Origin of the sequence: Stenotrophomonas maltophilia, assembly GCF_002799155.1 — a bacterium.
GTDB classification, from domain to species: domain Bacteria; phylum Pseudomonadota; class Gammaproteobacteria; order Xanthomonadales; family Xanthomonadaceae; genus Stenotrophomonas; species Stenotrophomonas maltophilia_R.
This window is the reverse complement of sequence record NZ_NERD01000002.1, coordinates 1,467,311-1,582,653: the sequence shown is the minus strand read 5'-3', so window position 1 is coordinate 1,582,653 and position 115,343 is coordinate 1,467,311. Positions and strand designations below refer to the sequence as shown.

Here is a 115,343-nt window from a genome sequence, read left to right as displayed (position 1 = left end):
GCCTTCCGCGCCACCGTGGAAGTCCGCAACCGTCTCGTCCAGGCTTACCAGGACGTGATGAACATGCCGCTGTAAGGAACGTTGACGCATGGCACTGACGCTCTCCAAGGACAGCCTGAACGCCGAGAAGGCCGGGCAATGGTTCGACCGCCTGCAGAGTCTGCAGATCACCCGTCGGCTGGGCCTGATGGCGATGATCGCAGTGGCGGTGGCGGCAGGCCTGTCCGTGTTCTTCTGGTCGCAGAAGCCGGGCATGGTCCCGCTGTACACCGGCCTGGACCAGAAGGCGACCGCTGAAGCGACCGACCTGCTGCGCGCCGCGCAGATTCCGTTCGCGCTCGACCCGGCCACCGGTGGCATCACCGTGCCGGAAAAGAACCTGCACGACGCCCGCCTGAAGCTGGCTGGCTCGGGCCTGACCGACAGCGGCAAGCTCGGCTTCGAGCTGATGGAACGCGACCCGGGCTTCGGCGTCAGCCAGTTCGTGGAAAGCGCGCGCTACCAGCATGCGCTGGAAACCGAGCTGTCGCGCACCATCAACACGCTGCGCCCGGTGCGTGATTCGCGCGTGCACCTGGCCATTCCCAAGCCCAGCGCCTTCACCCGCCAGCGTGACGTGGCCAGCGCCTCGGTCACCCTGGAACTGCGTGGCGGCCAGCAGCTGGAACGCAGCCAGGTGGACGCCATCGTGCACATGGTCGCGGCCAGCATTCCGGACCTTGCCCCGGAACGGGTGACCGTGGTCGACCAGAGCGGGCGCATGCTCAGCATCACCGATCCGAACAGCGAGGCGGCGGTCAACGCCGCCCAGTTCGAGCAGGTGCGACGCCAGGAAACCTCGTTCAACCAGCGCATCCGCGAACTGCTGGAACCGATGACAGGCCCGGGCCGCGTCAATCCGGAAGTCAGTGTGGACATGGATTTCTCGGTGACCGAGGAAGCCCGCGAACTCTACAACGGTGAGCCGCAGAAGCTGCGCAGCGAGCAGATGAGCGAGAACACCACCAGCACGCCGGGTCCGCAGGGTGTGCCGGGCGCGACCAGCAACAGCCCGCCGGGCCAGCAGGCCGCGCCGGCCACCGCGCAGGCCCCGACCGAAAGCAGCAAGAACGCGACCCGCAACTACGAGCTGGACCGCACCCTGCAGCACACCCGCCAGCCGGCCGGCCGCATCAAGCGCGTCTCGGTGGCGGTGCTGGTGGACAACGTGCCGCGCGCCGGTGCCAACGGCAAGGTCAGCCCGCAGCCGCTGTCGGCTGCCGAACTGACCCGCGTCGAAGCGCTGGTCAAGCAGGCCGTCGGATTCAACGCCGAGCGTGGCGACACCGTGTCGGTGATGAATGCCCCGTTCGTGCGTGACACCACGCCGGTCGAAGGGCCGGCCTGGTGGGAACTGCCGTGGGTGCACGATGCCGGCCGCATGCTGCTGGGCGCGGTGGTGGTGCTGGCGCTGCTGTTCGGCGTGCTGCGCCCGGCGCTGCGCGCGATCACCGGCCAGGGGAAGAAGAACGACGAACAGGCACTGGAACCGCACACCGCGGACGTGCAGCTGGTCGATGACGATGGCATCCCGCTGCCGGCGCTGGGCGCCGACCGGGCCAGCCTGGGCGGGCCGGATACGCTGGCCCTGCCGGTGGATTCATATGAGGAACGACTGCGGATGGCGCGTGAAGCCGTGAAGACCGACTCCAAGCGCGTGGCCCAGGTGGTCAAGGGTTGGGTGGCCAATGACTGAGGCCGCATTGACTGGCGTGCAGCGCGCCGCCGTACTGCTGCTTTCGCTGGGTGAGCTGGACGCGGCCGAAGTGCTGCGCCACATGGAACCCAAGGAGGTGCAGAAGATCGGCATCGCCATGGCCACCATGACCGACATCACCCGCGAGCAGGTGGAACGGGTGATGGACCAGTTCGGCCAGGAGCTGGGCTCGAAGACCTCGCTGGGCGTGGGCTCGGACGACTACATCCGCAACATGCTGGTGCAGGCGCTGGGCAGCGAGAAGGCCGGCAACCTGATCGACCGCATCCTGCTCGGCCGCAACACCACCGGCCTGGACGCACTGAAGTGGATGGACCCGCGTGCGGTGGCCGACCTGGTGCGCAACGAGCACCCGCAGATCATCGCCATCGTGATGGCGCATCTGGAAACCGACCAGGCCGCCGACGCGCTGAAGCTGCTGCCCGACCGTACCCGCGTGGACGTGCTGCTGCGCATCGCCACCCTCGACGGCATTCCGCCGAACGCGCTCAATGAACTCAACGAGATCATGGAGCGCCAGTTCGCCGGCAACCAGAACCTGAAGTCGTCCAACATCGGCGGCGTGCAGTGCGCGGCCAATATCCTGAACTTCATGGACAGCGGCCAGGACCAGGCGATCCTGGGCGAGATCGCCCGTATCGACGCGCCGTTGAGCAACCGCATCCAGGACCTGATGTTCGTGTTCGACGATCTGGTCGACCTGGACGACCGCGAGATGCAGCTGGTGCTGCGCGAGGTGAGCGGCGAACGCCTGGGCCTGGCCCTGCGCGGTGCCGACATCAAGGTGCGCGACAAGATCACCCGCAACATGTCGCAGCGCGCGGCCGAAATCCTGCTGGAAGACATGGAAGCCCGCGGCCCTGTGCGCCTGTCCGACGTGGAAGGCGCGCAGCGCGAGATCCTGGCCATCGTCAAGCGCATGGCCGATGAAGGCACCGTCACCATCGGTGGCAGCGCGGAGGCCATGCTGTGAGCAACGTCGTGCGCTGGCTTGCCCCGGACCTGCTGGCCCAGCCCGAACCGGCGCTGGATCAGGAGGATGCGTTCGAACTCACCGAGCCGGACCCGGAACACGAACCGGAGCCGCCGCTGCAGCTGCCCACCCTGGAAGAAATCCAGGCCATCCAGGACAGCGCCGAGAAGGAAGGGTTCGACCAGGGCCATGCCGACGGCTACGGCCAGGGCCAGGCCGAGGTGCGTCGCCTCGCCGCGCAGATCGAAGGCATCCTGGACAACTTCAGCCGGCCGCTGGTGCGGCTGGAGAACGAAGTGGTCGGCGCACTCGGCGAACTGGCCGTGCGCATCGCCGGCGCGCTGGTCGGCCGCGCCTACGAAGCCGAGCCGGCACTGCTGGCACAGCTGGTCGGTGAAGCGATCGACGCGGTCGGCGGCAGCACCCGCGAGGTGGAAGTGCGGCTGCACCCGGATGACATCGCCGCCCTCGCCCCGCTGCTGAACCTGTCGCCGGCGCAGCGTCTGGTACCCGATACCAGCCTCAGCCGTGGCGACCTGCGCGTGCACGCTGAAGCGGTGCGCATCGACGGCACCCTGGAAGCCCGCCTGCGCGGCGCGCTGGACGCGGTGATCCGCCAGACCGGAGCAGGCGCATGAGCCCGGAATCGCAAGCCGCGCCGCAACCGGCGCCAGCGGCCGACTGGGCCGTGGCCCGCAACCTGCGCCTGGCCAGCCGCCTGGATGGCCTGCGCGTGGATACCGCGCATGGTCGCGGCCTGATCCGCGAGGGCGTACTGCGCCGCGCGGTCGGCCTCACCCTGGAAGCGGTCGGCTGCGAAGCGCCGCTGGGCGCCAGCTGCAAGGTGGAAGTGGTCGATGGTGGCTGGGTCGATGCCGAAGTGGTCGGTTTCGCCGGCGAGCGCACCTATCTGATGCCCAGCGCCGAGCTGCACGGGCTGCTGCCCAACGCGCGGGTGGTACCGTCGGCGCGGCGTGGTGGCGTGGAAGTCGGCGAAGGCCTGCTCGGCCGCGTCATCGACAGCGACGGCGTGCCGCTGGATGGCAAGGGCCCGATCCGCGCCGAAGGGCATGTCGGCATGGCCGGCGTCTCGATCAACCCGCTGGCGCGTGAACCGATCACCCAGCCGCTGGACGTGGGCGTGCGCGCGATCAACGCGCTGCTGCCGATCGGACGCGGCCAGCGCGTCGGCCTGTTCGCCGGCTCCGGCGTCGGCAAGTCGACGCTGCTGGGCATGATGACCCGCTACACCGCCGCCGACGTGATCGTGGTCGGCCTGATCGGTGAACGCGGCCGCGAAGTCCGCGATTTCGTCGAGACCACGCTGGGCGAGGAAGGCCTGCGCCGCGCCGTGGTGGTCGCCAGCCCCGCCGACCGGCCGCCGCTGGCGCGCCTGCACGGCGCCTATCGTGCCACCGCCATCGCCGAGTGGTTCCGCGACCAGGGCCTGAACGTACTGCTGCTGATGGACTCGCTGACCCGCTTCGCCCAGGCGCAGCGCGAGATCGGCCTGTCGGTGGGCGAACCGCCGACCACCCGCGGCTACCCGCCGTCGGTGTTCGCCAAGCTGCCGGCGCTGGTCGAGCGTGCCGGCAACGGCGCCAAGGGCCGTGGCTCGATCACCGCCTTCTATACGGTGCTGACCGAAGGCGATGATCCGCAGGATCCGATCGCCGACGCCGCGCGCGCGATCCTCGATGGCCACATCCTGCTCTCGCGCCGGGTGGCCGACAGCGGCCTGTACCCGGCCATCGACGTCGAATCCTCGGTCAGCCGCGTGGTCACGGAAATCGCCGACGAACCGTGGCGCCTGCGCATCCGCAAGTTGAAGCGGCTGGTCTCGGCCTACTCGGCCAACCGCGACCTGATCGCGATCGGTGCCTACCAGCGCGGCAACGACGCGGCCACCGACGAAGCCCTGGAACGCTGGCCGGAAATCATGGAGTTCCTCGGCCAGGACGTTGCCAAGGCCGCAGATCTCCCGCACAGCCAGGCGGCGCTGCAGCGCCTGGTGGAACAAGAGAGTTAAGCCATGAACCAGTCCAAGCGCATCGATCCCCTGCTCAAGCGGGCCCAGGAACACGAGGACGCGGTTGCCCGCGACCTGGCCGAACGCCAGCGCGTGCTCGACACCCATCTATCGCGACTGGACGAACTGCGCCGCTATGCCGAGGAGTACGCGAACGCGCAGATGGCCGCGACCAGCCCGGCGCAGCTGCTGAACCGTCGCGCCTTCCTCGACCGCCTGGACAGTGCGGTCGAGCAGCAGCAGGCCACGGTCGACGGCAACCGCGAAAAAGTAGAGGCCGAGCGCGCCCGCCTGATCCTGGCCAGCCGTGACAAGGCGGTGCTGGAGCAGCTGGCCGCCAGCTACCGCGCGCAGGAAAAGGTGGTGACCGACCGCCGCGACCAGCGCGAGATGGACGACATTGGTGCGCGGCGTGCACGCCTGGTGCAGGCCGAAGACCAGGACGGCGCCGAGCAGGGAGGCCGCTCGTGATGCCCGCTCCGCTCGCCAGCAGTGCCAACCCGGCCACGCCCACCACCAGCAACAGTGCCGCGCGCGCCTCGCGCAGCGAAGGCGGAAAGGACTTCAGCCAGCTGCTGCAGAGCGGCGCCGCGTCGGCACCCGCCCCTGCCGGCAGCGCCACCACGCCGGCGACGACGCCATCCACGCCGGGCCAGCCGTCGACCGCCGACAGCAAGGGCCAGGCACCGGGTGAACGCAACGCGGACGCCGAAGCGACAACCGTAGAAACGCCGCCGCAACCGCCCGCTGCCGCAGCCCCCGCGGGTCCCGGTACCGACAAGGACAAGCCCGCCGCGACCGACGACGCGCCGTGGCCACCGCTCGGCCTGGCCGGCCTGGTGCTGGCGATGCCGGCGCCTGCCGATCCGGCCGCCGCGCTGCCCAGCGCAGCTGCGCCCCTGCCTGCCAGCAACGGCCCGGCGTTGCCCGCTACCCCGGCCGCGAACCCGGCACTGCCTGCAGCCAACCCGGCAGCGGCGGCGGCGGCCGCAGCGCCAGCGGCGACCGACAACAGGCCGGCGGCGAGCAACGCTGACGACGCCACCGCGCTGCCACTGCCGGAGATCATCCTGCCCGGCAAGCGCAGCGAGCGTGGCGAAAGCAGCGACGTGGCGCCCCTTGGCGACCGCGCCAGCGCACCGCTGCTGCATGGACCGGCCACCGCCGCCGTGCAGGACCTGAAGGCCGCGCTCGCCACCGGCAATGCGATCTTCGATGGCGAACCCACGCCGAAGCCCGTGCTGGGTGATGACGGCTTCGATCAGGCCATCGGCGCGCGCCTGGGCTGGCTGGCCGACCAGAAGATCGGCCACGCCCACATCCGTCTGAGCCCCGACGACATGGGACCGGTCGATGTGCGCCTGCAGTTGAACGGCGACAAGGTGCATGCCAGCTTCAGCAGCCCGCACGTGGACGTGCGCCAGGCACTGGAGAGCAGCCTGCCGCGCCTGCGCGAGCTGCTGGGCGAACAGGGCTTCCAGCTGGCCCACGCCGATGTCGGCCACCAGGCGCCCGGTGGTGGCGGCACTGCATCGGGTCAGCCCGGTGGCGGCGGCATGGCCGGCGACGGAGAACCGACGCCGGGCGACGCCAGCGTGTCGTCCGCACAGTTGATCCGCCAGCGCGGGTTGCTGGACGCCTACGCCTGACAGGCGTGCCAACCAAGGTTGGCACCCGCCAGAGCGGGGCGGTTGGCACCCACCAGGGAACCGGGGCAGTAGAGTCGCACCTGCCAGTATCGCGCTGGTGGGTGCGGAGCCTGCTCCGCACGGCCCCACCGGCACCCCGACGGAATTCCGTCGCACCCCACTGCCCCGCCTTCGGCACACCCCTTGCATATCCCGGTGAAGCAACCCTCAGGAGCTTCACCCCGTGGCCGCAGCCGCTGACAAAACCAAGAAGACCGCCGAGAAGGACAAGGCCGCCAAGCCGCGTAGTCCGATCCTGATCACCGCACTGGTGGCCGTACTGGCCGCCGCTGCCGCCGGTGGCGGCGTGTGGTTCTTCACCCAGTCCAAGCACGAAGAGAAGACCGCGCAGGCGCCAAAGAAGAGCGCCACCCCGGCCCCGGCACAGTACTTCGCGCTCGACCCGGCGTTCGTGGTCAACCTCAACGGCCCGGTCGACGGCCCGCGCTACCTGCAGCTGGAAGTGCAGCTGATGACCCGCGACCCGGCCGCGCTGGAGGCGATCAAGACCCATGCCCCGGCCATCCGTGCGCGCCTGCTGATGCTGTTCTCGCAGGTCAGCCCGGACCAGATCGCCGATGTCGCCGGCAAGCAGAAGCTGCAGGCGGCCTCACTGGCCGAGGTGCAGAAGGTGCTCAAGGCCGAGACCGGCAGCAACGGCGCCGACGATCTGCTGTTCACCAGCTTCGTGACCCAGTAAGGGCCCACCGATGAATGATCTGCTGTCCCAGGACGAGATCGATGCCCTGCTCCACGGCGTGGACAGTGGCGCGGTCGAGACCGATGCGGAACCCCCGTCAGGCGAAGCGCGTTCGTACGACTTCGCCAGCCAGGACCGCATCATCCGTGGTCGCATGCCGACCCTGGAAATGGTCCACGAGCGCTTCGCACGCCTGTGGCGGATCGGCCTGTTCAATCTGATCCGCCGCTCGGCCGAGCTGTCGGTGCGCGGCATCGAACTGATCAAGTTCAACGACTACATGCACTCGCTGTATGTACCGACCAACCTGAACCTGATCCGCTTCAAGCCACTGCGCGGCACCGGCCTGATCGTGTTCGAGCCGACCCTGGTGTTCGCCATCGTCGACAACTTCTTCGGCGGCGACGGGCGCTACCCCACCCGCATCGAAGGCCGCGAGTTCACGGCCACCGAAATGCGGGTGATCCACCTGCTGCTGAAGCAGACCTTCGCCGACCTGCGCGAAGCGTGGGCACCGGTGATGGACGTCGACTTCGAGTACATCAATTCGGAGATCAACCCGCATTTCGCCAACATCGTGACGCCGCGCGAGTACGTGGTGGTGTGCCGCCTGCACGTCGAGCTCGACGGCGGTGGCGGCGACATCCACGTCACCCTGCCGTACTCGATGCTGGAACCGATCCGCGAACTGCTCGACGCCGGCATCCAGAGCGACCGCAACGACCGCGACGAGAGCTGGGGCAAGACCCTGCGTGAACAGCTCAACATCGCCGAAGTCACCCTGTCCAGCGTACTGGCCAGCAAGCGCATGACCCTGCGCGACCTGACCCAGCTGAAGGTCGGCGACATCCTGCCGATCGACCTGAGCCCGCAGGTGCCGCTGTGCGTGGAGAACATCCCGGTATTCACCGGCGAGTTCGGCATCGCCAACGGCATGAACGCCGTGAAGATCACCGCTACCCATCCGCCGGGCACCCGCCCGCGCGTACCCGTCATCCAGGAAGACCCGCAATGAACGATATCGACGCCCTCGAACCGACCCCGGCCCAGTTCAGCAGCCTGCAGGCCGATGAGGCGAACGGCCCGGACCTGAACCTGGACGTGATCCTCGACGTGCCGGTGACCCTGTCGCTGGAAGTCGGTCGTGCCCGGCTGCCGATCCGCAACCTGCTGCAGCTCAACCAGGGTTCGGTGGTGGAACTGGAGCGCGGAGCCGGCGAATCGCTGGACGTGTTCGTCAACGGCACCCTGATCGCCCACGGCGAAGTGGTGGTGATCAATGACCGTTTCGGCGTGCGCCTGACCGACGTGGTCAGCCCGAGCGAGCGGATCCGGAGACTGCGTTGAACCTGCTGGCCTCCACCCTGCTGGCGGTCGGCAAGGCCGCCGCGCCGATCGGCCCCCAGGTCGGCCAGCACGCGGCCGCTGCACCCAGCCTGTTCGGTGCGGTGCTGGCGTTGTTGGCGGTGCTGGCGCTGGTGATCGGCCTGGGCTGGTTGCTCAAGCGCATGCCCGGCAGCGGCTTCCGCCCGGCCGAAGGCATGAAGCTGGTGGCCAGCCTCAGCGTCGGCGCCAAGGAGCGCGTGGTGGTGGTGGAGGTCAACGGCCAGCAACTGCTGCTGGGCGTCACCGCTGGTGGCATCAACACTCTGCATACCCTGCCCGAACCGCTGCCGCCGCCGGCACCGGTGCGCGTGCCGGACTTCAAGAACCTGCCGAATTTCGCCCAGCTGCTGCAGCAGCGGCTGCGCAAGGATCCCTGACATGCGTGTCACCCGTACCCGTCTTGCCACCCTGATGCCGTGGCTGCTGATGCTCGCCCTGTGCCTGTTGCCGGCACTGGCGTTCGCCGCGCCCGGCGCACCGACCACCCCGCTGCCGGACATCAACGTCGGCAAGATCGGGGGTGCGCCGGTCAGCCTGCCGCTGCAGACCCTGCTGCTGATGACCGCGATCACCCTGATCCCGTCGATGCTGCTGGTGCTGACCTCGTTCACCCGCATCATCATCGTGCTGGGCCTGCTGCGCCAGGCGCTGGGTACCGGGCAGACGCCGTCCAACCAGGTACTGCTGGGCCTGGCCCTGTTCCTCACCGCGATGGTGATGATGCCGACCTGGGACAAGGCGTGGAGCGCGGGCATGGCGCCCTATCTCAACGGTGACATCGACTTCCAGACCGCCTGGACATTGACCACGCAGCCGCTGCGCGGATTCATGCTGGCGCAGATCCGCGAAACCGACCTGATGACCTTCGCCGGCATCGCCGGGCACGGCACCTACGCCAGCCCCGATGCGATCCCGTTCCCGGTGCTGGTCGCCTCGTTCGTCACCAGCGAACTGAAGACCGCTTTCGAGATCGGCTTTCTGATCTTCATCCCGTTCGTGATCATCGACCTGGTGGTGGCCAGCGTGCTGATGTCGATGGGCATGATGATGCTGTCGCCGATGCTGGTGTCGGCACCGTTCAAGATCCTGCTGTTCGTGCTGGTGGATGGCTGGGTGCTGACTGTCGGCACGTTGGCAGCGAGCTTCAATCCGGCGTGACCGGGAGGCAGCCGGGCATGGCTCGGCTCTACAAAAGCATCGCCGGGCATGGCCTGGCGCTATCGATGGAAAAACGATGTCTCCCGAACTTGCCTTGACCGAACTGCGTGGCGGCCTGATCGCCGTGTTGTGGGTGGCCGGCCCGTTGCTGCTCACCGTACTGGTGGTGGGCGTGGTGGTCGGTGTCGTGCAGGCCGCCACCCAGCTCAATGAACCAACCATCGCCTTCGTCGCCAAGGCGGCGGCGCTGACCGCAGTGCTGTTCGCGCTGGGCAGCCTGCTGATCGGCCACCTGGTTGAATTCACCACGCTGCTGTTCCAGCGCATTCCGCACCTGATCGGCTAGGGATACGCGCCTCGATGGACGCCGCCACCCAGATGGCTGCCGACGGCCTGCAGGCCTTCGGCATGATCGGTACCGTGCTGTGGACCATGCTGCGCATCGGCGCGGTGGCCATGGCCATGCCCATGGTCGGTACCCGCGCGGTACCCTCGCGGGTCCGCGTGGTACTGGCCGGCACGCTGGCCATCGCGCTGGCGCCGCTGCTGCCACCGGTACCGGACTGGACCGGCTTCGATGCCGCCACCGTGCTGACCATCGCCCGCGAACTGGCCATCGGCGTTTCCATCGGCTTTCTGCTGCGGCTGGTGTTCGAAGCCGGTGCGATGGCCGGCGAACTGATCGCCCAGGGCACCGGCCTGGCCTTCGCGCAGATGAGCGATCCGCTGCGCGGTGGCACTTCGGGCGTGATCGGCCAGTGGTTCTATCTGCTGTTCGGCCTGCTGTTCTTCACCGCCAACGGCCACCTCGCGTTGATCTCGCTGCTGGTGGACAGCTACCGCGCGCTGCCCATCGGTGCGCCACTGCCCGACCCGCATGCCTTCTCCAGCATCGCCCCGACCTTCCTGCTGACCGTGCTGCGCGGTGCACTGACACTGGCCATTCCGCTGACTGTGGCGATGCTGGCCGTGAACCTGGCCTTCGGCGTGCTGGCGCGCGCCGCGCCTGCGCTGAATCCGATCCAGCTGGGCCTGCCGGTCTCGCTGCTGCTGGGCCTGTTCCTGCTGGCCCTGCTGGCCGGGGAAATGGGGCCGCCGGTACAGCGCCTGTTCGACGCCGCCTTCCAGGCTGCGGACGCGGTCACACACTGAGCCGATCATCACGAATTGCCGCTTGAAGTCCCCCCCGGTCAGCGCGTTAGAGTGAATGCGCGGCAACCGGGGGGATGCCGCACGTGGCCGGCGCCCTGCGTCGGCCTGCCTCATGCATGCCCCACCGTGGTTTCCGTCGACAGGCAGGTCCGGGAGACTGACGAATGCTGGTAGGCACGTACAACCCATGGCTGGTGGCGATCTCGCTGCTGGTCGCCGTGATGGCTTCGTACACCGCGCTGGCGATGGCCGGGCGCACGGTGACCGCCCCGGGCAGGGGCGCGGCCTGGTGGTGGCGCCTGGGGGGCGGATTCGCCATGGGCCTGGGCATCTGGTCGATGCACTTCATCGGCATGCTGGCCTTCGACCTGCCCATTCCGTTGGGCTACGACCTCCCCATCACCCTGCTCTCGCTTGCCCTTGCCATCGCCTCGTCGGTGTTCGCACTGTGGCTGGTCTCGCTGCGCACCCTGCCCCATTCGCGGCTGGCCGGCGGCGCGCTCCTGATGGGCACCGGCATCGCTGGCATGCACTACGTCGGCATGGCCGCCATGCGCATGCAGCCGGGCATCGACTATGACCCGGGCTGGCTGCTGTTCTCGCTGATGGTTGCCGTGGCCGCCTCGTGGACCGCGCTGTACGTGGCCTTCCGCCTGCGCGCCCAGCGCACCCGCATCGGTGATCGCCTGGCAGCGGCGGGCCTGCTCGGACTGGCCATCGTCGGCATGCACTACACCGGCATGGCCGCCGCGCGCTTCCCGGAGGGCAGCATCTGCGGGGCGGCGGTCGGCGATGGCCTGCAGAACGAGTGGCTGGCCATGCTGGTGGTGGTGCTGACCGTGGCGATCCTGGCCGTGGTGCTGGTGGTCTCGTGGCTGGACCAGCGGGTCGAGGCGCAGCTGCTGCGGCTGCGCAACTCGATGCTGAGCACCTCGTTGACCGATGCCCAGCAGGAACTGACCCAGGCCGCGCTGCACGATCCGCTCACGCGCCTGCCCAACCGCCTGCTGCTGCAGCGGCGCATCGTGCAGGCCCTGGCCGAGGCCGAACAGGGCGGCAACCGCTTCGCGGTGATGTTCATGGACCTGGACGGCTTCAAGCAGGTCAACGATGCCTATGGCCACCAGGCCGGTGACGCCCTGCTGGTGGCGGTGGCCGAGCGCACCCGCCAGCTGCTGCGCCCGCACGACCTGCTGGCCCGGCTGGGCGGTGACGAGTTCGTACTGGTGGTGCGCATCGAGCACGACGAGGACCTGCCGACCCTGGCCCGGCGCATCCTGCAGGCTGTGGGCAGCGGCCCGCTGCTGCCGGACAACGAGCTGCAGGTGACCGCCAGCATCGGCGTGGCGATCTGCCCGGACCACGCCGCCAGCGAACGCCAGCTGATGGCCTTCGCCGACGCGGCGATGTACCAGGCCAAGGAATCCGGACGCAACGCCTTCGTGCTGTTCGCCGACTGGATGAACGACAGCGCCGAGCAGCAGTTCCGGCTGCTGGCCGACCTGCGCCGCGCCATCGGCAGCGACCAGCTGTTCCTGCACTATCAGCCGAAGATCCGCGTGGCCACGCAGAAAGTGGCCGGCGCCGAGGCGTTGATCCGCTGGCGCCATCCGGAACACGGCTTGATCCCGCCCGACCGCTTCATCCGCTTGGCCGAGCGCAGCGGCGCAATCAACGACATCGGCCGCTGGGCGCTGGACCAGGCCTGCCAGCAGCTGCGGCGCTGGCACGATGCCGGCCACGAAGGCTGGTCGATGTCGGTGAACCTCTCGCCGGTGCAGTTCAGTTCGCCACACCTGCTGCAGGACGTGCGCGCGGTGATCGAACGCCATGGCATCGCACCCCGGCAGCTGGTACTGGAGATCACCGAAAGCACGGTGATGCGCGACACCGACACCAGCCTTCGCCTGCTGCAGGCACTGTCGGCGCTGGGCGTGGGCATCTCCATCGATGATTTCGGAACCGGCTATTCCAGCCTGCTCTACCTGAAACGGCTGCCGTCCACCGAAATCAAGATCGACCACGCGTTCGTGCGCGACCTGGAACACAGCGCCGAGGACGTGGTGATCGTCTCGGCGATCGTGGCACTGGGCCATGCGCTGGACATGGACATCGTGGCCGAGGGCGTGGAAACCGCCGCCCAGCGGGCCTACCTGGAGCGCCTGGGCTGCGACTACCTGCAGGGCTACCTGCTCGGCCGCCCGGTCGACGCCGCCCGCTTCATGCAGCTCCACGACCTGCCGCGGCCGCGGGTGGAGCTGGCGCAGAGTCCGCCGCCCAGCGATAGCGCCCCCCGGTAGCTCCCCGCCATGCGGATGGGCCGGACCATCCCGCTACGGAACACTTCTTGCACGCACCCCGGCATCCCCTGCCGCAGTGCCCGTGATGTCCGAGAACGAATCCGCCGGCGAAAAGACCGAACAACCAACCGAAAAACGCCTGCGCGACGCCCGTGAACAGGGCAACCTGCCGCGCTCGCGCGAACTCGGCACCGCCGCCGTGTTCGGCGCCGGCGTGCTGGCGGTGATGGCCATGAGCGGCTCGATCGGCCGTGGCGCCACGGCCTGGATGAAGCACGCGCTCAGCCCGGAACAGAGCCTGCGGCAGAACCCGAAGGCACTGTTCGGCCACTTCGGCGACCTGCTGCTGCAGTTCATGCTGGTGATCGCGCCGCTGGTGCTGGTCTGCCTGCTGGCCAGCTTCGTCGCCCCGCTGGTGATGGGCGGCCTGCGCTGGTCGCAGAAGGCATTGCTGCCCGACATCAACCGTCTGAACCCGATGAGCGGGCTCAAGCGCCTGTATGGCCCCGAAGCCATTGCCGAGTTCACCAAATCGCTGCTGCGCGTGGCCTTCGTTGGCGTCGCCGCCGGGCTGGTGGTGTGGAGCGGCTTCGACACCCTGCGCGGGCTGATCCACCACCCGCTGGAGACCGCCATCACCGATGGCCTGGGCTTCACCCTGCGCCTGCTGCTGGCCACCGCCGGCGCGATGCTGGTGCTGGCCGCCATCGATGCGCCCTACCAGCGCTGGAACTGGATGCGCAAGCTGAAGATGACCCGTGAAGAGCTGCGCCGGGAAATGAAGGAAAGCGAGGGCAGCCCCGAGGTAAAGGGCCGCATCCGCCAGCTGCAGCAGCAGATGGCCAACCGCCGGATGATGGAGGCGGTGCCCACCGCCGACGTGGTGGTGGTCAACCCCACCCACTACGCGGTGGCCCTGAAGTACGAGGGCGGCGCCATGAACGCCCCCACCGTAGTCGCCCTGGGCGTGGATGAGACCGCCCTGCGCATCCGTGAAGTGGCCGACGGCAACAAGGTGGCGATCGTCTCCGCGCCGCCTTTGGCACGCGCCTTGTATCGGGAAGGCCAACTCGGAAAGGAAATCCCCGTGAGACTGTATTCGGCCGTCGCCCAGGTCCTGTCCTACGTCTACCAGCTGCGCGCCTGGCGCACTGGCCCGATGCCGGACGCCCCGCACATCCAGGTGGATGAATTCGGCAAGGGAGGCCGCCCGTGAGCGCCCAGCCCGCCACCGGTTTCAACACCCGCCGCGCCCTGGAAATGATCCGCCAGGGCCTTGGCGCGCCGCTGATCGTGCTGGCCCTGCTGGCCATGGTCGTGGTGCCGCTGGCCGCGCCGGTGCTCGATGCGCTGTTCACCTTCAACATCGCCATCTCGCTGATGGTGCTACTGGCGGTGGTCTACGTGAAGCGCCCGCTGGACTTCACGATCTTCCCGATCGTGCTGCTGATCACCACCATGCTGCGGCTGGCCCTGAACGTGGCCTCCACCCGCGTGATCCTGCTCAACGGCCAGAACGGCCACGACGCCGCAGGCAAGGTCATCGCCGCGTTCGGCGAATTCGTGATCGGCGGCAACTACGCGGTCGGCATCGTGGTCTTCGCGATCCTCACCATCATCAACTTCGTGGTGATCACCAAGGGCGCCGGCCGCGTCTCGGAGGTGACCGCGCGCTTCATCCTGGACGCGATGCCCGGCAAGCAGATGGCGATCGACGCCGACCTCAACGCCGGTTTGCTGACGCGCGAAGAAGCCAAGCTGCGCCGCGAGGAGGTCCGCGAGGAAGCCGACTTCTACGGCGCAATGGACGGTGCCAGCAAATTCATCCGCGGCGACGCCATCGCCGGCATCCTGATCCTGTTCATCAACATGCTCGGCGGCCTGGCCGTGGGCGTGCTGCAGCATGGCATGCCGTTCGGCGACGCCGCTGCCACCTACACCCTGCTGTCGATCGGTGACGGACTGGTGGCGCAGCTGCCGGCCCTGCTGGTCTCCAGCGCCGTGGCGATGCTGGTGACCCGCGCATCGCGCTCGCAGGACATGGCCCAGGCCATGACCGGCCAGGTGTTCGGCCAGTACCGCGCGCTGGCGATCACCGCCGGCATCATCGGCGTGGTCGGCCTGGTGCCGGGCATGCCCAATGTCGCTTTCCTGACGCTGGCGGCGATCCTCGGCTTCATCGCCTGGAAGGTGTACCGCAAGGGCAAGGCCCCGGCTGCGGACGCGGCAGGCGGTGGCACCGATGCTGCCGCACTCAACGCACTCGGCCGCCCGGCGGCACCGGCACCGACCGCCGAACTGAGCTGGGACGAACTGCGCCCGGTCGATCCGCTGGGCCTGGAGGTCGGCTACCGGCTGATTCCGCTGGTGGACAGCAACCAGGGCGGCGAACTGATGGCACGCATCAAGGGCGTGCGCCGCAAGCTGACCCAGGATGTCGGTTTCCTGATCCCGTCGGTGCACATCCGCGACAACCTGGAACTGCCGGCCAACGGTTACCGCGTGCTGGTGCACGGCGTACCGGTGGCCACCGCCGAGATCCACCCCGACCGCGAGCTGGCCCTGGACCCAGGCAGCGCCCTCGGCACACTGGAAGGCATCGCCGGCAAGGACCCCGCGTTCGGCCTGGATGCCACCTGGATCCAGCCGCACCAGCGCGCCCAGGCCGAAACGCTGGGCTACACCGTGGTCGACCCGGCCACCGTGGTCGCCACCCACCTCTCGCACCTGATCCGCGAACACGCGCCGGAACTGCTCGGCCACGAGGAAGTGCAGCACCTGCTGGCCAACCTGGCCAAGAGCGCGCCCAAGCTCGTCGAAGATCTGACGCCAAAGGCGCTGCCGCTGTCGGCGGTGGTGCGCGTGCTGCAGAACCTGCTGGTCGAGCGCATTCCGATCCGCCAGCTGCGCAAGATCGCCGAAGCGTTGGTCGAACATGCGCCCAGCAGCCAGGACCCGGCCGTGCTGACCGCCGCCGTGCGCACCGCGCTGGGCCGCTTCATCGTGCAGGAGATCGCCGGAATGTCGGCGGAGCTGCCGGTGTTCACCCTCAACCCGCAATTGGAACGTGTCTTGCAGGAGTCCACGCAGGGCAACGGCGCCGCGCTGGAACCCGGACTCGCTGAGCGACTGCACCAGAGCCTGGCCGAATGTGTCAGCAAGCAGGAAGCCCGCAACGAGCCCGCGGTCGTGCTGGTACCTGGCCCGGTGCGCGCCGCGCTGGCCCGCCTGGTCCGCCACAGCGTTCCGTCGCTGTCGGTCCTGGCCTACAGCGAGGTGCCGGAGGACAAGCGCCTGAAGCTGGTCGGAACGATCAGCTGACGCCGCCCTCCGATGCGCCAGAAAACAGACACCACTTTCGAACCCACGCACCAGACAGATACCAAGGGGAACCCGCACCGTGCAGACCACCGACCACCCGAGTTCCCCGACCGCCACCCCGCCGTCTTCGTCCCGTGACCACAGCATGAAAATCAAACGATTCGTCGCCGCCGACATGCGCTCGGCCATGAACCTGGTGCGCAAGGAACATGGTCCTGACGCCGTGATCCTGTCCAACCGCCGGATCGAGGAAGGCATCGAGATCGTCGCCGCCGCCAACTACGACGAGAGCGCCGTGCAGCGTGCACTGGAAGCCTCGCGCCGCGACGTGGCGCCGCCGCCGGCACCCAGGCCGCGCACCGCCGCCGACGCGGTGATCGCCGCGGTCACCCGCCGCCGCAGCAGCACCCCGGCGCCGGAACCGGTCGCCGCCACCACCTCGGCCGTCGCCGCCCTTGCCCGTGCCGCCGTCGGTGCCACCGGCCGCACCCTGGACAGCGCCGACGAAATCGTGCCGACCCGCGGCAGCACCGGCTTCGCCGCCACCCTGGCGCGCGCCGCCGTCAACGAACCGGCACTGCCGGAACAGAGTTACGCCCCGTTTGCCGAAGCCATCGTCGCACCGGCGGCCACCAGCGCCACGCCGGCCAACCGCGCCCGCTTCCAGATCGACCCGCCGCACGAGGCGCATCACGAAAGCGCCGCACCGGCCGTTCAGCCACCGCCGCTGCCGACCGCTGCCGTGACCGATGCGCAGCCCGAGATCGCCCGCAGCGAACCGGCAGCGGCCGAAGCCGCCGTCGACGCCAGCCCGGCGCCCATGCTGGCCCCGGCACCGACGCTGACCGTGGTCGCCCAGGACGACGCCGAGATCCGCCAGCTGCGCCAGGAAGTGGCCGGCATGCGCCAGGTGATCGAGCGCGAGATGAACCGTTTCACCGACGAGCGCCTGCGTGGCTGCCCGGTGCGCGCCACCGCGCTGGACCTGATGGACGAATACGGCTTCGATGCCGGCCTGGCCCGCGACGTGGCCATGCAGATCCCGCTGGAGACCGAGGCCCACCGCGGCCGCGGCCTGATGCTGGGGCTGATCTCGCGCAAGCTGCCGATCGCCCCGGTCGACCCGCTGGAAGAAGGCGGTGTGATCGCCCTGGTCGGCCCCACCGGCGCCGGCAAGACCACCACCATCGCCAAGCTGGCCTCGCGCTTCGCCGAGAAGCACGCGCCGCGTGACGTCGCCCTGGTCACCACCGACACCACCCGCATCGGCGCCCGCGAACAGTTGTATGGCTACGGCCGCCAGCTCGGCATCGCCGTGCACGAAGCCAACAGCGGCACCGACCTGGACCAGCTGCTGGAACGCCTGAAGGACTACAAGCTGGTGCTGATCGACACCGCCGGCCTGGGCCCGCGCGACCGCGCCCTGGCTGCCCAGCTGCAGTGGCTGCGCGCCGCCCGCCAGGTGCGCACGCTGCTGGTGCTGCCGGCCAACACCAGCTTCGGGGACATGGACGAGGTGGTCCGCCGCTTCGGTGCGGCCAACCTGCAGGGCCTGGTGCTGAGCAAGCTGGACGAGACCGGCCGCTTCGGCAACGCCCTGTCGGTGGCCGTGGACCACGCCCTGCCGATCACCTGGGTGACCGATGGCCAGGACGTCCCGGAGGACCTGCACCGGGCCAGTGCAGCCAATCTTGTACTTCGCCTTGAAGATTTGCGCCGAGCGGCCGATATGCCCTGCAACCCGGAGTTGAACCATGCCGTCGCGTGAGTACGCCAAGCTGACCAAGACCTTCCCGCTGTCGGCCACCCGCAGCGAGCCGCTGGGCCCTGTGCGCACCATTGCCGTGACCGGCGGCAAGGGCGGCGTGGGCAAGACCAACGTGTCGGCCAACCTGGCCGTGGCGCTGGCCGGCATGGGCAAGCGCACGCTGCTGCTGGACGCCGACCTCGGCCTGGCCAACATCGACGTGATCCTGGGGCTGAACCCCACCTTTACGCTGGCCGACCTGGTTGCCGGCCGCTGCTCGCTGGACGACGTCATCGTCGAAGGCCCGAACGGCGTGCTGGTGGTCCCGGCCGCCTCCGGCCGCCGGCACATGGCCGAACTGGCCCCGGCCGAGCATGTCGGCCTGGTCAACGTGTTCTCCGAGCTGGAACGCGAGCTGGACATCATGGTGGTCGATACCGCCGCCGGCATCACCGATGGCGTACTGACCTTCTGCCAGGCCGCGCAGGACACCGTGGTGGTGGTCTGCGATGAGCCGGCCTCGATCACCGACGCCTACGCACTGATCAAGGTGCTGTCGCGCGAGCGCGGCGTGGACCGTATCCAGGTGGTGGCCAACATGGTGCGCGACCCGAACGAGGGCCGCGTGCTGTACGAAAAGTTGACCCGCGTCTGCGAGAAGTTCCTCGCCGATGTCTCGCTGAACTACCTGGGTTGCGTGCCGCAGGATGATTGGCTGCGCCTGTCGGTGCAGCGCCAGCAGCCGGTGGTGAAGGCCTACCCGTCCAGCCCATCGGCGCTGGCCATCACCGAGATCGCACGCCGCACCGCGCGCTGGCAGGCACCGACCGAACCGCGTGGCGGTGTCGAGTTCTTCCTCGAGCGCATTCTCAAACAGCGCGGGGTGGCCGCATGAAAGGCGCAGCCCAGTACAGGGAAGTCCAGCGCTCGGCGGCCAACGAGGTCATCGCCCAGCACTCGGACCTGGTGAGGCGCATCGCCCACCACCTGGCCGCACGCCTGCCGGCCAGCGTCGAAGTCGACGATCTGATCCAGGCCGGCATGATGGGCCTGATCGAAGCCTCGCGCAGCTACGACGCCGACCAGGGCGCCTCGTTCGAAACCTATGCCTCGATCCGCATCCGCGGCTCGATGATCGACGAGATCCGCCGTGGCGACTGGGTGCCGCGCTCGGTACACCGTCGTGCCCGCGACGCCGCCGCCACCATCCGCCGCCTGGAACAGAGCACGGGCCGTGCTGCCAGCGCCACCGAAGTCGCCGCCGCGATGGAGATGCCGCTGCCCGAGTACCTGCGGCTGATGGAAGACGCCGCCCGTGGCCAGGTGCTGAGCCTGGAATCGCGCATCGAAGACCAGGGCGAACTGGACACCGTCGCCCAGGGCGGCCCGACCCCGCAGCAGGTCCTGGAGCGCGGCGAATTCGGCCGCGAGCTGGGCAAGGCGATCGGCCACCTGCCCGAGCGCGAACAGCTGGTGCTTTCGCTCTACTACGAGCAGGAGCTGAACCTGAAGGAGATCGGCGCCGTGCTCGGCGTGAGCGAGTCGCGGGTCTGCCAGATCCACGGCCAGGCCGTGCTGCGCCTGCGCGGCCGGCTGAAGATATTCGAGGCCGCCGATGCCGGCCTCGAAGAATGAACATCCCCGAGGCGTCTGCCCCCGGCCGCCCGGAATGAACAACAAAGGAACTCTGCTTTGAACAAGAACATGCGCATCCTGATCGTCGACGATTTCTCGACCATGCGTCGAATCGTCAAGAACCTGCTGGGCGATCTGGGCTTCACCAACACCGCCGAAGCCGAGGACGGGCATGCCGCGCTGTCGCTGCTGCAGAGCCAGTCGTTCGATTTCGTGGTCACCGACTGGAACATGCCGGTGATGACCGGTATCGAGCTGCTCAAGGCGATCCGTGCCGACGCCAAGCTGAAGACCCTGCCGGTGCTGATGGTCACCGCTGAAGCCAAGCGCGAGCAGATCATCGAAGCGGCCCAGAACGGCGTGAACGGTTACATCATCAAGCCGTTCACCGCGCAGACGCTGGAAGAGAAGCTCGGCAAGATCTTCGAACGCCTGGCAGCCAGCGCCTGATGGATACCACGGTCGACAAGAACGCCCTCGCCCTGCGCCTGCAGGAAGCCCTGGACGCACTGGAGTCCGGTGACGAAGCCGCGTGGCGGCAGCGCATCGATGGGCTGGTCGCGCTGCGCACGCAGCCGATGATGAGTGGCCTGTCGCGGCTGGCCCGCGAGCTGGGACAGGCACTGGGTGAACTGCCGACCGTGCCCAGCGAAGCCGGGGAACTGGACGATGCCTGCGCACGCCTGGACCACGTGGTGGCGATGACCGAACAGGCCACCCACCGTACCCTGGACCTGGCCGAGGAATGCCGCAGCCTGACCGAACAGCTGCGCGCCGAAGGGCTGCAGCCGGGCCAGGACGCGCAGCTCGAGCGCATCCGCCACAACCTCACCGAGATCGCCCTGACCCAGAGCTACCAGGACCTGACCGGGCAGATCATCCGTCGCGTGGTCGGCATCGTCCGCCGCGTGCACGAAGGCTTCGGCGCGCTCGGCCTGCCGCCGGAACAGCATCGCACCGACCCGGAACTGGCCGGGCCGGCACTGAAGGGACTGGACCGCCACGCGGTCTCGCAGAACGACGCCGACGACCTGTTGTCGGATCTGGGGCTGTAAGCATGAGCGCTGTATCCGACGACATCACTGCCGATTTCATCATCGAGGCACAGGAGATCCTGGATCGCCTCGGCGAACAGCTGGTGTCGCTGGAGCAGGCACCGCAGGACGCCGAACAGCTCAATGCGGTGTTCCGGGGCTACCACACGCTGAAGGGCGGCGCCGGCTTCCTGGGTGTCACCGCCATGGTCGAGCTGTGCCATGCCGCTGAGGAAGCGCTGGGCGCCGCGCGTGCCGGCCAGGCCGTGCTGCAGGCCCATCACTTCGACGCCGCCCAGCAATCGCTGGATTACCTGCAGTCGATGCTGGATGCGGTGTCTTCCGGCACCGAGCCGGGCTATGCGCCGCCGGACCTGATCGCTCAGTTCGACGTGCATGGCAGTGCTGTGGCCGCACCCGCCGCCGCCGCAGCACCCGCTGCGGGTGGCAGCGACCTGATTACCGACGACGAATTCGAAGCGCTGCTCGACCAGCTGCACGGCGGAAACGCACCGACCGCAGTGGCGCCGGCAAAGAAGGCCGACGACGGGCTGATCAGCGAAGACGAGTTCGAAGCCCTGCTCGACCAGCTGCATGGTGGCGCCGCACCCGGCGCCAAGCCCGTGGCTGCGGTGGCGCCGGCACCGATCGCCGCCCCGCGCCCGGTGGCCGCACCGGCACCGGCACCGGCGGCCAAGCCGGCCGCCAAGCCGCTGGCCGAAGCCGAACACACCGTGCGCGTGGACACCAAGCGCCTGGATGCGATCGTCAACCTGATCGGCGAACTGGTGCTGTCGCGCAACCGGCTCAAGACCCTGCGTGCACGCCTGCGCGACGAGGAGCTGGACCGTGCGGTGTCCACCCTCGACATCGCCACCGCGCGCCTGCAGTCGGCGGTGATGCGCACCCGCATGCAGCCGGTGGGCAAGGTGTTCTCGCGCTTCCCCAAGGTCGCCCGCGACGTCGCCCGCTCGCTGAAGAAGGAAGTGGACCTGGAGCTGATCGGCGCCGAGACCGAGCTCGACCGCAACCTGGTCGAAGCGCTGGCCGACCCGCTGGTGCACCTGGTCCGCAACGCCATCGACCATGGCGTGGAAATGCCCGACCTGCGCGAAGCACAAGGCAAGCCGCGGATGGGCCATGTGCGGCTGTCGGCACAGCAGGAAGGTGACTACGTCAGCATCGAGGTGCAGGACGATGGTGCCGGCATCGATCCGGAAAAGCTGCGCGCGAAGGCACGCGAGAAGGGCCTGATCGATCCGGAAGCGGCTGCCCGCCTGAGCAGCGAGGAGTGCCTGCACCTGGTGTTCCTGCCCGGCTTCTCGACCAAGCAGCAGGTCACGGATATTTCCGGCCGCGGCGTTGGCATGGACGTGGTGCAGTCGCGCATCCGCGAACTCAGCGGCCAGATCCAGATCCAGTCGGAGCTGGGCCGCGGCAGCCGCTTCCTGATCCGCGTGCCGCTCACTCTGGCGATCCTGCCGACCCTGCTGGTGCAGGCCGGCGAGGACGTCTACGCGCTGCCGCTGGCGCGCGTGATGGAAGTGCTGCACGCACCGCGCACCTCGCTGGGCTGGTTCGATGGCCGCGCCGTGCTGGACCGCCGCTCGCACACGCTGCCGCTGGTCGATCTGCGCCAGTGGCTGGATGTGACGCCCGCTGCGTCGACCCTGCTGACGATCGTGGTGCTGCAGGCCGGCGAAGCGCGCTTCGGTCTGGTGGTGGACCAGGTGCGTGGGCGCGAGGAAGTGGTCATCAAGCCACTGCCGAAAGCGCTGCGCGGCCTGCGCGGTTATGCCGGTGCAACCTTGATCGGCGATGGTCGCATGGCCCTGATCCTGGATGTCGACGGCCTGCGCAGCCCGCACGATTGACCCGTTTGCTGAACCCGAAAAACTGTGAAGTCGCACCAGTAGCCCGTACCGGTGTCTCAAGTCCCATTCATACAAGCCGATACCGGATCCATGGATAGACTCAGCCTCATTGGACTCTTTCTCGCCCTGGCCTCGCTGGTCGGCGGCAGCATCCTCAAGGGCGCCGGCCTGGCGTCGTTGTGGTCGCCTGCGGCGTTCGTGATCGTCATCGTCGGCACCGTGGCCGCGATCCTGTTGCACACCTCGCCCGCAGTATTCAAGCATGCCTTCAGGATCGTGCGCTGGGTCGTGCGCCCGCCCCACAGTGATCGCCGCGAGCTGATCCAGCAGATCGTCGAGTGGAGCAACATCGCCCGCCGCCAGGGCCTGCTGGGCCTGGAATCGCAGGTGGAAGCACAGCAGGACCCGTTCCTGCGCAAGGGCCTGCAGCTGCTGGTGGACGGCGTCGAACCCGAATCGATGCGGCACATGCTGGAAATCGAACTGGGCAGCCAGGAACACCAGGACCAGGCCGGCGCCAAGGTGTTCGAGGCGATGGGCATCTATGCACCGACGCTGGGCATCATCGGCGCCGTGCTGGGCCTGATCGCGGTGATGAAGAACCTGGCCGACCCGAGCAAGCTCGGCCACGGCATCGCCGCCGCGTTCACCGCAACGATCTATGGCATCGCCTCGGCCAACCTGCTGTTCCTGCCGATCGCCGCCAAGCTCAAGAGTGTGATCTCGCACAACACGCGCGACCGCGAAATGGTCATCGAAGGCCTGATCTCGATCGCCCAGGGCGAAAACCCGCGCAACATCGAAACCAACCTTTCCGGCTTCCTGCACTGACATGGCCCGCCGCAAGCACCACGAAGAGCATGCCAACCACGAAGCATGGGCGATCCCCTATGCCGACCTGATGACGCTGCTGCTCGCCTTCTTCGTGGTCATGTACGCAATTTCCTCGGTCAACGAGGGCAAGTACCGGATCATGGCCGACGCACTCACCGATGCCTTTGGTGGCGCGCCGCGCACGATCAATCCGGTGCAGGTCGGCAACAAGCAGGTGCAGGGCGGCGGCTGGGACAGCCCCTCGGTGATCAAGTCCGGCACCAAGATCGGTCCGTCCGCACCGGCACCCTCGCACGACCCCACCCTGCTGCCGTCGATGGCCTCGCAGATGCGCATGCCGGTTTCGGTGCACAACCAGGAACAGATCGCGCGCGCCGAGCGCCAGCTCAACAGCATCGCCGACCGCCTTACCGCCGCGCTGGCGCCGCTGATCGACCGCGGCATGATCAGCGTGCGCCGCACCGAGCTGTGGATCGAAGTCGAGATCAACAGCGACATCCTGTTCCCCACCGGCTCGGCCGCGCTGGACGTGCACGCGCGGCGAACCCTGGCCAGCCTGGCTGAGGTACTGCGCGACGTACCCAACAGCGTGCGCGTGGAAGGCCACACCGACAACGTGCCGATCGCCACTGCCACCTTCCCGTCCAACTGGGAGCTGTCGGCCGGACGCGCCGCCAGCGTGGTGCACCTGTTCGCCGACCAGGGCGTGCAGCCATCGCGCCTGGCGATGGTCGGCTATGGCCAGTTCCGCCCGCGCGAAGAAAACGACAGCGCGCAGGGCCGCAACCGCAACCGCCGGGTGATGGTCATCATCCTGGCCGACACCTCGCACTCGGTGGATCCGCTTGGGCAACGCCTGAACGCGGCCTCCGGCGCCACTGACAGCACCGCCACCGAACAGGCCGCCGCAACGCCGGCCCGCGCTCCCACCTCCCCCATCGCACCGGTGACGTTGCCGCCGGTGCCGGCTGGCAGCCGCGTCGGCGCCGCCGTTCCCCCGGCAATGAAGGAGTAACCCGATGCGCATCTGGGCAGTCGCCAACCAGAAGGGCGGAGTCGGCAAGACCACCACCACCCTCGCCCTCGGCCGCGGGCTGGCCACGCTCGGCCATCGCGTGCTGCTGATCGACCTCGATCCGCATGCCTCGCTCAGCCGCGCCTTCGGCGTGCCGGTGGATCCGCCGCCGGCCGGCGTGCTGGAACTGTTCGGCGCCCCGCCGGCCGACCTTGCCAGCCTGTGCCATGCCAGCAACATCCATGGCCTGGACTACGTCTGCGCACAGTCCGCGCTGGCCACGCTGGAGCGCCGCAGCGCCAACCAGCCTGGCCTCGGCCTGGCCCTGCAGAACGCGCTGGCGCGCCACCAGGGCCAGCACGACTACATCCTGCTGGACTGCGCGCCGACCCTTGGCCTGCTGATGATCAACGCACTGGCCGCCGCCGACCGCCTGATCATCCCGACCCAGGCCGAGCCGCTGGCCCTGCACGGCCTGGACGGCATGGTCCGCACCGGTGAGATGGTCGAGCGTTCGCGTCGCCGACCGCTGCCGATCTCGATCCTGCCGACCCTGTTTGATCGCCGCACCCGCGCAGGCAACGAGTCGCTGCGCACCATGCAGGACCGCCACGGCAGCCGCGTATGGGAAGACGCGATTCCGATCGACACCCGCATCAGCAACGCCGCCGGCCTGACCCTGCCGAGCGTCGGCGAGGACTACCCGGGCCGTGGCCTTGCCGCCTACCGTCGCGCGTTGAACTGGATCCTCGGCGAGGATGCCCGTGCCCTGGAGCAGGCCGCATGAACAGTACCGGCATCCTCGACGACTACCTGGACGAACTGCTCGGCGAGGCGATCGCCCCGGCCGCCGTTCCCCTGCCCGCGCCGGTCAGCGCCGCCCCGGACCAGCCCAGCCAAGCCTCTGCCGAACGCGAGCCGACCTGGGATGACCTGCCGGCCGAGGTGATCTACGAAACCGAGACCATCGCCGCTGCCGCTTCCGCTTCCGTGGACAACGCCTCACTGGAGGGCGCCTTCGAGGCCGCCTCCGCGCCCGTCAGCGTGATCGATGCAGAACGCGAACCGACGTGGGACGACCTGCCCGCCGAAGTAATCTACGAAACGGACGCCGTCGTCGCAGTCCCGGCCGAGGATGGCGCCGCGCTGGAGGCAGCCTTCGAGGCCGCCGCCGCACCGGCCAGCACCGCAGCCGCAGAACGCGAGCCGACCTGGGATGACCTGCCGGACGACGTCATCCACGAGCCCGCGCCGCCCCCCGCTGCAAGCACCGGCCCGGAGCCCACCTGGGACGATCTGCCGGACGAAGTGATCTACGAGACCGATCCGGCTGACAGCCAGCGCCTCGCCCACACCGACAGCCCCGGGCTGCAGGCCGCGTTCGAGGCGGCTGCCGGCGGCGAAGACGTCCCCACGCCGCCGCCTGCCGTGGTCGCAGCGCCGGTGGCACCACCGGCGTCACGTCCTGCACCGGCCCCGGCCGCATGCGCCGCCGCCACACCGCCGCCGCGCGTCGCCGTCGACGCCCCCGCAGGCAACCGCCCCGGCACCTGGCAGGAACTGCAGGCGCAAGCCCAGCAACCGGCCCGCAGCCCGCATCCGCAGAACCGTCGCGCCGGCGAACGCACGTCGCGCTGGCTGCGCCTGCGCTGCGGCACCCAGGCCTATGCCCTGGAACTGCTGAAGGTCCAGGAGGTCGTGCTGCCGGTGCCACTGCTGCCATTGCGTGGCACCGCCGCAGCCATGCTGGGCATCATGAACCTGCGCGGCCAGGTCGTCCCGGTGATGGACCTGGGCCTGCACCTGGGCGCGGCGGCTGCCGAGGACGACGCCCAGACCCGTATCGTGGTCCTGGAAGAAAACGGCGAGACCATCGGCCTGCGCGTGTCTGCAGTGGAAGACGTCGCCAACCTCACCGATTCGCAGATCGAACCGCCCGATACCGCACGCATCTGCCAGATCTCCAATGATCTGTTCCGTGGCGTGGCCCGGGTCAGCCAGCGCCCGATGATCCTGCTCGACGCCACCCGGCTGCTGAGCTGAGCCGCAAAGAAAAAGGGGACGGAGGGGATTAAGTCGCAATCGACCTGGCTCTACTGCAGCCCCCTCGGCAACGGCGACCGCGCAGTGGGGACGTAAGGTGTTGATCCAACGGATCAACTCCTTGCGTCCCCGACAGGCACCGCGTCGGCGCAAAGCGCCGAGCCAGTTGCGACTTAATCCCCTCCGTCCCCTTTTCAACGGCGACCCGAACAGCACCGCATCGGCGCACCGCGTCGATTCCCCTAAAGAACCCCACCGGGGTGCCGTTATGGATCACGGAACCGTTTGTCCGGAGCAACGATGAGCACTGTCGAACTGGGTGGGGATCTCGGCATCGAGAGCACTACCGAGCTCAAGAACCGCCTCGCCCCACTGGTGGAGCAGGCAGGCGAGCTGACCCTGGATGCCAGCCAGGTGGCCCGCATCCACACCGCCGCCGTGCAGGTGCTGTGTGCGTTCGTGCAGGCGCGCCGCGAGGCAGGCCTGGGCACCGGCTTCCACGGTTGCACCGCAACCTTCCGTGACGCCGCGCGCCTGCTGGGCGTCACCCAGGCCCTGGGCCTGGACGTAACCCATGACAACCTGAAATCTGTGGAGAACGCTGCATGAGCGCACGTATCTTGGTGGTGGACGATTCGGCGTCGATGCGCCAGATGGTGTCCTTCGCCCTCACCTCGGCCGGTTTTGCCGTCGAAGAAGCCGAAGACGGCGCGGTCGCGCTCGGTCGTGCCAAGGGCCAACGCTTCAATGCGGTGGTCACCGACGTCAACATGCCGAACATGGACGGCATCGCGCTGATCCGCGAACTGCGCCAGCTGCCGGACTACAAGTTCACTCCGCTGCTGATGCTGACCACCGAATCGGCCGCCGACAAGAAGTCCGAAGGCAAGGCCGCCGGCGCCACCGGCTGGCTGGTCAAGCCGTTCAATCCCGAACAGCTGGTCGCCACCGTGCAGAAAGTGCTGGGCTGATCGCCCGGCACCGCTCCCCCTCTTCGCTTCCGGACCACCACTGCCATGAGCATGGACCTGCAACGCTTCCACGCCACCTTCTTCGAGGAGAGCCGCGAAGGCCTCGACGCGATGGAGGCTGGCCTGCTGGCCCTGGAATCGGGGCAGCAGGACGCGGAGATCATCAATTCGGTGTTCCGCGCTGCCCACTCGATCAAGGGCGGCGCCGGCACCTTCGGCTTCGACGCGATCGCCGGCCTGACCCACGTACTGGAGACGTTGCTCGATGAGCTGCGCGCCGGTAAGCGGGCACTGGAAGGCCACGCCGTCGACGCCATGCTGTCCTCAGTGGACGTGCTGCGCGCCCTGCTGCGCGAAGCCGAACATGGCCAGGCCGCCGATCCCGCCGCAGTCGCTGCGGTGAAGGCCCGCCTGGAAGCCGTGCTCTCCGGCCAGGCCGCCACCAGCGTCCCGACCGCCGCCGCAGCCAAGCTGGACGACACCCCGGAAGCCTGGCAGATCGGCTTCACCCCGGCGCCGTCACTGTTCATGAGCGGCAACGACCCGCTGCGCATCATCCGCGAACTGGAACACCTCGGTTCGCTGCAGGTCGCCGCGCGCATGGAACGCCTGCCGGGCTTCGCCCAGCTCGATCCACTCGAAGCCCACCTGGCGTGGGACCTGGGCCTGGTCGGCAAGGTGCCGCGCAGCAAGATCGAAGACACGTTCGCCTGGGTGCTGGACGACTGCGAGCTGGACATCCGTCCGGCCGCGCCACCGAGCCTGGCTACCCAGGCCCCGGCCACAGCAGCTCCCGCTCCGGCGGCAGCAGCACCGCCGGCTCCCGCCGCGCCTGCCGCCAGCGGTGGTGCCGCCCAGGAAGCGGAAACCTCCATCCGCGTCAGCGTCGACAAGGTCGATGCGCTGATCAACCTGGTCGGCGAGCTGGTCATCACCCAGGCCATGCTCAAGCAGGTCTCGCACGCGCTGGATCCGGTCCACGCCGAGAGCCTGTTCGCCGGCCTGGACCAGCTTGAACGCAACACCCGCGACCTGCAGGAAGCGGTGATCGGCGTGCGCATGCTGCCGGTCGATGCAGTGTTCCGCCGCTTCCCGCGCCTGGTCCGCGACCTGTCCAGCCGCCTCGGCAAGCAGGTGCGCCTGCGCACCGTCGGCGAAGGCACCGAACTGGACAAGGGCCTGATCGAGAAGATCGCCGATCCGCTGGTGCACCTGGTGCGCAACTCGATCGACCACGGCCTGGAAATGCCCGACGTGCGTCGCGGTGCGGGCAAGGACGAAACCGGCACGATCACCCTGGCGGCCTCGCACCAGGGCGGCCACATCGTCATCGAAGTCAGCGACGACGGTCGCGGCCTGGACCGCGGCAAGATCCTGGCCAAGGCCCACGAACGCGGCCTGGCGGTGCCGGACAACCCGACCGATTCGCAGGTCTGGGACCTGATCTTCCAGCCGGGCTTCTCCACTGCCGATGCAGTGACCGACCTGTCCGGGCGTGGCGTCGGCATGGACGTGGTCCGCCGCAACATCCAGGCACTGGGGGGCGAGGTGCAGATCGAAAGCAGCCTCGGCGCCGGCACCCGCACGCTGATCCGCCTGCCGCTGACCCTGGCCATCCTCGATGGCATGACCGTGGCGGTGGCGGGTGAAACCCTGATCCTGCCGCTTGCTTATGTGCTTGAGGCGCTGCAGCCGCAGGCCGAGGACATCCGCAGCATGGCCGGCGAGGGCCGCGTGCTGCGCGTGCGTGGCGAGTACCTGCCGATCCTGTCGCTGAGCGAGTACTACGGCTACGGCAACCGCGCACCCGGCAGCGAATCGCTGGTGGTGGTGGTCGAAGGCGATGGCCAGAAGATCGCGCTGGAAGTGGACGAGCTGGTCGGCCAGCAGCAGGTGGTGGTGAAGAACATCGAGAACAACTACCGCCGCATCGGCGGGGTATCCGGTGCCACCATCCTCGGCGATGGCCGCGTGGCCCTGATCGTCGACATCGGCGGGCTGGTGCGTTCGCTGCGGATGCCGCAGGCCGCCTGATCCACGCTGCCTGCGTGCACTGGACCGCCGCCCTTCGGGGCGGCGGTTTTTGTTTGCGCGCGCTCCGGCCACGTGTGGCTGGGGTCAGATCCCTTTTCTTTCAAAAGGGATCTGACCCCAATCCGCGCCCGAACCCATTCCGTGATCTCCGTCGCCGCGCTGGTTTCGTTCGCAACCACGCCACCGAAGCGGACAGCCCGCCATTGCAGCACTTTCGCGCTGCACTCCCTACGCATCCGAATGTGAACTGCGTCCATAAAGTCCATCCGAACCGCGCCGCTATTTCGCTTTGACGGCCGTCACCGAACCCCACCGGGCACCCCCGTTCGCTCTGCAACCACCCCCAGCCGACGCAACGACGCCGGCGCCCTGCCCACCTGGAGCACCCTGCATGAAGTGGTTCCACGATCTGCCCATCGCCCGCAAGCTGGCCGTGGGGTTTACTCTCACCACCCTGATGACCGTCGTGCTGGGCGCATTCGCCCTGCTGCGCCTGAGCGAGGCCAACGCGCAGCTCAGTGCCATGGCGTCCAACGATATTCCGTCCGTGCAGTACCTCGGCGAAGTCCGCTCGCAGCTGGGTGAGTTCCGCACCTATGAGCTGGCCCAGCTGAGCATGCTGGACCAACCCGAGAAGGTGGCCGACTACAACAAGCGAATGGACGACACTGCCGCCGTCGTGCGCGAGCAGCTGGCCGCGTACGCCAAACTGCCGGCCGGTGCCAAGGAGCGGGAGCTCTACCGTGCCGTGCAGGCCGACATCGATGGCTACTTTGCAGCCAATGCCAAGCTGCGCGAAGCGGCCACCGCCGGTGATGGCGTCGTCGCACGCCAGATCTCCGACGACCAGTCGCGTCCGCTGCGCCGCAAGGCCTTTGAAGACCTCAAGGCACTGGGTGCGTACAGCAGCTCGCTGATGCAGGGCAAGATCGACAACGCCAATGCCACCCACCGCAACAGCATGCTGGCGATCATTGCCGCCATCGTATTGCTGGTTGTGGTCGCCGCTACCCTGGCGGTGGTCATCTCGCGCGCCGTGGTCGGGCCGCTCGGCAAGGCGGTGAACGCCATCCAGGCCGTCGCACGCGGCGACCTCAGCGTCACCACCCAGAGCACCGGCAAGGACGAGGCGGGCCGCATGCTCGCCGCCACCACCGAAATGACCGCGATGCTGCGCCGCTTCTCCGAGCAGACCCAGCTGATGGCGCAGATGCACGCTGGTCCGGACATCAGCCATCGCATTCCGGAAGACTTCCCGGGCGTCTACGGACAGCTGGCCAGCGGTATCAACACGGTCATCTTCGAACATCTCGACGCGATCCGCGATGCCATCGACGTGCTCAACCAGTACGCCACCGGCAACCTCACCCCGGATGCACGCCGCCTGCCGGGCAGCCGTGCGATCCTGCACGAGTCGATGGATGCGGCCAAGGCCAGCCTGTTGGCCATCAACACGCAGATCCAGCAGCTGGCCTCGGCAGCCGCTGCCGGTGACTTCAGCCAGCGCGGCGATGCGCAGCGTTTCGATCACGATTTCCGCGTGATGATCGAACAGCTCAACAGCATGATGCAGGTGGCCGACGGCAACCTCGGCCAGCTCTCGCAGCTGCTGCAGTCGATCGCCGCCGGCGACCTGACCGCACGCATGGACGGCCAGTTCAACGGCGTGTTCGCGCGCATGCGGGACGACGCCAACACCACCGTAGCGCAGCTCACCCAGATCGTCGGCCAGATCCAGGCCAGCGCCGGCAGCATCACCCTCGCCGCCGGCGAGATTGCCTCCGGCAACAGCGACCTGTCGCGCCGTACCGAGCAGCAGGCCGCCAACCTGGAAGAAACCGCCGCTTCGATGGAGGAGCTGACCTCCACCGTGCGCCAGAACGCCGAGCATGCACGCCAGGCCAACCAGCTCGCGATCGGCGCGCATGGCGTCGCCTCGCAGGGCGGCGAAGTGGTCGGCCAAGTGGTCAGCACCATGTCGGCCATCGAAGCCTCGTCGAAGAAGATCGCCGAGATCATCAGCGTCATCGACGGCATCGCCTTCCAGACCAACATCCTGGCGCTGAATGCCGCGGTGGAAGCCGCCCGTGCCGGTGAACAGGGCCGCGGCTTCGCCGTGGTCGCCAGCGAAGTGCGTACCCTCGCCCAGCGCTCGGCTGCCGCCGCCAAGGAGATCAAGGGCCTGATCGACGACTCCGTCGGCAAGGTCGCCGAAGGCTCCAGCCTGGTCCACCAGGCCGGCAGCACCATGGGCGAGATCGTCGCCTCGGTGCAGCGGGTGACCGACATCATGGCCGAGATCTCCGCGGCCTCGCAGGAACAGTCGGCCGGCATCGAGCAGGTCAACCAGACCGTGGTGCAGATGGACGAGACCACCCAGCAGAATGCCGCGCTGGTGGAAGAAGCCACCGCCGCCGCACGTGCGATGGAAGACCAGGCCGTGCAGCTGGGCGAAGCCGTGGCCCGCTTCCGGCTGGCATCGCAGGGCACCACCGCCATCCCGGCCCGCCCGCTGGCGGCACCGGTACCGCGCCAGGTCGCAGCGGCAGCGCCGGCTGCCAGGCCCGCCCCCGCACGCCCGCTACGTGCATCGGCAGCGCAACCGGCACTGGCCGCCGACGGCGACTGGCAGGAATTCTGACAGAACCACGGGGTCAGATCCCTTTCCCGCGGGAAAGGGATCTGACCCCTTACGCATGGAAAGTGATGTAATTCTCACTTCATAATCCGGTGCAGAGGCCGATATCCCCATTGAGCCTCGCGCCAACGCGTGCTGGCGCCCGCCCCTGACCGTAGATTCCATGTCCGACGGCAACGACACTGCAGTGCATGATGTCCACGCGGCTGATGCCGCCGACGAACGCTTCCTGGTCCGCAACCCGCGCCAGCTGCGCCAGCTGCTGCGATCGCTGATCGACCAGCGATCACTGATCAATGCGCATATCGACGGCCGCGACCGCTCGTTCCCTACTGCGTTGCTTGATCTCGACGAGGACGAGGACTACCTGCTGCTCGATGGCAGCCCGCAGGAAGCCTCCAACCGCGCCGCCGAACAGGCCGACCACCTGCTGTGCTTCGCCCAGCTCGAACGCGTGCTGGTGCGGTTCCGCCTGCACGAACTGCAGCGCGTGGACAACGACGGCCACGTCGCCTTCCGTGCTCCGTTGCCGCACGAACTGGTGCACCTGCAGCGCCGCGAACTGTACCGGCTGGAAACACCGGTCACCGACTCGCCGCACCTGCTGCTGCCCCCCGGCGAAGCGCGGGCCGAGGCCTTGTCGATGCGCGTGGTGGACATCAGCGGCGGTGGCCTGGCCGTAGTGGTTCCCAACGACTGCGCGGTGTTCGGCCTGCAGAAGCGCTATCCGGCGCGGTTGTCGCTGCCCGACGGCCCCGACCTGGACATCGAACTGGTGGTCTGCAACCTGCTGCCGCAGCGCCAGCCCAATGGCATCGAGGTCAAGCGCGTGGGCATGCGCTTTGAAAGCCTGCCGCGCGGCGCCGACAGCGCCATCCAGCGTTACATCTTCCGCATCGACCGCCAGCGCAAGGCACGCCGCAACGGCGAGCTCTGAGGCCGTCCCACCGGCAGTGCCGGCCGCTGGCCGGCAACCCTGGAACGTATACCGGGGTCAGATCTCTTTTCCCTGAAAAGGGATCTGACCCCATCCACGCACCCTCCCCGGTAGATCCACGCCATGCGTGGATGCCTTCCCCGGCACCTAAAGTCCCCCCCAGCGGGGCCGATATCGAGCCTGACACCGGGACTTCCGGCAGAACCAGGACCCCTCGATGAACGACAAGACCAGCTCCGCCGCCAGCGCCGGTGGCGAATTCCTCAGCTTCACCCTCGGTGCCGAGCACTACGGCGTGGACATCCTCAAGGTGCAGGAAATCCGCGGCTACGACGCCGTCACCCGCGTGCCGGATGCCCCGGACTACATCAAGGGCGTCATCAACCTGCGCGGCACCATCGTGCCCGTCATCGACCTGCGCCTGAAGCTGCGCCTGGACAACGCCCGCTACGACGCCTTCACCGTGATGATCGTGCTGAACGTGGAAGACCGCGTGGTCGGCATCGTCGTCGACAGTGTCTCCGACGTGATCCCGCTGTCGGCCGAACAGATCCGCCCGACCCCCGAATTCGGCGCTGCCGTCGACACCCGTTTCATCTCCGGCATCGGTACCCACGACGACCGCATGCTGATCCTGCTGGACATCGAAACCCTGCTCGACAGCGCCGACATGGGCCAGGCCAGCCTCGCCGAAGACGCCGCTGCCTGAGCAAACGGAACTGCTTCACGTTCCAGTCACAAAACCCTTCAGTTCCCCCCGGCGATGCCGATAGGGGGACAGACGCCGGTCGCGCAGGAGCGCGCATGACCGGCCCGACCGTTACCATCCCCGGAGATACCCCTCGATGAAGTCCCTGCTTGCGTTCGTTTCGGCCGCTGTCCTGGCCACCACCGCCGCCTCCGCGTTCGCCCAGTCGGCCGACATGATCCCGCCGGAACTGGCGCCGCGTTCGGTCGGCAAGGACGGCATGGTCTGTGGCAAGGTCGAAAAGGCCCGCTACGCAGAAGGTTCCGAAGGCCAGCCGACCTTCCTGTACATGGGCGGCGCCTTCCCGCGCCATACCTTCTCGGCCCGCATCGCCGGTGAGAACCGCGGCAAGTTCTCCTTCCCGCTGGAAACCCTGGAAGGCAAGACCGTCTGCGTGATCGGCAAGATCCAGCGCGACGCCTCGCGCGCGGAAATCGAAGTCAGCTCGCCGGCTGGACTGAAGCTGGCCAACATCAAGTAATCCGCTGTCCGTCGAACCACGCCGCACCTCGTGCCGGCGTGGTTTCTGCTGCAACCGGGCCCGATGCCCGGGCGCGTCTGCCTTAGGAGCTCGCAACGCCCATGCCGTGGATCAACAACCTGAAACTGATGCCGAAGCTGCTGCTGACCTTCGGTGTCCTCCTGCTGGTGATGCTGCTGCAGGGCATCGTCGCCTATCGCGGCCTGCACTCGCTGAACAACGTCACCACCGAGCTGGCGGGTTCTCGCATGGAGAGCATCCGCATGGCCGGCGAGATGCGCGGCATGCTGGGGGAATACCGCAACGCCGCCTACCAGCAGCTGATCCGCGCCAGCGACGACGTCAAGGCCGATGCACGCAAGCAGACCGTCGACCTGCGTACCAGCATGGAAAAGTCGATCAAGGACTATCCGAAGCTGGTCGACAACGCACAACAGAAGAAGCTGTTCGACAGCTTCGCCAAGGAGTGGAAGGACGCTCTGGCCTCCTATGACAGCGTCACCGAGATGCTGGAACTGGACCTGCCCGACGATGCCATCGATACCTTCGTCGGCGAGACCCGCACCAAGCACCGCAAGGCCGCATCGGCGCTGGAAGCACTGATCGCCGAAGACAACCGCCTCGCCCGCGCGTCGCGCGAAGAGGCCGAATCCACCTACTCCGCCTCGGCCGTGCTGACCGTGATCGCCCTGCTGGGCGGCGCCGCGCTCGGCCTGGTGCTGGTCTGGCTGTTCGCCCGCGCCCTGGTCGGCAGCGTGCGCGGCGCCGTATCGGTTGCCAACGACGTTGCCGGCGGCAAGCTCGATGGCCACATCGACGTCAGCCGCCAGGATGAAGTGGGTGAACTGATGCAGGCCATGCAGCGCATGCAGCGCGACCTGCGCGAGCGCATTGAAACCGACCAGGCCGTGGCGCGCGAGAACCTGCGCATCCGCACGGCATTGGATTACAGCTCGACCGGCGTCTACCTGACCGACACCAGCAACACCATCGTCTACAGCAACCGCGCCCTGCAGCAGACCCTGAGCCAGTACCAGGACGAAGTGCGCCGTGACCTGCCGGACTTCGATGCGCAGGCCTCGCTGATCGGCAAGCCGGTCACCGTGCTTGAACACCACGGCGAGATGGACCAGGTCCTGCTGGGCAACCTGAAGGCACACGGCGTGGCCCGTCGCCCGATGCAGTACGGCGATGCCCAGTTCGCCCAGGTGGTTTCGACCATCCGCAATGAAGGCGGCGACACCGTCGGCTACGTGGTGGAATGGCGCGACCGTACCCAGGAAGCGCAGGTGGAAGCCGAAGTGGCGCGCGTGATCGCCCAGGCCGCCGCCGGTGACCTGTCCGGCCGCATCGATGCCAGCGACAAGGAGGGCTTCTTCCTGCAGCTGGCCCAGCAGATCAACGGCCTGCTCGACGCCAATGCCGGCAGCATCGAACAGATCTCCGGCCTGCTGGCCGCACTGTCGCAGGGTGACCTGACCGTGCGCATGCACGGCGACTACCAGGGCGTGTTCGCCCGCATGCGCGACGATGCCAACGCCACCGCCGCACAGCTTAGCGAGATCGTTACCCGCATCAAGCAATCCAGCCGCGCGATCAGTTCGGCAGCCGGCGAGATCGCCTCCGGCAACAGCGACCTGTCGCGCCGTACCGAGCAGCAGGCGGCCAACCTGGAAGAAACCGCTGCTTCGATGGAGGAACTGACCTCCACCGTGCGCCAGAACGCCGAACACGCCCGCCAGGCCAACCAGCTCGCGATCGGCGCGCATGGCGTCGCCTCGCAGGGCGGCGAAGTAGTCGGCCAGGTGGTCACCACCATGTCGGCCATCGAAGCCTCGTCGAAGAAGATCGCCGAGATCATCAGCGTCATCGACGGCATCGCCTTCCAGACCAACATCCTGGCTTTGAACGCGGCGGTGGAAGCCGCCCGTGCCGGTGAACAGGGCCGCGGCTTCGCCGTGGTCGCCAGCGAAGTGCGTACCCTCGCCCAGCGCTCGGCTGCCGCCGCCAAGGAGATCAAGGGCCTGATCGATGATTCGGTCGGCAAGGTCAACGATGGCTCGGCGCTGGTGCACAAGGCCGGCGCCACCATGGGTGAGATCGTCGCCTCGGTGCAGCGCGTGACCGACATCATGGCCGAGATCTCCGCCGCCTCGCAGGAACAGTCGGCTGGCATCGAGCAGGTCAACCAGACCGTGGTGCAGATGGACGAGACCACCCAGCAGAACGCCGCGCTGGTGGAAGAAGCCACCGCCGCCGCACGTGCGATGGAAGAACAGGCCGGCCACCTCAGCGAGGCCGTGTCGATCTTCGTGGTGGACGAAGCCGAGACCGTGGCCGCCCCGTCGCGCGCCGCTGCCCCGGTCCCGCGTGCTGCCGCACCGGTCGCACCGGCTCCGGCTGCCCCGCCGGCCCGCCGCACGGCGGGTGGTCGCCCGATGGCCACCGAGCTGGCTGATGGAGACTGGCAGGAGTTCTGATGCCCGCCTGACCTGACGTACGAGAACGCCCCGGCCCTGCGCCGGGGCGTTTTCGTTTACGGGGTATCTGGATATCAGCCAACGGCGGAGCCCCTCGGGGTGGTCGGTCGAAAAGCTGGGCTGCTGAGATTTGGCCGGGAGGGTGGATTGCGCAGGGGACGCCGTGAATACGTCCTTGTAGGCTCGGGCGCGCCATCCATGGCGCTTACGCCCCTGCGCAACCCACCCTCCCGGCCACGGACAGTTCCCGTGTATCCCACCCCGGATTGAAGAAAGAAGAGCAAAAAGCAGAAGCCTGGTCGCTTCCGGGGTCAGATCCGTTTTCCGCAGGAAAACGGATCTGACCCCCTCTTTCCACTTGGAAACCCAACGCTCTTGCCGTCCGACATCGAAATGCCGAGAGGGTTGGGTCGGGGTGGGTTGGCGGGACCGTTGGCGCCATGGATGGCGCCATCGAGCCCCCAAGGACGGGTTTACGGCGTGTCCCGCCAGCCCACCCCGACCCAGCCACCCACTGAAAAGTCAGAGCCGACCAACCGCCGTTGCTGTTGCTGTTGCTTTTGCCGTCGCTTCACAAGCCTGCCGCAGGCAGCGCCGCAGCCGCCGCTGCAAGGAAACCTGAATACGTTCGGACACCGCACCTCAATCCCCCGCCCGCGCGGCCGATAACGGGGTTGTCACGGCGTATCCCGCCGCTGACCGGCTCGGCGCCGCCCGCCCGCTTCGACCTGGTCCTGCTCGATGAATCTCCTGCATCGCTGGCAACACTACTTCCGCAATCTTTCCGTCCGGCGCAAGCTCAACCTGCTGACGCTGCTCATCGCGCTCGGCGTGATCGCGCTGTCGGTGATCGCCGCCCGCATGCAGTACCTGGACCTCACCGAAACCCGCAAGACCGCACTGAAGACCCAGGTCGAACTGAGCTACGGCATCCTGCAGCACTACCATCGCCTGGCCGGTACCGGCGAGCTCAGCGAGGACGCTGCCAAGGCCGCCGCCCTGCAGGCGCTGGAAGTGATGCGCGCCGATAACGATGCGTATTACTTCAACATCTACGACACCGGCTACCGCCTGCTGATGCACCCGTTCCGCAAGGATCTGGTCGGCAAGGACATGAAGGACTTCCGCACCGACGACGGCGTGCGCATCTACTACGACCAGGTTGAAGCTGCCAAGGCCGGTGGTGGCTTCGTCAACTACCGCTGGGCCAAGCCGGGCAGCGAGGGCGTGGTCGAGAAGGTCGCCTACGCCGGCCTGTTCGCGCCCTGGAACTGGGTGGTCAGCAGCGGCGTCTACATGGACGACGTGCAGAAGCAGGCGCTGGTGTTCACCGCCATCATGGCGGTCTCCGGTGGCGTGCTGGTGCTGATCGTGCTGGCCCTGAGCTGGGTCATCGGCAACCGTATTGCTGTACCGCTGAAGCAGGCCACCGCCGTGGCCGAAGGCATCGCCAGCGGCAAGCTGGACAGCCACATCGGCCCGCAGCCGCACGACGAAACCGGCCGCCTGCTGGAGGCCATGGCCGGCATGCAGCAGCAGCTGCATGCGGTCATCACCGGCCAGCGCGAAATGGCGCGCCGCCACGACGGTGGCGAACTGAGCTACCGCATCGACGCCAGCGCCTTCCCCGGCGAGTACGGGCTGATGGTTCAGGAAACCAATGCCTTGGTTGGCGGCCATGTGCAGACCCTGCACGACGTGCTGGACGTGGTACAGCAGTACGCGGTCGGCGATCTCAGCCGCGACATCGCGCGCTATCCGGGCGAAAAGGCCGCGATGACCACCACCGTCGATACGGTCAAGGCCAACCTCGGCCGCATCAACGCCGAGATCAAGCAGCTGGCCAACGCCGCCGCGGCCGGTGACTTCAGCCGCCGTGGCGATGCGCAGCGCTTCGATCACGATTTCCGCCTGATGCTGGAAAACCTCAACGCCATGATGGCGGTCAGCGATGACAACCTCGGCAAGCTCTCGCAGCTGCTGTCGGCCATCGCCGAGGGTGACCTGACCGCGCGCATGCACGGCGACTACCAGGGCGTGTTCGCCCGCATGCGTGACGACGCCAACACCACCGTTGCGCAGCTGACCCAGATCGTCGGCCAGATCCAGGCCAGCGCCGGCAGCATCACCCTCGCCGCCGGCGAGATCGCCTCCGGCAACAGCGACCTGTCGCGCCGTACCGAGCAGCAGGCCGCCAACCTGGAAGAAACCGCTGCTTCGATGGAGGAACTGACCTCCACCGTGCGCCAGAACGCCGAGCATGCACGCCAGGCCAACCAGCTCGCGATCGGCGCGCATGGCGTCGCCTCGCAGGGCGGCGAAGTAGTCGGCCAGGTGGTCACCACCATGTCGGCCATCGAAGCCTCGTCGAAGAAGATCGCCGAGATCATCAGCGTCATCGACGGCATCGCCTTCCAGACCAACATCCTGGCGCTGAACGCCGCCGTGGAAGCCGCCCGTGCCGGTGAACAGGGCCGCGGCTTCGCCGTGGTCGCCAGCGAAGTGCGTACCCTCGCCCAGCGCTCGGCCGCTGCCGCCAAGGAGATCAAGGGCCTGATCGACGACTCCGTCGGCAAGGTCGCCGAAGGCTCCAGCCTGGTCCACCAGGCCGGCAGCACCATGGGCGAGATCGTCGCCTCGGTGCAGCGGGTGACCGACATCATGGCCGAGATCTCCGCCGCCTCGCAGGAACAGTCGGCCGGCATCGAGCAGGTCAACCAGACCGTGGTGCAGATGGACGAAACCACCCAGCAGAACGCCGCGCTGGTGGAAGAAGCAACCGCCGCCGCACGTGCGATGGAAGACCAGGCCGCGCAGCTGGCCGATGCCGTGGCGATCTTCCGCCTCGACAACCAGGTCTCGGCCGCAGTGAAGGCCGTGGCCGCGCGCGTCGAACCGGCCCGTGTCACCACCGTCGCACGTCCGCAGCCGGCCAGTACGCCCGCTCCGGTCCGCCGCAGCAGCAATGCCAGCGCCTTCGTCGCCAGCGACAGCGACTGGCAGGAATTCTGAGACCCACCCGCGGTGGCTGCGGCCACCGCCCTCGCCGATGGACACGTCCCCCGTGCAAAGTCCTACTCCCATCGTTACCGGCCCGCGCGAATTCGAGTTCGCCGACCGTGATTTCCGCCGCGTGTGCGACCTGATCTACCAGCGCGTGGGCATCGCCCTCGCGCCGGCAAAGCGCGACATGGTCTATGGCCGCCTGTCGCGCCGCCTGCGCACGCTGGGCATGCGCAGCTTCCAACAGTACCTGGACCATCTGGAGCAGGAAGACGGCGACGAGTGGCAGGCGTTCACCAATGCGCTGACCACCAACCTGACCTCGTTCTTCCGCGAGCCGCACCACTTCGACAAGCTGCGCGAGGAGCTGCAGCAGCGCTCCGGCCGCACGCCGCTGCTGTTGTGGTCGTGCGCGGCATCCACCGGCGAAGAGCCCTACTCGATGGCAATCACTGCCTGCGAGGCCTTCGGCACGCTGAAGCCACCGGTGCGCATCATCGCCACCGACGTCGATACGCAGGTGCTGGCCACCGCCGGTCGCGGCGTCTACAACATCGATCGCGTCACCAGCCTCGACCCGGATCTGCGCCGCCGCTACTTCCAGCGCGGCAGCGGCCCCAACGAGGGCCAGTGCCGCGTGCTGCCCGCACTGCGCGAGCTGATCGAGTTCCGTCCGCTGAACCTGCTCGCGCCGCGCTACGACGTCGGCGGCCCGTTCGACGCGCTGTTCTGCCGCAACGTGATGATCTACTTCGACAAGCCGACCCAGCGCGCCATCCTCGGCCGCCTGGTGCAGCACCTGGCCGACGACGGCCTGCTCTACACCGGCCACTCGGAGAACTACCTGCACGCCGCCGACCTCATCCAGCCCTGCGGACGCACCCTGTACCGCCGTGCGGCAAAGGCCGGCGCATGAATGCTTCATTGCGTACCGATGATGTCATGCGCTACCAGGATGCACGCTTCCAGACCATCGCTGCCAAGCTGCTGCCGACCCAGTACCTGGTGGTCGATGACACCACTGCGCTGACCACCACGCTGGGTTCCTGCGTGGCGGCCTGCCTGCGCGACCCGGTGCTGAAGATCGGTGGCATGAACCATTTCCTGCTGCCCGAGGGCAACGCCGGCGACGGCGCACCTGCACGCTACGGCAGTTACGCGATGGAACTTCTGATCAACGACATGCTCAAGCGTGGCGCCCACCGCAAGCGCATCGAAGCCAAGGTGTTCGGCGGCGCCAACGTGCTCAAGGGCTTCACCAGCAACCCGGTCGGCACCCGCAACGCCGAATTCGTGCGCCAATACCTGCAGGCCGAGCATATCCCGATCATTGCCGAGGACCTGTGCGGCATCCATCCGCGCAAGATCTGGTTCTTCGCCGATACCGGCCGCGTGGTCGTTCAGCGCCTGCCACATGCCCACGAAGCCGAAGTCGCCGCGACCGAATCGGCCGTACGCGCACGCCTGTCCAAGGCCCCGGTCACCGGTGGCGTGGAGCTGTTCGAATGACCCTGACCGGCAACGCCCCCTGCCGGGTCCTGATCGTCGACGACTCGGCCGTCGTGCGCCAGATGCTCACGGAAATCCTGTCCAGCGATCCATCCATCGATGTGGTCGGTACCGCCGCCGACCCGCTGCTGGCACGCGAGAAGATCAAGCGCCTGTCCCCGGACGTGATCACCCTGGACGTGGAAATGCCGCGCATGGATGGCCTGGCCTTCCTGGAAAACCTGATGCGACTGCATCCATTGCCGGTGGTGATGATCTCCTCGCTGACCGAGCGCGGCGCCGACACCACCCTGCAGGCGCTGGCCTTGGGTGCAGTGGATTTCGTCTCCAAGCCGAAGCTGGACGTAGCGCGCGGCCTGCAGGCCTACGCCGACGAAATCATCGCCAAGGTCAAGATGGCAGCCCGTTCGCGTGTTCGCCCGCTGGTGCGTGCGGCAACGCCGAAGCTCATGCTGGACGCCGCGCCAGCGATGCGCGCCGCCGCACCGCAGTTCCGCACCACCGACCGGCTGATCGCGATCGGCTCGTCCGCCGGTGGCACCGAAGCGCTGCGCGTGGTGTTGGAAGGCATGCCGGCCGACGCGCCCGCCGTGGTGATGACCCAGCACCTGCCGGCCAGCTTCAGCAGCGCCTTCGCCGAACGCCTGGACCGCCACTCGGCGATGGCCGTGCGCGAGGCCAGCGACGGCGAAGCCGTGCTGCCCGGCCATGCCTACCTGCCGCCCGGCGGCAAGCACCTGCGGATCATCCGCGACGGTGCACGCTGGCGCTGCCGGGTCGACGATGGCCCGGCGGTGAACCGGCACAAGCCAGCGGTCGATGTACTGTTCCGCTCGGTCGCACAGAACGCTGGCGGCAATGCCATCGGCGCCATCCTCACCGGCATGGGCGATGACGGCGCACGCGGCCTGCTGGAAATGCGCCAGGCCGGCGCACCCACGCTGGTGCAGGACGAGGCCACCAGCGTGGTCTGGGGCATGCCCGGGGCCGCCTTCAAGCTGGGCGCGGCCGAGGAGCAGGTGCCGCTGGAACGGATCGCCGAGCGGTTGCTGGCACTGGCCCGCGGATGATGGGACTGCTGCGGGGCTGAGCCTTTGCTCCGCTCCGCACCCGGCTGAAAACAACCGACAGACGTCGCATTCAACCCGTTCGATCCTGCAGCAACGTCGGACAACGATGTTTCAACAGTGCTGCTTGCGCACATGCGTGACGCACTCACCTCGTTTGTGCCCCGGGATGGATCCCTGTCGATCCCCCACATTGGACGTGCGTCCCCTGCCCCCCGCAGCGTGAGGCTCCCTTCCATGGAGCACCTCCTTGCCCCTTCTCACCCATCACGATATCGGCACCGGCTTTCCCATCGTCCTTGGCGGCAGCTATCTCTGGGGCCGCTCCATGTGGGCACCGCAGATCGAGCTGCTGTCGCGGCGCTATCGCCTGATCATCCCGGAGCTCCCCGGCCACGACAACGATCTGTCACTATCAGCCGCCCTCACCACTCCCGCGTGCCTTGCACGCGAAGTCGGGCGGTTGCTGGATGCGCTGGGCATCCGGCAGTACGCAGTGGCAGGGCTCTCGGTGGGCGGCATGTGGGCGGCGGAACTGGCGCTGCAACGTCCCGATCAGGTCCGTTCGCTGATCCTGATGGATACCTATCTCGGTGCGGAACCGGAAGCGTCGCGGCAACGCTACTTCGGCATGCTCGACATGATCGAACAGCTGGGCTGCATCCCCGAAGCCATGGCCGAACAGATCGTGCCGCTGTTCTTCCGCCCGGGCATCGCCACCGACGATCCGATCCGGATGATGTTCCGGCAACGGCTGCTGTCCTGGCCCCGCGAGCGCCTGCTCGACGCGATCGTGCCACTGGGTCGCCTGATCTTCGGCCGCCCGGACCGGCTGGGCGCATTGAAGGATCTGGACCCGGAAACAACGCTGATCCTGAGTGGCGAACACGACCTCCCACGCCCCCTGACCGAAGCGCGGCAGATGGCGGACCAGATCGGCTGCCGGCTGCAATCGATCCCCGATGCTGGCCATATCTCCACGCTGGAGAATGCGGCATTCGCCAGCGTGCACATTGATGCATGGTTGCAGCAGTCGCTGCACGTCGCCTGCTAGCAAGCGGCCGGATGCTGGGTGGCGTCCCACGGAACGCCCCCGGCGCTGCACCTCGGCCTTGGAGTACAGCTACACCGGGTCGTATAGTCAGACATCGCAGAGCAATGGAACGCCGATGAACGATACGCCGCAACGCCCCGTGGCACCGGCACACAAGGATGGAGTACCGGGGTGCAGCCGGCATGAAATACGCAATCCGTCGCATTTGCCCCGAGGTGCCCTTCATGGTGTCGCCGCACCCCGCAAAACCTTGATCAGCGACATGGACCGCTCATGCTGAAACCCGTCCCCAGCCTTGCTCATGTTGCGTTGATCGCTTTGATCACACTGGCCGTTCCGGGCTGCAACAAGGAACGCTCGTTCCCGGTCTATCGCGAGAATCCTGCGCCCAAGGATGCGCTGCCGATTGTGATTCGGGTCCACGATGCACCCGTGGATGTCCCCGTTCCTTCGGTCTTCGTCACGTATGAGATAGACCCACTCTGTCTCCCTCCGGTCAACAATTGGGAGGGGGTGCAGTACGAGCCGAATCAGCACAAGGTTGAGCTTCAGGCACAACGCCTCAATGCTACTGAGTTCAGCAGTGCTGTATTCAACGACGGCATGGAAGTTGCCGATTATTACGGTCGCGGCCCGTGCACTTGGACACCCGTGCTCGTGGAAGCTTCATTCGCCTTCATCATCGATGATCGACCTATCCAAGCAACCGCATGGACTTCATTCACAAAGCTTGAAACCGAGAAACTCTCTACTACCTACGTACATCGCGCCTTACGCCCCATGACTTCAGGGGGATCGCCAGAGTGGACGCCTACCGAGCCTTCGACTTGGTACGAGAAGGTGTCTCCAGATAAGCGAAAGAATTACTTCCCAATCGAAATCTCCACGCGGACTGAAGGAACAGCCCAATGAATCCTGGAGCAAATGCAGCCCTCTCAGATCATGTCTACAAGGATCCGCTCCCTGAGCCCAAGGCCATTGTTACCATTGCCGGGACGGAATATCGTGTATTGGCCAGCCTAAACTCCGCCACCGGCTACCAAGGCGTCATTTACCATAATCTCGAATCCAAAGAAGTAATCGTCACCCATCGCGGTACCGAATTTGATCGCCAGCCTCTGATTGACGGCGGCATCGATGCGGCGATGGTCACCGCCAGAATCAACGCACAGATTGATGATGCCCTCGCGCTGACAAAGCAGGCAATCGAGCTGGCTGACGCAAATAGATATGGCCAGGTATCCGTTACCGGCCACTCCCTCGGCGGCGCCCTCGCGCAGATCACCGCCCATCACTACAACCTCCCCGGCGACGCATTCAATCCTTACGGTGCCGCCGGGCTGGCGTATCGCCTCCCTGAAGGCCTGCCGGCCAATGCGGCGCCCTTCACCAACCATGTGATGGCAGGCGACCTGGTCAGTGCGGGCGGCCCTCATTACGGTCAGGTCCAGATGTATGCGCTGCCCAGGGAACTGGAGGTTCTGCGCAACGCCGAGCAGGGCCAGCGCATCGCCTCGCTCGGAACGCTTGGGATGAAGAGCGGTCATGTCATGTCCGCCGCCGTGGCGGTCCAGTTGGGTGACTCCCATCGATTGGTTCATTTCCTTGATCGCATGACCGACAAGGGTCCGGTGCAGTCTGTACTGGACAACCCCGAAGCCCGGATCACGGATCCTGAAGACCTGCGCCGGATTGCCGACTACCGCAGTGATGTTCATCAGCTGCGCGCGGCGGCGACCGTGCTTGTCGGCGGTGGACCGGGTCTGCTGCGCGACGGGGTCAATTACCTGCGCGGCACCGAGGAAGCTGGTGCGCATGCCCGCCACGAAGCTGAAGCCGCGGCGCAGGCCCGCAATGCGCTCAAGCCTGGGGAGCACCTGATCCAGGATGCAACCGACCAGGGCTCGCCCTCCCTCGGCAATCCCGGCTTCCCTCCCAGGAACCCATTGCAGGAGAGCATTCAATCCACCCTGGACAGGGCAGGCCTGGATCCCAGGAAGGAAGGCCACCCAGACCAACCTCTCTACCGGCAGATTCGCGACGGTGTATCCGCTGTGGATGCCAGGCACGGGCGCAGCTTCGATGACACCAGTGAGCGGATGACGGCCAGCCTGCTTGCAGCGGCCAAGAGCAGCGGCCTGGAACGCGTCGATCATGTTGTCCTGGGCAATCCATCCAGCGATGGTGCCGGCCCGCGCATGTTTGTCGTTCAGGGAGCGCTCGACAATCCGGCACACCTGCGGTCTTCGGTCGCGATCAGCGACGCCGTCAATACGCCCGTGGAGCAGTCGCTCGCCAAGGTCGAACAGATGTCGCAGGCACAGCAGGTTGCCCAGCAAGACCACGTCCAGGAGCAGGCCCGTACGGCGATGCGCATGGGCTAGGCCACCTGGCCCGGCACACACAAAAAACCCCCGGCTTTCACCGGGGGTTCTTCGTTTCAACGGGATGCCGGCCACTGGCCGGCACTACCCTCAGGCAGCAACCGTCCTGGCCACGTCCTGGTATTCCTCGATCTGGTCGAAGTTCATGTAGCGGTAGATCTCCGCACCATTGGCGTTGATCACGCCGATGTCCGCCATGTACTCCTCCTTGGTCGGGATGCGGCCCAGGCGCGAGCAGATCGCCGCCAGTTCCGCCGAACCCAGGTACACGTTGGTGTTGCGGCCCAGGCGGTTCGGGAAGTTGCGGGTCGAGGTCGACATCGCGGTGGAACCTTCGCGGATCTGCGCCTGGTTGCCCATGCACAGCGAGCAGCCCGGCATTTCCATGCGTGCGCCGGTAGCGCCGAAGGTGCCGTACACGCCTTCCTTGGTCAGCTCGGAAGCATCCATCTTGGTCGGCGGGGCCACCCACAGGCGGGTCGGCAGGTCACGCTTGCCTTCCAGCAGCTTGGCAGCCGCGCGGAAGTGACCAATGTTGGTCATGCACGAACCGATGAACACTTCGTCGATCTTGGCGCCGGCCACTTCGGACAGGGTCTTCACGTCGTCCGGGTCGTTCGGGCAGGCCACGATCGGCTCGTGGATGTCGGCCAGGTCGATCTCGATGACGGCGGCGTACTCGGCGTCGGCATCCGGCTCCAGCAGCTCCGGGTTGGCCAGCCACGCTTCCATCTTCTCGATACGGCGCTGCAGCGAACGCGGATCCTGGTAACCCTCGGCGATCATCCACTTCAGCAGGGTGATGTTGCTGTTGAGGTACTCGATGATCGGCTCCTTGTTCAGGCGCACCGAGCAACCGGCCGCCGAACGCTCGGCCGAGGCGTCGGACAGTTCGAACGCCTGTTCGACCTTCAGCTCCGGCAGGCCTTCGATTTCCAGGATGCGGCCGGAGAAGATGTTCTTCTTGCCAGCCTTGGCCACGGTCAGCAGGCCCGACTTGATCGCGTACAGCGGGATCGCGTTGACCAGGTCACGCAGGGTCACGCCCGGCTGCATCTTGCCCTTGAAGCGCACCAGCACCGACTCCGGCATGTCCAGCGGCATCACGCCGGTGGCAGCGGCGAAGGCAACCAGGCCCGAACCGGCCGGGAACGAAATACCCACCGGGAAACGGGTGTGCGAGTCACCACCGGTGCCGACGGTATCCGGCAGCAGCATGCGGTTGAGCCAGCTGTGGATCACGCCGTCGCCCGGGCGCAGCGAGATGCCGCCACGGGTAGAGATGAACTCCGGCAGGGTGTGGTGGGTCTTCACGTCCACCGGCTTCGGATAAGCGGCGGTGTGGCAGAACGACTGCATCACCAGGTCGGCCGAGAAGCCCAGGCAGGCCAGGTCCTTCAGCTCGTCACGGGTCATCGGGCCGGTGGTGTCCTGCGAGCCGACCGAGGTCATCTTCGGTTCGCAGTAGGTGCCCGGGCGCATGCCCTGGCCTTCCGGCAGGCCACAGGCGCGGCCGACCATCTTCTGCGCCAGCGAGAAGCCCTTGCCGGTATCGACCGGCTGCACCGGCAGGCGGAACAGGTCGGTCGGGGCCAGGCCCAGCGCTTCGCGCGCCTTGCCGGTCAGGCCACGGCCGATGATCAGCGGAATGCGGCCACCGGCACGCACTTCGTCGAACAGCACTTCGGACTTGACCTGGAACTCGGCAATCACTTCGCCGTTCTTCAGTGCCTTGCCTTCGTACGGACGCAGCTCGACCACATCGCCGTGCTCCATCTTCGACACGTCCAGCTCAATCGGCAGTGCACCGGCATCTTCCATGGTGTTGTAGAAGATCGGGGCGATCTTCGAACCCAGGCAGACGCCACCGGCACGCTTGTTCGGGATGAACGGAATGTCATCGCCGGTCCACCACAGCACGCTGTTGGTGGCCGACTTGCGCGAGGAACCGGTGCCGACCACGTCGCCGACGTAGGCAACCAGGTGACCCTTGTCCTTCAGCGACAGGATCTGCTGGATCGGGCCACGCTTGCCGTCTTCTTCCGGGGTGAACGGCGCATCGTCGCGCTTGTTCTTCAGCATCGCCAGGGCGTGCATCGGGATGTCCGGGCGGGTGGTCGCGTCCGGCGCCGGCGACAGGTCGTCGGTGTTGGTCTCGCCCGGCACCTTGAACACGGTGACGGTCAGGCTCTGCGGCACTTCCGGGTTGCTGGTGAACCACTCGGCATCGGCCCAGCTCTGCAGCACGGCCTGGGCGTTGGCGTTGCCGGCCTTGGCCTTTTCCTGCACATCGTGGAAGGCATCGAACACCAGCAAGGTCTTCTTCAGGCCGTTGGCGGCGATGGTGCCGACGCTGGCGTCGTCCAGCAGCTGCACCAGCGGCGCGACGTTGTAGCCACCGAGCATGGTGCCCAGCAGTTCGGTGGCGCGCTCGCGGCTGATCAGCGGGTTCTGCTCGCTGCCCAGGGCGATCGCCGCCAGGTACGAGGCCTTGACCTTGGCCGCGTCATCGACGCCGGCCGGCACGCGGTGGGTCAGCAGGTCGAGCAGGAACTCGGCCTCGCCCTGCGGCGGGTTCTTCAGCAGTTCGATGACATCGGCCGTCTGCTGCGCGCTCAGCGGCAGCGGCGGGATGCCAAGCGCAGCGCGCTCGGCGACGTGGTGGCGGTAGGCTTCCAACATGACAACTCCCGGGTAATGCGTAGGTTGAAAAATCAAAGTGGGCTCAGGCGTGCGGCACGATCAGCTTCAGGCCCTTGAAGTAGTCGCGGTAAAACGTGTCGTTCCAGGTGATCAGGCCATCGCACTGCAGCAGTGCGTGGGCGCCGACCATGAATTCGTCCAGGCTGCGGCGGCTGCCACTGCGCTGGCGGTGGCGACGGTGCATCTCGCCGGCACGCAGCGCCGACTTGGCTTCCATCGGATTGAAGTGCACGCCCATTTCTTCCAGCGCTTCCAGCACCTCGGCGCCGCCGCGCAACGATGCGCAGACCTCGGCCAGGGTCGCGCCGCAGACCACCACGCGGCCACCGACCAGGCTCTGCCTGAGGATGGCTTCCACGGCATCGGCCTGCGGACCATTGCTGAGCAGCTCGACCAGCACCGGCGAATCGACGGCGATCATCACGGCTTATTCCTCGTCACGCACCGCGCGTACCGCTGCGTCGGACGATTCGAAACCGTCCAGCGCGAACTTGCCGCGCGCCCGTGAAATGGCATCGTCAACACTCTTGCGCAGGATGATGCGGCTGCCGTCCAGCTCGACCTTCAGCAGCGTGCCCTTGGTCAGGCCGAGGGCATCACGCACCGCCTTGGGCAGGGTGATCTGTCCGCGTTCTGCAACAGTGGCTTCCATCGGTAGGCCCTCCAGAGTATGCACAAATTATACATACTTCCCCGGGCATACTTCCACCCTGAACAGGACCGGCACCCCGCCAGCCCTTGCCTCGCAAAGGATCGGCCACAAACGTGACATACGCCATACACCTTCCCCTGTAGTCTGGAACCGATGCTGCAGGCCGGAACCCGGCCCGGATGAATCCATTCAGTCCAGGATTCATACTGGGACCACCGGGGCCGCCAGGCCCGCGGCAAACGCAAGCAGGCCTGCCATGCGCGGGCCACTGCAAGCCATCCGCAAGAAGGAGTTACCCCGCATGAGCGATTCGTTCTCCACCCGCAGCCAGCTGAATGTCGGCGGCAGGACCTACGACTACTTCAGCCTGCCCACGCTGGGCCAGCGCTTCGATATCTCCCACCTGCCCTACTCGATGAAGATCCTGCTGGAGAACCTGCTCCGGCACGAAGATGGCGGCGTCACCGTCGGCAAGGACCACATCGAAGCCGTAGCCCGCTGGAACCCGGCCGCCGAGCCGGACACCGAGATCGCCTTCATGCCGGCGCGCGTGGTCCTGCAGGACTTCACCGGCGTGCCCTGCGTGGTCGACCTGGCCGCGATGCGCGACGCGGTGGTCAAGCTCGGCGGCTCGCCGGAGCAGATCAATCCGCAGATTCCCTCCGAACTGGTCATCGACCACTCGGTGCAGGTCGATGTGTTCGGCAAGCCGGACGCGCTGGACCTCAACGGCAAGATCGAATTCCAGCGCAACCAGGAACGCTACGGCTTCCTGCGCTGGGGCCAGAAGGCCTTCGACAACTTCAAGGTGGTGCCGCCGAACACCGGCATCGTCCACCAGGTGAACCTGGAGAACCTGGCCCGCGTGGTGATGACCGCGGACAAGGACGGCAAGGCGGTCGCCTACCCCGATACCGTGTTCGGTACCGACAGCCACACCACCATGATCAACGGCATCGGCGTGCTGGGCTGGGGCGTGGGCGGCATCGAAGCGGAGGCGGCCATGCTCGGCCAGCCGTCGTCGATGCTGATCCCGCAGGTGGTGGGCTTCAAGCTGACCGGCAAGCTGCCCGAGGGCGCTACCGCCACCGACCTGGTGCTCACTGTTACCCAGATGCTGCGCAAGCTGGGCGTGGTCGGCAAGTTCGTCGAGTTCTATGGCGACGGCCTGCAGCACCTGCCGCTGGCCGACCGCGCCACCATCGGCAACATGGCCCCGGAATATGGCGCCACCTGCGGCATCTTCCCGATCGACGCCGAGTCGCTGAACTACCTGCGCCTGTCCGGCCGCAGCGAAGAGCAGATCGACCTGGTCGAAGCCTATGCCAAGGCACAGGGCCTGTGGCACGAACCGGGCAGCCCGCATGCCCAGTACAGCACCACGCTGGAACTGGACATGGGCACGGTGAAGCCGTCGCTGGCCGGTCCGAAGCGTCCGCAGGACCGCGTGCTGCTGGAAGACGTGCAGAAGAACTACCGCGAAGCCCTGGTTGGCATGACCGCCAACCGTGACAAGCGCAGCGACGACGTCTCCTCGTTCGTCAATGAAGGCGGCGGTGCCGCGGTCGGCAACGAGCAGCTGGCCAAGGGCTTCGCCGATATCGAAACCGAAGGCCGCAAGGTGCGCCTGAAGGATGGCGCAGTGGTCATCGCTGCCATCACCTCCTGCACCAACACCTCCAACCCGGCGGTGATGATCGGCGCCGGCCTGCTGGCCCGCAACGCGGCCGCCAAGGGCCTGAACCGCCAGCCGTGGGTCAAGACCTCGCTCGGGCCGGGCTCGCGCGTGGTCACCGATTACCTGGAAAAAGCCGGCGTGCTGAAGGAGCTGGAGAAGATCGGCTTCTACGTGGTCGGCTACGGCTGCACCACCTGCATCGGCAACTCCGGCCCGCTGCCGACCGAAGTCAGCGCCGGCATCGCCACCGGCGACCTGGTCGTCACCTCGGTACTGTCCGGCAACCGCAACTTCGAAGGCCGCGTGCACCCCGAAGTGAAGATGAACTACCTGGCCAGCCCGCCGCTGGTGGTGGCCTATGCCATCGCCGGCACCACCGACATTGACCTGACCACCCAGCCGCTGGGTACCGGCAGCGATGGCCAGCCGGTGTTCCTGCGCGACATCTGGCCGAGCAACAAGGAAATCGGCGACGTCATCGCCGCCACCATCGGCCCGGAGATGTTCAAGCAGAACTACGCCGATGTGTTCAAGGGTGATACCCGCTGGAACACCATCGCTTCGCCGGACGGCAATCTGTACGAGTGGAGCGATGCCTCCACCTACATCAAGAACCCGCCGTACTTCGATGGCATGACCATGCAGACCGGCAGCATCGACGACGTGCACGGCGCGCGCGTGATGGGCCTGTTCGGCGATTCGATCACCACCGACCACATCTCCCCGGCCGGCAACATCAAGAAGGACTCGCCGGCAGGCCGCTTCCTGCAGGAGCGCGGCGTGCAGCCGGCCGACTTCAACAGCTACGGCAGCCGCCGCGGCAACGATGACGTCATGGTCCGCGGCACCTTCGCCAACATCCGCATCAAGAACCTGATGTTCGGTGGCGAGGAAGGCGGCAACACCCTGTACTACCCGGCCGGCGGTGGCCAGCCGGAGAAACTGGCGATCTACGATGCGGCCATGAAGTACAAGGCCGACAAGGTGCCGCTGGTGGTGCTGGCGGGCAAGGAATACGGCACCGGCTCGTCGCGCGACTGGGCGGCCAAGGGCACCCTGCTGCTGGGGGTGAAGGCGGTCATCGCCGAGAGCTTCGAGCGCATCCATCGCTCCAACCTGGTCGGCATGGGCGTGCTGCCGCTGCAGTTCCGCAACGGCGAGAACGCGCAGTCTCTGGGCCTGGACGGCTCGGAAGTGATCGACATCACCGGCCTGCAGGACGGTGCCAGCAAGCGCGCCACGGTCACCGCCACCAAGGCCGATGGCACGAAGAAGACCTTCGAGGTCTCGGTAATGCTGTTGACCCCGAAGGAAGTCGAATACTTCCGCCATGGCGGCCTGCTGCAGTACGTGCTGCGCCAGTTGGCAGCCAAGTAACGGCGCGGCTGCGCCCGATTGAGGAAAGGGCCGGATCCTTGCGGATCCGGCCCTTTGCGTTTGCGATGCCCCCTGTAGAGCCGAGCATGGGCTCGGCTCTACAGAAGCGCTCAGCGCCGCGGGGCGTCCGGGTCGGTGCGCAGCGCCTTCAGAAGGCCCCACATGTAGAACGCCAGGGTGAACGAGAACGGGAGGCCGCACAGCACCACCGCCGTCTGCATCGCACTGAAGTTGCCAGCCAGCAGAAGACCGATGCTGGCCACGGTGATGCCGGCCGCCCAGAACACGCGCAGCCAGATCGGCGCGTCATGGCCATCCTCCACGCCATCGTCAACGCGACGGGTGCACAGGTTGGCGATCATCAGCGTGCCCGAGTCGACCGGGGTCAGGAACAGCACGAAACCGATCACCACCGCGGCACCGGCCACGTACGGCGCGCCGGGCAGGTATTCCAGAAGCTTGAACAGCGTCATCGCCGCATCGTGCTGGGCCACGTCGCCCAGGATCGCCTGGCCGTGGTTGAGCACCAGGTCGATGGCGGTGTTGCCGAAGATAGACAGCCAGGCCAGGGTGAAGCCGAGCGGGATCAGCAGCACGCCCATGATCACTTCGCGGATGGTGCGGCCGCGCGAGATGCGCGCCACGAAAAGGCCGACAAATGGCGCCCAGGCGATCCACCAGGCCCAGTAGAACAGCGTCCACGAGCCCATCCACTCACGGCCCTTCGGGTCGTTGAGGTACATGTCGAAGCTCTTGCGCACGAACGCGCCGAGGTAATCGCCGGTGTTCTGGATCAGGCCGTCGAACAGGTGCAGGGTTGGGCCGGTGACCAGCACGAACAGCAGCAGGCCGCACAGCAGGCGCACATTGAGATTGGACAGCCACGCAATGCCCTTCTCCACACCGGCCACCACGCCGATGGTGGCCACCGCCATCATCACCAGCACGATCGCCACCAGCACCTGCGGCGTATCCGGGATATGGAACAGGTAGACCAGGCCCGACTGCACCACCAGCGCACCGATGCCGAGGTTGGTCACCATCGAGATCAGCGTGGCAAGGATGCCGAAGCCATCGACCATGTCGCCGATGCGGCCATGGATGCGCTCACCGAAGATCGGGTACAGCGCCGAGCGCAGCGCCAGCGGCAGGTCGCGACGGTAGGCGAAATAGCCCAGTGCCACGCCGACCAGCGCATACAACGCCCAGCCGTGCAGGCCCCAGTGCAGGAAGGTCAGCACCATCGCCTCGCGGCCGGCAGCCACGGTACCACCGGGCTGCCCCGGCGGATGAAGGAAATGGTCCAGCGGCTCGTAGGCACCGTAGTACAGCAGTGCGATGCCGATGCCGGCCGAGAACAGCATCGACACCCAGGCGACGTAGCCGAAGGCCGGTGATTCCTCGTTGTGCCCCAGGCGGATACGGCCATACGGCGAGAACGCCAGCCACAGCACGAAGCCCAGGCACAGCACGATCAGCAGCATGTACCACCAGCCGAACGCGGCCGACACCTCGGCCTGCGCCCATTGCAGCCAGTGCTCGCTGGCTTCGGGATAGAGAACGGTCAGCAGCCCGAGGATGCCGATCGACACCGACGAGCTGAAGAAGACAAAACGGTTCAAGCGCAGGGGCGAACGCTTGGGATGAGCCAGGGAAGACATGGGGTCGTCTCATCAAGTCCGAGGGAGCACATGGGCGGGGCCGGACCGGTAAACCGGGCCCATGGCGTGGGGCGCGAGCGCATCCTAGGGTTTATTGATTGAACGTTCAATCAATAAAAAGCATAATGGCCGACAGCCCGATCCTTCGGGTCGCAATCCGTGGAGAGACAATGCCGAAGAAAGGCGTGGAACCGGTACGGCGCGAACAGCTGATCCGGGCCACTTTCCAGACCATCGACGAGATCGGCATGGCCGATGCGACCGTCGCCACCATCGCGAAGAAGGCAGGGCTGTCCAGCGGCATCGTCGCCCACTACTTCGGCGACAAGGACGGCCTGCTCAATGCTGCAATGCGGCAGATCCTGCGCGAACTGAAGGACGCCGTCGCCCGCTACCGCGCAGACGCCAGCGACGACCCGCGCGAGCAGCTGCGCGCCATCGTCGATGGCAACTTCGACGACAGCCAGATCAATGGCACCGCGATGCGCGTCTGGCTCACCTTCTGGGCCGCCAGCATGCACCAGCCGGAACTGGCCCGGCTGCAGCGCGCCAACGACCAGCGCCTGTTCTCCAACCTGTGCCACCAGTTCAACCGCCTGCTGCCCCACCCGCAGGCCCGCCTGGCCGCCCGCGGCCTGGCCGCCATGATCGACGGCCTGTGGCTGCGCGGCAGCCTGGTCGGCGGCCAGTTCAACGCCGAGAAGTCCCGGCGCATCGCTTACGGCTACATCGACTTCCAGTTGCAGGCTGTCGCGCTATAAGCGTTTCAGCATCCCGCCCCCCTTCCAAGGAGTACGCCCCATGACCGCCCTGCCCGTCCAACAGCTTTACATCCACGGCCAGCGTGTCGATGCCACCAGCGGCAAGACCTTCAAGTCCGTCAACCCGGCCACCGGCGAAGTGATCGCTGAAGTGCAGGTCGCCAGCCAGGCCGATGTCGAGCGCGCCGTGCAGAGCGCGGCCGAAGGCCAGAAGGTGTGGGCGGCGATGACCGCCATGGAGCGCTCGCGCATCCTGCGCCGCGCCGTCGAGATCCTGCGCGAGCGCAACGACGAACTGGCCCATCTGGAAACCCTGGACACCGGCAAGGCACTGGCTGAAACCACCACCGTGGACATCGTCACCGGCGCCGATGTGGTCGAGTACTACGCCGGCCTGGCCACCGCCATCGAAGGCATCCAACTGCCACTGCGTGAGTCGAGCTTCTTCTACACCCGTCGCGAGCCGCTGGGCGTGGTCGCCGGCATCGGCGCCTGGAACTACCCGATCCAGATCGCGATGTGGAAGTCGGCCCCGGCCCTGGCGGCCGGCAACGCGATGGTGTTCAAGCCGTCGGAAGTGACCCCGCTGACCGCGATCAAGCTGGCCGAGATCTACACCGAGGCCGGCGTGCCCGCTGGCGTATTCAACGTCGTGCAGGGCCCGGGCCGCGAGATCGGCCAGTGGCTGACCGAGCACCCGGTGATCGAGAAAATCTCCTTCACCGGCGGCGTTGCCACCGGCAAGAAGGTCATGGCCAGCGCCGCGTCCTCGTCGCTGAAGGAAGTGACCATGGAACTGGGCGGCAAGTCGCCGCTGGTGATCTGCGATGACGCCGACCTTGACCGCGCTGCCGACATCGCAGTGATGGCCAACTTCTTCAGCTCCGGCCAGGTCTGCACCAACGGCACCCGCGTGTTCGTGCCACGCAGCATGCTGGCTGCGTTCGAAGCCGCCGTTGTCGAGCGCGTCAAGCGCATCCGCATCGGTGACCCGATGGCCGCCGAGACCAACTTCGGCCCGCTGACCAGCTTCCCGCACATGGAGAACGTGCTGCGCTACATCGAGAGCGGCAAGGCCGAAGGCGCCCGCCTGCTGACCGGCGGTGGCCGTGCCACCGAAGGCGCATTGGCCAACGGCGCCTACGTGCTGCCGACCGTGTTCTCCGACTGCCGCGATGACATGACCATCGTCAAGGAAGAGATCTTCGGGCCGGTGATGAGCATCCTCGCCTACGACGACGAAGACGAAGTGGTGCGTCGTGCCAACGACACCACCTTCGGCCTCGCCGCCGGTGTGGTCAGCAAGGACGTCAGCCGCGCCCACCGCATCATCCACCGCCTGGAAGCCGGCATCTGCTGGATCAACACCTGGGGCGAATCGCCGGCGGAAATGCCGGTTGGTGGCTACAAGGAATCGGGCGTCGGCCGCGAGAACGGCATCTCCACCCTCGGCCACTACACCCGCATCAAGTCGGTGCAGGTCGAGCTGGGCGACTACGCCAGCGTGTTCTGACCGGCGCGCCGCGAGCCCGCCCCATCGTCCGGCCACCGCGCCGATCCGACATCCCGCCGGGACGCCTGCATGCAGCGCGCCCCGGCCTGCAGGAGACACCCATGAGCACCCATAACGAGTACGACTACATCATCATCGGCGCCGGCTCGGCCGGCAACGTGCTGGCCACCCGCCTCACCGAAGATGCCGATGTCAGCGTGCTGCTGCTGGAAGCCGGTGGCCCGGACTACCGGCTCGACTTCCGTACCCAGATGCCGGCGGCGCTGGCCTTCCCGCTGCAGGGCAAGCGCTACAACTGGGCGTACAAGACCGATCCCGAGCCCTTCATGAACAACCGCCGCATGGATTGCGGCCGCGGCAAGGGCCTGGGTGGCTCGTCGCTGATCAACGGCATGTGCTACATCCGCGGCAATGCGATGGACTATGACAACTGGGCCAGCATGCCGGGCCTGGAAGACTGGACCTACCTTGACTGCCTGCCGTACTTCCGCAAGGCGGAAACCCGTGACATCGGCCCCAATGACTACCACGGTGGCGATGGCCCGCTGCGCGTGACCACGCCCAAGGCCGGCAACAACGAGCTGTTTGCTGCAATGGTCGAAGCCGGCGTGCAGGCCGGCTACCCGCGCACCGACGACCTCAACGGCTACCAGCAGGAAGGCTTCGGCCCGATGGACCGCACGGTGACCCCGAAGGGCCGTCGTTCCAGCACCGCCCGCGGCTACCTGGACCTGGCCAAGCCGCGCCCGAACCTGACCATCGTCACCCACGCGCTGACCGACCGCATCCTGTTCTCGGGCAAGCGCGCGGTGGGCGTGCAGTGGCTGCACAACGACCAGCCGCAGCGCGCCACTGCCCGCCGCGAAGTGCTGCTGTGTGGCGGCGCCATCGCCTCGCCGCAGATCCTGCAGCGCTCGGGCGTCGGCCCGGCCGACCTGCTGCGCAGCCTGGACATCGACGTCGTGCACCACCTGCCGGGCGTCGGTGCCAACCTGCAGGACCACCTCGAAATGTACCTGCAGTACGAGTGCAAGAAGCCAGTGTCGCTGGCGCCGGCACTGAAGCTGTACAACCAGCCGGCGATCGGTGCGGAGTGGCTGTTCCTGGGCACCGGCATCGGCGCCAGCAACCAGTTCGAGGCCGGCGGCTTCATCCGCAGCGACGCCGAGTTCGACTGGCCGAACCTGCAGTACCACTTCCTGCCGGTGGCGATCAATTACAACGGCTCCAACCCGATCAAGGCGCACAGCTTCCAGATGCACGTCGGCTCGATGCGCTCGCCCAGCCGCGGCCGCATCCATGTGCGCTCGAAGGACCCGCGCGAACATCCCAGCATCCTGTTCAACTACATGTCGCACGACCAGGACTGGCGCGAGTTCCGCGCGGCGATCCGCATCACCCGCGAGATCTTCGCGCAGCCGGCACTGGCGCCGTACAGCGGCCGCGAGATCTCGCCGGGCAGCGCGCTGCAGACCGATGCGCAGATCGATGCGTTCGTGCGCGAGCATGCCGAGACCGCCTATCACCCGTCGTGCTCGAACAAGATGGGCCATGCCGACGACCCGATGGCGGTGGTGGATGGCCAGGGCCGTGTGCACGGGCTGGAAGGCCTGCGCATCGTCGATGCCTCGATCATGCCGCAGGTGGTGACCGGCAACCTCAACGCACCGACCATCATGATGGCCGAGAAGCTGGCCGACGTGATCCGCGGCCGCACCCCGCTGGCGCGCAGCACCGCGCCGTACTACAAGGCCAACGGCGCACCGGTACGCAAGCAGGGCTGACGCAGGCGGCCCTTCGGCAGACCCATACCCCAAACCGGCAGGTGCCCACCTTGGTGGGCACGCCCCCGCAGCGCTCCTCGCAATCCTGTGCCGACCAAGGTCGGCACCTACCGTTGCAGCCCCCGCGAACCCCTCTTCGCGTTTTCCCTACGGCGGGGTATGCTGCAATGACCGGCCGTTACCGATACGCTCAGGGCCGGAACCTATTACATCACGATTCCTGGAGGGGGAATATGAGTCTGGATCGTCCCTGGCTGCAGAGCTATCCGAAAGGCGTTCCCGCAGAGATCGACGTCAACGAGTTCCATTCGGTAGCCTCGGTCTTCGACGCTTCCGTCGCGAAATTCCGCGACCGTCCCGCCTACTCCAGCTTCGGCAAGGTGCTCACCTACGGCGAGACCGACGCGCTGGTCGAACAGTTCGCGGCCTACCTGCTGGGTGAGCTCACGCTCAAGAAGGGTGACCGCGTCGCCCTGATGATGCCCAACTGCCTGCAGTACCCGGTGGCCACCTTCGGTGTGCTGCGCGCCGGGCTGACCGTAGTCAACGTCAACCCGCTTTACACCGCCCGCGAGCTCAAGCACCAGTTGGTCGATGCCGGCGTGACCGCACTGGTGGTGGTCGACAACTTCGGCGACACCGTCGAGCAGGTCATCGCCGATACCCCGGTCAAGCACGTGATCACCACCGGCCTGGGCGACCTGCTCGGCGCCAAGGGCGTGATCGTCAACTTCGTGCTGAAGTACATCAAGAAGATGGTGCCCAACTACCATCTCAAGGGCGCCGTGCGCTTCCGCCAGGCGCTCAAGCTCGGCAGCCGCCACAGCCTGCCCAAGGTCGAGATCGACCACGACGACATTGCGTTCCTGCAGTACACCGGCGGCACCACCGGCGTGGCCAAGGGCGCGATGCTGACCAACCGCAACCTGATCGCCAACATGCAGCAGGCCTCGGCCTGGATCAGTGCCTCGGGCATCGAGATGGGCAAGGAGTGGATCATCACCGCCCTGCCGCTGTACCACATCTTCGCATTGACGGCGAACGGGCTGGTCTTCATGAAATTCGGTGGCTGCAACCACCTGATCACCAACCCGCGTGACATGAAGGGCTTCGTCAAGGAGCTCAAATCGGCGCCCTTCACCGCCATCACCGGCGTCAACACGCTGTTCAACGGACTGCTCAACACCCCCGGTTTCGACACGGTCGACTTCTCGTCGCTGAAGGTCACCCTGGGTGGCGGCATGGCCGTGCAGCGCGCCGTGGCCGAGCGCTGGAAGAAGGTCACCGGCGTGACGCTGGTCGAGGCCTATGGCCTGACCGAGACCTCGCCGGCGGCCTGCATCAACCCGCTCACCCTGACCGAGTACAACGGTTCGATCGGCCTGCCGATCCCGTCCACCGATGCCTGCATCAAGGACGACAACAGCGCCATCCTGCCGCTGGGCGAGGTTGGCGAGCTCTGCATCAAGGGCCCGCAGGTGATGAAGGGTTACTGGCAGCGCCCGGAGGAAACCGCCAAGACCATCGATGCCGACGGCTGGCTGCACACCGGCGACATGGCGAAGATGGACGAGCAGGGCTTCTTCTACATCGTCGACCGCAAGAAGGACATGATCCTGGTGTCCGGCTTCAACGTCTATCCGAATGAAGTCGAGGACGTGATCGCAATGATGCCGGGCGTGCTGGAAGTGGCCGCGGTCGGCGTGCCGGACGACAAGTCCGGCGAGGTGGTGAAGGTGGTCATCGTCAAGAAGGACCCGAACCTGACCGCCGAAATGGTCAAGGAACATGCCCGGGCCAACCTGACCGGCTACAAGCATCCCAAAATCGTTGAATTCCGAAAGGAGCTGCCGAAGACCAACGTCGGCAAGATCCTCCGTCGCGAACTCCGCGATACGCCCGCCCAGTAAGGGTTTGCGGCAGTTTGAGCAGTACCGGGCCCGGGGCGGAAACGTCCTGGGCCCTTTCGCATGGGCCGGCCCTGAGGCGGTGTAGCATCGCCGCGTGTGTGGACCGTTCGGCCCGCCGGCCACCCACCTGACACTGCGGGCCGCATGCCGAGGACCCTTCCATGAGTACCATCGAAAAGCTGCCCTCAAGCGGCTCGCCTTTTGCCACCATCCGTACCGAAGACAGTGCCGACGGCGCTGCCCATTGGCTGTTCATGCACGCCGACGCCGCCACCGGCATCCGTCCCTGCTGCCGCAAGGACATGCTCGACGAGATGTGGAGCTATATGGCGGCCATCACCCGCGGCCCTGCCGAACGCCACAACGGCACGCTGCGGCATTTCGTGCTGGCCTCCGACGCCGTCGCCTACAACCTGGGCGGTGACCTGGACCTGTTCACCCGCCTGATTCGCGAAGGCAACCGCGATCTCCTGCTGAACTACGCCCAGCGCTGCGTGGAGGGCGTGCACCACCTGCATACCGGGTTCGGCGGCGACGTCCGTTCGATCGCCCTGATCCAGGGCGACGCCCTTGGCGGAGGCCTGGAAATGGCGCTGGCCTGCCACACCATCGTGGCCGAGGAAGGCAGCGGCATGGGCCTGCCCGAGGTTCTGTTCGGCCTGTTCCCGGGCATGGGCGCCTATTCGTTCCTGTGCCGCCGTGTGTCACCACATCTGGCCGAGAAGATCATCCTCGACGGCCGGGTCTACAGCGCCGAGGAAATGCATGCGATGGGCGTGGTCGACGTGCTGGTGAAGAAGGGCGAAGGCCGCGCGGCGGTCGAAGAACTGATCCGCCAGCAGCAGCGCACCCCACAGTCCTACCTGGCAATGAACGCCGCACGCAGCATTGCCCAGCCTGTCAGCTACGACGAACTGTTGGAGATCACCAAGGTATGGGTCGATTCCGCCCTGGCTCTCGGCGACCGCTCGCTGCGCACCATGGATCGCCTGATCAAGGCCCAGACCCGTCGCGCCAGCCTCGACGTGGCCTGATTCATCCCCTCCCCCAGGATGGGTTCAAGCCCGGTTGGCCACCGGGCTTTTTTTATGGCCCTTGCCGTGGTTCAGCGCGCCTCGCCATCGTCAGCAGCGCCGCGCAGCCGGCGTTCGGCCCGTGCCTCCAGCGCACGCCGGCCTTCCTTGATCGCCTCCTGCAGGATGTCCAGGCGCGGGCGCCATTCGGTCTTGAGTTGCCAGTCGGCCATCCGCATCAGCTCGCCGGCGCGGTTGGACGCGCGCATCAGGCCGAGGTTGCTGGCCACGCCCTTGATCGCGTGGGACTGCTCGCGGAACACATCCCAGCGCGCGGCCTCGCCGGCCTGCTCGGCCTTGCCCATGCAGCCCGCCACGTCCTCCAGGCACTGGCGGATGAACTCGCGTTCGAAACCCTCGCCCATGCCCAGCGAGGCCAGTTCGTCCAGCACACTGCTGTCGAGCACCCCATCCTGCAGCGCCGCCGGCCGCACTACCGGCGCAGCCATGGTCTTCAACTGGGCGTTGTTGGCGATCTCGGCCAGGGTATCGAGCAGGCGGACCGCCACCACGGGCTTGGCCAGGAAGGCATGCGCACCGGCCTGGGTGCAGCGCTGGATCGCCTCGGGCGTGACATCGGCGCTGAGCACCAGCACCGGTGTGCGCGGACCACCGCCGGCCTGCATGACCCGCAGCTCCTTGAGCATGTCCAGCCCGCTCATGCCCGGCATGTGCAGATCGACGATGACCGCGTCGAACTCGCTGTCGGCAAGGGCATCCAGCACCGCCTCGCCGCCGTCCACGCACAGCACGCGATGCCCGGCCTTCTGCAGCAGGCGCTGCAGGACCATGCGGTTGGCCTCGTGGTCGTCGGCCACCAGGATCTGCATGCTGCGCACGCGGGCGCGATGGCGCAGGAACGGATCGGCAAAGGCGATCACGTTGCCGCCCGGCCCCACGTCCTCGTCGCCGGTCAGGCTCGGCACCGCGCCCGGCACCAGCGGCTGCGGCGGCGCGAACGGCAGCTCGACCCAAAAGTGGCTGCCGCGCGGCGGGTTTTCCAGATAGCCGATGTCACCGCCCATGGCTTCGACCAGCCCCTTGGCGATGGTCGTGCCCAGGCCGGTGCCCTCGTGGCGGCGCGCCATGCTGACGTCAGCCTGCTCGAAGGCATCGAACAGCCGCGCACGCATGGCCGGTGCCACGCCGATGCCGGTATCGAGGATGTCGAAGCGCAGCCGCACCGCGCCATTGGTGTCCGCATGGACGACGCCGACACGGATCTCGACCCGGCCGTGGTCGGTGAACTTGACTGCATTGCCGGCCAGGTTCAACAGGATCTGCCGCAGATGCCCGACATCGCCGCGCACGCGTGGCGGCACGCCATCGGCGACCTTCACCCGGTAGTCCAGTCGCTTGGCCTTGGCCTGCGGCAGCAGGATCAGCCCGATCGCCTGGATCACATCGGTCACGGCGAAGTCTTCGGCCACCACGCGCAGCTTGCCGGCTTCGATGGCCGAGATGTCCAGCACTTCCTCTACCAGCGCCAGCAGGCTGCGCGATGATGCCTGGATGGTGTTGAGGCACTCGCGCTGCTCGTCGTCCAGGCGCGTGGTCGCCAGCACTTCGGTCATGCCGTTGAGACCGTTCAACGGCGTGCGGAACTCATGGCTCATGTTGGCCAGGAACCGACTCTTGGCCTCGCTGGCGCGGCGCGCCTCGGCCATCGCTTCCGTCAACTGCCGCAGCAGCGTCGAGAAGTACAGCGGCACCGCCGCCAGGCCGAGCCAGAGGCCGATGGCCAGGCGGAAATTCTGTTGCCAATAAGGGGTCAGCAGCACGGTGCAACCGAAGCTCACCATCGCCATGGCCACCGCCACGTACAGGTAGTGGTTGCCAAAGCGCATGCCGTTGCCGACCGTCACCCACATCACCACGATGTAGACCCAGGCCAGCGGTTCGCCCATCTGAACCATGCCGGCAGCGATCAGCCCATAGTCGGCCAGCATGCCCAGCACGCGGCGAGGATCGGAACGCGCCGGCCGCCACAGCAGCCAACCGAACAGAAGAAGCGACAGGCTCAGGCCGGTCAGCACGATCGCCAGCACGCCGACGTACTGCGCATGCGGCAGATCGTGGCGTGGCGCCGGCAGCAGCACGTAGGCCAGGATCAGGCTGATCAGGGCAATGCGGACGATCTGCTGGCCGTGCTCACTGTCCTGGCGCTGGGACAGGCGCAGCCGCAGCTGCGACAACAGGCGTTTCACGCGCCCAGCCCCGGGCGCGCGGACGCCATCGAATGCTCGGCGCAGATCTGGTCCAGCTGTTCGCGGCCGCGCAGCAGCGCGTCCACGCATCGGGGATCGAACAGGCGGCCACGCTGGGCGTAGAGATAAGCCAGGGTGGCTTCCATGGTCCATGCTTCCTTGTACGGACGGGGGGATATCAGGGCGTCGAAGACATCGGCGACGGCCACGATGCGCGCTTCCAGAGGAATCGCATCGCCAACCAGTCCATCGGGATAGCCGCTGCCGTCGTAACGCTCATGATGACGCAGTGCGATCAAGGCGCCAACCTGGATGAAGCGATTCTGGCTGCCGCTCAGCAGTTCATGGCCAATCCGCGGGTGCCGGCGCATGATCGCCAGCTCCTCCTCGTTGAGCTTGCCCTGCTTGAGCAGCACCGCATCGGGGATGGCGATCTTGCCCATGTCGTGCAGCGGCGCGGCCATCTCGATCAGGCGCACCTCCTCTTCGGGCAGCCCGAGCTGGTCGGCAATCAGGCCGGCCACGCGTGCCATGCGTTCCAGGTAGGCGCTGGTACCGGCGTCACGGAACTCGATCGCACGCGCCAGCCGCGACAGCGTCTCGCGCTCCCGCTCTTCGACTTCATGCATGCTGGCCAGCAGGCGCTGCTCCAACGACAACGCCCGCTGCTTCACGTTCTCGGTCTGCTGGCGCAACTGCAACAGGTTGTAGCAGCGCGCACGCAGTTCGCGCGGGCGGATCGGCTTGACCAGGAAATCAATAACCCCCGCTTCCAGCGCGGCCTGCCGGATCGGTTCGTCGCCGACCACGGTGATCAGGATCACCGGAATGTCGCGGTGCTTGGGCAGGCGCCGGAAGCGACGGGCAAATTCCAGCCCGTCCATCTCCGGCATGCGGTAATCGAGCAGCAGCAGGTCGACCGGATGCGCCTCGCACCACGCCAATGCGGTCAGCGGATCGCCGAAGTCATACACGCTCAGTTCTGGCGCGATGTCCTCGATGACGTGACGCAGCATCGTCCGGGCGGAAGTCTGGTCGTCAACAATGACGATGTTCAACGCGTACTCTGCCTGGTTTTTCGACCATGCTGGATCATCAGCAGGCGAGGATACTCTGCCGCTGCGAACGCTCGCACCCTGCATCGGCCTGACTCCCGTGTCATGCGTCCCGATTCATGATCGTCATCACATTGTGAAGCGGGCTCTCCACGCTGTGCACTCCCCATGGCGCCGATCAAGCCATACCAAGCGTCAAGGTAGTGCAATAACGATACGCCGAGTGCGGGAGGCGTCAATCGCGCCGTCTCGTTTCGGGACGGCGCGCACAATCAGGAGTCAAAAAGACGACTTACTGCTCCGGACGCATGTACGGGAACAGCAACACGTCACGGATCGAGCTGCTGCCGGTCAGCAGCATCACCAGGCGATCGACGCCGATGCCCAGGCCGCCGGTCGGCGCCATGCCGTACTCCAGCGCACGGATGTAGTCGGCGTCGTAGTGCATGGCCTCGTCGTCGCCACCTTCCTTCGCGGCCACCTGGGCCTGGAAGCGCTGGGCCTGGTCTTCCGGATCGTTCAACTCGGAGAAGCCGTTGGCCAGTTCCTTGCCATTGACGAACAGCTCGAAGCGGTCGGTGTAGCCCGGATCATTGTCGTTGGCGCGGGCCAGTGGCGAGACCTCCACCGGGTGATCGGTGATGAAGGTCGGCTGGATCAGGGTGTGCTCGACAGTGGCCTCGAAGATCTCCAGCAGCAGCTTGCCCCAGCCGTAGGACGGCTTGACGCGGATCTTCAAGCGCTCGCAATGCCGCAGCAGCGCGTCACGGTCGGTGCAGTCCGCGGCGGAGATTTCCGGGTTGTGGTGGCGCACCGCCTCGTCCATGCGCCAGCGGCGGAACGCCGGGCCCAGGTCGATCTTCGCGCCGTCCCACTCCACCTCGGTGCCGCCGTTGACCGCCTTGGCCACGTCACGGATCACGCCTTCGGTCAGGTCCATGATCTCGTTGTACGTGGCATAGGCCTCGTACAGCTCCATCATGGTGAATTCCGGGTTGTGGCGCGTGCTGACGCCTTCGTTGCGGAAGTTGCGGTTGATCTCGTACACGCGCTCCAGGCCACCCACGGTCAGGCGCTTGAGGTACAGCTCCGGTGCCACGCGCAGGTACAGGTCCAGGTCCAGCGCGTTGTGGTGGGTGGTGAACGGCTTGGCCGCCGCGCCGCCGGGGATGTAATGCATCATCGGCGTCTCGACTTCCAGGAAGTCGCGGTTGTCCAGCCACGCGCGCATGGCGCGGATGATCTTCGAGCGCTTGATGAACACCGCGCGCGACTCCGGGGTCACGATCAGGTCGACGTAGCGCTGGCGGTAGCGCTGCTCGACGTCGGCCAGGCCGTGCCACTTGTCCGGCAGCGGGCGCAGCGACTTGGTCAGCAGGCGGATCGATTCGGCCTTGACCGACAGCTCGCCGGTCTTGGTGCGGGTCAGGCCGCCTTCGACGGCGATGATGTCGCCCACGTCCCAGCCCTTGAAGGCGGTGTAGGCATCGCCCAGCACGGCACCCTGCAGGAACAGCTGGATGCGGCCGGACTCGTCCTGGATCTGCGCGAAGCTGGCCTTGCCCATGATGCGCTTGGCCATCAGGCGGCCCGCCATCTTCACCTGCCGGCCGTTGCCTTCCAGGGCCTCGGCGGTCCAGGTTTCAGCATCGCCGAATTCTTCCTGCAGGCGGCCGGCGAAGTCTTCGCGACGGAAGTCGTTCGGGTACGCGATGCCCTGCCCACGCAGCGCTTTGAGTTTCTCACGGCGCTCGGCGATCAACTTGTTTTCGTCGACGGGGGGGGTATCGGTAGCTTCGCTCATGGATCTGCGGGAATCGTATAGTGAGGGGGGATGTTGCGCCCGGCGCAGCCGGTTGCCCAGCATACCAAAACCGCCCTGCCCCGGCCCCGGCCACGCCCGCCCGCCCGGTAGCAGCCTGGGGTCAGATCCCTTTTACGAGGCAAAAGGGATCTGACCCCATCCGGGCCCCTCCCTGGACCCTGGATATCTACCTGTTTCCAGGGAACGCCTGACGCAACTCGTCCACCAGTACCCGCTGGTTTTCCGAATAGTCCACCGGCACCGACACCAGGTGCACCCCACCCTCGTTGAAGGCCGCTTCCAGGGTTGGAATGAACTGCTCGATGGCCGTCACTTCGTGGCCCTTGCAGCCATAGGCCTCGGCGTACTTCACGAAATCGGGGTTGCTGAAGGTCATGCCGTAGTCGGTGAAGCCATCCACCGCCTGCTTCCAGCGGATCATCCCGTAGGCGCCGTCGTTGAGGATCAGCACCACCAGGTTCAGGCCCAGCCGGCGCGCGGTCTCCAGCTCCTGGCTGTTCATCATGAATCCGCCATCGCCACACACCGCCAGCACCCGCCGCTGCGGATACAGGATCGAGGCCATGATCGCCGACGGAAGGCCAGCGCCCATCGTCGCCAGCGCGTTGTCCAGCAGCAGCGTATTGGCCACCTGGGTGCGGTAATTGCGCGCAAACCAGATCTTGTACATGCCGTTGTCCAGCGCCACGATGCCGTCCGGCGGCATCACCTGGCGCACGTCATGCACCAGGCGCTGCGGGGTGAATCCAGCGTCCTCGGCACGGTCAGCCAGGTGTTCCAGAATGGTCGCGCGCAGCGGCAGCAGCGCGTCGGCGTTCGGCACTGCACCTTCGATACGGTCGGCAAGCTGGGTCAGCGAACGGCCGATATCGCCGATCACTTCCACCTGCGGGAAGTACACCTGCTCGACCGCCGCCTGCGAGTATCCGATATGGATCACGGTCGGCCCACCCGCGCGCATCACGAACGGCGGCTTCTCGGTGACCTCGTGGCCGATGGTCACGATCACGTCGGCCTGATCGATCGCCATGTGCACGTAGTCACGCTCGGTCAGCGCGGCGGTGCCCATGTACAGGCCCGAGCCACCGGCTACCGCACCCTTGCCCATCTGCGTGGTGAAGAATGGAATGCCCGCGCGCAGCACGAACGCCGACAGCGCGTCGCTGGACTGCGGCCGCGATGCCGCCGAGGCGATCATCAGCAGCGGACGCTTGGCGTTGCGGATGATGTCCGCCGCGCGATCCAGTGCTTCCGGACTGGCAATGGGACGATCCACCGCGTGCGGCGGAATCAGCGCCACCTCCCCGACCTCATCGGCCGCGATGTCTTCGGGCAGCTCCAGCAGCACCGGGCCCGGGCGCTCTTCCAGCGCAGTACGGAATGCCTCGCGCACGATCGTCGGGATGGTGCGCGCCGAGACGATCTGCCGCGCCTGCTTGGTCAGCGGCCTCATCGTGCTGACGATGTCAACGATCTGGAAACGCGCCTGCTTGCTGGCCACGATGCCCTTCTGGCCAGTGATCATGATCACCGGCCACGCGCCCAGCAGCGCGTAGGCGGCGCCGGTGGTGAAGTTGAGCGCGCCCGGGCCAAGCGTGGCCAGGCACACGCCGGGCTTGCCGGTCAGGCGGCCGTAGGTGGCCGCCATGAACACCGCTGCCTGCTCGTGGCGGGTGATGACCAGCTCGATGCTGGAATGGCGCAGCGACTCGACCACGTCGAGATTCTCTTCGCCGGGAATACCGAAAATGCGCTCGACGCCTTCGTTCTCAAGCGCGGCGACGAGCAGATCTGAACCCTTGGACATTGGAATGCCGTCCTTTTCGCTGGACTGATGATGGATCGTTGCAGGAAGGATGGAAGCTGCGCGTCAACGCTTGTCGAACCACACCGTCTGCGCGTTGACGAATTCGCGGATGCCGAAGTGCGAGAGCTCACGGCCGAAGCCGCTCTTCTTCACGCCGCCGATTGGCACGCGCGGGTCCGAAGCGGAGAAACCGTTGACGAACACGCCGCCGGTCTGCAGCCGGCGCGCCAGCTGCATCGCACGGGCGCGGTCGCCGGTCCACAGGTTGCCGCTGAGGCCGAACTCGCTCTGGTTGGCCAGCTCCACTGCATGGTCGGCATCACGGGCGCGACTGATCGAGGCCACCGGACCGAAGGTCTCGGTATCGAAGGCCTGCATGCCCGGCTCCACGTCGGCCAGCACGGTGGGGGCATAGAACGCGCCCGGGCGATCCAGCTGATGGCCGCCGACCAGCAGCTGCGCGCCCGCGTCGACCGAAGCGCGTACCTGCGCGTCCAGCTGTTCCAGCAGGTCCTGGCGTGCCATCGGGCCGATACGGTTGCCGGCTTCACGGCCGTCGCCGATGGTCAGCGCCTGCACCTTCTGGCAGAACTGCGCCACGAAACGGTCGTACACCGCGTCTTCAACGATGATGCGCTTGCCGGCAATGCAGACCTGCCCGGTGTTCTGGAAGCGCGAGGCCACCGCCGCATCGACGGCAGCGTCCAGATCGGCGTCGGCCAGCACGATGAACGGGTCCGAGCCGCCCAGCTCCAGCACCACCTTCTTCAACGCCTGCCCGGCCTGGGCGGCGATGCTGCGGCCTGCGGCCACACTGCCGGTCAGGGTGACGGCGGCGATGCGGTCATCGGCGATCGCACGGCTGGTGCCGTCGCGGCTGATGTTGGCGGCGATGAAGGTGCCTTCCGGCAGACCAGCATCGCGCCAGGCCGCGTCAAGCAGCTGCGCGGTACCGACGATGTTCTCGGCCGGCTTCAGCAGGAAGCCGTTGCCGCCCATCAGGATCGGCACTGCCGCGCGCATTACCTGCCAATACGGGAAGTTCCACGGCATGATGCCCAGCACCACGCCCAGCGGCAGGTAGGACACGTAGGCCTTGTCGTCGGGTACCTGGGTCGGTTCGTCGCGCAGGAACTGCGCACCGTGGTCGGCGTACCAGTCGCACAGCACGGCGCACTTCTCGATCTCGGCCAGCGATTCGGCCTGCACCTTGCCCATCTCGGCGGTGGCCAGCGCGGCCAGCTTTTCGCGGTCACGGCGCAGTACGCCCGCCATCGCGCGCAACACCTGCGCGCGCTGTTCGAGGCTGCTGGCGCTCCAGGCGGCGAAACCAGCCTGGCTGCGGTCGAGGATCGCTTCCAGCTCGGCATCAGTCGCGAAGGGATGGCTGGCGATCTGCAGGCCGGTGGCCGGATCGCGGGAAATGGCGGTAGTGGGGGCAGCGGACATGCAGGTCTCCTGGTGTCTCGACAACGGGCGGCGGCCCGTCTCCTGCACAGGAATGTGGACCTGATCGATGGCAGCAACAAGGCGTCTGCTTATCCTGTGACCTGTACTTACCTGCCTGAATGGGGTGGGTTGTCCTGGCAGGGCTGCGCCCTGGGTACGCGCCATCGCATGCGCGCTGCCGCTCCCACGCTTCGCTACGCGAACCGCGGGCCCCACTTACCAGCTCCCAGACCCCCGCCGCTTCGCGGCCGCCCCCTGACTCAGGGGGCTCTGCCCCAGACACAAGTAAGGTCGCCACAGTAGATCCACGCCATTCGTGGCTGAATCTCTTTCGGAATCAAATATCTCCAATTGAGATCGAAAACCATCCACGCATGGCGTGGATCTACCAGATCACGGGAAATTGTCAGAGGTGGGGCGGTGTCGGAGTGCGGGGTGTCAGCCGCATGGGCCCGAGGCATGCCTCGGGCGGGTTGGGCAGGACGCCCAACCCCGGTCTTGCCGTGTGCGCAGGACTGCGCACACGAGCAAGCGGCTGCCAAGCCTACACGGACGTACTTGCGGCGTCCCCGCACTTCGACACCGCCCCGCCAACCTACGGATAGCTCGCTGTTGCTGTTGCCGTTGCTTCGGCTTGAAGCAGGTGCAGCGCTGCAAGCCCTGCCGAACACCCCCTACTTCCGCGGCAGGTAGGTCACCAGGGAAAGATCGTGCCGACTCTCCGGCACCAGCGCCACGTATTGCAGGTCCAGCAACCCGCGCGTGGGATGGTTCAGCTTCTTCGCGCCTTCATCGAACCGGCGCACGTCGTGCTCCGGCCACCACTGGCGGAACTCCTCGCTGTGCGCCGCGATGTCCTCGACCAGCGCCAGGAAAGGTGCCTTGTCCGGTGCCTGCGCCATCGCCGCGCGGAAGCCGGCCAACAGGCCGCGGGTCATTTCTTCCCAGTTGAGGATCAGCGTGCGGTATGGCGGGTACAGGAACATCAGCCGCAACGTGTTGCGCTCATGCGGCGCCAACTGGCTGTAGTCCACGAACAGGTCGGCGATGGCCGGGTTCCAGGCCAGGATGTCGAAGCGGGTGTTGCGTACGTAGGCCGGAATCGGCTGCATCGCTTCCACCAGCTGGCGCAGGCCGTCGGTCACGCTCTCGTCCGGTGATTCCAGCGGCACGCCGTAGCCGGACAGCGCGAACGCATAGGCGCGTTCGTCGTCGCTCATGCGCAGCACCTGCGCCAGCCGCTCCAATACCTCGGGCGAGGCGCGCACTTCGCGGCCCTGCTCGATCCAGGTGTACCAGCTGACGCTGACGCCGATCGCCAGTGCGACTTCCTCGCGCTTCAGGCCCGGGGTACGCCGGCGCCCGGCCGGCAGGCCGAGCGTGGCGGGGTCGACACGAGCACGGCAGGCCTTGAGGAAGCCACCGAGTTCCTTGCGTTCACTTTCGCTGCGCATCATCGCTCCCCGTCACGGAGAGCGATGATATCCGCGCAGGCGGGTCGATCAGGCATCGACGCGCTTGGAGCCCACGGCCAGGCCGGCCTTCAGGCTGGCCTCGACGAACTCGTCCAGGTCGCCGTCCAGCACCTTCTGCGTGTCCGAGCGTTCGATGCCGGTCCGCAGGTCCTTGATGCGGCTCTGGTCGAGCACGTAGTTGCGGATCTGGCTGCCCCAGCCGATGTCGGACTTGGTGGCTTCCACGGCGTCCTTTTCGGCGTTGCGCTTCTGGATCTCCAGCTCGTACAGCTTGGCGGCCAGCATCTTCATCGCGTTGTCGCGGTTCTGGTGCTGGCTGCGGCCGGTCTGGCAGGCCACAACGATGTTGGTCGGGATGTGGGTGATACGCACCGCCGACTCGGTCTTGTTCACGTGCTGGCCACCGGCACCGGACGAACGGTACACGTCGGTACGCAGGTCGGCCGGGTTGATGGTGATGTCGATGTTGTCATCGATCTCCGGCGACACGAACACCGAGGTGAAGCTGGTGTGGCGGCGGTTGTCCGAGTCGAACGGCGACTTGCGCACCAGGCGGTGCACGCCGGTCTCGGTCTTCAGCCAGCCGTAGGCATAGTCGCCTTCCACGCGCAGCGTGGCCGACTTGATGCCGGCGACGTCGCCACCGGAGACTTCCATCAGCTCGGTCTTCCAGCCGCGCGATTCACACCAGCGCAGGTACATGCGCAGCAGGATCTCGGCCCAGTCCTGGGCTTCGGTGCCACCGGCACCGGCCTGGATGTCGACGAACGCGGCAGCATTGTCCATCTCGCCGGAGAACATGCGCTGGAACTCCAGCTTCTCCACGTGCGCCTGGTGCTTGTCCAGGTCAGCGACCACGGCCAGTGCGGTGTCCTCGTCCTGCTCGGACTCGGCCAGCTCCAGCAGTTCGGTGGCGTCGTTCAGGCCATCGAGCACCGAGGCGATGCCGCCCACGGTCTTTTCCAGGCTGGAACGCTCGCGGCCCAGGTTCTGGGCGTATTCGGCGTTGTTCCAAACGTCGGGGCTTTCCAGCTCCCGCGTTACTTCTTCAAGACGCTCTTTCTTGGCGTCGTAGTCAAAGATACCCCCGAAGCGACAGCACGCGATCGGTCAGATCGGTGATGCGCTGGCGGACAGGATTCAGTTCGATCATGTCGGCGGTTATGCATTCAAAAGATGACTGGCAATGATACCGCAGGCCGCGGGTGCCCGGAATGAGGGCCTGACCCTGCCCCCAGCGCCTGCCGCAGCAACGGCAGCTGGCGCCGGCTGCAGGGCACCTTGGCTCCGTGGCCATATGCAGCAGGGCCTCGCCCCCGTCCAGCGGCTCGATCGAGCGCAGCTGGCCCCGATGGATCAGCCAGCTGCGGTGCGGGCGCAGGAACACGCCCGGGTCCAGCCGCTGCTCCAGTACCGCCATGGTGATCCGCAGCGGGTAGTCGTGGCCGCGTACCCGCAGGTTCACGTAGTTCCCCGCCGCCTGGGCGTACTCCACGTCCGCAGTGGCCGGCACCGTCGGCGGCTGCCTGGTGATCCACGAGCTGCCGATCCGACGCTCGCGCTGGCTGCGACCTCTGTTTGGCCTGCGCGCCGATCCGCCAGCGTCGACGATCGCACGCGCCGTGTCCTTGTAGCGCCGAACCGATGCCCGGCTACCTCTGCCATGAGCCGAGCATGGGCTCGGCTCCACCTCGAGGCAGTCGAGCAAGCTCGACGCTACATAAGCCCGGGATCGGTCATTTCACCTCGAACTCGCCTACCAGCACGGTTTCAGCGCGATCCTTCAACCGCATCGTCACCATCTGGTCTTTCTGCTTGGCCGTGCCCCAGTGCGTGGTCAGGCGCAGCATCAGAGTCGTCGCACCGGTCACCAGCTGCTGACGGCTGCCGAAGTAATTTGCCTCCACCTTGTACTTGCCGGGCTTGGCGTTGCGCAGCGAGAACTGCTCGGGACCATAGCCGCCGGTGAAGTCCTGCGACATCTGCCCACCCTGATAGGTCAGGCGATTGCCGTAGTACGCGCGCTCGCCGTTCGGGTCGGTCACCCACAGGTCCATGTCGCTGTTGTCGGCATCCCACGACAGCACAACGCGCAGGTCCAGCGGCATCGCCTGCAGCAGGCGCGGTTCGATACTGCGGGTGTCCAGGCGCGGCGTGCTGCGTGCCACCAGGTTGGTCAGCTCATCCAGCGCGATCAGGGCGATGCCATCGAAACGGTTGTCCCACGGCCGCACCACCACCTGGTACAGCGGCGCCAGCGCCTGCTGCGGCTTGCCGGCGGCCGCCAGTGCCAAGCCCAGGTCGCGGAAGCTCTGCGGTTCTTCCTGGCCCATCGCCAGCACCTGCTCGAACACTGGCACCGCCAGTGCGGGGGCATCAGCCTGCAACAGCCGGTAGCCGAGCACGCGCAGCAGGTGGCGGTTGTCCAGGTCCATCTCGGCCAGGTTCGACAGCACGCGCAGTGCCAGGTCGCGCTGGCCCTGCTCCAGCAACAGATCGGCCACATCGAGGAAGAACGCGCTGCTGTCGGCGTGGGCATCACGCTCAGCCAGATAGCGGTCATAGAGCTGCGACGGCGGACCCTGGCGCAGGCGACGGGCGATGGCCGAGTCCGGCTGCCAGGCCGCCAGCTGGATGCCGAGCTGGCCGTCGTTGGCGGCAGCGGGCGTGGCCTCAAGGCTGCCGGTCACTGTGATCAGATCCAGCGCCTTGTTGGATGCAGACGCCGAGCGACGTGCACGCGCGCTGCTGGCTTCCATGCGTTGCTCGGCCGCCGCGATCGGCGGGGGGGCGGGCGGTGCCGCGGGGGCCGGCGCGGCCAGCATCGCCACCGGCGCCGAGTCCGTCGCATAGTCCGCGGATGCAACTTCCAGCGCCCCGCCCTTCAACTGCGGAGGCACTCCCTTCGGCCAGCTACGGTTCCACCACTGCTGGCGCTCCTTCCAACGTGCGGCAACCTGGTCCAAGCGCTGGCGATCGGCAGCGGCGCGATCGCTCACCTGCCGTGCGAAACGGGCATCGTACTCCGCGCGCAGTTTGCCGGACGGGCGGATCGCGTAGCGCAGGTAGTCATCCAGGGTTTCCAGCACGATCAACGAGGTGTCCGGACCGACCAGGCCGAACTGCTGTGACAGCAATTGCATAGCTTCGCGGTTGCCTCGGCGGTCGGCGCCGAGCTGCTGCAGACGGCCCTGCGCCCACAAGCCGGCCAGCAGTTCACCGTCATCACTCTTCTGGGTTGCCGGCAGTGCCTGCCATTCACCGCCGCCCACGCGCACCCGCATCGGCACGCCGTCCGCCGCAAGGCGAGCATGCAGCCACAGCCAGCCTTCGGCCTCGCTGCGGCGATCGATCACAACATCCTGTACGCCACGGCCCGCATCGACCTGCACGTCCAACGGCGACGACAGTAGTTCGCGAGCGGCCGCATCAACATCATTACCCAGCGCGACGAAGCGTCCGCCATGCGCTTCGCTCCAGCCGCGCAGGCGCACTGCATCGGTTCGCGCACCGGCACTGCTGACCGTGAACAGGCGCTGCTCCGGCGCGAGTGCTGACAATGCTTCCGGCCCATAGGTCAGCAGGCCATCGCTGACCAGCAGATATTCCTTCACGCTCGGCTGCGGCTGCCACTGCGCCAGCGCGCTGGCACCATCCGGGCGTACGGCCTGCAGTGCTGCACGCAACTCGTTCCAGTTGCCGGCGCGGATACGGAATCGACGCACCGGTTCGGCGCGGTCGCGCAGCACGGTCAATGCGACCGTGCCGTCACCCATCGCGGCGAAATAGCGATCCAGAAGTGCGAACTCACGCGCCCGGTCGCGCTGACCGGAGGACCCGGAACCGTCCCACAGCAGGCCGATTTCGCTGGGAAGCGTGCGCGGCGTGTGGCTGACCGCCACCGGCAGCTGCGCCAGCAGGTAGTGACCATCCTGCCAGCGTGCCACCTGCACCTGTGCCTGACGTGCCGCCGGCAGGCTCCATTGCAGCTGGGCCGGCAACTGCGCACCCCTGCCCTGCCAGTGCAGATAGCCTGCATTGATACGGAACGGAGCCGTACCCGCGGTGGCCGCGCCGGGAGCCTGCAGCTTCAGTTCAACCGAGGCTGCACCGGCGGCAAACTGCAGCGGCAGCGTCCACTGCCAGCCCTGGCCGGCGAAGGCCAACGGCTCGCGGATCACCAGCTGCACGCGCCGGTTGCCGCCGGCCGGCAGCGGATAGATACGCAGGCGGAACTGGTTGCCGGCGGTCTGTTCCAGCAGGCCCGGGTCGACACCGCGGCGGGCAATTTCCTCGAACACCTGGCGGCCACGGTCCTTCGGCACCGGCACGGCGTCGCGCAGTTCATCGTTGATGTCCAGCGCGAAGCCGCTGATCTGCTGGCCATCGGTCAGCGGGAACTGCAGCTCACCCTCAAGCACGCGCCGGTTCGGGTTGTGGAACTCCAGGGTGATCCGGGTCTGGGCGACGCCGGCCTGGACTTCGCCTTCGATGAGGGCGCGCTGCAGCTGCACGGGCTGTTCGGCGGCGGGGGCGATCAGCAACGGGGTGGTGGCATGCGGCCGGGCAATGCGTGGCGACTGCGCGCCGGTGGGCCAGATCGCGAGGGCAAGCATCAACACGCTGCAGCAACGGGCGAAGACCATGACAGGGCTCCAGTGGGATCGTGGACCGTTGAACGCACGAACAGCCGGAATGGGGTTGGCGAGGCCCCCAAAAAGGGGACGGAGGGGATTAAGTCGCAATTGGCAAACAAGGCAAGAACGACTTAATCCCCTCCGTCCCTTTTTTTCATGCAGGGAGGCAGTGCTCCACGATCAGCTGGATGGCGCTGCCGCCGCGATAGTCGTCGCAGGCGAGCCGGTAGGCGAGATGCACGTGGCGGCCCGGCGGGTTGCCGTGCCAGCCACCGAAATGAATCGCGTTGATCGTGCCAGGTAAGCCCGGCAGGCGCAGTTCCAGCTTCAGGTGGCGCTCCTTCAGAACGCGCCAGTTGGCCACCTCGAAGTGGCCGTCGAACAGCGGCTCGGGGAAGCCCTGCCCCCACGGCCCGGCCAAGCGCAGCGCGTCGGCGTGGCGATGGTCGAGCTCGTCGGCGGCCAGTTCGCCGTCGCTGAGCACCTGCTGCTGCAGTGCCGCCGGGTCGAGCATTTCCAGCACGACAGCGACGAAGGCCGCCTTGAAGGCGTCAACATGATCAAGCCGCAGGCTGAGGCCGGCCGCCATGGCGTGGCCACCAAAGCGGTCGATCAGGCCCGGATGGCGCGCGTCGACCAGTGCCAACGCGTCACGGATGTGCAGGCCGGGAATCGAGCGCGCGGAGCCACGCAGCGTGTCGGCGCCCGGTTCGGCCGGGGCGAAGGCGACCACCGGGCGATGCAGGCGATCCTTCATCTTCGACGCGACCAGTCCCACCACGCCCGGGTGCCAGTCGGCATCGAACAAACAGGCCGCCACAGGGCGCTGCCCTGCCATGTCCAGCACCACACGGGCCAGCGCCTGCTCGGCGTCATCGGTCATCGATTGCTGCACCGCGCGCCGTTCCGAATTGATCTGCTCCAGCGTCTGCGCGATCTCGCGCGCCTGGCGCGGGTCTTCGGTCAGCAGCAGCGCAATGCCCAGTGCCATGTCCTCCAGCCGGCCCGCAGCGTTCAGACGCGGGCCGAGCGCGAAGCCGATATCAGTGGCGGTCAGTCGCGCGGCGTCACGACCGCTGGCTTCGATCAGCGCACGCAGGCCGACACAGCCCTGCCCTGCGCGTAGCCGGCGCAGGCCCGCGCTGACCAGCGCACGGTTGTTCGGATCAAGCGCTACCAGGTCGGCAACGGTGCCGACCGCCACCAGGTCCAGCAGCGTGGTCAGGTCCGGGCCCTTGCCATCGGCAAAGACACCGGCCTCGCGCATCTGCCGGCGCAGCGCCATCAGCACGTAGAAGATCACGCCGACGCCGGCCAGCGACTTGCTGGGGAAGGCATCGCCGTCCAGATTGGGATCGACGATGACATCGGCCGGCGGCAACTGCGGGCCCGGCAGATGGTGATCGGTGACCAGCACCTGCCAGCCACGTGCCTTGGCCGCAGTCACGCCCGCGTGGCAGGCGATGCCGTGATCGACCGTGACCAGCAGGTCCGGCTTCAGCTCGGCCAGCTCCTCCACCAGTGACGGCGACAGGCCGTAGCCGTGCACCATGCGGTTCGGCACCGCGTGGAAGACGTGCCGTGCGCCGAGCATGCGCAGGCCTCGCACGCCGACCGCACAGGCGGTGGCGCCATCGCAATCGAAATCGCCAACCACCAGGATGCGCTTGTCATTGGCGATGGCCTCGACCAGCAGGCCTACCGCATCATCGATGCCGGTCAGCAGCTCGGGCGCATGCAGGCTGACCAGCTTCGGCAGCGCCAGTTCCGGTGTGCCTGCGCCACGATTGGCATAGAGACGCGCCAGCAACGGCAGCGTGCCCTCCGGCCAGCTGCCGGGCACGACCGCATCGCGGCGGCGGATCATCGGCGTATCAGAGCTGGGCTGCGCGGCATCGGCGGCAAGGGACATCGGCATCGCCGGTTACGAAAGACAGAGGGATGATACCGCGCGCGGGAACGGCGGGGATTGGACGCTTCCGACGGTGGTCAGCGAGGTTCGTTGAGGCTTGCAGGGCTTCGCCCGTTACCTGCGGTAGTGCCGGCCGCTGGCCGACAACCCCGGCAATCATCGGGGGTCAGAGCCGTTTTCCCATGGAAAACGGATCCGACCCCGATCAATCGTGAAGTTGCCGCGGCTTCTTCCAGAACTGCCAGCGCTGGCCGCGGTCCAGCTGGAACTGCAGGCCATCCTCGAAATCCAGCACCAGCCGCTGCAGCTCGCCACGCCTCAGCGCGGCCAGCAGCGGGCGAATCGCATCGTTGCCGAGCTGCTGTAAAGAGCGAAGCTGGCGCAGATCGACCAGCGCATCCACCGCCTGCTCGCCATCCACGGCTACGCCAGCCGCCAGGGCCAGGCCCTGCAGCAGCGCATCGCGGCTGCGCACCTGGGCGTGCGGCGTACTGACCGAGACCGGCATCACGCCGCCACCCCAGAACCACAGCGAATTGATCGGCTGTTGTCCCTGCGCGGCGCGCTGCTGGTTCCAGGAATGGTTGTGCAGCAGCACCTGCGCTTCGGTCATCAGCGCCCGCCAGCGGCGACCGCCCTCGCCTTCCGGCAGGTGCGAGAACAGGTCATCGCCCAGCACCTCGTCCGGACTGTCGAAGTCCGGCAGGGCCAGGTCGATCGGAAGCCGCAGGTACCAGCGCGCAGGATCCGGTGCGTCTAGCACGAACCCGGCATCGGCGAACAACGGCTGCAGCACCGGCAGCAGGGCCAGGCAGTCAGCCAGCGTCGGCCGCAGGGTTTCGCCGTAGGCCATCATCCGCGCGCCATGCATGTCCGGCACCATGCAGGCCGGATCGGCGCGCAGCCAGCTGGCGCCGGCGGCATCGCCAACGTCACGCTGGCGGGTCAACGCGGCCACCGGCCAGTGCGGCGCGTTAACCGTGAAATGGCGCGTCAGCTGCGCGCGTTCGCCCGGTGCGACCTGCACGGCCGTGGCGCGGCCGAGCGCACGCGCCACATCGTCCGGCAGCGCAGCCGCGGCAAAGCGGCTGCGCGCCGGCAACAGCAGGGTCGCCGTTGCCACCGTGTCAGTCCACGTAGCTGACGCTGACGATCTCGTACTCGCGCTGGCCGGCCGGGGCATCGATCACGATCGAATCGCCTTCCAGCTTGCCGATCATCGCACGCGCCACCGGCGAGGAGATGGCGATCAGGCCCAGCTTGATGTCCGCTTCCAGGTCACCGACGATCTGGTACTTCTTCTCTTCGTCGGTTTCCACGTCGGCCAGGGTCACGCTGGCGCCGAACACCACCTTGGAGCCGGCATTGAGCTTGCTCACGTCGATGATCTCGGCGTGCGACAGCTCGCCTTCCAGCTGCTTGATGCGGCCTTCGATGAAGCCCTGTTCCTCGCGCGCGGCGTGGTACTCGGCATTCTCCTTCAGGTCGCCATGCTCACGCGCTTCGGCGATCGCGGCGATCACCTTCGGGCGCTTGACCGATTTCAGGTGATCCAGTTCGTCGCGCAGCTTCTGCGCGCCCTTCATCGTGATGGGGGCTCTCATGCATTCAACTCCTTGTGCAGCTCCTGCAGCGACCAGACGGGGCCGGTGCCGCGGAATTCCAGTGAATCCACCAGCGCCTTGGCGCCGGCAATGGTGGTCGAGTAGGTGACGCGATGCTGCAGCGCCTCGCGACGGATCGAGAACGAGTCGTTGATCGCCGAACGACCTTCGGTCGTGTTGACGATGTAGACGATCTCGCCGTTCTTGATCGAATCGACGATGTGCGGACGGCCTTCGACCACCTTGTTGATGATCTCGCAGTCCATGCCGTGCTGCTGCAGCCACGCGGCGGTGCCGCGGGTGGCGACCAGGCTGTAGCCACGCGCCAGCAGCGCCTTGGCGACCGGCAGCACGCGCTTCTTGTCCGGATCACGCACCGAGACGAAGGCCTTGCCGACCGGCGGCGCCTTGATGCCTCCGGCTTCCTGCGCACGCGCGAAGGCGGCGTTGAAGGTGCGGCCCACGCCCATCACCTCACCGGTGGAGCGCATCTCCGGCCCAAGGATCGGGTCGACGCCCTGGAACTTGGCGAACGGGAAGATCGCTTCCTTCACCGAGTAGTAGTCCGGCACGATTTCCTTGGTCGCGCCCTGCTCGGCCAGGCTCTTGCCGGCCATGCAGCGGGCGGCGATCTTGGCCAGCGGCATGCCCGTGGCCTTGGACACGAACGGCACGGTGCGCGAGGCACGCGGGTTCACTTCCAGCAGGTAGATGGTGTCGGCACCTTCATCACTGGTCTGGATCGCGAACTGGGTGTTCATCAGGCCGACCACGTTCAGGGCCTTGGCCAGTTCCACCACCTGGCGGCGCAGCTCGGCCTGGGTTTCAGCCGACAGCGAGTACGGCGGCAGCGAGCACGAGGAATCGCCCGAGTGCACGCCGGCTTCTTCGATGTGCTCCATCACGCCGCCGATCAGGACGTTGCCCTGGGCATCGGCAATGATGTCGACGTCGCACTCCACGGCATTGTCGAGGAAGCGGTCCAGCAGCACCGGCGAATCGTTGGACACCTTCACCGCGTCGCGCACATAGCGGGCCAGGTCGGCTTCGCCATAGACGATTTCCATCGCGCGGCCGCCCAGCACGTAGCTCGGGCGCACCACCAGCGGGTAGCCGATCTCGCGGGCCAGCAGCAGGGCTTCCTGGTCGTTGCGGGCGATGCGGTTCGGCGGCTGCTTCAGGCCCAGCGTGTCCACCAGCTGCTGGAAGCGCTCGCGGTCTTCGGCCAGATCGATCGAGTCCGGGCTGGTGCCGATCACCGGCACGCCGTTGGCTTCCAGCGCGCGCGCCAGCTTCAGCGGGGTCTGGCCGCCGTACTGCACGATCACGCCCTTCGGCTGTTCCAGTTCGACGATTTCCAGCACGTCTTCCAGGGTCAGCGGTTCGAAGTACAGGCGGTCGGAGGTGTCGTAGTCGGTCGACACGGTTTCCGGGTTGCAGTTGACCATGATGGTTTCATAGCCATCCTCGCGCAGCGCCAGTGCCGCGTGCACGCAGCAGTAGTCGAACTCGATGCCTTGGCCGATGCGGTTCGGGCCACCGCCCAGGATCATGATCTTGTCGCGGTTGCTCGGCGCGGCCTCGCACTCGTCCTCGTAGGTCGAGTACAGGTAGGCGGTACCGGTGGAGAACTCACCGGCGCAGGAGTCCACGCGCTTGTAGACCGGGCGCACCTTGTGCGCACGACGCAGCGCGCGGATGGCGGCTTCGTTGGTGCCGGTCAGCTGCGCCAGGCGCGCGTCGGAGAAACCAGCGCGCTTGAGCTTGCGCAGGCGTGCGGCGTCCAGCGCGTCGATGCCACCGGCAGCGACTTCAGCCTCGGCAGCGATGATTTCCTCGATCTGGTCCAGGAACCAGTGGTCGATGAACGACAGCGCGTAGATCTCTTCCACGCTCATGCCGGCGCGGAACGCATCGGCGACGAAGAACAGGCGCTCCGGGCCCGGGGCCTTCAGCTCGCGACGCAGGGTCTGCAGGTCTTCTTCGTTGCCCAGGTCCAGGCCGGTCGGGTCGAAGCCGACCTTGCCGGTTTCCAGGCCACGCAGGGCCTTCTGCACCGATTCCTGGAAGGTGCGGCCCATCGCCATCACCTCGCCCACGGACTTCATCTGGGTGGTCAGGCGGGCATCGGCGGCCGGGAACTTCTCGAAGGCGAAGCGCGGGATCTTGGTGACGACGTAGTCGATCGACGGCTCGAACGAGGCCGGGGTCAGGCCACCGGTGATCTCGTTCTTCAGTTCGTCCAGGGTGTAACCCACGGCCAGCTTGGCGGCGACCTTGGCGATCGGGAAGCCGGTGGCCTTGGAGGCCAGCGCCGAGGAACGCGACACGCGCGGGTTCATCTCGATGACGACCACGCGGCCGGTCTTCGGGTTGATGCCGAACTGCACGTTCGAGCCACCGGTATCGACGCCGATCTTGCGCAGCACGGCGATGGAGGCATCGCGCAGGCGCTGGTATTCCTTGTCGGTCAGGGTCTGCGCCGGGGCCACGGTGATCGAGTCACCGGTGTGCACGCCCATCGGGTCCAGGTTCTCGATCGAGCAGACGATGATGCAGTTGTCCGCGGTATCGCGGACCACTTCCATCTCGAACTCCTTCCAGCCCAGCACCGACTCTTCCACCAGCACTTCGGTGGTCGGCGACAGTTCCAGGCCGCGGCTGACGATCTCGACCAGCTCTTCGCGGTTGTAGGCGATGCCGCCACCGCTGCCGCCCAGGGTGAAGCTGGGACGGATGATGGTCGGGTAGCCGACGCGGGTCTGGATCTCCAGCGCTTCGTCCAGGGTGTGGGCGACGGCGGCGGTCGGGCATTCCAGGCCGATCTCACCCATGGCCACGCGGAACAGCTCGCGGTCTTCGGCCATGCGGATCGCTTCGCGCTTGGCGCCGATCAGTTCGACGTTGTACTTCTCCAGCACGCCGTTGTCGGCCAGGTCCAGCGCGCAGTTCAGCGCGGTCTGGCCACCCATGGTCGGCAGCAGTGCATCGGGCTTTTCCTTGGCGATGATCTTCTCGACCGTCTGCCAGTTGATCGGCTCGATGTAGACGGCATCGGCCATCTCCGGGTCGGTCATGATCGTGGCCGGGTTGCTGTTGACCAGCACCACGCGGTAACCCTCGTCACGCAGGGCCTTGCAGGCCTGGGCGCCGGAGTAGTCGAACTCGCAGGCCTGGCCGATGACGATCGGGCCAGCACCGATGATGAGGATGGTCTTGAGGTCAGTGCGCTTGGGCATTTTCTTCTCTAAGTCAGTACAGCGTGACAAGGGGGGTGATCGCACGCTGTCGATCAGGAATCTTGATCCGCAGCGCCGCGCCAGCGGCAGCAGCGTTGCGGGGTTTACGGTCCATCGCGACGCCACCGGGGGGCCGGCGGCGTACTGATCACGCCTTGGCCTGCTCCATCAGCACCACGAAGCGGTCGAACAGCGGACCGACATCGGTCGGGCCCGGCGACGCTTCCGGGTGGCCCTGGAACGAGAACGCCGGCACGTCGGTGCGGGCGACACCCTGGTTGGTGCCATCGAACAGCGAGCGGTGGGTCACGCGCAGGGTCGGCGGCAGGGTCGCTTCATCGATCGCGAAGCCGTGGTTCTGCGAGGTGATCATCACCCGGCCGCTGTCCAGGTCCTGCACTGGGTGGTTGGCACCATGGTGGCCGTGGCCCATCTTCATGGTCTGCGCGCCCGAGGCCAGGCCCAGCAGCTGGTGGCCCAGGCAGATGCCGAAAGTCGGGATCTTCACGTCGATGAAGGTCTTGATCGCTTCGATGGCGTAGTCGCACGGTTCCGGGTCACCCGGGCCGTTGGACAGGAACACGCCGTCCGGCTTAAGTGCCAGCACTTCGGCGGCCGGAGTCTGTGCCGGCACCACGGTCACTTCACAGCCACGCTCGGCCAGCATGCGCAGGATGTTGGTCTTCACGCCGAAATCGTAGGCCACGACCTTGAACTTCGCCGGCACACTGACGAAGGCGTTGGCGTCCAGGTCCAGCTGGCCCTCGGTCCAGGTGTAGGTCTTCTCGGTAGTGACGACCTTGGCCAGATCCATGCCCTTCAGGCCGGGGAACTTGCGGGCGGCTTCCAGTGCCTTTTCCACGTCGATATCGCCGGCCATCAGCGCACCGTTCTGCGCGCCCTTCTCGCGCAGGATGCGGGTCAGCTTGCGGGTGTCGATGCCGGCGATGGCGACCACGCCGCGCTGGATCAGCCAGTCCTGCAGCGACACCTGGCTGCGCCAGTTGCTGGGACGGCGCGGCACGTCGCGCGCGATCAGGCCGGCCGACCACACCTTGGACGCTTCATTGTCCTGGTCGGTCATGCCGGTGTTACCGATATGCGGATAGGTCAGCGTGACCATCTGCCGGGCGTAGGACGGGTCGGTCAGCACTTCCTGGTAGCCGGTCATGGCGGTGTTGAACACCACCTCACCGACGGACAGGCCGGGCGCGCCTACGGATTCGCCCTCGAATACGGTGCCGTCTTCGAGGACGAGGATTGCGGCTTGGGTCACGGGAATCTCACTTTGGCTACCGAGGGGGCTGCCGAAGTCACGCCTGCGCTTCACGGAAATCCGGTTGCAAAAAAGCGCGGACGTACGGTCTGGGACCGGTCCGGCTTTCGTGATTCGGCGAGTGCGAATTGTAGCGCTGCCGGGGCGCTCGCGCCAGCGGTTATCGCGCTTCATGAACAGGCGATTGCGCATTCATTTCAATCCGGCGGGGGTCGGATCCTTTCCCGGCAGGGAAAGGCTCTGACCCGGATGCCCGCAAATGGGGTCAGAGCCCTTTCCGCTGGAAAGGGATCCGACCCCAGGAATCAGCCCGCCTTACTGCAGCAGGTCGCGCACCCGGTAGCTGCCGGGCGCCCGGCCCTGCAGCTGGCGGGCGGCGAACAGCGCGCCGCGGGCGAAGATGTCGCGGTTGGTGGCCCGATGCACCAGCTCGATGCGCTCACCCAGCCCGGTGAACTGCACCAGATGCTCGCCAACGATGTCACCGGCACGCAGGCTGGCGTAATGCGGCTCCGCCCCGCCCCGCTGCGCGGCCGCCCCCAGGGTCAGCGCAGTGCCCGACGGCGCGTCCTTCTTCTGCGTATGGTGCGACTCGACGATGTCACAGTCCCAGCCGGCCAGCGCCTGCGCGGCGCGTTCGACCAGCTCGTCCAGCACCGCCACACCCAGGCTGAAATTCGACGCCCAGACCAGCGGGATGGACGCCGCCGCGGCCTCCAGCGCCTGCCGCTGCGTGCTGGAGATGCCGGTGGTACCCGAGACCAGGCCGGCGCCCCGCTCCACGCACAGCGCCAGCATGGGGTCGAAGCCCTCCGGCAGGCTGAAGTCGATCGCTACGTCGAACATCGGCGCACCGGGCAGTTCGCTGGCCGCGAAGAACGGCACGCCGTCGACCACGCGCTGGGCCGGCGCACGGCCGGTCACTGCAGCCACGATCTGCAGGGTATCGGGATGTTCGGCGGCCAGCCGCAGCAGGGCCTGGCCCATGCGCCCGGAGGCACCGTGAATGAGCAATCGCAGGGGAGTCTGGTTCATGCCTGCAGGCTAGCGGCAGCACGCCTGCTCCGGCAAGCGCCATCACTGCTACGCTGCATGCCCTTTCATGCAATGGATGGCAGCCCCCTCATGCAGATCAGCGAACAGCTGGTGCTGGTCACCGGTGCCGGCCGCGGCCTCGGCCAGCACATCGCCCGCGCGTTCGCTGGGCAGGGCGCGCGCGTCATCGTCAACTATCACCGCAGCGAAGGTGCCGCACGTGCGCTGTCCGCCGAGCTCGGCGGACAGGCGATCGCGCTGCCGGCCGACGTCACCGACCGCGGCCAGGTCGATGCGATGCTGCAGCAGGCGCTGGGCCACTTCGGCCAAGGCGTCACCACCGTGGTCAACAACGCACTGGCCACCTTCTCGTTCAATGGCGATGCCCGCGACGGCGCCGCCGACATCGGCTGGCCGGCGTTCCAGGCACAGTTCGAGGGCAGCGTGCGTGGCGCGCTGAACACTGTGCAGGCCGCCCTGCCCGGCATGCAGGCCCGTCGCTTCGGGCGCGTGATCAACATCGGCACCAACCTGTTCCAGAACCCAGTGGTGCCCTACCACGACTACACCGCCGCCAAGGCCGCGCTGCTGTCGCTGACCCGCACCCTCGCCGGCGACCTCGGCCCGCATGGCATCACCGTGAACATGCTGTCGGGCGGCCTGCTGCGCACTACCGATGCCAGCGCCGCCACGCCCGAAGCAGTGTTCGACTACATCGCCGCAAACACGCCACTGCGCAGCGTCACCACGCCGGCCGAGTTCGCCGATGCCGCGCTGTTCTTCGCCAGCCCCTGGTCGCGCGCGGTGACCGGGCAGAATCTGGTGGTCGATGGCGGGCTGGTGCGGGACTGAGCCAATGCGCATTTCCGAGGTCAGCCGCCTGACCGGGGCCAGCGCCAAGGCCATCCGCCTCTACGAGGCGCGCGGACTGCTGCCGCCGGTGCCACGCCTGAACCGCTATCGCGACTACAGCGAACAGGACGTGGCCTGGGTGCAGCTGATCCGCCAGGCGTTGGCGCTGGGCATCACGCTGGCCGCCGTCTCCCGCGTGCAGGACCGGGATGGACGGCTCGACTGGCCGGCCGTGCTGGCCCTGCTTGAGCAGCAGCGCAACCGCATTGCCAGCGAGCGGGCACGGCTGGCGCAGGTCGAGCTCGACCTGCAGCAGGTCAGCGACGAACTGCGGCAGTGGCTCCACTCCGGCAGCGGCGACTGCATCCTGGAACCCAGCGGCTGCACCGCTGGCGTTTGACTCTGCCCCTGGGGCACAGCCCAACCTCGCGCTCTTTCCATTGCCCGAGGTTGCCGTGTCCCGCTCCATCCTGATCCTGCTCGGCCATCCCGACCGCGACAGCCTGTGCGGCGCCCTTGCCCAGCGCTACGCCACTGCCGCCGAGAATGCTGGCCACCGGGTGCGCCTGATCGCATTGGGTGAACTCGAGTTCGATCCGGTGCTGCGGCATGGCTACCGCCAGATCCAGCCGCTGGAAGCCGACCTGCAGGACGCGGCGGATGCGATCGATGTCTGCGATCACCTGGTGCTGGTCTATCCCACCTGGTGGGGTGCGATGCCGGCGCTGCTGAAGGGCTTTTTCGATCGCATGCTGTTCCCGGGCTACGCCTTCCGCTACCGGCGCGATTCGGTGTGGTGGGACCGGCTGCTGGCCGGGCGCAGCGCACGGGTGATCACCACGCTGGATACGCCGCCCTGGTATTACCGCTGGATCTACCGCGACCCGGGCATCAGCCAGATCCGCGCCACCATCCTGGAGTTCTGCGGCATCCGCCCGGTGCGGGTCAGCCGTCTCGGTGCGGTACGCAGCAGCAGCCCGGCGCAGCGGGAGCGATGGCTGGCGTTGGCAGCAGAGCTGGGAGCGCGGGTTCGGTAGATTCAGGCCATCGGCAAGGCGTGCGAACCAAGGTTCGCACCCACCTGGGGCGAGGGTTCGCACCCACCTGGAAGGTTCTTGCCCACCTGGGGCGCTCGTTGCACGTGTCGCGTTTGCCAATTGACCCCAAGGCACTGCGCCTCAAGGCTGTGGGCCCTTCTTCCGGCCCAGGCAAAGCCCATGAAATCCTCGACCGTCTTCAGCAAATGCGCCAGGAAGACCGGCTTTGCCGGGACGTCGACGACCCGCTACCGCTTGCTGGATGACGCCCTGCTGGTTGTGAATCACCAACGCGCCAGCGAAAGCCGGGGCTTCTATGTGAATGCCGGGCTCTACTTTCCAGAGCTGCTCGAGTATCCCCTCGCGCCTGATGATCTTGAAACGGCTTTCCGGTATCGCTCCAGCATTCCCACGCCCCATGTCGACTGGCGGATCGAAGAAACGCCAGGCCTTCGCCGGGCCTTCATCCAGCAGGATCTTGAAGATCTTCTGCAGGCCGGCAATCGCGATGGCATGAAATGCCTGCTGCTCGACGCCCTTGCCGATGTGGCGGGTTTCGCGGCGGCCCATGGAAACCGGAAATCGGTACGGCGATTGAATCAGGATGGAAGCTTCCGCGCGATCATCCGCAGAGAGGTCTGAATCCCGGAAGCGTGCGAACCAAGGTTCGCACCCACCGGGCGAACGTTCGCCCCCAGGCGGCCACAGTCGAGCAAGCTCGACGCTACTTCCCGGTCGGCCCGCAGCTGTCGCAACCGCCACAGGCACCACCGCCGCCCGTGGCCGGCGGTGCGATCTTCCGCCCCAGCGCCTGCAGCCAGGCGGCGCGGCCCGGCTTCAGCAGCGCCAGTGCCAGTGCCCCGCGCAGCCTGCGCACGGTGCCCGGGAACTGCTTCTTCAGCACCACCCACGCACTGACCAGCACGGCCACCGCGACGATCAGGTACTGCAGCAGCAATCCACGGTCCATCAGCCGCCTCCCAGCGCCTTGGTCACCTGGTAGGTGATCAGCGCGGCAACGTAGGCCGCCGCGAACAGGTAGAACGCGGCGAAGCCCATCTGCTTCCACGAGTTGGTCTCGCGCTTGATGGTGGCCAGCGTCGAGATGCACATCGGGGCGTAGATGAACCACACCAGCAAGGCCAGGCCAGTAGCCAGCGACCAGCCATCCGCCACCACCGGCGACAATGCGGAGATCGCCGCGTCGTCATCGGCAGCCGACAGCGCATACACCGTCGCCAGCGAGGACACCGCCACTTCACGCGCAGCAAGGCCCGGAATCAGCGCGATGCAGATCTGCCAGTTGAAGCCCAGCGGCGCGAAGATCGCCGTCATCGCATGGCCGATCTGGCCGGCGTAGCTGTAATCGATGGCCGGCATCGTCGCGTCGGCGGGCGCGCCCGGGAACGACAGCAGGAACCACAACAGGATGGTCAGCGCCAGGATGATGCCGCCGACGCGCTTGAGGAAGATCATGCCGCGCTCGTACAGGCCAACGGCGAGGTCACGCGGATGCGGAATGCGGTACGACGGCAGCTCCAGCATCAACGGGTGCTCGCTCTTGTCGCGGCGCCACTTCTTCATCACCCACGACATCACCAGCGCGCTGAGGATACCGGCCACATACAGGCCGAACAGCACCAGGCCTTGCTGATTGAAGATGCCGATCCTGCCGGCAGGAATGAACGCGCCGATCAGCAGTGCATAGACCGGCAGGCGTGCCGAGCAGGTCATCAGCGGTGCCACCAGGATCGTGGCCAGGCGGTCACGCGGGTCCTGGATGCTGCGCGTGGCCATGATGCCGGGCACCGCGCAGGCAAAGCTGGACAGCAACGGGATGAACGACCGCCCCGACAGGCCGGCCGCCGCCATCATCCGGTCGAGCAGGAACGCCGCACGCGGCAGGTAGCCGGACTCTTCCAGCGCCAGGATGAAGGCGAACAGAATCAGGATCTGTGGCAGGAACACCACCACGCCCCCCAGGCCGGCGATGATGCCGTCGGTCAGCAGGCTGGTCAGCGGCCCTGCCGGCAGCACGCTGGCGGCCAGCTCACCGAGCCAGGCGAAGCCGGCCTCGATGCCATCCATCAGCGGCGTCGCCCAAGCGAACACCGCCTGGAAGATCAGGAACATCACCACAACCAGGGTGATCAGGCCGAACACCGGGTGCAGGAGCCAGCGGTCCAGTGTGTCGTCGATCTTTGCGGTCCGCGCCGGCATGCGCACGGCCACCGACAGGATCCCGCGCACCTTGGCGTGGTAATCGATGCCACCTTCCGGGCCCGGCACCGGCGCATCCAGGTGCGGCACCATGGCGTCGAGACGCTCGACCAGGGCCTTGGCGCCCTGCTTGCGCACCGCCACGGTCTCCACCACCGGCACGCCCAGCTCGCGCTCCAGCGCGGCCACATCCACCTGGATGCCGCGGCGCTGGGCCGCATCGACCATGTTCAGCGCCACCACCATCGGCTTGCCGAGCTCACGCAGTTCCAGCGCAAAGCGCAGGTGCAGGCGCAGGTTGGTGGCGTCGATCACGCACAGCAGCACGTCAGGTGCGGCTTCGCCCGGGTAGAAGCCCCGGCACAGGTCGCGGGTGATCGCTTCGTCCAGGCTGGCCGGGTGCAGGCTGTAGGCGCCCGGCAGGTCGAGCACCGCGAATTCACGGCCGGACGGCGCACGCAGGCGGCCTTCCTTGCGTTCTACGGTGACGCCGGTGTAGTTGGCGACCTTCTGCCGGCTGCCGGTCAGCTGGTTGAACAGCGCGGTCTTGCCGCTGTTGGGGTTTCCGACCAGCGCGATGCGCAGAGGTGCGGTAGAGGCTGCAGCGGTCATGCGCGACGCTCCTGGCGATTGGCGTCGACCACGACGCGCTTGGCTTCACTGATCCGCAGTGCGAACCGAGTGAACCCGACCTGCACCAGCAGCGGCTCGCCACCGACCGGACCCTTGGCCACCAGGCGCACTTCCTCGCCCTGCACGAAACCCAGTTCGCGCAGGCGACGGGCGATGGCATCGTTGGCATGGAGGTCCTGCACGGACTCGACCACGGCCGAGGTGTGCAGCGGCAGTTCGGACAGCGTCATCTAGCGCATTCTCTGCTGGATGTAAATGGTTCTCGATTCTAACATTCCCGCGTCGCGTCATGGCCCATGACCAATGGCCCGCTATGATCCATACAGGTATGGAGTGACCCTGGAATCCCATGAACGATGCTTTGCAGATCGAGCGCCGTGGCGCTGTCCTCACCCTCTGGCTGAACCGGCCGGAGCTGCACAACGCCTTTGATGCCGGCCTGATCGCGCGGCTGACCGCCGCCCTGGAGGCAGCCGGGCGCGATGACGCGGTACGCGCGGTGGTGGTGGCCGGGCACGGTGCGTCCTTCTCGGCCGGTGCCGACATGCAGTGGATGCGCGGCATGGCCGCGGCCAGCGAGGCCGACAACCGCGAGGACTCTCTGGCCCTGGCCCGGCTGATGCGCACCCTGGACGAACTGCCCAAGCCGACCCTGGCCCGGGTCCACGGCGCAGCCTTTGGTGGTGGCGTCGGCCTGGTCGCCTGCTGCGACATCGCCATTGCCACCACCTCGGCCCGATTCGGCCTGACCGAAAGCCGCCTGGGGCTGCTGCCGGCGGTGATCTCCCCCTATGTGATCGAGGCCATCGGCCCGCGCCAGGCCCGTCGCTGGTTCGCCACCGGCGAGCATTTCGACGCCGAAACCGCGCTGCGCATCGGCCTCGTCCACCAACTGGTCGAGCCCGAACGCCTGGACGAAGCGCTGGAGCGCCAGCTGGCCCTGCTCGACAAGGCCGGCCCGATCGCCTCGTCCACCGCCAAACAGCTGGTGAGGCAGGTCCGTGACAGCCATGACCGCGACGCCCTGGATCGCGACAATGCCGCCCTGATCGCGCGCCTGCGGGTGTCCGCCGAGGGCCAGGAAGGCCTGGGCGCCTTCCTCGACAAGCGCGCCCCCCATTGGGTCACGGAAGCCTGAACATGCTCGATCATCTTGGTTTGACCAACGCCGACCTGGCACGCAGCAAGACCTTCTTCCCACAGGCACTGGCGCCACTGCAGATCGGCATGGTGATGGAGGTGGCCGCATGAGCGACTACGTCCGCATCGTCGAGGTCGGCCCGCGTGACGGCCTGCAGAACGAAAAGCAGTCGGTGTCCACCGCCGACAAGATCGAACTGATCAACCGCCTGTCGGCCACCGGCCTGCGCAGCATCGAGGCGACCAGCTTCGTCAGCCCGAAGTGGATCCCGCAGTTGGCCGACGCCGCCGAGGTCTACGCCGGCATCCAACGCCGGCCCGGCATCCACTACCCGGTGCTGGTACCGAACGAACAGGGCTACGACCGCGCCCGCGCAGTGGGGGTGGAGGAAGTGGCGGTGTTCACCGCCGCTTCGGAGGCGTTCAACCGCACCAACACCAATGCCGGCATCGACGAGTCGCTGGCCCGGTTCGAGCCGATCCTGCGCCGCGCCGCCGCCGATGGCGTGCGCGTGCGCGGCTACGTCTCCACCGTGCTCGGCTGCCCCTACCAGGGCGAGGTGCCGCTGGCCGACGTGGTGCGGGTGGCGCGCGCCCTGCACCAGATGGGCTGCTACGAAATCTCGCTGGGCGACACCATCGGCGTCGGCACCCCGCGCAAGGCACGGGCGATGCTGCAGGCGGTTGCCGCCGAGATTCCAATGGCGGCACTGGCCGTGCACTTCCACGACACCTACGGTCAGGCCATCGCCAACATCGCCATCTGCCTGGAAGAAGGCGTGCGCGTGGTCGACAGCGCGGTGTCCGGCGCCGGTGGCTGCCCATATGCCAAGGGCGCCAGCGGCAACGTCGCCAGCGAGGACGTGGTCTACCTGCTGCAGGGCCTGGGCCTGGACAGCGGCGTGGACCTGCCGGCACTGGCCGAAACCGGCCGTTGGCTGGCCGGTCTGCTCGGACGCGCCACCGCCAGCCGCACCGGCCAGGCGCTGGCTGCCGCCGGCTGACCGCCTCACTGCGCCGCCCTGCAGCGGCGGCGCAGTGCACAACAGCGGCGGTCGCGGCTTCCGTTAGAATCGGCGGTTCTCGAACCTGCAGGACCGTGCAATGCAGCTGTCTTCCGTACGTGCCGTGATCACTGGCGGCGTCTCCGGTCTCGGCTTGGCCGTGGCCCAGCACCTCGTCGCCCAGGGCGGCAAGGTGGCCCTGTTCGACCTCAACGACGAAAAGGGTGCCGCCGCCGTTGCCGGGCTGGGCGCCGACGCGGCCCGCTATTTCAACGTCAACGTCAGTGATGAAGCGGCCGTCTCGGCAGCCATCGACCAGGCCCACGATTTCCTCGGCGGCCTGAACGTGGCGATGAACTGCGCCGGCATCCTCGGCGCTGGTCGCGTGCTCGGCAAGGAAGGCCCGATGCCGCTGGCCGGCTTCCAGGGCACGGTGATGGTCAACCTGGTCGGCAGCTTCAACGTGGCCAAGGCCGCGGCCAACCGCATGCAGCACAACGACGCCGGCACCGATGGCGAGCGCGGCGTGATCATCAACACCGCCAGCATCGCCGCCTATGAAGGCCAGATCGGCCAGGCCGCGTATGCCGCCAGCAAGGGCGGCGTGGTCTCGATGACGCTGCCGATGGCGCGCGAACTGTCGCGCTTCGGCATCCGCGTCAACACCATCGCTCCGGGCGTGTTCTGGACGCCGATGGTGGATGGCATGCCCGAGGCGGTGCAGCAGTCGCTGGCCGCCTCGATCCCGTTCCCGTCGCGCCTGGGCAAGCCGGAAGACTTCGCCAGCCTGGTCGGCTTCATCCTCGGCAACACCTACCTCAACGGCGAGACCATCCGCCTGGACGGCGCTACCCGCCTCGCTCCGAAGTGATTCCCCCCGGGCGCCGGGACGGCGCCCTCCCCCAACGACCAACATCATCATGAAAGCCAACGACATCAAGAAGGGCAACGTCGTCGAGTACAACAACGGCGTGTACCAGATCCGCGACATCGAGCGCAGCTCGCCGCAGGGTCGCGGCGGCAACGTCCGCTTCCGCTTCATCATGTACAGCGTACCGGGCGGCAACAAGCTCGATGCCAGCTTCGATGCCGACGACAACCTGGTCGAGGTCGAACTGCTGCGCCGCCAGTCCACCTATTCGTACAAGGACGGCGATGCGTTCGTGTTCCTCGATGACGAGGACTACACCCCGTACACCCTGGACGCGGACGTGATCGGCGACGACGCCGGCTACATCACCGACGGCCTGACCGGTATCTACGTGCAGGTGATCGACGAGCAGCCGGTGGCGATCCAGCTGCCGGCTTCGGTGGTGCTGGAAGTGATCGAGACCCCGCCGGAGCTGAAGGGCGGCACCGCCACCAAGCGCCCGAAGCCGGCCAAGCTCAACACCGGCATCGAGATCATGGTGCCGGAGTACATCGTCAACGGCGAACGCGTGCTGGTGAACACCGCCACCGGCGAATTCGCCGGCCGTGCCGACTAAGCGCCTCGCGCTGGTCGCTTGCCTGTCCCTGCTTGCGGCGTGCTCGCCGCAGGCAGCGGGCGGCGCATCGGTAGTAGTAGTTGTGTAGAGCCGAGCCCACGCCCGGCTGCGTTGTGCTCTGCACAGGCACTGCAGCCGAGCGTGGGCTCGGCTCTACGGAGGGCTTACGGCTGCTTCGCGCCGAAGTTGCCGCAGCCGTGATACTGGCGGGTGCCGATGGTCAGGTTCACCTTGACATCGAACGCTTCGCCACTCATGTCATCCTGGCAGGTGGTGCGCTGGAAGCTGAGCTTGACGTCGGTACCGTCGGACGCCTTGCCGCTCCAGCCGTCAGCGCCTTCGGTGGGCTTGGCCACATCGAAGCGACGCTCGCCGTAATCGACTTCCACCTGCAGGCCGGGCGTGTCGCCGTCAACGATGGCCAGCCAACCCGGTTCGTTGCCAGTGGCGCGGAACGCGGCGTTGCCGGCACTTCCGTCGCCTTCAGTGGCTTCGACCGCATGGCACTCGCGATCGGCCTCGCCCTTCAGGCTCAACAGGCCGTCATCGCTGCCCTTGGTCCAGAAGCTGTTGCCCTGGCCATCGCCGTACTTGGCGCCGGACGCCGCACGCTCCGAGGTCATGGCGAAAGTACGCTCGCCGATCACCACCGTGGCCGCATCCTCGCCGTTGAAGGTGGCGCGCACGCTCAGATCACCGCACTTGTACGTGGTCTCGCTGCCGGTACCGGCGCCGGTGCTGGCCGCTGGTTCGGGCGCGGCCGGCGACGCGGCATCATTGCCGCTGGCGGCGGGCGGCTGGGCCGGCTGGCACGCGGCCAGCACCAACCCGAGGGAGGCTGCCAACAGACTGGGAACTACACGCATGGCTCGACTCCTTGTCGACACTACAGAGAGGCTCGACCCTACCACCTGCCGGTGAGCGGGGCCTGAAAGTGGCCTGACCGCGCTCAAGGGGCCAGCACCGCCATCGACAGAAGCTGCGCGCCGCTCGCCCCGGAACTGCAGGCCCACACCCGCAGCAGGCGCAGCTTCAGTTCACGCTCCCGGCCCTGCTGCCGCACGGACAATCGCACGTCGCTGGACAGCAACGCCAGGCGTCCGCACAGCAGCGTTTCCACTGCGTACGACTGCAGGCTGCACACCTGCAGGTTCCCGGCCAGCCAATCGCCCAGCCATGGCAGATCGAGCAAGCGCCCGCCCTGCCCATCCATCATGAACAATGCCGGCGATACCAGCGTGGTCAGCGCATCGTGATCGTTTTCCAGCAGCGCTGCACACAGGCGCTGCTCCAGCACCATCAACTGCCGCTCATGCAGATCTTCAACGATGTCCCGTTCCATCCACGGTTCCTTCCGGCATCGGCCGGCGCCTGCGCAGGCGCTGCGCGATCCACTGCCGCGCCCCCTGCACCACTACATAGAAGACCGGCACGAAGAACACCGCCAGCACGGTCGCGCTGACCATGCCGCCGAACACGCCGGTTCCGATCGCCTGCTGGGTTTCCTTCGACGCGCCCTGCGCCAGCATCAGCGGCACCACGCCCAGCGCGAACGCCAGCGAGGTCATCACGATCGGCCGCAGGCGAAGCCGCGCCGCCTCCAGTGCCGCCTCGACCAGGCCGCGCCCCTGCTGCTGCAGCTGCCGCGCGAATTCGACGATGAGGATCGCGTTCTTCGCCGACAGCCCGATCACGGTGATCATGCCGACCTTGAAGAACACGTCGTTGGGCATGCCCCGCAACAACACCGCAGCAACCGCACCGAGCAGGCCCAGCGGCACCACAAGCATCACTGCCAGCGGGATCGACCAGCTCTCGTACAGCGCCGCCAGCACCAGGAATACCACCAGCATCGACAGCAGCAACAGCCACGGCGCCTGTGCCCCCGATTCCCGCTCCTGCAGCGACTGGCTGGTCCACTGCAGGGCAAAACCGGACGGCAGTTTTCCGGCCAGCCGCTCCATCTCCGCCATGGCCTGGCCGGTCGATACGCCGGAAGCCGGTGCGCCGGACAGGTTCAACGCCGGGAAACCGAGATAGCGCTGCAGCTGCAGCGGTGCCTCGGTCCAGTGCGGCGTCACCAGTTCCGACAACGCCACCATGCCGCCCTCGCTGTTGCGCACGTACAGCTCCAGCACGTCCTCCAGTTCCATGCGATGCGGCGCATCAGCCTGCAGGATTACCTGCTGCAACCGGCCCTTGTTGGGGAAATCATTGACGTACTGCGAGCCCATTGCCGCCGACAGCGTACTGCTGATGTGTTCGAAGCCCACGCCCATTGCCTCGGCCTTGGCCCGGTCGATGTCCAGCCGCACGCTGGTGCCTGCAGGCAGGCCATCGGCATGCACTTCCGACAGCAGCGGGCTGGCCTCGGCCAGCTTCAGCAGTTGCTGCAGGGCCGCGCGCAGCTCTGCCTGGCTCTGCCCTGTACGCGCCTGCAGGGCCAGCGAGAAGCCAGACGAACGTCCCAGGCTGTCGATCGCCGGGGGCATCACGCTCATCACCTCGCCCTCGGCCACAGTGGCCATCGCCTTCTGCGCGGCCTCCACTTCACCGGCCGCGGTGGCGCCTGCGCGCTCGCCCCAATCCTTCAGCATGGTGTAGGTCAACGCCGCGCTTGGGCCGGAGCCAGAGAAGCTGTAGCCAAGGATCGACTGGTTGGAGCCGATGCCCGGGCGCGAGGCCACATGGCGTTCGTAGGCTTCGACCACGGCCAGCGTGCGCTCGGCCGTCGCCTCGGCCGGCAGCTGGATGGAGGTCATGAAATAGTCCTGGTCCTCTTCCGGCAGGAATGCGCCCGGCAGCCAGTGCAAGCCCAGCAACAACGCCACTACCAGCGCGGCGAACACGCCCATCACCCGCCCGCTGCGCTGCATTACCGACGCCACGCCACGCTGGTAGCGCCCGGTCATCTTCTCGAAGCCGCGGTTGAAGGCGCCGAACAAGCCGCCACGTCCGTGATGGCCATGGGTGTTCGGCCGCAGCAGCGTCGCGCACAGCGCCGGCGTCAGGCTCAATGCCAGCAGGGCCGAGAACAGGATCGATACCGCCATCGCTACGGTGAACTGGCGGTAGATCGCCCCCACCGAACCGCTCGCGAAGGCCATCGGAATGAACACCGCAGTCAGCACCAGGGTGATGCCGATCACCGCGCCGGTGAGCTCGCGCATTGCCTTGATGGTGGCCTCGCGCGGCGGCAGGCCCTCCTCGGCCATGATCCGCTCCACGCCCTCGACCACCACGATCGCATCATCGACGATGATGCCGATCGCCAGCACCATGCCGAACATGGTCAGCACGTTGATCGAGAAGCCCAGGGCCAGCATCACCGCGAAGGTGCCGAGCAGCGCGATCGGTGCGACCAGCGCCGGAATCAGCGTATAGCGCCAGTTCTGCAGGAACAGGTACATCACCGCGAACACCAGCAGCATCGCCTCCAGCAGCGTCTGCACCACCTTCTGGATCGAGATCTTGACGAACGGGGCGGTGTCGAACGGAATGCTCGCCTCCACCCCGCGCGGCAACAGCGGCGCCAGTTCGGCCATGCGCTCACGTACCGCCGCCGCCGTGCGCACCGCATTCGCGCCAGGGCGCAGCTGCACGCCGGCGGCGGTGGCCGGATGGCCGTCCTCGCGGGTGCCCCAGGCATAGCTCTGTGCACCCAGTTCGACGCGGGCGACATCACCCAGCACAACCCGTGAACCGTCAGCACCGGCCCGCAGCACGATGGCGGCGAACTGTTCCGGCGTGGACAACTGGCCTTCGGCGCTGAGCGGCACGGTGATGCGTTGGCCCGGCACACCCGGCGAATCGCCGATGCGTCCCGGCGAAATCTCCAGATTCTGCTGCTCGATGGCGGCAGCCACATCGCCGATGGTCAGCCCATAGCCGGTCAACCGGGTCGGGTCCAGCCACACGCGCATGGCCTGCTCGGCACCGAACAACTGCACACGGCCGACGCCATCGATGCGCCGCAGCTCTTCAATGATGTTGCGCGCCATGAAGTCGCCCAGCGCCGCCTCGCTGGCGCTGGCATCCGGCGAACGCAGGCCGACCAGCATCAGGAAGCCGGAATCGGCGGCCTCCACGAACAGGCCGTTCTGGCGCACGCTGCGCGGCAGGCGCGGTTCGATCGCCTTGATCCGGTTCTGTACGTCCACCTGTGCCAGCTCCGGGTTGGTGCCGGGCTTGAAGGTGGCGGTGATCGAGGCTTCGCCGGAGGTGTCCACCGACGACTCGAAATACAGCAGGTGCTTGACGCTGGACAGCTCGCGCTCGATCAGGCCAACCACCGCATCGTTCAACGTCTGCGGGCTCGCACCCGGATAGCTGGCATAGATGCTGACGCTGGGCGGCGCGACCGCCGGATAGCGCTCCACCGCCAGCCGCGGGATCGCCAGCACGCCGGCCAGGATGATGAAGATCGCCAGCACCCAGGCGAACACCGGGCGATCGATGAAGAAACGTGCCATGTTGGATTTTCCTGGAGGGGCCGGCCCGGGAAAGGCTCAGCCCTGGCTGCCGGCCTGCACCGCACCGGCGCTGGCGACCGGCTTCTGCCAGTCGCGTGCATCGACCACCACGCCTTCCTGCAGGCGTTCCTGGCCCTCGACCACCACCTTCTCGCCGGCCTTCAGGCCGGTGCGCACCAGCCACTGGCGATCGACACTGCCGTCCACCTCCAGCGTGCGGATCACCGCCTTGCCGTCGGCGCCGACCACCCAGGCGTAGGCCTGGCCACCGGCGCTGCGCAGCACCGCCTGCTGCGGCACGGTCAACGCACTGGCCGGGGCGCCGCGCGGCACCCTCGCGCGCACATACATGCCGGGCAGCAGCTGGCGCTGCGGGTTGTCGACCAGGATGCGCAGGATCACATCACCGGTACGGGCATCGACGTTGATGCCGGAGAACAGCAGCTGGCCGCGCTCGGGCAGCGGCTTGCCGGTGGCCCCGATGATCGTCACCGGCAGCTCGCCACCACCGGCGGCACTGCGCTGCAGCGACTCCAGCTGCGCCGCCGGCTGGCGTACATCCACGTAGACCTGGTCGATCTGCTGCACCACCGCCATCGGATCGGCATCGGCCACGCCGACCAGTGCGCCTTCGGTCACCAATGCCTGATCGATACGGCCGGCAATCGGTGCGCTGACCGTGGCATAGCGCAGGTCGAGCTGGCGACGGGACAGGATCGCACGCGCCTCATTCACCGCCGCGCGCGCCTGTTCGTACTCGGCGCTGGCGTCGTCGCGATGCTGCTGGCTGACCGCCTGCGCGGCGGCAAGGGCATGCAGGCGCTGCGACTGCACGCGGCTGCGGGCCAGCGCCGCCTCGCTGCGCTGCAGGGCAGCCAGGGCCGAATCGACGTCGGCCCGGAACGCGGCCGGGTCGATCTGGAACAGGGCCTGGCCGGCACTGACTTCCGCACCCTGGTCGAACAGGCGCCGCTGTACGATGCCTCCGACCTGCGCGCGGATCTGGGCGGTGCGCACCGCAGCCACGCGGCCGGGCAGTTCGTCATCGCGCTGCACCACCTGCGGGCCGACGCTGATCACGCTGACGCGTGGCGTGGCTTCGGGGGTGGCTTCGGGGGAGGAGCAGGCCGTCATGGCCAGGGCGAGGGCCGCGATCAACGCGGCCGGAGTCCTGAAGGTTCTCATTGCTGTGCACAATGCCGCGCAGGCGGCGGATAGGTTCTGAAGCGCGCAGTGTGCGTGGCGATGATGGGGTTTCGATGGAGGTACTGTGGAGATACGATGGAGGCAAGCACCTTTCGGCCCCGCCCCAGCATGCATGCCTCCCCTGCACTCGCCGCCCTCGTCCTGATCGTCGAGGATGAGGCCGAGATCGCCGACATTCTCACCGCCTACCTGGAACGCGAAGGGCTGCGCACGCTGCGCGCCGCCGATGGCCACAGCGCACTGGACCTCCATCGCAGCGCCCGCCCCGACCTGGTCCTGCTCGATGTGCAGCTGCCACGCGTGGACGGCTGGAGCGTGTTGACCCAGCTGCGCCAGCGCGGCGAGACGCCGGTGATCATGCTGACCGCACTGGACCAGGACCTGGACAAGCTGACCGCGTTGCGCATGGGCGCTGATGACTACGTAGTCAAGCCGTTCAACCCGGCCGAGGTGGCTGCGCGCGTACGCGCCGTGCTGCGGCGTACGCTGCGCGCCTCGCGCGTGGACGCGCCCACCGCGCTGCGCGTCGGCCCGCTGCTGATCGACTCGGCCACCCATGCCGTGCACGTGGAGGGCGAAGGCTACAGCCACGAAGTGCTGCTCACCTTCACTGAGTTCAAGCTGCTGCACTGCATGGCGCTGGCCCCGACGCGCATCTTCAGCCGCAGCGAACTGATGCACGAATGCCTGCCGGAAAGCGAAGCGCTGGAACGCACCGTCGACAGCCACGTCAGCAAGCTGCGCCGCAAGCTGGACGAAGTGGGCATGGTCAACGTCCCGGCCAGCGTGCGTGGCGTCGGCTACCGGTTGATGGCCGACCGCTGATGCGCCCCCTGCGCCGTTCCGGGCTGAGCCGCCACATCATCGTTTCGATGTCGCTGATGGTGATCGGCGTCATCGTGATGATGATCCTGTCGTCGTGGCTGCTGTACGCCGTGTTGATCGAGTTCTTCCCCGGCAGTGCCGAGGAGCCGGAGAGCTGGCTGCCGACCGGGCCGGAACTGGCATGGATGGTGGGCGTGATCCTGACCGGGCTGGCGCTGGCCATCGCCGCTTCGTTCCGCCTGGCCCACCGCATCCTCTCACCATTGAATTCACTGGTGGACAGCGTGCGCGCGCTCGCTGGCGGCGACCTGGGCGCACGCGCCAGCGTCGAGGAAAATTCGCCGGGCGAAGTGGCGACCCTGGTCGAGGACTTCAATGCGATGGCGCGCCGCCTGCAGCACATGGAGAGCGAGCGCGCGATGTGGCACGCGGCCATCGCCCATGAGCTGCGCACGCCGGTGACGATCCTGCGCGGGCGCCTGCAGGGGCTGGCCGAGGGTGTATTCCAGCCGGACGAGTCGCAGTTCCGCAGCCTCCTTGCCCAGGTCGAAGGGCTGTCACGACTGATCGAGGATCTGCGCGTGCTGAGCCTGTCCGACAATGCGCGGCTGGACGTGCGCCGCGCGCGCACCGACGTGGTCGCCGAGGTGCATTCGGTGATGACCCTGGTCGATCCGCAGTTCCGCGCTGCAGGCTTCGTGCTGGAACTGGAAACCAGCCGCGAGGAACACAACGCGCACTGTGATCCCACGCGGTTGCGCCAGGCGTTGCTGGCGCTGCTGGAGAACGCGCGGCGCTATGCCTGTCCGGGAAAGGTGCGGATTGCGGTGCATGACACGCCCGGCCACGTGCAGGTATCGATCGAAGACGAGGGCCCGGGCATCGACCCGCAACTGCACGCGGATATCTTCACCCCGTTCATGCGTGCCGACGGTTCGCGTTCGCGCCAGGGCGGCGGCAGCGGGCTCGGTCTGGCGGTGGTCAAGGCCATCGCCGACGCGCACGGTGGCCGCGTCTACTGCATGCCGGGCAGCGCGGGCGGCAGCCGCTTTGTCATCGAGCTGCCGCGCCAGTAGGCGGTGCTGCGGCCTGCTCGCGCAGGTGTGCACCGAGTGCATCCAGATTGGCGTCGATCGCATCCATTTCCTCGCGCTGCCGGTTCGGCAGCTGTAGGCGCAGCTGCACGCGCAGCGCCTGCCACGCCGGGACCGCCCGCGCACTGCCAGTGGCCACGGCCCGGGACAACAGCGCCTGCTCGTCACCCAGCGGCAACCCGTAGCCGCCCTCCTGCAGCAGCGTTCCAGGGCGCAGCCATTGCCCGCTCTGCTCCAGCAGTCCTCGCAGGCTGCGGGTCTCAGTACTGTCCGGTGCGCCCAGCAGCTGCCGCTTGAGCACATCGCGCGCACGCAGTTCGGCGCGCCGCTGCGCGGCCTGTTCCAGCAGCAGCAGGCCGGCGCTGGCACGCAGGTCGCCCTTCAGCAGCCACGGTGCCCGTCGCTGCGCAGGCAGCGCCAACCAGCCGCGCACATCGCGCGCAGGCAACGCCAGCTGGGCCGCGGCCACGCCGAACAACTGCTGGTAGTGGTCGCGCGCCGAGGCGAAGTAATAGCCCTGCGCCTGTGCTGAATCGCGGTCAGCCAGCACCTGCTCGTCGAGCACATGCAGTCGGGACAGCCGACGCTTCAGCCCGCGCGGACTCAACTGGGCCAATCCGCCCTGGCCCAGGCGCGGCACCCCGGCCTGCAGCAGCTTGGCCGTTTCCACCGCGCAGTTGTTGCTGACAAAGTAGTAGCGCCCGTCATAGCTCCAATGCACCTGTGCGGTGCGCTCGAGCAGGCTGGCAATTTCGCTGCGCTCCAGCTGCAACGGCAGCGACTGCAGCCCGCGCAGCTCGACCTTGGTGTACTCGTCCACCACCTGCTGCAGTGGCAGCACGAACAGCCGCGACGGATAGCCACCGGTGAGCCCCCGCCAGTTGGAAATCTGAACGTCACCAACGAACGCGCGGAACGACAGCACGCGGTGATATTCCAGGTCCAGGCGGCAGTCCGGCCCAAGCGCGCGGCCCGGCCGGCAGACCACCAGCCGCAGCATGCTGTGGCCCCAGCGGCTCATCGGCTGCGCACTGCCTTCGGCGAACAGGTAGTCCACCGCGTAGACGCGCGCCGGGTCGAGCTGCAGCAGCGATGCAGCGCCCTCCTCCGATTCGGCCTGCAGCAAGGGCAGCGTCGTTGAGCACTGCGGCTGTGGCAGCGACGGCGGTGTTCCGAAATGGGCCTGGTACCACTGCGCCAATGCGGGGCGCCGGCAGGCGAACTCGCCGTCGAGCACGAAATGCTCGGCGTTCACTGCCAGGTACTCGGCGGGGTTCGTCAGCTCATAGACATCCGGGCTGCGGTCATGGAAGTCATTGTCGCCGCGACCGAGATGCCATGGCTTGCGCTGCCATCCGGCCAGATCGCGCCAGCGCGCACTGCGCGACCAGTTCGCACCGCCACGGTCGGCGACGTGGGTCAGTTCATGCACCAGCGCGCTGCGGCGCGCGCGGCGGCTGCCGGGCATGCCGTCATCCAGCAGGTTGCGGCGCAACGTGATGCGGCCAGCAAAAGCGCGGCCATGCACCGCGGCGGGAAGCTCATCACTCCAGTGCACCTGCACCTGGGCCGGCAAGGCACGCAGCAGGCCCTCCGGCAGCAATGACTGCACGTCGGCCAGGGTCTGGCTGGCGAGCTGTTGCTGTGCAGGGCTCAGCCCTGCTGGATCCAGGCGCAGGTCTCCGCTGGCGTGTACGGCCGGAGCCACCAGCAGTAGGGCCAGGCCATGCCTGGCTGCGTTGGGTGCAGATGTCATGGCGTTGCCGGCCAGCGGCCGGCACTACCCGGAGGCGGGATCAACGGGCCAGCAGCGCGCGGGCCAGTTCCAGGTCGCTCTGCTGCTGCGCGGCGACGCTCTGTTCGCGCAGGTGGACCAGCGCCGCCTGCAGGCGCGCACCCCGGATCTGGCCGTCGCTGGCGACGAATGCGGCGGCATCGTCGCGCGCAGCCAGCACCACCTTGTCATCACCCGAGCTGCTGCCCGAGGAACCGGAGGACGCACCGGTGGCCGAGCCGGCCGAGGTGCCAGCAAAACTGGAAGCGAAGCCGGCCAGCGGCAGGGACAGCAGGGCAAGCAGCAGGAGCGGACGGGTCATCGGTTCGAAGCCGGTTGTGAAGGTGCGTGGAGCGTAACGGGTACGTGAAGGATTTGCCCGGTTCAGACGTCGAACAGCTTGCCGGGATTCAGCCGCGCTTGGGGATCGAACGCGCGTTTGACCGCCTTCATCAGGTCGATCTCGGCCGGGCCGCGGGTGCTGTCCAGGTAGCCTTTCTTGACCAGGCCGATGCCATGCTCGGCCGAGATGCTGCCATCGCAGCGCACCAGCACCTGCGCCAGCAGCTTGGTCACGTGCTCGCACTGCGCCACGAAATCGGCATCGCTGGTTTCATCGGGCTTGAGCACGTTGATGTGCAGGTTGCCGTCGCCGATATGGCCGAACCAGACCACGTCGAAGTGCGGGTAGGCCTGCCCGATCAACGCCTGCGCCTCGGCCAGGAACGCCGGCATCGCCGAGATCCGCACCGAGACGTCGTTCTTGTAGGGCTTGTAGCGTGCCAGCGACTCGGTGATGCCTTCGCGCAGGCGCCACAGCTGGGCCGCCTGGGCATCGCTGGCGCTGATCACGCCGTCGCTGACCCAGCCGTTGCCCATGCAGTCCTCGAAGGCCGCCATCGCCGCAGCTTCCTGCGCCTCGTCGTTGGCCGCGAACTCGGTGACCACGTAGTACGGATGGACTTCGTCGAACGGCGCCTGCGCGCCATGCGCCAGCACGTGCTCCAGCGCCCGGTCGGTGAAGAACTCGAAGGCCTGCAACTGCAGGCGCGCGCGGAACGCGGCGAACACCTGCATCAGAACTTCAAAGCTGGGCACGGCCAGCAGCATCACATTGCTGGCCGGCGGCGGATCGGTCAGCTTCACCGTCGCCTCGACGATCACGCCCAGCGTGCCTTCCGAACCGATCAGCAGCTGGCGGAAGTCATAGCCGCTGGAGTTCTTGATCAGGCCCTTGTTGAGTTCCAGCAGCTGGCCGTCGGCAGTGACCACCTTCAATCCCGCGATCCACTCGCGGGTGTTGCCGTAGCGGATCACACGGATGCCGCCGGCATTGGTGGCGATGTTGCCGCCGATCGTGCAGGACCCGCGCGCGGCGAAATCCACGGGGTAGATCAGGCCGTGCTCCAGCGCGGCGTTGTGCACGGCTTCCAGCGGCATGCCGGCCTGCACCACCAGGGTGCGATCGACCGCGTCGTAGGCCAGCGCCTTGTTCATCCGTTCCAGGCTGAGCACCAGCTCGCCGTTGGCGGCCACTGCGCCACCCGAAAGGCCGGTGCGGCCACCGGACGGCACCACGGCCACGCCCTCTTCCGTGCTCCAGCGCATCACCGCCTGCACTTCTTCGACCGTGGCCGGCAGTGCGATCGCCAGTGGCGCCGGCATCCAGCGCCGGGTCCAGTCGCGCCCGTAATGCTCCAGGTCGGCCGGCTCGGTCTTCAGCTTCAGGCCGGGACAGGCCTGCTGCAGCGAGGCAATGCGGGAATCGGTCATGACGGTCCAGCGCGGTGCGTGAAGAACGGGCAAGCGTGCCAGTGGCGCGCGCCAGCGTCCAGTCCCGCAGCCGTGCAGTTAGCTACGGATGCAACCAATTGCGCACTGCACCATGGGCGGCATGATCTGGCATAGTGGTCAGCCCCTGTCCCACTGGCCGTGCTGCCCCATGTCGCCGAAGAAGACCTCGTTCCCGAAGCAGGATATCCGCGTGCTGTTGCTGGAGGGGGTCAGCCAGACCGCCGTGGAGGTGTTCAGCGCCGCTGGCTACAGCCAGATCGAAGCGCACACCAAGGCGCTGCCCGAGGACGAACTGAAGGCGCGCATCGCCGAGGCGCACATCGTCGGCATCCGCTCGCGCACCCAGCTCAGTGCCGAAGTGCTGGCCGAGGCCAAGCGCCTGATTGCGGTGGGCTGCTTCTGCATCGGCACCAACCAGGTCGACCTGGACGCGGCCGAACTGGCCGGCATTCCGGTGTTCAACGCGCCCTACTCCAACACCCGCAGCGTGGCCGAACTGGTGATCGCCGAGGCGATCATGCTGACCCGTGGCATCCCGCAGAAAAACGCCGAATGCCATCGCGGCGGCTGGTCCAAGTCGGCCAGCGGCAGCCATGAAGTGCGCGGCAAGACGCTGGGCATCATAGGTTACGGCCACATCGGCACCCAGGTCGGCGTGCTGGCCGAATCGCTGGGCATGCAGGTGATCTTCCACGACGTGGAAACCAAGCTGGCACTCGGCAATGCCCGTGCAGCGGCCAGCCTGGACGACCTGCTGGCGCGCGCCGACATCGTCACCCTGCACGTGCCGGAAACCCCGTCCACGCAGTGGATGATCGGCAGCACCGAGCTGGCGAAGATGCGCAAGGGCGCGCACCTGATCAATGCCGCGCGCGGCACCGTGGTCGACATCGATGCACTGGACGCGGCCCTGGCCAGCGGCCACGTCGGTGGCGCCGCGCTGGACGTGTTCCCGGTCGAGCCGAAGGGCAACGGCGATATCTTCGAATCGCCACTGACCCGCCACGACAACGTGATCCTGACCCCGCACGTCGGCGGCAGCACGCTGGAAGCGCAGGACAACATCGGCGTGGAAGTGGCGGCCAAGCTGGTGCGCTACAGCGACAACGGCAGCACCCTGTCGGCGGTCAACTTCCCGGAAGTGACCCTGCCCGAGCATGCCGACAGCCTGCGCCTGCTGCACATCCACCAGAACGTGCCGGGCGTGCTGTCCAAGGTCAACGAGATCTTCTCGCGCCACAACGTCAACATCGACGGTCAGTTCCTGCGCACCGACCCGAAGGTGGGCTACGTGGTGATCGACATCACCGCGAGCGAGGAACAGGCTGCTGCGGTGCGCGACGAGCTGGCCGCAATTCCGGGCACGCTGCGCACGCGCATCCTGTACTGAAAAAAGGGGACGGAGGGGATTAAGTCGTTTGCGGCACATGCGGCATAAACGACTTAATCCCCTCCGTCCCCTTTTCCCTCAACGTGCCAGCCAGCGACGGGCCATGCGCTGCATGGATTCGTCAGATTCCGGATCGGCCGCGACCTCGGTCACCGGCCGCCAGGCCAGGTCGAGTGACTCCTCGCTCAGCACGAAGTCCTCGCCGCCCAGCGCGCGGATCACGAAACGCACGTCGTAGTGCCAGTGCCCCGGCACGTCCTTGCGCTCCGGAATCCAGTGCTTGTCCAGATCGAAGATGGCCGGATCTTCCAACACCAGGCCGCTCAGCCCCGATTCTTCTTCGGCCTCCTTCAGCGCCACCTGGGCCAGGTCCCGGTCGCCGTCGGCGTGGCCGCCCAGCTGCAGCCAGCGCTGCAGCTTGCGGTGATGGGTCAGCAGCAGGCGCTGGCCATCGGCGCTGACCAGCCAGCAGCTGGCGGTGAAGTGGCCGGCCAGTCGTTCGCGGCGGAACGGATCTTCCGGAGCATCCAACAATGTGCCGAATTCGGCAGCCAGTGCGTCGTGGGCAGGTTCGCGGCGGGCATAGTCCCGCAGCAGGCCACGCAGGCGATCATCAAGCACGGCAAGGGTTTCGGCGGTCTGGCGCATGAATGGGGGCGGTCTGGAAAAATACTGCTCATTATCGCCGTTCATTGTTGCGATTGCGCTTGTGCGTTGGCTTCAGCTTTGGCTAAGGTACAGCGGGCCGTTCGCGCGGCCTTCACCATTCCAGGGTTGCCGGCAACGTATCGGCGGCCCACCCAATCCGATCACTAGGAAGTACTGCATGCTGAAAGCTCTGTTGAGGGTCAAGCCGGTTGAACCGGCCGGGCACGTCGATGCTGGCGAACCCATCGAAGGCAGCCTGGACGGCGAAGCCACGTTGAAACGGACCCTCACGGCTAAACACCTCATCCTGCTTGGCGTGGGTGCGGTGATCGGCGCAGGCATCTTCGTGCTGACCGGCCAGGCCGCGGCCAACCATGCCGGACCGGCCGTCATGCTGTCGTTCGTGATCGCCGGCTTCGCCTGCGCCCTCGCGGGCCTGTGCTATGCCGAGTTCGCGGCGATGATGCCGGTTTCAGGCAGTGCCTATTCCTACTCCTACGCCACCCTCGGCGAGGGCATGGCCTGGTTCATCGGCTGGTGCCTGGTGCTGGAGTACCTGTTCGCCTCGGCCTCGGTCGCCGTGGGCTGGTCGGCCTATCTGATCAGCTTCATCACCACCACCCTGCACATGCCGTTCCCGGATGCGCTCAGTGCCGCTCCCATCGCCTGGACCGGCAGCGAGTTCACCGCCTCGGGCAAGCTGTTCAACCTGCCGGCGGTACTGATCGTGGCGGCGGTATCGGGCCTGCTGTACGTGGGCGTGACCCAGTCGGCGTTCGTCAACGCGATCATCGTGGCGATCAAGGTCACCGTCATCTGCCTGTTCATCGGTATCGGCGCGGCCCACATCGACCCGACCAACTGGCAGCCGTTCATCCCGGACAACACCGGCGTGCCGGGTGAGTTCGGCTGGAGCGGCGTGTTCCGCGCGGCCACCATCGTGTTCTTCGCCTACATCGGCTTCGATGCGGTCTCCACCGCCGCCGGCGAGACCAAGGACCCACAGCGCAACATGCCGATCGGCCTGCTCGGCTCGCTGGCTGTGTGCACCCTCGTCTACATCATCGTCTGTGCCGTGCTGACCGGCATGATGCCGTACCACCTGCTGGGCACCGACAAGCCGGTGGCCACTGCGCTGGAGCCCTACCCGACCCTGTCCTGGCTGAAGACGTTCGTGGAGATTGGTGCCATCGCCGGCCTGTCCTCGGTGGTGCTGGTGATGATGATGGGCCAGACCCGCATCGCCTACACCATTTCCCGCGACGGCCTGCTGCCGAAGTTCTTTGGCAAGGTCCACGCCCGCTTCCGCACCCCGTATGTCGCCACGATCGTTGTCGGCGTGATCGCCGCCGCGCTGGCCGGCCTGGTGCCGCTGAACGTGCTGGGCGAACTGGTCTCGATGGGCACCCTGCTGGCCTTCGCCACGGTCTGCATCGGCGTGCTGGTGCTGCGCTATTCCAAGCCTGGCCTGCATCGCCCGTTCCGCGTGCCGATGGTCTGGATCATCTGCCCACTGGGCGCGGCCACCTGCCTGTTCCTGTTCTGGCAGGCATTCGTGGTGCACTGGCACCTGTTCGTCGGCTGGACGCTGCTCGGCCTGCTGATCTACCTGGGCTACGGCATCCGCAACAGCAAGCTGGCCAAGTCGCCCTGATCCGCCTACGGGCCGGCCTCGCGCCGGCCCGTCCGTTTTCCCCGCGCGCCCATAGCGGCGCGCTTCGACAAGACCACCACACATGTTCAAGCAACTGTGGGCCACCAAGCACCCGCATGCCGCCCATGAAGACGCCAACGGCCTGAGCCTGCGCCGCCACCTCGGCCCCTGGGGGCTGACCGCCCTCGGCATCGGCGCGGTGATCGGCGGCGGCATTTTCGTCATCACCGGCCAGGCCGCCGCCAACCACGCCGGCCCGGCCATCATGCTGTCGTTCGTGCTGGCGGCGGTCTGCTGCGCCTTCTGCGCGCTGGCCTACGCCGAGTTCGCCTCGATGGTGCCGGTCTCCGGCAGCGCCTACACCTATACCTATGCCACCTTCGGCGAGCTCTCGGCCTGGTTCATCGGCTGGATGCTGGTGCTGGAATACGGCGTCTCCGCATCCGCCGTGGCGGTCAGCTGGACCGGCTATTTCCTCAGCCTGCTCAGCCAGTTCGACATCCATCTACCGGCGACGCTGGTCAGCGCGCCACTCGACGCGCAGCTGCGCCCGACCGGTGCGATCGCCAACCTGCCGGCCGCTGCGCTGGTACTGCTGCTGACCTGGCTGTGCTACGTCGGCATCAGCAAATCCTCTGCCATGAACATGGCGATGGTCGTGCTGAAGACCGGCCTGATCGTACTGGTCATCGTGGTCGGCTGGAAATACGTGGACACCAGCAACTGGACCCCGTTCATCCCGGCCAATGAGGGCCCGGGCAAGTACGGCATGGAAGGCGTGCTGCGTGGCGCGGCGATGGTGTTCTTCGCCTACATCGGCTTCGAGGCGGTGTCGGTGGCCGCGCAGGAATCGAAGAACCCGCAGCGTGACATGCCGATCGGCATGATGCTGTCGCTGGTGATCTGCACCGTGCTGTATATCGCAATGGCTGCAGTGATGACCGGCCTGGTGCCGTTCCAGCTGCTGGGCACCGACGAGCCGGTGGTGACTGCCGTGGCGGCGCATCCGCAGCTGGACTGGCTGCGCTGGGTGGTCGAGGTCGGCGCGCTGGTCGGCTTGTCTTCGGTGGTGCTGGTGATGATCATCGGCCAGCCGCGCATCTTCATGATCATGGGGCGCGACGGCCTGCTGCCGCCGGTGTTCACCAGGATCCACCCGAAGTACCGCACCCCGCACATCAACACCGTGATCACCGGCATCGGCATCGCGCTGCTGGCGGCGCTGTTCCCGCTGGACATCCTGGGCGAGCTGACCTCGATGGGCACGCTGATCGCGTTCGCGGCGGTGTGCGCGGGCGTGCTGATCCTGCGCCGCACCCAGCCGGACCTGCCGCGTCCGTTCCGCATGCCGATGGCGTGGCTGATCTGCGGCCTGGGCGTGCTGAGCTGCCTGGCGCTGCTGTCGGCGATGACGCTGCACAACTGGATGCTGATGGGTGTGTGGACGTTCGTCGGCTTCGTGATCTATTTCTGCTACGGGTTCAGGCACAGCCGCCTGCGCACGAAGTAAAACAAGCGTGGCAGGGCCCTGGTGGCCCTGCCCTGCCGCCCGCTGGCGCAGGCTGCGCGCCTCGCCTAGCGGCGATTGAACCAGATGAGTTCCTGTTGCCAGCCGGCACCGGCCATGCAGGCCCTGAACTCGCTGCTGCGGTCGGACGCATTGACGTCCACGATGTAACTCTCCTCTTTCGGCATCGGCACGAGGTTGTACTTGCCGTCGATCGTGCAGACTTCATCGAGCCTGCAGGGCACCTTGCGGTCCTCGTAGACAGTGCGCGTTGCCACCTCATTCCTCACCGGCCAGTGATCGCCGGCCCGCGCCATGCAACTGGAGTGGGCGGGACCGAACGGCCGCGCACTGGCATCCATCTTCACCCATTCCATCGCACAGCCGCTGCTGGCCAGCATGGCACCGATCACCCCCATCATCCCCATCGCGCGCGTGATCATCGAAGTACTCCTTTCCTTGGTGCTCGCCGGAACTCCTGCGGCAACCCGATGGTGTGTCGCCGCACAAGGGCTGTCCACGACAGGAACCGGTTCCAGCGCGAGCACGGACTCCCCCATTCAGCCTGCGCTGTGCCTGCCACGATCCAAACGCAGTCCACCGGCTGCCGACACACCGCATCGCGTTTCCAGCGCAGCAGCCCGGCACCACGCCGCAGGCCCAGCCATGGGCCGGATCACGTAAAATGGCGACCATGGACACCCCCACCTTCCCCTACGACACCGCGCGCCTGAGCGAACTGGCCCAGCTGCTGATCGACAACGTCCGCGAACTGGCCCACGCCGGCTGGACCCCGGCCACCAGCAGCAACTTCTCCCACCGCCTGGACGACCGCCACGCCGCGATCACCGTCTCCGGCAAGGACAAGGGCCACCTGATCGAGGACGACATCATGGTCGTGGACTTCGACGGCTTGGCCGTCGGCCGCCCGCTGCGCCCGTCCGCCGAGACACTGCTGCACACCCAGCTGTATCGCCGCTTCCCGGAGATCGGCTGCGTGCTGCATACCCATTCGCCGGTGCAGACCGTCGCCTCGCGCCTGTACGCGCCGCAGGGCCACATCCGCCTGGAAGGCTATGAACTGCTGAAGGCCTTCGCCGGCAACAGCACCCACGAGATGGCCATCGACGTGCCGGTGTTCGCCAACACCCAGGACATGAACGTGCTTTCCAAGCAGGTCGATGACCTGCTCGACCGGCAGAACCTGTGGGGCTACCTGATCGACGGCCATGGCCTGTACGCCTGGGGCCGCGACATGGCCGAGGCGCGCCGCCACCTGGAAGCGTTCGAGTTCCTGCTGCATTGCGAACTGGAACTGCGCAAGCTCCGCGGCTGAACCCGCAACGCAGATGCCGATCCGGAATCTGCGCCCTGCCTCCACCCTGCTACCCTGTCTTCCCCCGAGACGTTCAAGCTGCCGCCATGAGCCGACTGCGCATCTACGACGACACCCGCCCCGAATCGCCGCTGCTGGACACCCAGGACGGCGCGATCATTGCCGCCGAGCTGCAGAAGATCGGCGTCACCTTCGAGCGCTGGCAGGCCACCGCACCGGTCGCACCGGGCGCCAGCCAGGATGAAGTGTTCGCCGCCTACCGCGCCGATATCGACCGCCTGGTTGCCGAGCGCGGCTTCAAGAGCGTGGACGTGGCCTCGATCGCCCCGGACAACCCGAACCGCGCCGAGCTGCGCAAGAAGTTCCTCGACGAGCACTTCCACAAGGAAGACGAGGTGCGCTTCTTCGTCGCAGGCTCCGGCCTGTTCACCCTGCATGTGGGTGACAAGGTCTATGAGATCGAGTGCGTGAAGGACGACCTGATCGCCGTGCCCGATGGCACCACTCACTGGTTCGACATGGGCGACGAGCCGAGCTTCGTGGCAATCCGCTTCTTCACCGAGCCGGATGGCTGGGTCGGTCACTTCACCGGCACCGACATTGCGCAGAAGTTCCCCCGTTACGTACCTACCCAGGCGTCCTGATCCATGCAGCCCCGCGTCATCCTGACCGACATCGAAGGCACCACCAGCAGCATCTCGTTCGTCAAGAACGTGCTGTTCCCTTATGCGCGCAAGGCGTTGCCCGCGTTCGTCGCCGAGCAAGGCCAGCAGCCGGAGGTCCGCCGCTGGCTGGATGCGGTGGCCACCGAGATCGGTGGCGCCTGCCAGGACAGCCTGGTGGCCGAGACGCTGCAGGGCTGGATCGACCAGGACCGCAAGCACACCGCACTGAAGGCGCTGCAGGGGCTGATCTGGGACGAAGGTTACCGCCGCGGCGACTACACCGCGCACTTCTATCCGGAAGTGGCGCCGGTGCTGAAGGGCTGGCACGCTTCCGGCCTGCCGCTGTACGTGTACTCCTCCGGCTCGGTACCGGCACAGAAGCTGTTCTTCGGCTTCAGCGACGCCGGAGACCTGAGCCCGCTGGTGTCGGGCTGGTTCGATACCGAGATCGGTGGCAAGCGTGAGGCGGACAGCTACCGTCGCATCGTGCAGGCGATCGGCGTACCGGCCGGCGAGATCCTGTTCCTGTCCGATGTGGTCGAGGAGCTGGATGCGGCCCGCGAAGCCGGGCTGCAGACCCGGCTGATCGATCGCTTGGACGACTACCCGATGCCGCGTGCCGGCCATGCCGCCAACGGCCACGAGCGGGTCGAGAATTTCCAGCAGATCCAGCTGTAAGCAAGAAAAAGGGGACGGAGGGGATTAAGTCGTTTGTGGCACACATGGGCCGCAAACGACTTAATCCCCTCCGTCCCCTTTTTTGCTCAACGGTCGTTGAGGGTCTTTACCTTCAGCGCTTCGCGCAGGGTAACCAGATCCACCGGGCCGCGCACTTCGATATCGCGGGTTTCGCCCGGCAGCAGGTCCAGCAGGTTGTCTCCGACCTGCACATCCAGCGCGCCGAAATCGATCCACGTCGCGCGCACATACGCCGCGCTTTCCAGGCGCAGACGGTAGTGGTCGCCTTCGATGGACAGCGTGCTCCTCAACGCCTGCCTCGGCAGCTGCTGGTCTTTCGCCTCGACGAACCCGACCACCTGGCGTGCACTCACCCTGCCATCCTGCAGAAGTTCGAACACGGCCACCGTACGCTTGGGATCGGCACCGGCCAACAATTCGGCATCGCGGAAATCACCGATCGAGGTGACACCCGCCGCCGCCAGCGTCACCGCTTCCTCGCGACGGCGCAGCACCTTCCCTTCCACGTCCATCACCCGCAGCCGCCAGCGTGCATCCAGTGCGGCACCGTCGTTGAGCAGGCGCACCCGCGTACGGCCCTCGTCGCGCAGCGCGGCCACCGTCACTGGCGCAAAGAAGCGCCGCGCGGCGAAGTGCAGCGCCTTCCAGCGGCCGAAGTAGTCCACGCTGGACCAAGAGGCGCCCGGCCAGACATCGTTGAGCTGCCAGTACAGCGAACCCATCGTGTACGGCCGAGAGGCGCGATGATGCAACGCCGCCAGTGCGATGCCATCGGCCTGCATCACCTGGCTCAGGTAGATGAAGTCCTCGAAGTCCTTCGGCGTGCCGTAGCCCAGTTCGATGTAGTGCAGCAGGCGGCTGTTGCCCTCGCCGGCCATGAATTTCTGGTGCGCGCGGATCACCGGGCTGTCGATGCGCTGTTCGGCACGGGTGGCGATCTGGTCCACCGTCGCCACAGACGGCCACGCCTGCAGGCCGTACTCGGACATGAAACGCGGGGTTTCGCGCAGGTAGGCCTGCACCGGCAGCGCCGGATTGCCCCAGACCTGCCAGTAGTGCTTGTCGCCACGCGTTGAATCGTTGGCCTTTTCATCCAGGTCGTTGCTGGGAGAGCTGGACCAGTACGGCACGCCCAGCCCCTCCTCACCCACCACCTGGCGCAGGTCGTTGCCGAACAGGTCGACATAGCCCTGCCAGACCTTCGCCGCGAATGCAGGGTCGGCCGCCTTCAGGTCGCGGCCGTGGCCCCAGTCCTTCCAGGCGGTTTCTTCCTCGTTGTTGCCACACCACAGCACGATGCTGGGGTGATGGCGCAGCCGGCGCACGTTGTCGCGTGCTTCGGCCACCACGCTGGCCCGGAAGGCCGGATCGTAGCCTGGCTGCATGCCGCCGCCGAACATGAAGTCCTGCCAGACCAGCAGGCCCAGCTCATCGGCGATGTCAAAGAACGCATCGTCCTCGTAGTAGCCGCCGCCCCAGTTGCGCAGCATGTTCATGTTGGCGTCGCGCGCGGCGGTCAGCACCTGACGCAGGCGTGCGGCATCGACGCGTGCGGGGAAGGCATCGAACGGAATGACGTTGGCGCCCTTGGCGAAGATCTCCACGCCGTTGATGACGAAGGCAAAGCCCTGCCCGCCCTTGCGGTCTTCCTCGCGGCGCAGTTCGACCGTGCGCAGGCCAATGCGCTGCTCGCGCGCCAGCGCTGCGTCGGCGCCATCATCCAGTCGAGCCCGCACGGTATAGCGATCCTGCGCACCATGGCCCACCGGCCACCAGCGCCGCGGCGTGGCCAGCTCAACCGGCAGCTCAACCGCGTTCTGGCCGGGCTTCAGCAACACCGTGCGTTGCACCTGGGCCACGTTGCGGCCATCCGGATCACGCACATCCACATTCACCAAGGCCGAACCCGCAGCAGCTCCCTGCTCCACCTGCAGCAGCACCGCCAGTTTCGCCTGCTCCGCACTCAATGCATCGGTTCGCACGGCAAGATCGGTCAGGCGGTGCGCGTCCCAGGCCTGCAGGTCGACCCCGCGCCAGACCCCGGCGGTGACATAGCGCGGGCCCCAGTCCCAGCCGAAGTGGTAGGCCGGCTTGCGCGCGAAGTTGCCCACCATCGCGTCCTTCGGCTCATCGCCATACGGCGACGGGTAATTGCCAGCGATCTTGTGCGGCATTGCCTGCACGCCTGGCAGCAGCGTTCGGATCGGCGAGCGGAACACGATCTGCAGTTCATTGCCATGCGCCCGCAGACGCCCTTCCACGCGCGCACGCCAGGTACGGTGCGCGTTGTCCGCGCGCAGCAGCGGCTTGCCGTTGAGGCTGACTTCGGCATAGGTGTCCAGCCCATCGAAGCGCAGCTCGGCATTGGGCTTGGCCAGCGTCGCCGCATCCACGTCGAAGCGGGCGCGGTACTCCCAGGCGGTCAGGCCGATCCACTGCAGCTCGGCCTCGGGCGCACCGACGTACGGGTCGCGGATCAGCCCATGGGCCAACAAGTCGGTGTGTACGCTGCCCGGCACCTTCGCCGCACGCCATTGCTGAAGACCCGGATGCGCAGCGCCCTGCGCATCACCCGGCAGCATGCGGAACTGCCACTGTGCCTGCAGTGGAGCCGCAGTTGCCGGGATGGCGGAGGCTGCGACCAGCAGCAGGAGCAGACGGACAACGAGGGAAAGGCGATGCACGTGATACTCCTGTTTTTCCGCCGGGCGCGGCCCGGCGCTACCGATTCCGATTCATCATGCGTGTGGCGACACCCGCCTCAACGCACCACGTTCAACACTTCGTAGCACGCGCCCATGGTGTGGTAATCCACCTTGCCGGCCGGGCTCTTCTCGTCGCTGTACTTGCGGTTGTCGGCATCGAGGATGCGGAACCAGGCGCCGTACTGGTGGTCGACGAAGTGCTCCCACGAATACGCCCAGATGCGCTCGTACCACTGCCAGTAGCGGTCGTCCCCGGTGCGCTGGGCCATCAGTGCGGCGGTCGCCAGCGTTTCGGCCTGCACCCAGAAGTACTTGTCGTCGTCGCAGACGAAGCTGTCGCCGCCGATCGGGGCGCCGTCCATGCCGGGCTGCCGACGCGATTCCGGTGCGAAGCCGTAGTACAGGCCGCCCCGGGCGTCGTCCCAGCTGCGCGCCACGGCCACATCGAACAGGTGCTGCGCGGTCGGCACCAGCCAGTCGGCCTGCACGTGGCGATCCAGGATCAGCAACAGTTTGGCCCACTCGGTCTGATGGCCGGGCTGGAAGCCCCACGGGCGGAACAGGTGCTTGGGATCGTCCAGGTTGTAGTCCCAGTCGATTTCCCAGTTCACATCGTA

Annotated in this window: 96 protein-coding genes and 3 pseudogenes (2 of these 99 running past the window's edge); 66 read left to right on the top strand and 33 right to left on the bottom strand. The window is 67.1% G+C overall.

The genetic code is table 11. The features are described 5' to 3' along the window. The 42 genes from fliE to B9Y82_RS07720 form a co-directional block, all read left to right on the top strand. Positions 1-75: the 3' end of a flagellar hook-basal body complex protein FliE gene (fliE, locus tag B9Y82_RS07925; RefSeq protein WP_014037113.1), read on the top strand. Its footprint begins 291 nt before the window's first position; only the last 75 of its 366 coding nucleotides appear in the window; its start codon lies beyond the left edge, outside the window; the stop codon is at positions 73-75. Between the two features lie 13 nt (positions 76-88). After that, positions 89-1,735: a flagellar basal-body MS-ring/collar protein FliF gene (fliF, locus tag B9Y82_RS07920; protein ID WP_100472199.1), complete on the top strand. Its 1,647-nt coding sequence runs from the start codon at positions 89-91 to the stop codon at positions 1,733-1,735. 7 nt (positions 1,736-1,742) lie between these two features. Further along, positions 1,743-2,729 carry a flagellar motor switch protein FliG gene (gene fliG, locus B9Y82_RS07915; RefSeq protein ID WP_024958226.1) on the top strand — a complete coding sequence of 329 codons (987 nt, stop codon included), beginning with the start codon at positions 1,743-1,745 and terminating at the stop codon, positions 2,727-2,729. Beyond that, positions 2,726-3,367, top strand: coding sequence for a FliH/SctL family protein (locus B9Y82_RS07910; protein WP_087922477.1), 642 nt, complete (start codon positions 2,726-2,728; stop codon positions 3,365-3,367). Before fliG ends, B9Y82_RS07910 begins: the two co-directional genes overlap by 4 nt. Next, positions 3,364-4,758 (top strand): FliI/YscN family ATPase, encoded by a 1,395-nt coding sequence (locus tag B9Y82_RS07905; RefSeq protein ID WP_087922476.1) that lies wholly within the window; start codon positions 3,364-3,366, stop codon positions 4,756-4,758. Before B9Y82_RS07910 ends, B9Y82_RS07905 begins: the two co-directional genes overlap by 4 nt. A 3-nt stretch (positions 4,759-4,761) precedes the next feature. Continuing rightward, positions 4,762-5,229 (top strand): flagellar export protein FliJ, encoded by a 468-nt coding sequence (fliJ, locus tag B9Y82_RS07900; protein ID WP_100472198.1) that lies wholly within the window; start codon positions 4,762-4,764, stop codon positions 5,227-5,229. Continuing rightward, entirely contained in the window at positions 5,229-6,407 is a 1,179-nt protein-coding gene (locus B9Y82_RS07895; protein WP_100472197.1) for a flagellar hook-length control protein FliK, read from the top strand. Before fliJ ends, B9Y82_RS07895 begins: the two co-directional genes overlap by 1 nt. A gap of 223 nt (positions 6,408-6,630) precedes the next feature. After that, on the top strand, positions 6,631-7,146 hold the full coding sequence (locus B9Y82_RS07890) for a flagellar basal body-associated FliL family protein (protein ID WP_005416435.1): 516 nt from the start codon (positions 6,631-6,633) through the stop codon (positions 7,144-7,146). Positions 7,147-7,156: 10 nt separating this feature from the next. Further along, on the top strand, positions 7,157-8,161 hold the full coding sequence (fliM, locus tag B9Y82_RS07885; RefSeq protein ID WP_014037106.1) for a flagellar motor switch protein FliM: 1,005 nt from the start codon (positions 7,157-7,159) through the stop codon (positions 8,159-8,161). Then, positions 8,158-8,493, top strand: a complete 336-nt coding sequence (gene fliN, locus B9Y82_RS07880; RefSeq protein WP_005409543.1) for a flagellar motor switch protein FliN — start codon at positions 8,158-8,160, stop codon at positions 8,491-8,493. The genes fliM and fliN overlap by 4 nt, the downstream gene beginning before the upstream one ends. A gap of 17 nt (positions 8,494-8,510) precedes the next feature. Then, positions 8,511-8,909 carry a flagellar biosynthetic protein FliO gene (gene fliO, locus B9Y82_RS07875; RefSeq protein ID WP_171956126.1) on the top strand — a complete coding sequence of 133 codons (399 nt, stop codon included), beginning with the start codon at positions 8,511-8,513 and terminating at the stop codon, positions 8,907-8,909. 1 nt (position 8,910) lies between these two features. Further along, the gene (gene fliP, locus B9Y82_RS07870) at positions 8,911-9,690 is read left to right on the top strand and encodes a flagellar type III secretion system pore protein FliP (protein ID WP_100472195.1); all 780 of its coding nucleotides are present in this window, start codon (positions 8,911-8,913) and stop codon (positions 9,688-9,690) included. A gap of 76 nt (positions 9,691-9,766) precedes the next feature. Further along, positions 9,767-10,036, top strand: coding sequence for a flagellar biosynthetic protein FliQ (locus B9Y82_RS07865; protein WP_100472194.1), 270 nt, complete (start codon positions 9,767-9,769; stop codon positions 10,034-10,036). Between the two features lie 14 nt (positions 10,037-10,050). Next, positions 10,051-10,842: a flagellar biosynthetic protein FliR gene (gene fliR / locus B9Y82_RS07860; protein WP_100472193.1), complete on the top strand. Its 792-nt coding sequence runs from the start codon at positions 10,051-10,053 to the stop codon at positions 10,840-10,842. Positions 10,843-11,006: 164 nt separating this feature from the next. Then, positions 11,007-13,142 (top strand): putative bifunctional diguanylate cyclase/phosphodiesterase, encoded by a 2,136-nt coding sequence (locus B9Y82_RS07855; RefSeq protein WP_100472192.1) that lies wholly within the window; start codon positions 11,007-11,009, stop codon positions 13,140-13,142. 85 nt (positions 13,143-13,227) lie between these two features. Further along, a complete protein-coding gene (gene flhB / locus B9Y82_RS07850; protein WP_100472191.1) occupies positions 13,228-14,358 on the top strand; it encodes a flagellar biosynthesis protein FlhB in 1,131 nt (376 codons plus the stop codon). A gap of 44 nt (positions 14,359-14,402) precedes the next feature. After that, positions 14,403-16,463, top strand: a complete 2,061-nt coding sequence (gene flhA / locus B9Y82_RS07845) for a flagellar biosynthesis protein FlhA (protein ID WP_202908146.1) — start codon at positions 14,403-14,405, stop codon at positions 16,461-16,463. A 145-nt stretch (positions 16,464-16,608) separates the two neighbouring features. After that, entirely contained in the window at positions 16,609-18,231 is a 1,623-nt protein-coding gene (gene flhF / locus B9Y82_RS07840) for a flagellar biosynthesis protein FlhF (RefSeq protein WP_100472189.1), read from the top strand. Continuing rightward, positions 18,218-19,105, top strand: a complete 888-nt coding sequence (locus B9Y82_RS07835) for a MinD/ParA family ATP-binding protein (protein ID WP_005416424.1) — start codon at positions 18,218-18,220, stop codon at positions 19,103-19,105. The genes flhF and B9Y82_RS07835 overlap by 14 nt, the downstream gene beginning before the upstream one ends. Next, a complete protein-coding gene (locus B9Y82_RS07830) occupies positions 19,102-19,845 on the top strand; it encodes an RNA polymerase sigma factor FliA (protein ID WP_058980011.1) in 744 nt (247 codons plus the stop codon). Before B9Y82_RS07835 ends, B9Y82_RS07830 begins: the two co-directional genes overlap by 4 nt. Before the next feature lie 57 nt (positions 19,846-19,902). Beyond that, positions 19,903-20,295 carry a chemotaxis response regulator CheY gene (gene cheY / locus B9Y82_RS07825; protein ID WP_019659592.1) on the top strand — a complete coding sequence of 131 codons (393 nt, stop codon included), beginning with the start codon at positions 19,903-19,905 and terminating at the stop codon, positions 20,293-20,295. Then, positions 20,295-20,900: a protein phosphatase CheZ gene (locus tag B9Y82_RS07820; RefSeq protein WP_006442968.1), complete on the top strand. Its 606-nt coding sequence runs from the start codon at positions 20,295-20,297 to the stop codon at positions 20,898-20,900. The genes cheY and B9Y82_RS07820 overlap by 1 nt, the downstream gene beginning before the upstream one ends. Positions 20,901-20,902: 2 nt before the next feature. Next, the gene (locus B9Y82_RS07815; RefSeq protein ID WP_100472188.1) at positions 20,903-22,753 is read left to right on the top strand and encodes a chemotaxis protein CheA; all 1,851 of its coding nucleotides are present in this window, start codon (positions 20,903-20,905) and stop codon (positions 22,751-22,753) included. A 90-nt stretch (positions 22,754-22,843) separates the two neighbouring features. Further along, entirely contained in the window at positions 22,844-23,584 is a 741-nt protein-coding gene (locus tag B9Y82_RS07810) for a flagellar motor protein (protein ID WP_100441742.1), read from the top strand. 1 nt (position 23,585) lies between these two features. Continuing rightward, positions 23,586-24,602, top strand: coding sequence for a flagellar motor protein MotD (motD, locus tag B9Y82_RS07805; protein WP_100472187.1), 1,017 nt, complete (start codon positions 23,586-23,588; stop codon positions 24,600-24,602). A 4-nt stretch (positions 24,603-24,606) separates the two neighbouring features. Then, the gene (locus B9Y82_RS07800; RefSeq protein WP_100472186.1) at positions 24,607-25,389 is read left to right on the top strand and encodes a ParA family protein; all 783 of its coding nucleotides are present in this window, start codon (positions 24,607-24,609) and stop codon (positions 25,387-25,389) included. Continuing rightward, a complete protein-coding gene (locus B9Y82_RS07795) occupies positions 25,386-26,645 on the top strand; it encodes a chemotaxis protein CheW (protein WP_100472185.1) in 1,260 nt (419 codons plus the stop codon). The genes B9Y82_RS07800 and B9Y82_RS07795 overlap by 4 nt, the downstream gene beginning before the upstream one ends. Before the next feature lie 300 nt (positions 26,646-26,945). After that, on the top strand, positions 26,946-27,254 hold the full coding sequence (locus B9Y82_RS07790; RefSeq protein ID WP_014647026.1) for an STAS domain-containing protein: 309 nt from the start codon (positions 26,946-26,948) through the stop codon (positions 27,252-27,254). Beyond that, positions 27,251-27,616, top strand: coding sequence for a response regulator (locus tag B9Y82_RS07785; protein WP_005409521.1), 366 nt, complete (start codon positions 27,251-27,253; stop codon positions 27,614-27,616). The genes B9Y82_RS07790 and B9Y82_RS07785 overlap by 4 nt, the downstream gene beginning before the upstream one ends. 45 nt (positions 27,617-27,661) lie before the next feature. Beyond that, on the top strand, positions 27,662-29,650 hold the full coding sequence (locus B9Y82_RS07780; protein WP_100472184.1) for a chemotaxis protein CheA: 1,989 nt from the start codon (positions 27,662-27,664) through the stop codon (positions 29,648-29,650). Positions 29,651-30,041: 391 nt separating this feature from the next. Next, on the top strand, positions 30,042-32,291 hold the full coding sequence (locus tag B9Y82_RS07775; RefSeq protein ID WP_100472183.1) for a methyl-accepting chemotaxis protein: 2,250 nt from the start codon (positions 30,042-30,044) through the stop codon (positions 32,289-32,291). Between the two features lie 160 nt (positions 32,292-32,451). Continuing rightward, complete coding sequence (locus B9Y82_RS07770; protein WP_100472182.1) at positions 32,452-33,225, top strand: flagellar brake protein; 774 nt, start codon at positions 32,452-32,454, stop codon at positions 33,223-33,225. A 217-nt stretch (positions 33,226-33,442) separates the two neighbouring features. After that, positions 33,443-33,934, top strand: a complete 492-nt coding sequence (locus B9Y82_RS07765; RefSeq protein ID WP_005409516.1) for a chemotaxis protein CheW — start codon at positions 33,443-33,445, stop codon at positions 33,932-33,934. 136 nt (positions 33,935-34,070) lie between these two features. Continuing rightward, positions 34,071-34,454 carry a hypothetical protein gene (locus tag B9Y82_RS07760; RefSeq protein ID WP_005416411.1) on the top strand — a complete coding sequence of 128 codons (384 nt, stop codon included), beginning with the start codon at positions 34,071-34,073 and terminating at the stop codon, positions 34,452-34,454. Positions 34,455-34,555: 101 nt separating this feature from the next. After that, positions 34,556-36,934, top strand: coding sequence for a methyl-accepting chemotaxis protein (locus B9Y82_RS07755; RefSeq protein ID WP_100472181.1), 2,379 nt, complete (start codon positions 34,556-34,558; stop codon positions 36,932-36,934). Between the two features lie 741 nt (positions 36,935-37,675). Then, a complete protein-coding gene (locus tag B9Y82_RS07750; RefSeq protein ID WP_100472180.1) occupies positions 37,676-39,946 on the top strand; it encodes a methyl-accepting chemotaxis protein in 2,271 nt (756 codons plus the stop codon). Positions 39,947-39,983: 37 nt separating this feature from the next. Further along, entirely contained in the window at positions 39,984-40,853 is an 870-nt protein-coding gene (locus tag B9Y82_RS07745; protein WP_100472179.1) for a CheR family methyltransferase, read from the top strand. Next, complete coding sequence (cheD, locus tag B9Y82_RS07740; RefSeq protein WP_014037083.1) at positions 40,850-41,446, top strand: chemoreceptor glutamine deamidase CheD; 597 nt, start codon at positions 40,850-40,852, stop codon at positions 41,444-41,446. The genes B9Y82_RS07745 and cheD overlap by 4 nt, the downstream gene beginning before the upstream one ends. Next, positions 41,443-42,516 (top strand): protein-glutamate methylesterase/protein-glutamine glutaminase, encoded by a 1,074-nt coding sequence (locus B9Y82_RS07735; protein WP_100472178.1) that lies wholly within the window; start codon positions 41,443-41,445, stop codon positions 42,514-42,516. The genes cheD and B9Y82_RS07735 overlap by 4 nt, the downstream gene beginning before the upstream one ends. A gap of 247 nt (positions 42,517-42,763) precedes the next feature. Beyond that, on the top strand, positions 42,764-43,567 hold the full coding sequence (locus tag B9Y82_RS07730) for an alpha/beta fold hydrolase (protein ID WP_100472177.1): 804 nt from the start codon (positions 42,764-42,766) through the stop codon (positions 43,565-43,567). Between the two features lie 273 nt (positions 43,568-43,840). Then, positions 43,841-44,479 (top strand): hypothetical protein, encoded by a 639-nt coding sequence (locus B9Y82_RS07725; RefSeq protein ID WP_100472176.1) that lies wholly within the window; start codon positions 43,841-43,843, stop codon positions 44,477-44,479. Beyond that, positions 44,476-45,951 carry an XVIPCD domain-containing protein gene (locus B9Y82_RS07720; protein WP_100472175.1) on the top strand — a complete coding sequence of 492 codons (1,476 nt, stop codon included), beginning with the start codon at positions 44,476-44,478 and terminating at the stop codon, positions 45,949-45,951. The genes B9Y82_RS07725 and B9Y82_RS07720 overlap by 4 nt, the downstream gene beginning before the upstream one ends. Before the next feature lie 90 nt (positions 45,952-46,041). Here B9Y82_RS07720 and acnB read toward each other — a convergent pair whose 3' ends face one another. From acnB to B9Y82_RS07705, 3 genes are read right to left on the bottom strand one after another with little or no spacing between them, the layout of a single operon-like run. Then, a complete protein-coding gene (gene acnB / locus B9Y82_RS07715) occupies positions 46,042-48,633 on the bottom strand; it encodes a bifunctional aconitate hydratase 2/2-methylisocitrate dehydratase (protein WP_100472174.1) in 2,592 nt (863 codons plus the stop codon). 43 nt (positions 48,634-48,676) lie between these two features. Continuing rightward, positions 48,677-49,075: a type II toxin-antitoxin system VapC family toxin gene (locus tag B9Y82_RS07710; protein WP_010482492.1), complete on the bottom strand. Its 399-nt coding sequence runs from the start codon at positions 49,073-49,075 to the stop codon at positions 48,677-48,679. Between the two features lie 6 nt (positions 49,076-49,081). Further along, positions 49,082-49,306 carry an AbrB/MazE/SpoVT family DNA-binding domain-containing protein gene (locus tag B9Y82_RS07705; protein WP_005409505.1) on the bottom strand — a complete coding sequence of 75 codons (225 nt, stop codon included), beginning with the start codon at positions 49,304-49,306 and terminating at the stop codon, positions 49,082-49,084. Between the two features lie 301 nt (positions 49,307-49,607). On the opposite strand from B9Y82_RS07705, the gene acnA reads away from it, so the two are divergent. Continuing rightward, positions 49,608-52,361, top strand: a complete 2,754-nt coding sequence (acnA, locus tag B9Y82_RS07700; RefSeq protein WP_100472173.1) for an aconitate hydratase AcnA — start codon at positions 49,608-49,610, stop codon at positions 52,359-52,361. Positions 52,362-52,471: 110 nt separating this feature from the next. Here the strand turns inward: acnA and B9Y82_RS07695 are convergent, their stop codons facing one another. Beyond that, positions 52,472-54,022 carry a BCCT family transporter gene (locus B9Y82_RS07695; protein WP_100472172.1) on the bottom strand — a complete coding sequence of 517 codons (1,551 nt, stop codon included), beginning with the start codon at positions 54,020-54,022 and terminating at the stop codon, positions 52,472-52,474. A 170-nt stretch (positions 54,023-54,192) separates the two neighbouring features. Here B9Y82_RS07695 and betI point away from each other — a divergent pair, with 170 nt between their 5' ends. From betI to B9Y82_RS07670, 5 genes are all read left to right on the top strand, one after another. Next, a complete protein-coding gene (gene betI / locus B9Y82_RS07690) occupies positions 54,193-54,783 on the top strand; it encodes a transcriptional regulator BetI (protein WP_005409501.1) in 591 nt (196 codons plus the stop codon). A 40-nt stretch (positions 54,784-54,823) separates the two neighbouring features. Further along, complete coding sequence (betB, locus tag B9Y82_RS07685; RefSeq protein ID WP_100472171.1) at positions 54,824-56,296, top strand: betaine-aldehyde dehydrogenase; 1,473 nt, start codon at positions 54,824-54,826, stop codon at positions 56,294-56,296. A gap of 101 nt (positions 56,297-56,397) precedes the next feature. Beyond that, positions 56,398-58,080 carry a choline dehydrogenase gene (betA, locus tag B9Y82_RS07680; protein WP_100472170.1) on the top strand — a complete coding sequence of 561 codons (1,683 nt, stop codon included), beginning with the start codon at positions 56,398-56,400 and terminating at the stop codon, positions 58,078-58,080. Between the two features lie 233 nt (positions 58,081-58,313). After that, the gene (locus tag B9Y82_RS07675) at positions 58,314-59,990 is read left to right on the top strand and encodes a long-chain fatty acid--CoA ligase (RefSeq protein WP_100472169.1); all 1,677 of its coding nucleotides are present in this window, start codon (positions 58,314-58,316) and stop codon (positions 59,988-59,990) included. A gap of 161 nt (positions 59,991-60,151) precedes the next feature. After that, positions 60,152-61,024 (top strand): crotonase/enoyl-CoA hydratase family protein, encoded by an 873-nt coding sequence (locus tag B9Y82_RS07670; protein ID WP_100472168.1) that lies wholly within the window; start codon positions 60,152-60,154, stop codon positions 61,022-61,024. Positions 61,025-61,095: 71 nt separating this feature from the next. On the opposite strand, the gene B9Y82_RS07665 is transcribed toward B9Y82_RS07670, so the two are convergent. The 8 genes and pseudogenes from B9Y82_RS07665 to B9Y82_RS07630 all read right to left on the bottom strand — a co-directional run. Next, a complete protein-coding gene (locus B9Y82_RS07665) occupies positions 61,096-63,270 on the bottom strand; it encodes a response regulator (RefSeq protein ID WP_100472167.1) in 2,175 nt (724 codons plus the stop codon). Next, positions 63,267-64,412, bottom strand: coding sequence for a response regulator (locus B9Y82_RS07660; protein WP_014037069.1), 1,146 nt, complete (start codon positions 64,410-64,412; stop codon positions 63,267-63,269). Before B9Y82_RS07660 ends, B9Y82_RS07665 begins: the two co-directional genes overlap by 4 nt. Before the next feature lie 205 nt (positions 64,413-64,617). Beyond that, on the bottom strand, positions 64,618-66,129 hold the full coding sequence (gene lysS, locus B9Y82_RS07655) for a lysine--tRNA ligase (protein WP_100472166.1): 1,512 nt from the start codon (positions 66,127-66,129) through the stop codon (positions 64,618-64,620). Positions 66,130-66,316: 187 nt separating this feature from the next. Continuing rightward, the gene (locus B9Y82_RS07650; RefSeq protein WP_100472165.1) at positions 66,317-67,957 is read right to left on the bottom strand and encodes an acetolactate synthase large subunit; all 1,641 of its coding nucleotides are present in this window, start codon (positions 67,955-67,957) and stop codon (positions 66,317-66,319) included. Positions 67,958-68,020: 63 nt separating this feature from the next. After that, a complete protein-coding gene (locus tag B9Y82_RS07645) occupies positions 68,021-69,406 on the bottom strand; it encodes an NAD-dependent succinate-semialdehyde dehydrogenase (RefSeq protein ID WP_100472164.1) in 1,386 nt (461 codons plus the stop codon). A gap of 674 nt (positions 69,407-70,080) precedes the next feature. Next, entirely contained in the window at positions 70,081-70,863 is a 783-nt protein-coding gene (locus tag B9Y82_RS07640) for a helix-turn-helix transcriptional regulator (RefSeq protein ID WP_019661470.1), read from the bottom strand. A gap of 45 nt (positions 70,864-70,908) precedes the next feature. Continuing rightward, positions 70,909-72,034 (bottom strand): peptide chain release factor 2 gene (prfB, locus tag B9Y82_RS07635; RefSeq protein WP_014037064.1). Its coding sequence is split into 2 segments (ribosomal slippage): positions 70,909-71,958 and positions 71,960-72,034, totalling 1,125 coding nucleotides; the frame shifts between segments, so codons are not numbered across the junction. Positions 72,035-72,050: 16 nt separating this feature from the next. Then, positions 72,051-72,388, bottom strand: a pseudogene (locus B9Y82_RS07630) (LytTR family DNA-binding domain-containing protein); the annotation flags it as partial. Here B9Y82_RS07630 and B9Y82_RS20850 point away from each other — a divergent pair. After that, positions 72,381-72,515 (top strand): annotated as a pseudogene (locus B9Y82_RS20850) (acyltransferase family protein); the annotation flags it as partial. The pseudogenes B9Y82_RS07630 and B9Y82_RS20850 overlap by 8 nt on opposite strands. A gap of 102 nt (positions 72,516-72,617) precedes the next feature. On the opposite strand, the gene B9Y82_RS07625 reads toward B9Y82_RS20850, so the two are convergent. The 7 genes from B9Y82_RS07625 to dapB all read right to left on the bottom strand — a co-directional run bounded on the left by B9Y82_RS07625 (position 72,618) and on the right by dapB (position 84,584). Further along, entirely contained in the window at positions 72,618-75,527 is a 2,910-nt protein-coding gene (locus tag B9Y82_RS07625; protein ID WP_100472163.1) for a VIT domain-containing protein, read from the bottom strand. Between the two features lie 145 nt (positions 75,528-75,672). Beyond that, the gene (gene recJ, locus B9Y82_RS07620) at positions 75,673-77,430 is read right to left on the bottom strand and encodes a single-stranded-DNA-specific exonuclease RecJ (protein ID WP_100472162.1); all 1,758 of its coding nucleotides are present in this window, start codon (positions 77,428-77,430) and stop codon (positions 75,673-75,675) included. 205 nt (positions 77,431-77,635) lie between these two features. Continuing rightward, entirely contained in the window at positions 77,636-78,553 is a 918-nt protein-coding gene (locus B9Y82_RS07615; protein ID WP_100472161.1) for a phosphoglycerate mutase, read from the bottom strand. Positions 78,554-78,557: 4 nt separating this feature from the next. Further along, positions 78,558-79,022, bottom strand: a complete 465-nt coding sequence (greA, locus tag B9Y82_RS07610; protein WP_026347191.1) for a transcription elongation factor GreA — start codon at positions 79,020-79,022, stop codon at positions 78,558-78,560. Between the two features lie 8 nt (positions 79,023-79,030). Next, positions 79,031-82,273: a carbamoyl-phosphate synthase large subunit gene (gene carB / locus B9Y82_RS07605; protein WP_100472160.1), complete on the bottom strand. Its 3,243-nt coding sequence runs from the start codon at positions 82,271-82,273 to the stop codon at positions 79,031-79,033. 148 nt (positions 82,274-82,421) lie between these two features. Further along, positions 82,422-83,549: a glutamine-hydrolyzing carbamoyl-phosphate synthase small subunit gene (gene carA / locus B9Y82_RS07600; protein ID WP_100472159.1), complete on the bottom strand. Its 1,128-nt coding sequence runs from the start codon at positions 83,547-83,549 to the stop codon at positions 82,422-82,424. Positions 83,550-83,864: 315 nt separating this feature from the next. Further along, positions 83,865-84,584, bottom strand: coding sequence for a 4-hydroxy-tetrahydrodipicolinate reductase (dapB, locus tag B9Y82_RS07595; protein WP_100472158.1), 720 nt, complete (start codon positions 84,582-84,584; stop codon positions 83,865-83,867). Between the two features lie 90 nt (positions 84,585-84,674). On the opposite strand from dapB, the gene B9Y82_RS07590 reads away from it, so the two are divergent. The 4 genes from B9Y82_RS07590 (at position 84,675) to B9Y82_RS07575 (ending at position 87,115) form a co-directional block, all read left to right on the top strand. Next, positions 84,675-85,436 (top strand): 3-oxoacyl-ACP reductase, encoded by a 762-nt coding sequence (locus B9Y82_RS07590; protein WP_428993172.1) that lies wholly within the window; start codon positions 84,675-84,677, stop codon positions 85,434-85,436. A 4-nt stretch (positions 85,437-85,440) separates the two neighbouring features. Next, on the top strand, positions 85,441-85,836 hold the full coding sequence (locus tag B9Y82_RS07585) for a MerR family transcriptional regulator (protein WP_100472156.1): 396 nt from the start codon (positions 85,441-85,443) through the stop codon (positions 85,834-85,836). A gap of 55 nt (positions 85,837-85,891) precedes the next feature. Beyond that, the gene (locus B9Y82_RS07580; protein ID WP_100472155.1) at positions 85,892-86,473 is read left to right on the top strand and encodes an NAD(P)H-dependent oxidoreductase; all 582 of its coding nucleotides are present in this window, start codon (positions 85,892-85,894) and stop codon (positions 86,471-86,473) included. Positions 86,474-86,653: 180 nt separating this feature from the next. Further along, positions 86,654-87,115 (top strand): DUF4304 domain-containing protein, encoded by a 462-nt coding sequence (locus tag B9Y82_RS07575; protein ID WP_100472154.1) that lies wholly within the window; start codon positions 86,654-86,656, stop codon positions 87,113-87,115. Between the two features lie 82 nt (positions 87,116-87,197). Here B9Y82_RS07575 and B9Y82_RS07570 read toward each other — a convergent pair whose 3' ends face one another. From B9Y82_RS07570 to B9Y82_RS07560, 3 genes are read right to left on the bottom strand one after another with little or no spacing between them, the layout of a single operon-like run. Then, positions 87,198-87,443 carry a DUF6587 family protein gene (locus B9Y82_RS07570; protein WP_100472153.1) on the bottom strand — a complete coding sequence of 82 codons (246 nt, stop codon included), beginning with the start codon at positions 87,441-87,443 and terminating at the stop codon, positions 87,198-87,200. Continuing rightward, positions 87,443-89,305, bottom strand: a complete 1,863-nt coding sequence (gene feoB / locus B9Y82_RS07565) for a ferrous iron transport protein B (RefSeq protein WP_100472152.1) — start codon at positions 89,303-89,305, stop codon at positions 87,443-87,445. Before feoB ends, B9Y82_RS07570 begins: the two co-directional genes overlap by 1 nt. Beyond that, positions 89,302-89,556 carry a FeoA family protein gene (locus B9Y82_RS07560; protein WP_100472151.1) on the bottom strand — a complete coding sequence of 85 codons (255 nt, stop codon included), beginning with the start codon at positions 89,554-89,556 and terminating at the stop codon, positions 89,302-89,304. Before B9Y82_RS07560 ends, feoB begins: the two co-directional genes overlap by 4 nt. A 119-nt stretch (positions 89,557-89,675) precedes the next feature. Here B9Y82_RS07560 and B9Y82_RS07555 point away from each other — a divergent pair, with 119 nt between their 5' ends. From B9Y82_RS07555 to yeiP, 5 genes and pseudogenes are all read left to right on the top strand, one after another. Further along, a complete protein-coding gene (locus B9Y82_RS07555) occupies positions 89,676-90,464 on the top strand; it encodes an enoyl-CoA hydratase/isomerase family protein (protein WP_100472150.1) in 789 nt (262 codons plus the stop codon). A gap of 2 nt (positions 90,465-90,466) precedes the next feature. Beyond that, positions 90,467-90,574, top strand: a pseudogene (locus B9Y82_RS07550) (VOC family protein); the annotation flags it as partial. Continuing rightward, positions 90,574-91,470: a hydroxymethylglutaryl-CoA lyase gene (locus B9Y82_RS07545; RefSeq protein WP_100472149.1), complete on the top strand. Its 897-nt coding sequence runs from the start codon at positions 90,574-90,576 to the stop codon at positions 91,468-91,470. The pseudogene B9Y82_RS07550 and the gene B9Y82_RS07545, both read left to right, overlap by 1 nt. Before the next feature lie 100 nt (positions 91,471-91,570). Next, positions 91,571-92,341 carry an SDR family oxidoreductase gene (locus tag B9Y82_RS07540; RefSeq protein WP_100472148.1) on the top strand — a complete coding sequence of 257 codons (771 nt, stop codon included), beginning with the start codon at positions 91,571-91,573 and terminating at the stop codon, positions 92,339-92,341. A gap of 49 nt (positions 92,342-92,390) precedes the next feature. After that, entirely contained in the window at positions 92,391-92,957 is a 567-nt protein-coding gene (yeiP, locus tag B9Y82_RS07535) for an elongation factor P-like protein YeiP (protein WP_005409468.1), read from the top strand. A 164-nt stretch (positions 92,958-93,121) separates the two neighbouring features. Here yeiP and B9Y82_RS07530 read toward each other — a convergent pair whose 3' ends face one another. The 4 genes from B9Y82_RS07530 to B9Y82_RS07515 form a co-directional block, all read right to left on the bottom strand. Beyond that, the gene (locus B9Y82_RS07530; RefSeq protein ID WP_100472147.1) at positions 93,122-93,823 is read right to left on the bottom strand and encodes a COG3650 family protein; all 702 of its coding nucleotides are present in this window, start codon (positions 93,821-93,823) and stop codon (positions 93,122-93,124) included. 83 nt (positions 93,824-93,906) lie between these two features. Continuing rightward, complete coding sequence (locus B9Y82_RS07525; RefSeq protein WP_100472146.1) at positions 93,907-94,299, bottom strand: nuclear transport factor 2 family protein; 393 nt, start codon at positions 94,297-94,299, stop codon at positions 93,907-93,909. Beyond that, complete coding sequence (locus B9Y82_RS07520; RefSeq protein WP_100472145.1) at positions 94,280-97,429, bottom strand: multidrug efflux RND transporter permease subunit; 3,150 nt, start codon at positions 97,427-97,429, stop codon at positions 94,280-94,282. The genes B9Y82_RS07525 and B9Y82_RS07520 overlap by 20 nt, the downstream gene beginning before the upstream one ends. A gap of 36 nt (positions 97,430-97,465) precedes the next feature. Beyond that, entirely contained in the window at positions 97,466-98,614 is a 1,149-nt protein-coding gene (locus tag B9Y82_RS07515; RefSeq protein WP_100472144.1) for an efflux RND transporter periplasmic adaptor subunit, read from the bottom strand. Positions 98,615-98,743: 129 nt separating this feature from the next. Here B9Y82_RS07515 and B9Y82_RS07510 point away from each other — a divergent pair, with 129 nt between their 5' ends. Together B9Y82_RS07510 and B9Y82_RS07505 are read left to right on the top strand one after the other, a co-directional pair. Beyond that, complete coding sequence (locus tag B9Y82_RS07510; RefSeq protein WP_202908119.1) at positions 98,744-99,460, top strand: response regulator; 717 nt, start codon at positions 98,744-98,746, stop codon at positions 99,458-99,460. Beyond that, entirely contained in the window at positions 99,460-100,536 is a 1,077-nt protein-coding gene (locus B9Y82_RS07505; RefSeq protein ID WP_100472142.1) for an ATP-binding protein, read from the top strand. The genes B9Y82_RS07510 and B9Y82_RS07505 overlap by 1 nt, the downstream gene beginning before the upstream one ends. Here B9Y82_RS07505 and B9Y82_RS07500 read toward each other — a convergent pair. From B9Y82_RS07500 to B9Y82_RS07490, 3 genes are all read right to left on the bottom strand, one after another. Beyond that, the gene (locus B9Y82_RS07500) at positions 100,514-102,310 is read right to left on the bottom strand and encodes a DUF4105 domain-containing protein (RefSeq protein WP_100472141.1); all 1,797 of its coding nucleotides are present in this window, start codon (positions 102,308-102,310) and stop codon (positions 100,514-100,516) included. The two genes, B9Y82_RS07505 and B9Y82_RS07500, sit on opposite strands and share 23 nt — an antisense overlap. 40 nt (positions 102,311-102,350) lie before the next feature. Next, the gene (locus tag B9Y82_RS07495; protein ID WP_100472140.1) at positions 102,351-102,650 is read right to left on the bottom strand and encodes a DUF2388 domain-containing protein; all 300 of its coding nucleotides are present in this window, start codon (positions 102,648-102,650) and stop codon (positions 102,351-102,353) included. A gap of 62 nt (positions 102,651-102,712) precedes the next feature. After that, complete coding sequence (locus B9Y82_RS07490) at positions 102,713-104,101, bottom strand: FAD-binding oxidoreductase (protein ID WP_100472139.1); 1,389 nt, start codon at positions 104,099-104,101, stop codon at positions 102,713-102,715. A gap of 169 nt (positions 104,102-104,270) precedes the next feature. Between B9Y82_RS07490 and serA the strand changes: the two genes are divergently transcribed. After that, positions 104,271-105,512 carry a phosphoglycerate dehydrogenase gene (gene serA / locus B9Y82_RS07485; protein ID WP_014037034.1) on the top strand — a complete coding sequence of 414 codons (1,242 nt, stop codon included), beginning with the start codon at positions 104,271-104,273 and terminating at the stop codon, positions 105,510-105,512. Positions 105,513-105,590: 78 nt separating this feature from the next. Here serA and B9Y82_RS07480 read toward each other — a convergent pair whose 3' ends face one another. After that, entirely contained in the window at positions 105,591-106,160 is a 570-nt protein-coding gene (locus tag B9Y82_RS07480; protein ID WP_428993171.1) for an NUDIX hydrolase, read from the bottom strand. Positions 106,161-106,338: 178 nt separating this feature from the next. On the opposite strand from B9Y82_RS07480, the gene B9Y82_RS07475 reads away from it, so the two are divergent. Both B9Y82_RS07475 and B9Y82_RS07470 read left to right on the top strand, forming a co-directional pair. Further along, positions 106,339-107,814 (top strand): amino acid permease, encoded by a 1,476-nt coding sequence (locus B9Y82_RS07475; protein WP_100472137.1) that lies wholly within the window; start codon positions 106,339-106,341, stop codon positions 107,812-107,814. Between the two features lie 82 nt (positions 107,815-107,896). Further along, positions 107,897-109,324, top strand: a complete 1,428-nt coding sequence (locus B9Y82_RS07470; protein WP_100472136.1) for an amino acid permease — start codon at positions 107,897-107,899, stop codon at positions 109,322-109,324. Between the two features lie 65 nt (positions 109,325-109,389). Here B9Y82_RS07470 and B9Y82_RS07465 read toward each other — a convergent pair whose 3' ends face one another. Then, positions 109,390-109,764: a hypothetical protein gene (locus tag B9Y82_RS07465; protein ID WP_049444927.1), complete on the bottom strand. Its 375-nt coding sequence runs from the start codon at positions 109,762-109,764 to the stop codon at positions 109,390-109,392. 251 nt (positions 109,765-110,015) lie between these two features. Here B9Y82_RS07465 and B9Y82_RS07460 point away from each other — a divergent pair, with 251 nt between their 5' ends. The 3 genes from B9Y82_RS07460 (at position 110,016) to mtnC (ending at position 112,000) form a co-directional block, all read left to right on the top strand. Continuing rightward, on the top strand, positions 110,016-110,657 hold the full coding sequence (locus B9Y82_RS07460; RefSeq protein ID WP_100475191.1) for a methylthioribulose 1-phosphate dehydratase: 642 nt from the start codon (positions 110,016-110,018) through the stop codon (positions 110,655-110,657). 86 nt (positions 110,658-110,743) lie between these two features. Continuing rightward, positions 110,744-111,301 (top strand): 1,2-dihydroxy-3-keto-5-methylthiopentene dioxygenase, encoded by a 558-nt coding sequence (locus B9Y82_RS07455; protein ID WP_053511800.1) that lies wholly within the window; start codon positions 110,744-110,746, stop codon positions 111,299-111,301. Between the two features lie 3 nt (positions 111,302-111,304). After that, entirely contained in the window at positions 111,305-112,000 is a 696-nt protein-coding gene (gene mtnC, locus B9Y82_RS07450; protein ID WP_100472135.1) for an acireductone synthase, read from the top strand. An 86-nt stretch (positions 112,001-112,086) separates the two neighbouring features. Here mtnC and B9Y82_RS07445 read toward each other — a convergent pair whose 3' ends face one another. Then, positions 112,087-114,705 (bottom strand): beta-mannosidase, encoded by a 2,619-nt coding sequence (locus tag B9Y82_RS07445; protein ID WP_100472134.1) that lies wholly within the window; start codon positions 114,703-114,705, stop codon positions 112,087-112,089. Between the two features lie 77 nt (positions 114,706-114,782). Continuing rightward, on the bottom strand, positions 114,783-115,343 hold the end of the coding sequence (locus B9Y82_RS07440) for an AGE family epimerase/isomerase (RefSeq protein ID WP_100472133.1). The gene runs 666 nt beyond the window's last position; 561 of the gene's 1,227 nt are visible here — the last part of the coding sequence; the start codon falls outside the window, past its right edge; it ends in the stop codon at positions 114,783-114,785.

Bases quoted from the DNA above. Each gene is read 5' to 3' on its own strand.
- B9Y82_RS07710 (WP_010482492.1), bottom strand. From the start codon at position 49,075: ATGATCGCCGTCGATTCGCCGGTGCTGGTCGAGCTGCTCAGCAATGGT.
- B9Y82_RS07505 (WP_100472142.1), top strand. From the start codon at position 99,460: ATGCGCCCCCTGCGCCGTTCCGGGCTGAGCCGCCACATCATCGTTTCG.
- B9Y82_RS07465 (WP_049444927.1), bottom strand. From the start codon at position 109,764: ATGATCACGCGCGCGATGGGGATGATGGGGGTGATCGGTGCCATGCTG.
- lysS (WP_100472166.1), bottom strand. From the start codon at position 66,129: ATGAGCGAAGCTACCGATACCCCCCCCGTCGACGAAAACAAGTTGATC.
- B9Y82_RS07705 (WP_005409505.1), bottom strand. From the start codon at position 49,306: ATGGAAGCCACTGTTGCAGAACGCGGACAGATCACCCTGCCCAAGGCG.
- B9Y82_RS07495 (WP_100472140.1), bottom strand. From the start codon at position 102,650: ATGACCCGTCCGCTCCTGCTGCTTGCCCTGCTGTCCCTGCCGCTGGCC.
- B9Y82_RS07490 (WP_100472139.1), bottom strand. From the start codon at position 104,101: ATGACCGATTCCCGCATTGCCTCGCTGCAGCAGGCCTGTCCCGGCCTG.
- B9Y82_RS07540 (WP_100472148.1), top strand. From the start codon at position 91,571: ATGCAGCTGTCTTCCGTACGTGCCGTGATCACTGGCGGCGTCTCCGGT.
- B9Y82_RS07660 (WP_014037069.1), bottom strand. From the start codon at position 64,412: ATGCAGGGTGCGAGCGTTCGCAGCGGCAGAGTATCCTCGCCTGCTGAT.
- acnA (WP_100472173.1), top strand. From the start codon at position 49,608: ATGAGCGATTCGTTCTCCACCCGCAGCCAGCTGAATGTCGGCGGCAGG.
- B9Y82_RS07640 (WP_019661470.1), bottom strand. From the start codon at position 70,863: ATGATGCGCAGCGAAAGTGAACGCAAGGAACTCGGTGGCTTCCTCAAG.
- B9Y82_RS07525 (WP_100472146.1), bottom strand. From the start codon at position 94,299: ATGGAACGGGACATCGTTGAAGATCTGCATGAGCGGCAGTTGATGGTG.
- B9Y82_RS07775 (WP_100472183.1), top strand. From the start codon at position 30,042: ATGAAGTGGTTCCACGATCTGCCCATCGCCCGCAAGCTGGCCGTGGGG.
- B9Y82_RS07520 (WP_100472145.1), bottom strand. From the start codon at position 97,429: ATGGCACGTTTCTTCATCGATCGCCCGGTGTTCGCCTGGGTGCTGGCG.
- fliM (WP_014037106.1), top strand. From the start codon at position 7,157: ATGAATGATCTGCTGTCCCAGGACGAGATCGATGCCCTGCTCCACGGC.
- B9Y82_RS07720 (WP_100472175.1), top strand. From the start codon at position 44,476: ATGAATCCTGGAGCAAATGCAGCCCTCTCAGATCATGTCTACAAGGAT.
- B9Y82_RS07675 (WP_100472169.1), top strand. From the start codon at position 58,314: ATGAGTCTGGATCGTCCCTGGCTGCAGAGCTATCCGAAAGGCGTTCCC.
- B9Y82_RS07575 (WP_100472154.1), top strand. From the start codon at position 86,654: ATGAAATCCTCGACCGTCTTCAGCAAATGCGCCAGGAAGACCGGCTTT.
- B9Y82_RS07480 (WP_428993171.1), bottom strand. From the start codon at position 106,160: ATGCGCCAGACCGCCGAAACCCTTGCCGTGCTTGATGATCGCCTGCGT.
- B9Y82_RS07795 (WP_100472185.1), top strand. From the start codon at position 25,386: ATGAACAGTACCGGCATCCTCGACGACTACCTGGACGAACTGCTCGGC.
- flhA (WP_202908146.1), top strand. From the start codon at position 14,403: ATGATCCGCCAGGGCCTTGGCGCGCCGCTGATCGTGCTGGCCCTGCTG.
- recJ (WP_100472162.1), bottom strand. From the start codon at position 77,430: ATGTCCCTTGCCGCCGATGCCGCGCAGCCCAGCTCTGATACGCCGATG.
- flhB (WP_100472191.1), top strand. From the start codon at position 13,228: ATGTCCGAGAACGAATCCGCCGGCGAAAAGACCGAACAACCAACCGAA.
- B9Y82_RS07670 (WP_100472168.1), top strand. From the start codon at position 60,152: ATGAGTACCATCGAAAAGCTGCCCTCAAGCGGCTCGCCTTTTGCCACC.
- B9Y82_RS07785 (WP_005409521.1), top strand. From the start codon at position 27,251: ATGAGCGCACGTATCTTGGTGGTGGACGATTCGGCGTCGATGCGCCAG.
- B9Y82_RS07830 (WP_058980011.1), top strand. From the start codon at position 19,102: ATGAAAGGCGCAGCCCAGTACAGGGAAGTCCAGCGCTCGGCGGCCAAC.
- B9Y82_RS07835 (WP_005416424.1), top strand. From the start codon at position 18,218: ATGCCGTCGCGTGAGTACGCCAAGCTGACCAAGACCTTCCCGCTGTCG.
- B9Y82_RS07510 (WP_202908119.1), top strand. From the start codon at position 98,744: ATGCATGCCTCCCCTGCACTCGCCGCCCTCGTCCTGATCGTCGAGGAT.
- betI (WP_005409501.1), top strand. From the start codon at position 54,193: ATGCCGAAGAAAGGCGTGGAACCGGTACGGCGCGAACAGCTGATCCGG.
- B9Y82_RS07625 (WP_100472163.1), bottom strand. From the start codon at position 75,527: ATGGTCTTCGCCCGTTGCTGCAGCGTGTTGATGCTTGCCCTCGCGATC.
- B9Y82_RS07475 (WP_100472137.1), top strand. From the start codon at position 106,339: ATGCTGAAAGCTCTGTTGAGGGTCAAGCCGGTTGAACCGGCCGGGCAC.
- fliJ (WP_100472198.1), top strand. From the start codon at position 4,762: ATGAACCAGTCCAAGCGCATCGATCCCCTGCTCAAGCGGGCCCAGGAA.
- B9Y82_RS07645 (WP_100472164.1), bottom strand. From the start codon at position 69,406: ATGTCCGCTGCCCCCACTACCGCCATTTCCCGCGATCCGGCCACCGGC.
- B9Y82_RS07695 (WP_100472172.1), bottom strand. From the start codon at position 54,022: ATGTCTTCCCTGGCTCATCCCAAGCGTTCGCCCCTGCGCTTGAACCGT.
- fliR (WP_100472193.1), top strand. From the start codon at position 10,051: ATGGACGCCGCCACCCAGATGGCTGCCGACGGCCTGCAGGCCTTCGGC.
- B9Y82_RS07760 (WP_005416411.1), top strand. From the start codon at position 34,071: ATGAAGTCCCTGCTTGCGTTCGTTTCGGCCGCTGTCCTGGCCACCACC.
- yeiP (WP_005409468.1), top strand. From the start codon at position 92,391: ATGAAAGCCAACGACATCAAGAAGGGCAACGTCGTCGAGTACAACAAC.
- B9Y82_RS07820 (WP_006442968.1), top strand. From the start codon at position 20,295: ATGGATACCACGGTCGACAAGAACGCCCTCGCCCTGCGCCTGCAGGAA.
- cheD (WP_014037083.1), top strand. From the start codon at position 40,850: ATGAATGCTTCATTGCGTACCGATGATGTCATGCGCTACCAGGATGCA.
- B9Y82_RS07590 (WP_428993172.1), top strand. From the start codon at position 84,675: ATGCAGATCAGCGAACAGCTGGTGCTGGTCACCGGTGCCGGCCGCGGC.
- B9Y82_RS07905 (WP_087922476.1), top strand. From the start codon at position 3,364: ATGAGCCCGGAATCGCAAGCCGCGCCGCAACCGGCGCCAGCGGCCGAC.
- acnB (WP_100472174.1), bottom strand. From the start codon at position 48,633: ATGTTGGAAGCCTACCGCCACCACGTCGCCGAGCGCGCTGCGCTTGGC.
- fliF (WP_100472199.1), top strand. From the start codon at position 89: ATGGCACTGACGCTCTCCAAGGACAGCCTGAACGCCGAGAAGGCCGGG.
- B9Y82_RS07570 (WP_100472153.1), bottom strand. From the start codon at position 87,443: ATGGACCGTGGATTGCTGCTGCAGTACCTGATCGTCGCGGTGGCCGTG.
- fliN (WP_005409543.1), top strand. From the start codon at position 8,158: ATGAACGATATCGACGCCCTCGAACCGACCCCGGCCCAGTTCAGCAGC.
- motD (WP_100472187.1), top strand. From the start codon at position 23,586: ATGGCCCGCCGCAAGCACCACGAAGAGCATGCCAACCACGAAGCATGG.
- B9Y82_RS07725 (WP_100472176.1), top strand. From the start codon at position 43,841: ATGCTGAAACCCGTCCCCAGCCTTGCTCATGTTGCGTTGATCGCTTTG.
- B9Y82_RS07460 (WP_100475191.1), top strand. From the start codon at position 110,016: ATGGACACCCCCACCTTCCCCTACGACACCGCGCGCCTGAGCGAACTG.
- B9Y82_RS07650 (WP_100472165.1), bottom strand. From the start codon at position 67,957: ATGTCCAAGGGTTCAGATCTGCTCGTCGCCGCGCTTGAGAACGAAGGC.
- B9Y82_RS07470 (WP_100472136.1), top strand. From the start codon at position 107,897: ATGTTCAAGCAACTGTGGGCCACCAAGCACCCGCATGCCGCCCATGAA.
- B9Y82_RS07555 (WP_100472150.1), top strand. From the start codon at position 89,676: ATGAACGATGCTTTGCAGATCGAGCGCCGTGGCGCTGTCCTCACCCTC.
- B9Y82_RS07750 (WP_100472180.1), top strand. From the start codon at position 37,676: ATGAATCTCCTGCATCGCTGGCAACACTACTTCCGCAATCTTTCCGTC.
- dapB (WP_100472158.1), bottom strand. From the start codon at position 84,584: ATGAACCAGACTCCCCTGCGATTGCTCATTCACGGTGCCTCCGGGCGC.
- B9Y82_RS07780 (WP_100472184.1), top strand. From the start codon at position 27,662: ATGAGCATGGACCTGCAACGCTTCCACGCCACCTTCTTCGAGGAGAGC.
- B9Y82_RS07500 (WP_100472141.1), bottom strand. From the start codon at position 102,310: ATGACATCTGCACCCAACGCAGCCAGGCATGGCCTGGCCCTACTGCTG.
- B9Y82_RS07815 (WP_100472188.1), top strand. From the start codon at position 20,903: ATGAGCGCTGTATCCGACGACATCACTGCCGATTTCATCATCGAGGCA.
- B9Y82_RS07765 (WP_005409516.1), top strand. From the start codon at position 33,443: ATGAACGACAAGACCAGCTCCGCCGCCAGCGCCGGTGGCGAATTCCTC.
- B9Y82_RS07810 (WP_100441742.1), top strand. From the start codon at position 22,844: ATGGATAGACTCAGCCTCATTGGACTCTTTCTCGCCCTGGCCTCGCTG.
- betB (WP_100472171.1), top strand. From the start codon at position 54,824: ATGACCGCCCTGCCCGTCCAACAGCTTTACATCCACGGCCAGCGTGTC.
- B9Y82_RS07455 (WP_053511800.1), top strand. From the start codon at position 110,744: ATGAGCCGACTGCGCATCTACGACGACACCCGCCCCGAATCGCCGCTG.
- B9Y82_RS07755 (WP_100472181.1), top strand. From the start codon at position 34,556: ATGCCGTGGATCAACAACCTGAAACTGATGCCGAAGCTGCTGCTGACC.
- B9Y82_RS07770 (WP_100472182.1), top strand. From the start codon at position 32,452: ATGTCCGACGGCAACGACACTGCAGTGCATGATGTCCACGCGGCTGAT.
- betA (WP_100472170.1), top strand. From the start codon at position 56,398: ATGAGCACCCATAACGAGTACGACTACATCATCATCGGCGCCGGCTCG.
- B9Y82_RS07530 (WP_100472147.1), bottom strand. From the start codon at position 93,823: ATGCGTGTAGTTCCCAGTCTGTTGGCAGCCTCCCTCGGGTTGGTGCTG.
- B9Y82_RS07800 (WP_100472186.1), top strand. From the start codon at position 24,607: ATGCGCATCTGGGCAGTCGCCAACCAGAAGGGCGGAGTCGGCAAGACC.
- B9Y82_RS07585 (WP_100472156.1), top strand. From the start codon at position 85,441: ATGCGCATTTCCGAGGTCAGCCGCCTGACCGGGGCCAGCGCCAAGGCC.
- B9Y82_RS07865 (WP_100472194.1), top strand. From the start codon at position 9,767: ATGTCTCCCGAACTTGCCTTGACCGAACTGCGTGGCGGCCTGATCGCC.
- serA (WP_014037034.1), top strand. From the start codon at position 104,271: ATGTCGCCGAAGAAGACCTCGTTCCCGAAGCAGGATATCCGCGTGCTG.
- mtnC (WP_100472135.1), top strand. From the start codon at position 111,305: ATGCAGCCCCGCGTCATCCTGACCGACATCGAAGGCACCACCAGCAGC.
- B9Y82_RS07515 (WP_100472144.1), bottom strand. From the start codon at position 98,614: ATGAGAACCTTCAGGACTCCGGCCGCGTTGATCGCGGCCCTCGCCCTG.
- fliP (WP_100472195.1), top strand. From the start codon at position 8,911: ATGCGTGTCACCCGTACCCGTCTTGCCACCCTGATGCCGTGGCTGCTG.
- flhF (WP_100472189.1), top strand. From the start codon at position 16,609: ATGAAAATCAAACGATTCGTCGCCGCCGACATGCGCTCGGCCATGAAC.
- B9Y82_RS07545 (WP_100472149.1), top strand. From the start codon at position 90,574: ATGAGCGACTACGTCCGCATCGTCGAGGTCGGCCCGCGTGACGGCCTG.
- B9Y82_RS07745 (WP_100472179.1), top strand. From the start codon at position 39,984: ATGGACACGTCCCCCGTGCAAAGTCCTACTCCCATCGTTACCGGCCCG.
- feoB (WP_100472152.1), bottom strand. From the start codon at position 89,305: ATGACCGCTGCAGCCTCTACCGCACCTCTGCGCATCGCGCTGGTCGGA.
- B9Y82_RS07735 (WP_100472178.1), top strand. From the start codon at position 41,443: ATGACCCTGACCGGCAACGCCCCCTGCCGGGTCCTGATCGTCGACGAC.
- B9Y82_RS07855 (WP_100472192.1), top strand. From the start codon at position 11,007: ATGCTGGTAGGCACGTACAACCCATGGCTGGTGGCGATCTCGCTGCTG.
- B9Y82_RS07790 (WP_014647026.1), top strand. From the start codon at position 26,946: ATGAGCACTGTCGAACTGGGTGGGGATCTCGGCATCGAGAGCACTACC.
- B9Y82_RS07560 (WP_100472151.1), bottom strand. From the start codon at position 89,556: ATGACGCTGTCCGAACTGCCGCTGCACACCTCGGCCGTGGTCGAGTCC.
- B9Y82_RS07895 (WP_100472197.1), top strand. From the start codon at position 5,229: ATGCCCGCTCCGCTCGCCAGCAGTGCCAACCCGGCCACGCCCACCACC.
- carB (WP_100472160.1), bottom strand. From the start codon at position 82,273: ATGCCCAAGCGCACTGACCTCAAGACCATCCTCATCATCGGTGCTGGC.